The organism is Trinickia symbiotica (assembly GCF_003028655.1).
Lineage (GTDB): Bacteria > Pseudomonadota > Gammaproteobacteria > Burkholderiales > Burkholderiaceae > Trinickia > Trinickia symbiotica_A.
This window is the reverse complement of sequence record NZ_PYUC01000008.1, coordinates 222,578-334,126: the sequence shown is the minus strand read 5'-3', so window position 1 is coordinate 334,126 and position 111,549 is coordinate 222,578. Positions and strand designations below refer to the sequence as shown.

Annotated in this window: 113 protein-coding genes, 1 tRNA gene, 1 other RNA gene, 1 pseudogene and 1 riboswitch (2 of these 117 only partly in view); of the genes and pseudogenes, 56 read left to right on the top strand and 60 right to left on the bottom strand. The window is 63.6% G+C overall.

Annotated elements, in window-relative coordinates:
• A protein-coding gene (locus C9I57_RS18120) for an NAD-dependent epimerase/dehydratase family protein (protein ID WP_107152002.1) crosses the window boundary here: on the top strand, positions 1-754 show its 3' portion. Its footprint begins 281 nt before the window's first position; only the last 754 of its 1,035 coding nucleotides appear in the window; the start codon falls outside the window, past its left edge; the stop codon is at positions 752-754.
• A 51-nt stretch (positions 755-805) separates the two neighbouring features.
• Here C9I57_RS18120 and C9I57_RS18115 read toward each other — a convergent pair whose 3' ends face one another.
• Both C9I57_RS18115 and C9I57_RS18110 read right to left on the bottom strand, forming a co-directional pair.
• A complete protein-coding gene (locus C9I57_RS18115) occupies positions 806-1,513 on the bottom strand; it encodes a 16S rRNA pseudouridine(516) synthase (RefSeq protein WP_107152001.1) in 708 nt (235 codons plus the stop codon).
• 8 nt (positions 1,514-1,521) lie between these two features.
• Complete coding sequence (locus C9I57_RS18110; protein WP_107152083.1) at positions 1,522-2,424, bottom strand: LysR family transcriptional regulator; 903 nt, start codon at positions 2,422-2,424, stop codon at positions 1,522-1,524.
• On the opposite strand from C9I57_RS18110, the gene C9I57_RS32790 reads away from it, so the two are divergent.
• From C9I57_RS32790 to C9I57_RS18050, 13 genes are all read left to right on the top strand, one after another.
• A complete protein-coding gene (locus C9I57_RS32790) occupies positions 2,344-2,538 on the top strand; it encodes a hypothetical protein (RefSeq protein WP_181321874.1) in 195 nt (64 codons plus the stop codon). The genes C9I57_RS18110 and C9I57_RS32790 overlap by 81 nt on opposite strands.
• Entirely contained in the window at positions 2,535-3,461 is a 927-nt protein-coding gene (kdgD, locus tag C9I57_RS18105) for a 5-dehydro-4-deoxyglucarate dehydratase (protein WP_107152000.1), read from the top strand. The genes C9I57_RS32790 and kdgD overlap by 4 nt, the downstream gene beginning before the upstream one ends.
• The gene (locus tag C9I57_RS18100; RefSeq protein ID WP_107151999.1) at positions 3,458-5,053 is read left to right on the top strand and encodes an aldehyde dehydrogenase (NADP(+)); all 1,596 of its coding nucleotides are present in this window, start codon (positions 3,458-3,460) and stop codon (positions 5,051-5,053) included. Before kdgD ends, C9I57_RS18100 begins: the two co-directional genes overlap by 4 nt.
• An 82-nt stretch (positions 5,054-5,135) precedes the next feature.
• Positions 5,136-6,491, top strand: coding sequence for an MFS transporter (locus C9I57_RS18095; RefSeq protein ID WP_107151998.1), 1,356 nt, complete (start codon positions 5,136-5,138; stop codon positions 6,489-6,491).
• Positions 6,492-6,650: 159 nt separating this feature from the next.
• Complete coding sequence (locus C9I57_RS18090; protein WP_107152082.1) at positions 6,651-8,039, top strand: enolase C-terminal domain-like protein; 1,389 nt, start codon at positions 6,651-6,653, stop codon at positions 8,037-8,039.
• Between the two features lie 84 nt (positions 8,040-8,123).
• On the top strand, positions 8,124-9,467 hold the full coding sequence (gene gudD / locus C9I57_RS18085; protein WP_107151997.1) for a glucarate dehydratase: 1,344 nt from the start codon (positions 8,124-8,126) through the stop codon (positions 9,465-9,467).
• Positions 9,468-9,486: 19 nt separating this feature from the next.
• Complete coding sequence (gene garD, locus C9I57_RS18080; protein WP_107151996.1) at positions 9,487-11,085, top strand: galactarate dehydratase; 1,599 nt, start codon at positions 9,487-9,489, stop codon at positions 11,083-11,085.
• Between the two features lies 1 nt (position 11,086).
• Positions 11,087-11,965 (top strand): NAD-dependent epimerase/dehydratase family protein, encoded by an 879-nt coding sequence (locus C9I57_RS18075; protein ID WP_107151995.1) that lies wholly within the window; start codon positions 11,087-11,089, stop codon positions 11,963-11,965.
• 6 nt (positions 11,966-11,971) lie between these two features.
• A complete protein-coding gene (locus tag C9I57_RS18070; RefSeq protein WP_107151994.1) occupies positions 11,972-12,868 on the top strand; it encodes an SMP-30/gluconolactonase/LRE family protein in 897 nt (298 codons plus the stop codon).
• Positions 12,869-12,960: 92 nt separating this feature from the next.
• Positions 12,961-14,124: an ABC transporter substrate-binding protein gene (locus C9I57_RS18065; RefSeq protein WP_107151993.1), complete on the top strand. Its 1,164-nt coding sequence runs from the start codon at positions 12,961-12,963 to the stop codon at positions 14,122-14,124.
• Between the two features lie 76 nt (positions 14,125-14,200).
• Positions 14,201-15,283: an ABC transporter ATP-binding protein gene (locus C9I57_RS18060; RefSeq protein ID WP_107151992.1), complete on the top strand. Its 1,083-nt coding sequence runs from the start codon at positions 14,201-14,203 to the stop codon at positions 15,281-15,283.
• Positions 15,280-16,149: an ABC transporter permease gene (locus tag C9I57_RS18055; RefSeq protein WP_107151991.1), complete on the top strand. Its 870-nt coding sequence runs from the start codon at positions 15,280-15,282 to the stop codon at positions 16,147-16,149. Before C9I57_RS18060 ends, C9I57_RS18055 begins: the two co-directional genes overlap by 4 nt.
• The gene (locus tag C9I57_RS18050; RefSeq protein ID WP_107151990.1) at positions 16,149-17,069 is read left to right on the top strand and encodes an ABC transporter permease; all 921 of its coding nucleotides are present in this window, start codon (positions 16,149-16,151) and stop codon (positions 17,067-17,069) included. Before C9I57_RS18055 ends, C9I57_RS18050 begins: the two co-directional genes overlap by 1 nt.
• A gap of 65 nt (positions 17,070-17,134) precedes the next feature.
• Here the strand turns inward: C9I57_RS18050 and C9I57_RS18045 are convergent, their stop codons facing one another.
• Positions 17,135-17,557, bottom strand: a complete 423-nt coding sequence (locus C9I57_RS18045) for a tautomerase family protein (RefSeq protein WP_107151989.1) — start codon at positions 17,555-17,557, stop codon at positions 17,135-17,137.
• 134 nt (positions 17,558-17,691) lie between these two features.
• Between C9I57_RS18045 and C9I57_RS18040 the strand changes: the two genes are divergently transcribed.
• Positions 17,692-18,282 carry a TetR/AcrR family transcriptional regulator gene (locus C9I57_RS18040; RefSeq protein WP_107151988.1) on the top strand — a complete coding sequence of 197 codons (591 nt, stop codon included), beginning with the start codon at positions 17,692-17,694 and terminating at the stop codon, positions 18,280-18,282.
• A gap of 49 nt (positions 18,283-18,331) precedes the next feature.
• Here C9I57_RS18040 and C9I57_RS18035 read toward each other — a convergent pair whose 3' ends face one another.
• Complete coding sequence (locus C9I57_RS18035; protein ID WP_258187700.1) at positions 18,332-19,222, bottom strand: PTS sugar transporter subunit IIA; 891 nt, start codon at positions 19,220-19,222, stop codon at positions 18,332-18,334.
• Positions 19,223-19,427: 205 nt separating this feature from the next.
• Here C9I57_RS18035 and C9I57_RS18030 point away from each other — a divergent pair, with 205 nt between their 5' ends.
• Both C9I57_RS18030 and C9I57_RS18025 read left to right on the top strand, forming a co-directional pair.
• Entirely contained in the window at positions 19,428-19,706 is a 279-nt protein-coding gene (locus C9I57_RS18030; protein WP_107151986.1) for a DUF3303 domain-containing protein, read from the top strand.
• Positions 19,707-19,829: 123 nt separating this feature from the next.
• Positions 19,830-20,477: a hypothetical protein gene (locus C9I57_RS18025; RefSeq protein WP_258187699.1), complete on the top strand. Its 648-nt coding sequence runs from the start codon at positions 19,830-19,832 to the stop codon at positions 20,475-20,477.
• 35 nt (positions 20,478-20,512) lie between these two features.
• Here the strand turns inward: C9I57_RS18025 and C9I57_RS18020 are convergent, their stop codons facing one another.
• Positions 20,513-21,178, bottom strand: a complete 666-nt coding sequence (locus C9I57_RS18020; RefSeq protein ID WP_258187698.1) for a helix-turn-helix domain-containing protein — start codon at positions 21,176-21,178, stop codon at positions 20,513-20,515.
• Positions 21,179-21,437: 259 nt separating this feature from the next.
• Between C9I57_RS18020 and C9I57_RS18015 the strand changes: the two genes are divergently transcribed.
• The 7 genes from C9I57_RS18015 to C9I57_RS17985 all read left to right on the top strand — a co-directional run bounded on the left by C9I57_RS18015 (position 21,438) and on the right by C9I57_RS17985 (position 29,801).
• Positions 21,438-22,403 carry a DMT family transporter gene (locus C9I57_RS18015; RefSeq protein WP_107151983.1) on the top strand — a complete coding sequence of 322 codons (966 nt, stop codon included), beginning with the start codon at positions 21,438-21,440 and terminating at the stop codon, positions 22,401-22,403.
• A gap of 277 nt (positions 22,404-22,680) precedes the next feature.
• The gene (locus tag C9I57_RS18010; protein ID WP_107151982.1) at positions 22,681-23,922 is read left to right on the top strand and encodes a serine hydrolase domain-containing protein; all 1,242 of its coding nucleotides are present in this window, start codon (positions 22,681-22,683) and stop codon (positions 23,920-23,922) included.
• Positions 23,923-24,363: 441 nt separating this feature from the next.
• The gene (locus C9I57_RS18005; protein WP_181321871.1) at positions 24,364-25,245 is read left to right on the top strand and encodes a hypothetical protein; all 882 of its coding nucleotides are present in this window, start codon (positions 24,364-24,366) and stop codon (positions 25,243-25,245) included.
• An 87-nt stretch (positions 25,246-25,332) separates the two neighbouring features.
• On the top strand, positions 25,333-26,613 hold the full coding sequence (locus C9I57_RS18000; RefSeq protein ID WP_107152081.1) for an NYN domain-containing protein: 1,281 nt from the start codon (positions 25,333-25,335) through the stop codon (positions 26,611-26,613).
• Between the two features lie 67 nt (positions 26,614-26,680).
• Positions 26,681-26,998 carry a helix-turn-helix domain-containing transcriptional regulator gene (locus C9I57_RS17995; protein ID WP_026230125.1) on the top strand — a complete coding sequence of 106 codons (318 nt, stop codon included), beginning with the start codon at positions 26,681-26,683 and terminating at the stop codon, positions 26,996-26,998.
• A 366-nt stretch (positions 26,999-27,364) separates the two neighbouring features.
• Positions 27,365-28,357 carry a tyrosine-type recombinase/integrase gene (locus tag C9I57_RS17990; protein WP_107151981.1) on the top strand — a complete coding sequence of 331 codons (993 nt, stop codon included), beginning with the start codon at positions 27,365-27,367 and terminating at the stop codon, positions 28,355-28,357.
• A gap of 286 nt (positions 28,358-28,643) precedes the next feature.
• A complete protein-coding gene (locus C9I57_RS17985) occupies positions 28,644-29,801 on the top strand; it encodes a hypothetical protein (protein ID WP_146166231.1) in 1,158 nt (385 codons plus the stop codon).
• 499 nt (positions 29,802-30,300) lie between these two features.
• On the opposite strand, the gene C9I57_RS17975 is transcribed toward C9I57_RS17985, so the two are convergent.
• The 7 genes from C9I57_RS17975 to C9I57_RS17940 form a co-directional block, all read right to left on the bottom strand.
• On the bottom strand, positions 30,301-32,958 hold the full coding sequence (locus C9I57_RS17975; protein WP_107152080.1) for a toprim domain-containing protein: 2,658 nt from the start codon (positions 32,956-32,958) through the stop codon (positions 30,301-30,303).
• A gap of 41 nt (positions 32,959-32,999) precedes the next feature.
• Positions 33,000-33,248 carry a hypothetical protein gene (locus C9I57_RS17970; RefSeq protein WP_107151978.1) on the bottom strand — a complete coding sequence of 83 codons (249 nt, stop codon included), beginning with the start codon at positions 33,246-33,248 and terminating at the stop codon, positions 33,000-33,002.
• Positions 33,245-33,724 carry an ACP synthase gene (locus tag C9I57_RS17965; RefSeq protein WP_107151977.1) on the bottom strand — a complete coding sequence of 160 codons (480 nt, stop codon included), beginning with the start codon at positions 33,722-33,724 and terminating at the stop codon, positions 33,245-33,247. Before C9I57_RS17965 ends, C9I57_RS17970 begins: the two co-directional genes overlap by 4 nt.
• Positions 33,721-33,921, bottom strand: coding sequence for a hypothetical protein (locus tag C9I57_RS17960; RefSeq protein ID WP_107151976.1), 201 nt, complete (start codon positions 33,919-33,921; stop codon positions 33,721-33,723). The genes C9I57_RS17965 and C9I57_RS17960 overlap by 4 nt, the downstream gene beginning before the upstream one ends.
• A 253-nt stretch (positions 33,922-34,174) precedes the next feature.
• Entirely contained in the window at positions 34,175-34,420 is a 246-nt protein-coding gene (locus tag C9I57_RS17950) for a hypothetical protein (RefSeq protein WP_107151974.1), read from the bottom strand.
• A 188-nt stretch (positions 34,421-34,608) separates the two neighbouring features.
• A complete protein-coding gene (locus C9I57_RS17945) occupies positions 34,609-34,857 on the bottom strand; it encodes an ogr/Delta-like zinc finger family protein (protein ID WP_107151973.1) in 249 nt (82 codons plus the stop codon).
• A 25-nt stretch (positions 34,858-34,882) separates the two neighbouring features.
• Complete coding sequence (locus tag C9I57_RS17940) at positions 34,883-35,098, bottom strand: hypothetical protein (protein ID WP_107151972.1); 216 nt, start codon at positions 35,096-35,098, stop codon at positions 34,883-34,885.
• Positions 35,099-35,223: 125 nt separating this feature from the next.
• Between C9I57_RS17940 and C9I57_RS17935 the strand changes: the two genes are divergently transcribed.
• Positions 35,224-35,691 carry a helix-turn-helix domain-containing protein gene (locus tag C9I57_RS17935; RefSeq protein WP_258187697.1) on the top strand — a complete coding sequence of 156 codons (468 nt, stop codon included), beginning with the start codon at positions 35,224-35,226 and terminating at the stop codon, positions 35,689-35,691.
• 12 nt (positions 35,692-35,703) lie between these two features.
• On the opposite strand, the gene C9I57_RS17930 is transcribed toward C9I57_RS17935, so the two are convergent.
• The 14 genes from C9I57_RS17930 to C9I57_RS17865 form a co-directional block, all read right to left on the bottom strand.
• Positions 35,704-36,084 (bottom strand): helix-turn-helix domain-containing protein, encoded by a 381-nt coding sequence (locus tag C9I57_RS17930; RefSeq protein WP_219909880.1) that lies wholly within the window; start codon positions 36,082-36,084, stop codon positions 35,704-35,706.
• 500 nt (positions 36,085-36,584) lie between these two features.
• Positions 36,585-37,667 (bottom strand): phage late control D family protein, encoded by a 1,083-nt coding sequence (locus tag C9I57_RS17925; protein WP_107151970.1) that lies wholly within the window; start codon positions 37,665-37,667, stop codon positions 36,585-36,587.
• Positions 37,664-38,077: a phage tail protein gene (locus tag C9I57_RS17920; protein WP_107151969.1), complete on the bottom strand. Its 414-nt coding sequence runs from the start codon at positions 38,075-38,077 to the stop codon at positions 37,664-37,666. The genes C9I57_RS17925 and C9I57_RS17920 overlap by 4 nt, the downstream gene beginning before the upstream one ends.
• A 28-nt stretch (positions 38,078-38,105) precedes the next feature.
• Positions 38,106-40,691 carry a phage tail tape measure protein gene (locus C9I57_RS17915; RefSeq protein WP_107151968.1) on the bottom strand — a complete coding sequence of 862 codons (2,586 nt, stop codon included), beginning with the start codon at positions 40,689-40,691 and terminating at the stop codon, positions 38,106-38,108.
• A 2-nt stretch (positions 40,692-40,693) separates the two neighbouring features.
• Entirely contained in the window at positions 40,694-40,807 is a 114-nt protein-coding gene (locus C9I57_RS17910; RefSeq protein ID WP_107151967.1) for a GpE family phage tail protein, read from the bottom strand.
• An 8-nt stretch (positions 40,808-40,815) separates the two neighbouring features.
• Positions 40,816-41,226, bottom strand: coding sequence for a phage tail assembly protein (locus tag C9I57_RS17905; RefSeq protein ID WP_107151966.1), 411 nt, complete (start codon positions 41,224-41,226; stop codon positions 40,816-40,818).
• Between the two features lie 77 nt (positions 41,227-41,303).
• On the bottom strand, positions 41,304-41,813 hold the full coding sequence (locus C9I57_RS17900; protein WP_181321869.1) for a phage major tail tube protein: 510 nt from the start codon (positions 41,811-41,813) through the stop codon (positions 41,304-41,306).
• A gap of 30 nt (positions 41,814-41,843) precedes the next feature.
• On the bottom strand, positions 41,844-43,016 hold the full coding sequence (locus C9I57_RS17895; RefSeq protein ID WP_107151965.1) for a phage tail sheath protein: 1,173 nt from the start codon (positions 43,014-43,016) through the stop codon (positions 41,844-41,846).
• A 49-nt stretch (positions 43,017-43,065) separates the two neighbouring features.
• Complete coding sequence (locus C9I57_RS17890) at positions 43,066-43,728, bottom strand: tail fiber assembly protein (protein ID WP_107151964.1); 663 nt, start codon at positions 43,726-43,728, stop codon at positions 43,066-43,068.
• A gap of 18 nt (positions 43,729-43,746) precedes the next feature.
• Positions 43,747-45,105 carry a phage tail protein gene (locus tag C9I57_RS17885; protein ID WP_107151963.1) on the bottom strand — a complete coding sequence of 453 codons (1,359 nt, stop codon included), beginning with the start codon at positions 45,103-45,105 and terminating at the stop codon, positions 43,747-43,749.
• Positions 45,106-45,111: 6 nt separating this feature from the next.
• Positions 45,112-45,654: a phage tail protein I gene (locus tag C9I57_RS17880; protein WP_107151962.1), complete on the bottom strand. Its 543-nt coding sequence runs from the start codon at positions 45,652-45,654 to the stop codon at positions 45,112-45,114.
• Positions 45,647-46,552: a baseplate J/gp47 family protein gene (locus C9I57_RS17875; RefSeq protein WP_107151961.1), complete on the bottom strand. Its 906-nt coding sequence runs from the start codon at positions 46,550-46,552 to the stop codon at positions 45,647-45,649. The genes C9I57_RS17880 and C9I57_RS17875 overlap by 8 nt, the downstream gene beginning before the upstream one ends.
• The gene (locus C9I57_RS17870; RefSeq protein WP_107151960.1) at positions 46,549-46,911 is read right to left on the bottom strand and encodes a GPW/gp25 family protein; all 363 of its coding nucleotides are present in this window, start codon (positions 46,909-46,911) and stop codon (positions 46,549-46,551) included. The genes C9I57_RS17875 and C9I57_RS17870 overlap by 4 nt, the downstream gene beginning before the upstream one ends.
• On the bottom strand, positions 46,908-47,576 hold the full coding sequence (locus tag C9I57_RS17865) for a phage baseplate assembly protein V (RefSeq protein ID WP_107151959.1): 669 nt from the start codon (positions 47,574-47,576) through the stop codon (positions 46,908-46,910). The genes C9I57_RS17870 and C9I57_RS17865 overlap by 4 nt, the downstream gene beginning before the upstream one ends.
• A gap of 143 nt (positions 47,577-47,719) precedes the next feature.
• Here C9I57_RS17865 and C9I57_RS17860 point away from each other — a divergent pair, with 143 nt between their 5' ends.
• The 5 genes from C9I57_RS17860 (at position 47,720) to C9I57_RS17840 (ending at position 52,019) form a co-directional block, all read left to right on the top strand.
• A complete protein-coding gene (locus C9I57_RS17860) occupies positions 47,720-48,556 on the top strand; it encodes a DNA-methyltransferase (RefSeq protein ID WP_258187709.1) in 837 nt (278 codons plus the stop codon).
• Between the two features lie 55 nt (positions 48,557-48,611).
• Positions 48,612-49,259 (top strand): hypothetical protein, encoded by a 648-nt coding sequence (locus tag C9I57_RS17855; protein WP_107151957.1) that lies wholly within the window; start codon positions 48,612-48,614, stop codon positions 49,257-49,259.
• A gap of 1 nt (position 49,260) precedes the next feature.
• The gene (locus C9I57_RS17850; RefSeq protein WP_107151956.1) at positions 49,261-49,974 is read left to right on the top strand and encodes a hypothetical protein; all 714 of its coding nucleotides are present in this window, start codon (positions 49,261-49,263) and stop codon (positions 49,972-49,974) included.
• Between the two features lie 335 nt (positions 49,975-50,309).
• Positions 50,310-50,993 (top strand): hypothetical protein, encoded by a 684-nt coding sequence (locus tag C9I57_RS17845; RefSeq protein WP_107151955.1) that lies wholly within the window; start codon positions 50,310-50,312, stop codon positions 50,991-50,993.
• Between the two features lie 267 nt (positions 50,994-51,260).
• Positions 51,261-52,019: a hypothetical protein gene (locus tag C9I57_RS17840; RefSeq protein ID WP_107151954.1), complete on the top strand. Its 759-nt coding sequence runs from the start codon at positions 51,261-51,263 to the stop codon at positions 52,017-52,019.
• 84 nt (positions 52,020-52,103) lie between these two features.
• Here C9I57_RS17840 and C9I57_RS17835 read toward each other — a convergent pair whose 3' ends face one another.
• From C9I57_RS17835 to C9I57_RS17785, 11 genes are all read right to left on the bottom strand, one after another.
• Positions 52,104-52,568 carry a phage virion morphogenesis protein gene (locus tag C9I57_RS17835; protein WP_107151953.1) on the bottom strand — a complete coding sequence of 155 codons (465 nt, stop codon included), beginning with the start codon at positions 52,566-52,568 and terminating at the stop codon, positions 52,104-52,106.
• On the bottom strand, positions 52,556-53,005 hold the full coding sequence (locus C9I57_RS17830) for a phage tail protein (RefSeq protein ID WP_107151952.1): 450 nt from the start codon (positions 53,003-53,005) through the stop codon (positions 52,556-52,558). The genes C9I57_RS17835 and C9I57_RS17830 overlap by 13 nt, the downstream gene beginning before the upstream one ends.
• Entirely contained in the window at positions 52,998-53,234 is a 237-nt protein-coding gene (lysC, locus tag C9I57_RS33020; protein WP_258187696.1) for an Rz1-like lysis system protein LysC, read from the bottom strand. The genes C9I57_RS17830 and lysC overlap by 8 nt, the downstream gene beginning before the upstream one ends.
• Entirely contained in the window at positions 53,122-53,562 is a 441-nt protein-coding gene (gene lysB / locus C9I57_RS33290; protein WP_107151950.1) for an Rz-like lysis system protein LysB, read from the bottom strand. The genes lysC and lysB overlap by 113 nt, the downstream gene beginning before the upstream one ends.
• Positions 53,559-54,659, bottom strand: coding sequence for an N-acetylmuramidase domain-containing protein (locus C9I57_RS17815; protein ID WP_107151949.1), 1,101 nt, complete (start codon positions 54,657-54,659; stop codon positions 53,559-53,561). Before C9I57_RS17815 ends, lysB begins: the two co-directional genes overlap by 4 nt.
• A 2-nt stretch (positions 54,660-54,661) precedes the next feature.
• Positions 54,662-55,006 carry a putative holin gene (locus tag C9I57_RS17810; protein WP_107151948.1) on the bottom strand — a complete coding sequence of 115 codons (345 nt, stop codon included), beginning with the start codon at positions 55,004-55,006 and terminating at the stop codon, positions 54,662-54,664.
• A gap of 16 nt (positions 55,007-55,022) precedes the next feature.
• On the bottom strand, positions 55,023-55,229 hold the full coding sequence (locus C9I57_RS17805; protein ID WP_107151947.1) for a tail protein X: 207 nt from the start codon (positions 55,227-55,229) through the stop codon (positions 55,023-55,025).
• 2 nt (positions 55,230-55,231) lie between these two features.
• On the bottom strand, positions 55,232-55,711 hold the full coding sequence (locus tag C9I57_RS17800; RefSeq protein ID WP_107151946.1) for a head completion/stabilization protein: 480 nt from the start codon (positions 55,709-55,711) through the stop codon (positions 55,232-55,234).
• 98 nt (positions 55,712-55,809) lie between these two features.
• On the bottom strand, positions 55,810-56,508 hold the full coding sequence (locus C9I57_RS17795; protein WP_107151945.1) for a terminase endonuclease subunit: 699 nt from the start codon (positions 56,506-56,508) through the stop codon (positions 55,810-55,812).
• Entirely contained in the window at positions 56,505-57,518 is a 1,014-nt protein-coding gene (locus C9I57_RS17790) for a phage major capsid protein, P2 family (RefSeq protein ID WP_107151944.1), read from the bottom strand. Before C9I57_RS17790 ends, C9I57_RS17795 begins: the two co-directional genes overlap by 4 nt.
• A 33-nt stretch (positions 57,519-57,551) precedes the next feature.
• A complete protein-coding gene (locus C9I57_RS17785; protein WP_107151943.1) occupies positions 57,552-58,364 on the bottom strand; it encodes a GPO family capsid scaffolding protein in 813 nt (270 codons plus the stop codon).
• A 142-nt stretch (positions 58,365-58,506) separates the two neighbouring features.
• Between C9I57_RS17785 and C9I57_RS17780 the strand changes: the two genes are divergently transcribed.
• Together C9I57_RS17780 and C9I57_RS17775 are read left to right on the top strand one after the other, a co-directional pair.
• Positions 58,507-60,276, top strand: a complete 1,770-nt coding sequence (locus C9I57_RS17780; protein WP_107151942.1) for a terminase ATPase subunit family protein — start codon at positions 58,507-58,509, stop codon at positions 60,274-60,276.
• Positions 60,273-61,337 (top strand): phage portal protein, encoded by a 1,065-nt coding sequence (locus C9I57_RS17775; RefSeq protein WP_107151941.1) that lies wholly within the window; start codon positions 60,273-60,275, stop codon positions 61,335-61,337. Before C9I57_RS17780 ends, C9I57_RS17775 begins: the two co-directional genes overlap by 4 nt.
• A gap of 377 nt (positions 61,338-61,714) precedes the next feature.
• On the opposite strand, the gene C9I57_RS17770 is transcribed toward C9I57_RS17775, so the two are convergent.
• Entirely contained in the window at positions 61,715-62,365 is a 651-nt protein-coding gene (locus C9I57_RS17770; protein WP_107151940.1) for a hypothetical protein, read from the bottom strand.
• Between the two features lie 549 nt (positions 62,366-62,914).
• Between C9I57_RS17770 and C9I57_RS17765 the strand changes: the two genes are divergently transcribed.
• Entirely contained in the window at positions 62,915-63,712 is a 798-nt protein-coding gene (locus C9I57_RS17765) for a S1 family peptidase (RefSeq protein WP_181321868.1), read from the top strand.
• Positions 63,713-64,246: 534 nt separating this feature from the next.
• On the opposite strand, the gene C9I57_RS17760 is transcribed toward C9I57_RS17765, so the two are convergent.
• The 5 genes from C9I57_RS17760 to C9I57_RS17735 all read right to left on the bottom strand — a co-directional run bounded on the left by C9I57_RS17760 (position 64,247) and on the right by C9I57_RS17735 (position 69,597).
• Entirely contained in the window at positions 64,247-64,957 is a 711-nt protein-coding gene (locus tag C9I57_RS17760) for a hypothetical protein (RefSeq protein ID WP_107151938.1), read from the bottom strand.
• Positions 64,954-65,844 carry a DNA-processing protein DprA gene (locus C9I57_RS17755; protein WP_107152077.1) on the bottom strand — a complete coding sequence of 297 codons (891 nt, stop codon included), beginning with the start codon at positions 65,842-65,844 and terminating at the stop codon, positions 64,954-64,956. The genes C9I57_RS17760 and C9I57_RS17755 overlap by 4 nt, the downstream gene beginning before the upstream one ends.
• Before the next feature lie 1,347 nt (positions 65,845-67,191).
• Positions 67,192-67,276, bottom strand: a tRNA-Leu gene (locus tag C9I57_RS17745).
• 154 nt (positions 67,277-67,430) lie between these two features.
• Positions 67,431-68,588 (bottom strand): ABC transporter substrate-binding protein, encoded by a 1,158-nt coding sequence (locus tag C9I57_RS17740; protein WP_107151936.1) that lies wholly within the window; start codon positions 68,586-68,588, stop codon positions 67,431-67,433.
• 67 nt (positions 68,589-68,655) lie between these two features.
• Positions 68,656-69,597, bottom strand: coding sequence for a CysB family HTH-type transcriptional regulator (locus C9I57_RS17735; RefSeq protein WP_018443140.1), 942 nt, complete (start codon positions 69,595-69,597; stop codon positions 68,656-68,658).
• Between the two features lie 210 nt (positions 69,598-69,807).
• Here C9I57_RS17735 and C9I57_RS17730 point away from each other — a divergent pair, with 210 nt between their 5' ends.
• From C9I57_RS17730 to cobA, 6 genes are all read left to right on the top strand, one after another.
• Positions 69,808-71,487, top strand: coding sequence for a nitrite/sulfite reductase (locus C9I57_RS17730; RefSeq protein ID WP_107151935.1), 1,680 nt, complete (start codon positions 69,808-69,810; stop codon positions 71,485-71,487).
• A 32-nt stretch (positions 71,488-71,519) separates the two neighbouring features.
• Positions 71,520-72,077, top strand: a complete 558-nt coding sequence (locus C9I57_RS17725) for a DUF934 domain-containing protein (RefSeq protein ID WP_107151934.1) — start codon at positions 71,520-71,522, stop codon at positions 72,075-72,077.
• Complete coding sequence (locus C9I57_RS17720; protein ID WP_107151933.1) at positions 72,074-72,847, top strand: phosphoadenylyl-sulfate reductase; 774 nt, start codon at positions 72,074-72,076, stop codon at positions 72,845-72,847. The genes C9I57_RS17725 and C9I57_RS17720 overlap by 4 nt, the downstream gene beginning before the upstream one ends.
• A gap of 128 nt (positions 72,848-72,975) precedes the next feature.
• Positions 72,976-73,938 carry a sulfate adenylyltransferase subunit CysD gene (gene cysD, locus C9I57_RS17715; protein ID WP_107152076.1) on the top strand — a complete coding sequence of 321 codons (963 nt, stop codon included), beginning with the start codon at positions 72,976-72,978 and terminating at the stop codon, positions 73,936-73,938.
• 64 nt (positions 73,939-74,002) lie between these two features.
• Positions 74,003-75,328 (top strand): sulfate adenylyltransferase subunit 1, encoded by a 1,326-nt coding sequence (locus C9I57_RS17710; protein ID WP_440130217.1) that lies wholly within the window; start codon positions 74,003-74,005, stop codon positions 75,326-75,328.
• Positions 75,329-75,410: 82 nt separating this feature from the next.
• Positions 75,411-76,208, top strand: coding sequence for a uroporphyrinogen-III C-methyltransferase (cobA, locus tag C9I57_RS17705; RefSeq protein ID WP_107151932.1), 798 nt, complete (start codon positions 75,411-75,413; stop codon positions 76,206-76,208).
• On the opposite strand, the gene C9I57_RS17700 is transcribed toward cobA, so the two are convergent.
• The 3 genes from C9I57_RS17700 to lptF are packed head-to-tail and all read right to left on the bottom strand — an operon-like array spanning position 76,195 to position 78,863.
• Positions 76,195-76,587, bottom strand: a complete 393-nt coding sequence (locus C9I57_RS17700; protein ID WP_107151931.1) for a sirohydrochlorin chelatase — start codon at positions 76,585-76,587, stop codon at positions 76,195-76,197. The genes cobA and C9I57_RS17700 overlap by 14 nt on opposite strands.
• A 28-nt stretch (positions 76,588-76,615) precedes the next feature.
• Positions 76,616-77,764 carry an LPS export ABC transporter permease LptG gene (gene lptG, locus C9I57_RS17695; protein ID WP_107151930.1) on the bottom strand — a complete coding sequence of 383 codons (1,149 nt, stop codon included), beginning with the start codon at positions 77,762-77,764 and terminating at the stop codon, positions 76,616-76,618.
• A gap of 4 nt (positions 77,765-77,768) precedes the next feature.
• Positions 77,769-78,863, bottom strand: coding sequence for an LPS export ABC transporter permease LptF (gene lptF, locus C9I57_RS17690; RefSeq protein WP_107151929.1), 1,095 nt, complete (start codon positions 78,861-78,863; stop codon positions 77,769-77,771).
• 124 nt (positions 78,864-78,987) lie between these two features.
• On the opposite strand from lptF, the gene C9I57_RS17685 reads away from it, so the two are divergent.
• The 3 genes from C9I57_RS17685 to C9I57_RS17675 all read left to right on the top strand — a co-directional run bounded on the left by C9I57_RS17685 (position 78,988) and on the right by C9I57_RS17675 (position 81,802).
• Positions 78,988-80,502 carry a leucyl aminopeptidase gene (locus C9I57_RS17685; RefSeq protein ID WP_107152074.1) on the top strand — a complete coding sequence of 505 codons (1,515 nt, stop codon included), beginning with the start codon at positions 78,988-78,990 and terminating at the stop codon, positions 80,500-80,502.
• Positions 80,503-80,524: 22 nt separating this feature from the next.
• Positions 80,525-80,941, top strand: a complete 417-nt coding sequence (locus C9I57_RS17680; protein WP_107152073.1) for a DNA polymerase III subunit chi — start codon at positions 80,525-80,527, stop codon at positions 80,939-80,941.
• 120 nt (positions 80,942-81,061) lie between these two features.
• Entirely contained in the window at positions 81,062-81,802 is a 741-nt protein-coding gene (locus tag C9I57_RS17675; protein WP_107151928.1) for a DUF2486 family protein, read from the top strand.
• Between the two features lie 51 nt (positions 81,803-81,853).
• Here C9I57_RS17675 and ilvD read toward each other — a convergent pair whose 3' ends face one another.
• Positions 81,854-83,527, bottom strand: a complete 1,674-nt coding sequence (gene ilvD, locus C9I57_RS17670) for a dihydroxy-acid dehydratase (protein WP_107151927.1) — start codon at positions 83,525-83,527, stop codon at positions 81,854-81,856.
• Between the two features lie 215 nt (positions 83,528-83,742).
• On the opposite strand from ilvD, the gene C9I57_RS17665 reads away from it, so the two are divergent.
• On the top strand, positions 83,743-84,732 hold the full coding sequence (locus tag C9I57_RS17665) for a LysR substrate-binding domain-containing protein (RefSeq protein ID WP_107151926.1): 990 nt from the start codon (positions 83,743-83,745) through the stop codon (positions 84,730-84,732).
• Positions 84,726-85,631 (top strand): prolipoprotein diacylglyceryl transferase, encoded by a 906-nt coding sequence (gene lgt / locus C9I57_RS17660; RefSeq protein WP_107151925.1) that lies wholly within the window; start codon positions 84,726-84,728, stop codon positions 85,629-85,631. Before C9I57_RS17665 ends, lgt begins: the two co-directional genes overlap by 7 nt.
• 17 nt (positions 85,632-85,648) lie before the next feature.
• Here lgt and C9I57_RS17655 read toward each other — a convergent pair whose 3' ends face one another.
• From C9I57_RS17655 to C9I57_RS17635, 5 genes are all read right to left on the bottom strand, one after another.
• Positions 85,649-86,386 carry an SIMPL domain-containing protein gene (locus C9I57_RS17655; protein WP_107151924.1) on the bottom strand — a complete coding sequence of 246 codons (738 nt, stop codon included), beginning with the start codon at positions 86,384-86,386 and terminating at the stop codon, positions 85,649-85,651.
• Positions 86,387-86,469: 83 nt separating this feature from the next.
• Entirely contained in the window at positions 86,470-86,928 is a 459-nt protein-coding gene (locus C9I57_RS17650) for an EVE domain-containing protein (protein WP_107151923.1), read from the bottom strand.
• A 158-nt stretch (positions 86,929-87,086) separates the two neighbouring features.
• A non-coding RNA gene (ssrS, locus tag C9I57_RS17645) (6S RNA) lies at positions 87,087-87,268 on the bottom strand.
• A 67-nt stretch (positions 87,269-87,335) separates the two neighbouring features.
• Positions 87,336-87,650 carry a cell division protein ZapA gene (locus C9I57_RS17640; protein ID WP_018443122.1) on the bottom strand — a complete coding sequence of 105 codons (315 nt, stop codon included), beginning with the start codon at positions 87,648-87,650 and terminating at the stop codon, positions 87,336-87,338.
• Complete coding sequence (locus tag C9I57_RS17635) at positions 87,647-88,000, bottom strand: ATPase (RefSeq protein WP_107151922.1); 354 nt, start codon at positions 87,998-88,000, stop codon at positions 87,647-87,649. The genes C9I57_RS17640 and C9I57_RS17635 overlap by 4 nt, the downstream gene beginning before the upstream one ends.
• A 176-nt stretch (positions 88,001-88,176) precedes the next feature.
• Positions 88,177-88,416: riboswitch (cobalamin riboswitch) on the top strand.
• Positions 88,417-88,523: 107 nt separating this feature from the next.
• Here C9I57_RS17635 and C9I57_RS17630 point away from each other — a divergent pair.
• The 7 genes and pseudogenes from C9I57_RS17630 (at position 88,524) to C9I57_RS33280 (ending at position 95,106) form a co-directional block, all read left to right on the top strand.
• Positions 88,524-90,518 (top strand): TonB-dependent receptor plug domain-containing protein, encoded by a 1,995-nt coding sequence (locus C9I57_RS17630; protein WP_107151921.1) that lies wholly within the window; start codon positions 88,524-88,526, stop codon positions 90,516-90,518.
• 42 nt (positions 90,519-90,560) lie between these two features.
• Positions 90,561-91,562, top strand: coding sequence for a FecCD family ABC transporter permease (locus C9I57_RS17625; protein ID WP_107151920.1), 1,002 nt, complete (start codon positions 90,561-90,563; stop codon positions 91,560-91,562).
• Positions 91,559-92,359 carry an ABC transporter ATP-binding protein gene (locus C9I57_RS17620; protein ID WP_258187695.1) on the top strand — a complete coding sequence of 267 codons (801 nt, stop codon included), beginning with the start codon at positions 91,559-91,561 and terminating at the stop codon, positions 92,357-92,359. Before C9I57_RS17625 ends, C9I57_RS17620 begins: the two co-directional genes overlap by 4 nt.
• Before the next feature lie 16 nt (positions 92,360-92,375).
• Complete coding sequence (cobT, locus tag C9I57_RS17615) at positions 92,376-93,512, top strand: nicotinate-nucleotide--dimethylbenzimidazole phosphoribosyltransferase (RefSeq protein ID WP_107151919.1); 1,137 nt, start codon at positions 92,376-92,378, stop codon at positions 93,510-93,512.
• Complete coding sequence (locus C9I57_RS17610; protein WP_107151918.1) at positions 93,509-94,312, top strand: adenosylcobinamide-GDP ribazoletransferase; 804 nt, start codon at positions 93,509-93,511, stop codon at positions 94,310-94,312. The genes cobT and C9I57_RS17610 overlap by 4 nt, the downstream gene beginning before the upstream one ends.
• A pseudogene (locus C9I57_RS33285) lies at positions 94,297-94,680 on the top strand (histidine phosphatase family protein); the annotation flags it as partial. The gene C9I57_RS17610 and the pseudogene C9I57_RS33285, both read left to right, overlap by 16 nt.
• The gene (locus tag C9I57_RS33280) at positions 94,675-95,106 is read left to right on the top strand and encodes a histidine phosphatase family protein (protein WP_258187708.1); all 432 of its coding nucleotides are present in this window, start codon (positions 94,675-94,677) and stop codon (positions 95,104-95,106) included. The pseudogene C9I57_RS33285 and the gene C9I57_RS33280, both read left to right, overlap by 6 nt.
• Before the next feature lie 53 nt (positions 95,107-95,159).
• Here C9I57_RS33280 and C9I57_RS17600 read toward each other — a convergent pair whose 3' ends face one another.
• On the bottom strand, positions 95,160-96,191 hold the full coding sequence (locus C9I57_RS17600) for a cobalamin-binding protein (protein WP_107151916.1): 1,032 nt from the start codon (positions 96,189-96,191) through the stop codon (positions 95,160-95,162).
• Positions 96,188-96,784 carry a bifunctional adenosylcobinamide kinase/adenosylcobinamide-phosphate guanylyltransferase gene (gene cobU, locus C9I57_RS17595; RefSeq protein ID WP_107151915.1) on the bottom strand — a complete coding sequence of 199 codons (597 nt, stop codon included), beginning with the start codon at positions 96,782-96,784 and terminating at the stop codon, positions 96,188-96,190. Before cobU ends, C9I57_RS17600 begins: the two co-directional genes overlap by 4 nt.
• Before the next feature lie 350 nt (positions 96,785-97,134).
• Between cobU and C9I57_RS17585 the strand changes: the two genes are divergently transcribed.
• A complete protein-coding gene (locus tag C9I57_RS17585; RefSeq protein ID WP_107151913.1) occupies positions 97,135-97,764 on the top strand; it encodes a ParA family protein in 630 nt (209 codons plus the stop codon).
• A 34-nt stretch (positions 97,765-97,798) separates the two neighbouring features.
• Here the strand turns inward: C9I57_RS17585 and panD are convergent, their stop codons facing one another.
• From panD to C9I57_RS17565, 4 genes are all read right to left on the bottom strand, one after another.
• Positions 97,799-98,185 (bottom strand): aspartate 1-decarboxylase, encoded by a 387-nt coding sequence (panD, locus tag C9I57_RS17580; RefSeq protein WP_107151912.1) that lies wholly within the window; start codon positions 98,183-98,185, stop codon positions 97,799-97,801.
• Positions 98,186-98,195: 10 nt separating this feature from the next.
• Positions 98,196-99,029: a pantoate--beta-alanine ligase gene (gene panC / locus C9I57_RS17575; RefSeq protein WP_107151911.1), complete on the bottom strand. Its 834-nt coding sequence runs from the start codon at positions 99,027-99,029 to the stop codon at positions 98,196-98,198.
• A 147-nt stretch (positions 99,030-99,176) separates the two neighbouring features.
• Positions 99,177-100,046 (bottom strand): segregation and condensation protein A, encoded by an 870-nt coding sequence (locus tag C9I57_RS17570; RefSeq protein ID WP_107151910.1) that lies wholly within the window; start codon positions 100,044-100,046, stop codon positions 99,177-99,179.
• Between the two features lie 2 nt (positions 100,047-100,048).
• A complete protein-coding gene (locus tag C9I57_RS17565) occupies positions 100,049-100,234 on the bottom strand; it encodes a DUF3460 family protein (RefSeq protein WP_107151909.1) in 186 nt (61 codons plus the stop codon).
• 288 nt (positions 100,235-100,522) lie between these two features.
• Between C9I57_RS17565 and C9I57_RS17560 the strand changes: the two genes are divergently transcribed.
• Together C9I57_RS17560 and C9I57_RS17555 are read left to right on the top strand one after the other, a co-directional pair.
• Positions 100,523-102,256 carry an autotransporter assembly complex protein TamA gene (locus tag C9I57_RS17560; protein ID WP_258187707.1) on the top strand — a complete coding sequence of 578 codons (1,734 nt, stop codon included), beginning with the start codon at positions 100,523-100,525 and terminating at the stop codon, positions 102,254-102,256.
• A gap of 13 nt (positions 102,257-102,269) precedes the next feature.
• Complete coding sequence (locus C9I57_RS17555) at positions 102,270-106,439, top strand: translocation/assembly module TamB domain-containing protein (RefSeq protein WP_181321867.1); 4,170 nt, start codon at positions 102,270-102,272, stop codon at positions 106,437-106,439.
• Between the two features lie 24 nt (positions 106,440-106,463).
• Here the strand turns inward: C9I57_RS17555 and metG are convergent, their stop codons facing one another.
• Complete coding sequence (gene metG, locus C9I57_RS17550) at positions 106,464-108,635, bottom strand: methionine--tRNA ligase (protein WP_107151908.1); 2,172 nt, start codon at positions 108,633-108,635, stop codon at positions 106,464-106,466.
• Positions 108,636-108,990: 355 nt separating this feature from the next.
• Positions 108,991-109,656 (bottom strand): OmpA family protein, encoded by a 666-nt coding sequence (locus C9I57_RS17545; protein WP_107151907.1) that lies wholly within the window; start codon positions 109,654-109,656, stop codon positions 108,991-108,993.
• 285 nt (positions 109,657-109,941) lie between these two features.
• Between C9I57_RS17545 and apbC the strand changes: the two genes are divergently transcribed.
• Both apbC and C9I57_RS17535 read left to right on the top strand, forming a co-directional pair.
• Positions 109,942-111,030: an iron-sulfur cluster carrier protein ApbC gene (gene apbC / locus C9I57_RS17540; protein WP_107151906.1), complete on the top strand. Its 1,089-nt coding sequence runs from the start codon at positions 109,942-109,944 to the stop codon at positions 111,028-111,030.
• 136 nt (positions 111,031-111,166) lie between these two features.
• Positions 111,167-111,549 carry the 5' portion of a superoxide dismutase family protein gene (locus tag C9I57_RS17535; RefSeq protein ID WP_018443102.1) on the top strand. Its footprint extends 163 nt past the window's final position, so the window shows 383 of its 546 coding nt (coding positions 1-383); it begins with the start codon at positions 111,167-111,169; its stop codon lies beyond the right edge, outside the window.

Below are 111,549 nucleotides of genomic sequence, written 5' to 3'. Positions count from 1 at the left end.
GCGCGCGTTGATCGCCGCGCTGACGGCGCCCTATCACGCACGTGCCGCGAAAAGGCCGCATTCGAGCGCACGGAATTCCATGCGCGGGAGCCGGTTCGCCAGGCGATGGGGCGGCGCGCCACAAACGCCTATTGTAACTGAGGCCGCTCGCGCGACGTGGGGCCGCCGCCCGACGCGAATCGTTTATGCGAGCACCACAGGCGTTTATGGAGATTGCGGCGGCGCGCTCGTCGACGAGACGCGTCCGGTGCGCCCGCTCAACGCGCGGGCCAAGCGCCGCGTGGCGGCCGAGCGGCAATTGCGGCGGGCGACCGCGCGCGGCGCGCTCGCCGCGTGCATCGTCCGCATCCCGGGAATCTACGCGGCCGAGCGGCTGCCGCTCGCGCGCATTCAGCAGCGCATGCCCGCGCTCATCGAAGACGACGACGTCTATACGAACCACATCCATGCCGACGATCTCGCCGCGATCCTCCTGCGCGCGCTCGCACGGGCGGGTACGTCGCGCGTCGTTCATGCATCGGACGATACGGTGCTCAAGATGGGGGAGTACTTCGACCGGATCGCCGATGCTTTCGGTCTCGCGCGCGTGCCGCGCATCACGCGCGAGCAGGCGCAAGACGAACTTTCGCCGCTGACGCTCTCGTTCATGAGCGAATCGCGCCGGCTTGCGAACCGTCGCTTGATACGCGAGCTGCGCGTCAGGCTGCGGTTTCCGACCGTTGACGATTTTCTGGCGACCGTGCGCCGAAACTGAGCGGGATCGTCGCGCGATGAGGCGCTCGCGCGGGCGACCGCGGCATCGACCTCAGCGTTCGGCGAGCGCACCGAGATCGGCTTCGTCGAGCCAGCGCCAGGCGCCGACGGCGAGCGTCGCCGGCAACGCGAGCGCCCCGATGCGCTCTCGGTGCAGCGCCTCGCAGCGGTTGCCGGCCGCGGCGATCATCCGCTTTACCTGGTGGTACTTGCCCTCGTTGACGGTCAGCGCGAGCAATCGCTCGCCGCGCGCAACGGCGCTCGCGGCGGCGGTCGGCTTGCTCTCTCCGTGCAGCAGCACACCGTCGCGCAGCGCCGCGAGTTGCGCCTCGTCGAGCGGATGGCGCGTCGTGGCGACGTAGGTCTTCGGGACCTTGCGCTTCGGCGATGTATAGGCATGGACGAACTGGCCGTCGTCCGAGAGCAGCAGCAGGCCCGTCGTATCTTCGTCGAGCCGGCCGACGCACTGCACGCCGCGCGCAGCGAGCGGCGCCGGCAGCAGACTGAACACGCTCAAGTGATGCTGCGGCTCGCGCGAGCATTCGTAGCCGGCCGGCTTGTTGAGCATCAGGTACGCGCGCTCGCGATAGTGCCAGGGCTCGCCGTCGACTTCGAAGAGAAGCGCGTCGGTCGGGAAATCGGCGTCGGCGTCGGTGCAGGCGGCGGCGCCGCCGACGCTGACACGTCCCGCCGCGACCATGGCCCGACACTGACGTCTCGAGCCAAAGCCTTGGGTGAAGAGAATGCTTTCGAGATCCATGAGAGCCGTTAATGCTCGGCGTTCCCCGCGATCGCGCGATGCAGAACGCCTTTCAGTGAGCTGAAGACCGGGTTGTCGTTGTCGTCGCGATGGACGAAGAGCAATTCGACGGGCCTCGCCGGCGCCGTGCGCACGGGCCGATAGACCACGCCTTCGAATTGCAGCAGTGCCGCCGAGGCTGGAATCAGTGCGACGCCGATGCCCGCGCGCACGAGTGCCAGCATCGAATGAATCTGGCTCACATACTCGACGATATCGGGCAGCACCCCAGCGCGCTCGAAGAGCCCCGTCAGCAATTGGTGGAAGTATCGCGCTTCATAGGGGGAATACATCAGCAAGGGACGGCCCTCGCAGTCGGCGAGCGTGGGCTTCGTGCGCCATTGCTGCGCCGCCGCCGCAGGCAACGCCAGGACGAGCGATTCGCTCGCGCAAGGCAGCGCGACGAGCTCGCCGTGATCGACGGGCGGGCGCAGTAGTCCGACGTCGATCTGCCGCGCATCCAAGGCCTCTAGCTGCGCCGCGCTCACCATTTCCTTCAGCGTCAGCCGCACGCCCGAGGACGCCGCACGCACCGCGCTGACGAGCGCCGGGAGGAGTCCATAGCCGACGGTGGCCGTGAAGCCGATCGCAAGCGAGCCCGACGCGCCCGCGGCCACGCGGCGCGCGGTCGCCGCCGCCTCGTCGGCGAGCCGCAGAATGCGCGCGGCGTCGGGCAGGAAGCTGCGGCCGGCGGCCGTCAGCCGCACCGAGCGGCTGCTGCGCTCGAACAGCTCGGTTCCGACTTGGTGTTCGAGCAGACGGATCTGGCGCGAAAGCGGCGGTTGCGTCATGTGCAAACGCTCGGCGGCTCGACCGAAATGCAATTCCTCGGCAACGGCGACGAAGCAGCGAAGCTGGCTCAGTTCGAACATCGATACAAAAACGGTATTGATCGAGACAGCCGTTATCTTGGACTTGAATCGGTCGCGGTGCAAGAATCGCTCAATCGTTCCGAAGAACACTTTCTACGCGCCACACAAACATGACTCGTTACACACCCACTGAATTCGCCCGCCAGATCGGCACCGGCCTGCTGTCGTTCCCCGTCACGCACTTCAAGGAAGATTTGTCGTTCGACGAAGACGCCTATCGCGCCAATCTCGATTGGCTGCTCGGCCACCCGGCCGCCGGCATCTTCGCCGCGGGCGGCACCGGCGAGTTCTTTTCGCTGACGCCGGCCGAAGTCGGCCGCGTCGTGCGCGCGGCAGTCGAATCGACGGGCGGGCGCGTGCCCGTCATTGCGCCGGCGGGCTATGGCACCGCGATGGCCAAGGAGTTCTGCCAGGCCGCCGAGCAAGCGGGCGCCGACGGCATCCTGCTGCTGCCGCCGTACCTGACCGAAGCGGCGACCGACGGCGTCGCCGCGCACGTCGAGCAGGTCTGCAAGTCGACGTCGCTCGGCGTCATCGTCTACAACCGCGCGAATCAGGTTCTCGACGAAGTCGCGCTGGAGCGTCTCGCCGAGCGTTGCCCGAATCTCGTCGGCTTCAAGGACGGCCTCGGCGATCTCGAGTTGATGACGCGCATCTACTCGCGCCTCGGCGATCGCTTCACCTACGTCGGCGGCCTGCCGACGGCCGAGACGTTCGCGCTCCCGTACCTGACGCTCGGTGTGACGACGTACTCCTCGGCCATATTTAACTTCGTGCCGAAGTTCGCGCTCGAATTCTATGCGGCCGTGCGTGCCAACGACGGCGCGAAGGTCTACAAGATGCTCAATGACTTCGTGCTGCCCTACATCGCGCTGCGCAACCACAAGCGCGGCTATGCCGTGTCGATCGTCAAGGCCGGCATGCGCGCGATCGGCCGCAGCGCGGGCCCCGTGCGCGCTCCGCTCACGGATCTGACCGAGGAAGAGTTCGCCGAGCTCAAGAAGCTCGTGAGCCGCGTGCAAGGGGGCGCGGCATGACGCTCGGCGGCGATCTCCTGATCGGCGCTTCGCGCGTCCCGGGCGCGGCCGGCGTTTTTCGCGCCGTCGATCCGGCGACGGGACATACGCTCGAACCGGCGTTCACGCTCGCCGACGCAGCCGATGTCGCGCGCGCCTGCGCACTTGCCGACGCGGCTTTCGATACTTTCCGCGAGACGGCGCCCGCCGAGCGCGCGGCGTTCCTCGAGACGATCGCAAGCGAAATCGAGGCGCTCGGCGATGCGCTGATCGAGCGCGCGATGAGCGAGACGGGGCTGCCGCGTCCGCGGCTCGAAGGCGAGCGTGCACGAACCTGTAATCAGTTGCGGCTCTTCGCGCGCCTCGTGCGAAGCGGAGATGCGCTCGACGCGCGCATCGATCCGGCTTTGCCGGAGCGCAAGCCGCTGCCGCGCGCCGACCTGCGCCTGCGCCGCATCGCGGTGGGCCCCGTCGCCGTGTTCGGCGCGAGCAACTTTCCGCTCGCGTTCTCGGTGGCCGGCGGCGATACGGCGTCGGCCCTCGCGGCCGGCTGTCCCGTCGTCGTGAAGGGGCATCCCGCTCATCCGGGCACCTCGGCCCTCGTCGGCGGCGCGGTGCAGGCCGCCGTTGCGCGCTGCGGGTTGCCGGAAGGCGTTTTTTCGCTGCTCTTTGCCGATAACGAGCGGGCGGGTGCGCTCGTTTCCGATCCGCGCATTCAAGCCGTCGGCTTCACAGGGTCGCGCGCCGGTGGCGTCGCGCTGATGCGGATCGCCCAGTCGCGGCCGCAGCCGATCCCCGTCTACGGCGAGCTTTCCGCCGTCAATCCGGTATTCCTGCTGCCGTCGGCGCTCGAGGCGCGCGCCGACGCGCTCGGCGCGCAGTTCGTCGATTCGCTGACGCTCGGCGCCGGACAGTTCTGCACGAATCCGGGCCTCTTGCTCGCCATCGACGGCCCCGGCCTCGACCGATTCGTCGCGTCGGCGGCCACCGCGCTTGCGCAGCGTGCGGCGCAGACCATGCTGACGCCCGGCATCGCCGAGGCTTATCGGCGCGGTGTGGTCCGTCTCGCGGGCGAGCGCAACGTCCAGTGCGCCGCGCAGGGGCTCGCGAGCGGTGAGCCGAATCGAGGCCAAGCCGGGCTTTATACGACCGACGCGGACAGCTTCCTCGCGCAGCCCTCGCTGCACGAGGAAATCTTCGGCGCGACGGCGCTCGTCGTTCGTTGCCGCGACGCCGCGCAGTTCACGGCTGTCGCGCGGGCCCTCGAAGGCCAGTTGACGGCGACGCTGCAGCTCGACGCCGACGATGCGCGCGACACGACGCTCGCGCGCGCGTTGCTGCCGACGCTCGAGCGCAAGGCAGGCCGCATCCTCGTCAACGGCTGGCCGACCGGCGTGGAGGTCACGCACGCGATGGTGCACGGCGGCCCGTGGCCGGCGACGACCGACGGCCGTTCGACATCGGTCGGCACGGCCGCGATCGAGCGCTTCCTGAGGCCCGTCTGCTATCAGGACATGCCCGACTCGCTGCTGCCGCAGGCCTTGCAGGACGCGAACCCGTGGCGCGTGAGGCGCCTTGTCGACGGGAACATGGTGTCGGGCGGCGACGCCTGATCAGCCGCCGGGCCGGCATGCGGGCCCGGCGAACAAGAGCGGCGGGGTGCCACACGCACCGCGCCGCGCAAAGGAGGAGACTATGGACGCAGAAGCCCCCATCGTGGGAGCTAAAAGCACCCCGGCTGCGCTACGCGCGAGCCGAGTGCGTTTCACGATCCTCGCGATGCTGTTCATCGTGACGACGATCAACTATGCCGACCGCGCGACGGTTTCGATCGCGGGTTCGGCGATGCAAAAGGACCTCGGCATGAACGCCGTGGCGCTCGGGTACATCTTCTCGGCGTTCGGCTGGTCCTATGTCATCGCGCAACTGCCCGGCGGCGGGCTGCTCGACAAGTTCGGCTCGCGGCGCGTCTACGGCGCGAGCATTCTGATCTGGTCGATCTTCACGTTCATGCAAGGAACGATCGGCTTTCTCGCCGGCGGCGCGGCGGTCGCCGCGGTATTCGCGCTGCGCTTTCTCGTCGGCGTGGCCGAAGCGCCCGCATTTCCGGCCAACAGTCGCATCGTGGCCGCCTGGTTCCCAGCGAACGAGCGCGGCACGGCCTCGGCGATCTTCAATTCGGCTCAATATGCGGCGACCGTCATCTTCGCGCCGCTCATGGCCTGGGTCGTTCATTCGTTCGGCTGGCACGAGGTCTTCATCGTGATGGGCGTGCTCGGCATCGCGATGGCGATCGCGTGGCGCATCTTCGTGCGCGACCCGAAGGAGCATCCGCGCGTGAACCAGGCCGAGATCGAGTATATCGAGGCGGGCGGTGGCCTCGTCGATATCGATCGCGCAGTATCGGCACGCGCGCAAGGTCCGAATGTGGCCTATGTGAAGCAGCTCTTGAGAAATCGGATGTTGATGGGCGTGTACGTGGCGCAGTATTGCATCAACGCGCTCACGTACTTCTTCATCACCTGGTTCCCGATCTACCTCGTGCAGGCGCGCGGGATGTCGATCCTGAAAGCGGGCTTCGTCGCTTCGGTGCCGGCCGTGTGTGGCTTTCTCGGCGGCATTCTAGGCGGCATCATCTCCGATTGGCTGCTCTCGCGCGGCGCGTCGCTCTCGGTCGCGCGCAAGGTGCCGATCGTACTCGGCATGCTGCTTTCGATGAGCATGGTGATCTGCAATTATGTCGATGCCCAGGGCATCGTCGTCGCGGTGATGGCGCTCGCCTTCTTCGGCAAAGGACTCGGCGCGCTCGGCTGGGCCGTCAACTCCGATACGGCGCCCAAGCAGATCGCGGGCCTTTCCGGTGCGCTGATGAATACCTTCGGCAATCTGTCGAGCATCACGACGCCGATCGCCGTCGGCTATATCGTCGGCCATACGGGCTCGTTCAACGGCGCGCTCGTTTTCGTCGGGCTGCATGGTCTCATCGCCTGCTTCTGCTATCTGTTCCTCGTGGGCAAGATTCAGCGCGTCGAGTTGAAGCTCGAGTCCTGAGCCGGCACGGGCGGCGAGCCGGCGAAGGAAAGCCGGCTCAATGCCAAGGCAATGAACGAATCGATATGGAGACGAATCAAGGTGGTTGAGCGACAAGCCGGGAATCGGGACGCTGAAAGCGACCGCTATGCGAGCGGGGGCACGCCGCGCGTGACGAGCATGCAGGTGATTCCTGTCGCGGGCCGCGACAGCATGCTCATGAATCTGTGCGGCGCGCACGGCCCGTTTTTCACGCGCAATCTCGTGTTGCTGACTGATTCGGCGGGGCGCACGGGCGTTGGCGAGGTGCCGGGCGGCGAGGGCATTCGCGGCGCGCTCGAACGGATGACCCCGCTCGTGCTCGGTACGGAGATCGGCCGCGCCAACGCAACGCTCAACGCCCTTCGCCGCGCGCTCGGCGGGGGCGCCGACACAGCCCATCGCGGCACTGTCCACGAGGTGACGAACGAGGCCGAGTCCGCCGTCTTGCGTCAGCCGCACGAGATCAACCTGCGCATGGACAACGTGCTCACGGCGGTCGAGGCGGCGCTGCTCGACCTGCTGGGCCAGCATCTCGGCGTGCCCGTTGCCGAGTTGCTCGCAAACGGCCGTCAGCGCGATCGTGTGCCGATGCTCGCTTATCTCTTCTATGTCGGCGATCGTCGCAAGACCGATCTGCCCTATCTCGACGGCTCCGGCGCGAGCGACGAATGGTTCCGTCTGCGTTGCGAGAGCGCGCTCACGCCGCGCGAAGTCGCGCGCCTCGCGCAAGCGGCCGCCGCGCGCTACGGCTTCACCGACTTCAAGCTCAAGGGCGGCGTGATGGACGGCGACGACGAGCTCGATGCCGTCGCGGCGATCAAGGCGCATTTTCCTCAGGCACGCGTGACACTCGACCCGAATGGCGCGTGGTCGCTCGACGAGGCGATCCGGCTATGCCGCGGCCAGGGGCATCTGCTCGCTTATGCCGAAGACCCGTGCGGCCCCGAAAACGGCTATTCGGGCCGCGAGACGATGGCGGAGTTCAAGCGTTCAACGGGTATTCCGACGGCGACGAACATGATCGCCACCGATTGGCGCCAGCTCGGCCATGCGGTCGTGCTTGGTGCCGTCGATATTCCGCTCGCCGATCCGCATTTCTGGACGATGCAAGGCTCGGCGCGCGTCGCGCAGCTTTGCGCCGAGTGGGGGCTCACCTGGGGCTCGCATTCGAACAATCATTTCGATGTGTCGCTTGCGATGTTTACGCATGTGGCCGCGGCGGCGCCGGGCTCGATCACCGCGATCGACACGCACTGGATCTGGCAGGAAGGCGAGGAACGCTTGACGCGCGAGCCGCTCGTCATCGAAGGCGGGACGGTCGCGGTGCCCGAGCGCCCGGGCCTCGGCATCGAGGTCGATCTAGAGCGCGTGATGAGCGCGCACGAGCTCTACAAGTCGCTCGGCAGCGGTGCGCGCGACGATGCGGTCGCGATGCGCTACCTCGTGCCGGGCTGGACATACGATCCGAAGCGGCCGAGCTATGGCCGCGCCGTGCGTGAAGGACGGGCCGTCGCGGCTCGGACGTAACGAGCGGAGCGCCGCATCGCGCCAAACGCCAGAGACAAGACCGCAAAACACGCGAAACACACGAAACACAGGAAACACGAACCGATGAAAGTCGATGCAGCCTCGAAGACCCCTGTCGTCACACGCATGCGCGTCGTCCCCGTTGCCGGGCGCGACAGCATGCTGCTCAACCTGAGCGGCGCGCATGGGCCGTATTTCACGCGCAACATTGTCATCCTCGAGGACAGCAGCGGACACACAGGCCTCGGCGAAGTGCCGGGCGGCGAGGGGATTCGCCGCACGCTCGAGGACGCGAGCGCACTCGTCGTCGGCCAGCCGCTCGGTCGCTGGCAGGACGTGCTCAACACGGTGCGGCAGCGCTTCGGCGACCGCGATGCGGGCGGCCGCGGCACGCAGACGTTCGATCTGCGCATCACCGTGCACGCGGTGACGGCGATCGAAGCGGCGCTGCTCGATCTGCTCGGCCAACATCTCGAAGTGCCCGTGGCGGCGCTCTTGGGCGAAGGCCAGCAGCGCACGCACGTGCCGATGCTGGGCTATCTTTTCTATGTCGGCGAACGCGAGCGCACGGCGCTCGACTATCGGAGCGAGCGCGACGCAGACGACGCGTGGTTCCGTCTGCGCAACGAGCCCGCGCTCACGCCGGAAGCCGTCGTCGAGCTTGCCGTTGCCGCGCATGCACGCTACGGCTTTCACGACTTCAAGCTGAAGGGAGGCGTGCTCGCGGGCGATGAGGAAATCGCCGCGGTGACCGCGCTTGCCGAGCGTTTTCCCGATGCGCGGATCACGCTCGATCCGAACGGCGCCTGGTCGCTCGCGGAAGCGATTCGCCTTTGCCGCGACAAGCACGACGTGCTCGCCTATGCCGAGGACCCGTGCGGCGCCGAAGGCGGATATTCGGGCCGCGAGGTGATGGCCGAGTTCCGTCGCGCGACGGGCCTGCCGACGGCGACCAACATGATCGCCACCGATTGGCGCCAGCTCGGCCATGCGGTGACGCTGCAGTCCGTCGACATTCCGCTCGCCGATCCGCACTTCTGGACGATGCGCGGCTCGGTTCGCGTCGCCCAGCTTTGCGCAGAATGGGGGCTCACCTGGGGCTCGCATTCGAACAACCACTTCGACATTTCGCTTGCGATGTTCACGCATGTCGCGGCGGCGGCGCCCGGCCAGATCACGGCGATCGATACGCACTGGATCTGGCAGGACGGTCAGCATCTTACGCGCGAGCCGTTCAAGATCGTCGACGGTCAAGTGGCCGTGCCGGCGCGCGGCGGGCTCGGCATCGAGCTCGACGAGGAAGCGCTCGCGGCCGCGCATGCGCTTTACCTCGATAAAGGGCTCGGCAGCCGTGACGATGCCGCCGCGATGCAGTACCTCATTCCGGGCTGGACGTTCGACAACAAGCGTCCGTGCCTCGTTCGCTGAAACACTGGAGTTTTCCGCCATGTCTGTCTCTACCACCGAGCTCGAACCGGCCGCCACGGAGCGCGCGCTGACGATTCGCGTCGACGAGCGCGACAACGTCGCGATCGTCGTGAACGCGCGCGGCCTGCCCGCCGGCACCAAGCTCGACGACGGCACCGTGCTCGTGCAAGGCGTGCCGCAAGGGCACAAGGTCGCGCTGGCCGATCTCGCCGAAGGCGATGCGGTCATCCGTTACGGCGAAGTCATCGGCTACGCCGCGAAGCCGCTCGCGCGCGGCAGCTGGATCGACGAGCACGCCGTGCGGCTGCCGCAGCCGCCCGCGCTCGAGTCGTTGCCGCTCGCCACGCGCAAGGCCTCGGCTCAACCGAAGCTCGAGGGCTATACCTTCGATGGCTATCGCAACGCGGACGGCACCGTCGGCACGAAGAACGTCCTCGGCATCATGACGAGCGTGCAGTGCGTGGCCGGCGTGACCGAGTACGTCGTGAACCGCATCAAGCGCGAGTTGCTGCCGCGCTACCCGAACGTCGACGACGTCGTGGCGCTCACGCACACGTACGGCTGTGGCGTGGCGATCAACGCGCCCGCCGCGATCGTGCCGATTCGCACGCTGCAGAACCTGGCCGTGAACCCGAACTTCGGCGGAGAGGTGATGGTGATCGGTCTGGGCTGCGAGAAGCTCGTGCCTGAGCGGCTCGTGCCGTCCGAGCGGGTGCCGGGCGGACGCATTCCGATCGAAGTGGCCGGCAAGCCGGAGTCGCCGGTGCTCTCGCTGCAGGACGAGGCGTATCACGGCTTCGGCGAGATGGTCGACGCGATCCTCGCCATGGCGGACGACCGGCTCGCCAAGCTGAATCAGCGGCGGCGCGAGACGTGCCCGGCATCGGATCTCGTCATCGGCGTGCAGTGCGGCGGCAGCGATGCGTTCTCGGGCGTGACGGCGAATCCGGCCGTCGGCTTCGCGACCGACCTGATCGTGCGCGCGGGCGGCACGGTGATGTTCTCGGAAGTGACTGAAGTGCGCGACGCGATCCATCTGCTCACGCCGCGCGCGATCGACGAGGAAGTCGGCCGTGCGCTCTTGCGCGAGATGTCCTGGTACGACGACTATCTGAGCGGCGGCCGCGCCGATCGCAGTGCCAATCCGTCGCCGGGCAACAAGCGCGGCGGATTGTCGAACGTCGTCGAAAAGGCGCTCGGCTCGATCGTCAAGTCGGGCACGAGCCCGATCGTCGACGTGCTCGGCCCCGGCGAGAAAATGCGTCGCAAGGGGCTCATCTTCGCGGCGACGCCGGCGAGCGATTTCGTCTGCGGCACGCTGCAGCTCGCCTCGGGCATCAATTTGCAGGTGTTCACGACGGGGCGCGGCACGCCTTACGGTCTCGCGATGGCGCCTGTCATCAAAGTCTCGACGCGCAAGGCGCTCTCGGAGCGCTGGCACGATCTCATCGATCTCGACGCCGGGCGCATCGCGACAGGAGAAGCAACGATCGCCGACATCGGCTGGGAGCTTTTCCATATGATTCTGGACGTGGCGAGCGGCCGTAAGCAGGTCTGCGCCGACAAGCTTGGCCTGCATAATGACCTCGTTCTCTTCAACCCAGCACCCGTGACCTGAAATGACGAATATGAATCCGGCCGCCGACCTGTCGGGCGGCGATCCGCCGGGCGGCGATCCGCTCGAAGGCGTGTCCACGCGTTGCGCCCGCATCCTGCTCACGGGCGCGGCCGGCAACCTGGGACGCGTGCTGCGCGAGCGCTTGAAGCGCTATGCCGATGTCATCCGCGTTTCCGACATCGCGGCGCTCGACCCTGCCGGCGAGGGCGAAGAACTCGCGCCGTGCGACCTTTCGGATGCAAAGGCCGTCGATGCGCTCGTGCGTGGCGTCGATGTGATCGTCCATCTCGGCGGCGTGTCGGTTGAGCGTCCGTTCGAAGAAATCCTGCCGGCTAACATCGCAGGTACTTACCACATTTACGAGGCCGCGCGCCGGCACGGCGTGCGGCGCATCGTATTCGCCAGCTCGAACCATGTAACGGGCTTTTATCGGCAGGACGAGGTCATCGATCCGCTCGCGCCGCCGCGCCCCGACGGTTATTACGGCGTCAGCAAGGCATTCGGCGAGCAGCTCGCGCGCTTTTACTTCGACCGCTACGGCGTCGAGACCGTGAGCATTCGGATCGGCTCGTCGTTTCCGCAGCCGAAGGATCGGCGCATGCTGACTACGTGGCTCGGCTATGACGATCTCGAGCAACTCGTGCGCCGCGCGATGTTCGTGCCCGGCGTCGGCTGCCATATCGTCTATGGCGTGTCGGCCAATCGCGATAGCTGGTGGGACAACGCGGCCGCCGCGCGACGGCTCGGCTATGTGCCCGTCGAATCGAGCGAACGTTGGCGGGAGGCGATCGAGCGCGAGCAAGCGCCGCTTCCGGAAGACGATCCCGTGCGCCGCTATCAAGGCGGCGGGTTCGTGACGGCGGGGCCTTTCGGAGACTGAGCGGCGATGATCGAGACGGTTGCCGTCGATCGGATCGGCGAAATGCGGTGCGAGGTCGGGGAAAGCCCGGTCTGGCACGCGGACGAAAACGCGCTTTACTGGACGGATATCCCGGGCCGCGCGCTCTGGCGCTGGCATGCCTCGACGGGGCGTGCCGAGGCGTGGGCGTTGCCGCAAATGGCGGGTTCGATCGCGATCCTCGGCGATGGCGATGGTGGCATCGCGCTCGCGATGGAAACGGGTATTTTCCGCGTGCCGCGCCCAGAGGGCGGCGTCGCGTTGCCCGAGCCGACGCTGATTGCGAGCGTCGAGCATCCGCGTTCGGACATGCGCTTCAACGACGGGCGCTGCGACCGGCAAGGGCGTTTTCTCGCCGGCACGATGGTGCTCGACATGTCGCTGGCCGCGCCGCTCGGGCAGCTCTATCGGCTCGATTTCGCGCAGGGCCGCGTGGAGCGTCTTTGCGACTCGCTCATCGTTTCGAACGGCCTCGCGTTCAGCCCTGACGGTCGGACGATGTATCTTTCGGATTCGCATCCGAGCCGGCGCATGATCTGGGCGTTCGACTACGACATCGACGAGGGGGTGCCGCACGGACGGCGCCTCTTCGTCGATATGAACGAACATCCGGGTCGGCCCGACGGCGCGGCCGTCGATGCCGAAGGTTGCTACTGGATCTGCGGCAACGACGCCGGCGTCGTTCATCGCTTCACGCCGGCGGGCCGGCTCGTGAGGAGCATCGAAGTGCCGGTCTCGAAGCCGGCAATGTGCGCATTCGGCGGGACGAGGCTCGAGACGCTTTTCGTCACGTCGATCCGCAAGGAAGGGGAGCCGCTCTCGGGCGCGGTGTTCGCGCTGAACCCGGGCGTGGCGGGATTGCCGGAGCCGCGATTGCGGCGCTGAGCGTAGCGTTCGAGTCAGGAGACGCAAAAAGACCGAGCGCAAGCGACGCATACGGCGGATAGCAACAAGAAGCGTTTTCACTAGGAGGAGACATGAAAGTGAAGGGGATCGTGCATCGCATCGGCGGCGTCGCCGCGGCGCTTTGCTTCTCGTTGACCGCGACATCGAGCTTTGCGGAGTCGGTGTCGCTCAACGTCGTCGACGTCGCGGGCAATCTCGCGTTGACGAAAGCCGGGTTGGAGGCTTTCAAGGCCAAGTATCCCGACCTCGTTTCGAACATCACCTATACGAACTCACCGGCGCCGCAGCTGCCGGGCAAGCTCAAGGCGATGCAGAACGCGGGCCGTTCGGACATCGACCTCGTTCTGACAGGCACTGACGCGCTCGCGGCAGGTATCGAGCAGAACCTTTGGATGAAGCTGCCCGATAGTCAGCTGAAGGCCGCGGACGCCAAGTACGCGCCGGGGCCGGCTGCGATGCAGAAGCTCGCGCAGGGCTTCGGTCTCGAAGTCACATTCATGCCGGCCGGTCCGCTCATCGAATACAACCCGGATAAGGTTCCGCCGGCCGAAGTGCCGAAGACGCCCGAGCAACTGCTTTCGTGGTGCAAGGCGCATCCGAACAAGCTCATTTACGCACGCCCGGCCAACTCGGGCCCAGGCCGCACGTTCCTGATGGGCCTGCCCTACATCCTGGGCGACAAGGATCCGACGGACCCGGTCAACGGTTGGGACAAGACCTGGGCTTTCCTCAAGCAGCTGAACGAGTGTGTTCCCTACTACCCGGGCGGCACGTCGGCCGTGATGAAGGAGCTCGGCGAAGGCACGCGTGACATGACTGTCACGGTGACGGGTTGGGACATCAACCCGCGCGCGCTCGGCATCGTCCCGGCCAACTTCAAGGTGCAGCCGTTCGACAACATGAAGTGGGTCAACGACGCGCACTACATGGTCATTCCGAAGGGTGTGCCGAAGGCGAAGGTGGACGTTCTCCTGAAGCTGATGGACTTCATGCTCGAGCCGGCACAGCAGGCGATGACGTACGACGATGGCTATTTCTACCCGGGCCCCGCGGTCAAGGACATCACGATCTCGCAGGCGCCGCAAAAGAGCCAGATAACCATCGAGAAATATGGCCGCGTCGAGTACGGTGGGTGGCTCAAGAAGTACCCCAACGTCCAGCCGCTGCCCGCCGACAAGATGGTCGAGGCGTTCAAGAAGTGGGACACCGAAGTCGGCGCGCAGAAGACGAAGTAAGTGCGCGAAGTGTTGTGAGCGAAGTCGATGCGGCCGGGCGAGCCGGCTGCATCGCGATGTCAGCAAGGGAAAGACCATGAAGCACACGTTCGATCAACTGCGCCTCGCCTCGGTGTCGCGCAGCTTTGCCAACGCCGAAGGCGCCCATATCTCAGCGCTGAACGGTCTCGATCTCGAAATCGAGCGCGGCGAATTCATCGCGTTGCTAGGGCCTTCGGGCTGCGGCAAATCCACCGCGCTCAACTGCATCGCCGGCCTGCAGCCGCTTACGGGGGGAGAGATCTGGCTCGACGACGTGCGCATCGATGTCCTCGCGCCCGAGAAGCGCGGATTCGGCATGGTCTTTCAGAACTACGCGCTGTTTCCGCATATGACGGTGCTCGAGAACGTCGGCTTCGGCTTGAAGATGCGCGGCGTGGCGAAGGCCGAGGTGGAAAAGCGCGCGCGCGCGGCGCTCCAGCTCGTGCAGCTCGTCGGCCATGAAGGCAAGCTGCCGGGACAGCTCTCGGGCGGCCAGCAGCAGCGCGTCGCGATCGCGCGCGCGATCGTGATCGAGCCGCCCGTCGTGCTGATGGACGAGCCGCTTTCGAACCTCGACACCAAATTGCGTATTGAAATGCGGGCCGAAATCCGCCGTATTCACGGCCAACTCGAGCGCGCGACGATTTACGTGACGCACGATCAGGACGAGGCGCTTTCCATGGCCGACCGCATCGTCGTCATGAAAGAGGGCGTGGTGCAGCAGGTGGCAGCGCCCAAGGAAGTCTATTGCCGTCCGAAGAACCTGCATGTCGCGCGCTTCATGGGTTATCGGAACGTGCTTGCCTGCACGCTCGAGGGTGCGGCCGGCAACGGCGTGGAGGTAACGGCGAGCGGCGTGCGTTTCGTCGCCACGGCGATGGAGGCATTCGAGGCGAAGGCGGTCATGCTAGCGATACGCCCTGACGATCTCGTCCGCGCGCAGCCTGGTACGCCGAACGCGTTCGAAGTCGACGTGGAAGTGGTGGAGTACGGCGGCCGCGACTCGCTGCTTTTCGTGCGCGCGCCTTTCGGCAAGCTGTGGGCGCGCGTAGAGGGCGAGTTCGCGCAAGGCGAACGCGTGACGCTCGCCGTCGCGCCGGAACGCGCGCTGGTCTACAACGAGGAAAAGGCATCATGAGCACGCTCTCGCTCACGGGCCCGCGCGACGCGAAAGGCTGGCTCGTCACGCCGGCGCTCGGGTTCATCGTCGCACTCTTCGTCTATCCGTTTGCCTACGGTCTCGTCTTGTCGTTTCAGCCGATGAACGGCGGGAGCGTACTCGCGAACTATGCGACGTTCTTTACCGATAGCTCGATGTGGCCGACCGTCATCGTCACCTTGAAGCTTGCCGTGCCCGCGACGCTGATCAACGTCGGCCTTTCCGTGCCCGTCGCTTTCGCGCTGCGCCGGAAGTCGCCCTATCAGAAGCTCGTCACGACGTTGCTCGTGATACCGGTGACGCTCGGCACGGTGCTCATCGCGGACGGCATGCTGACGTATTTCTCGCCGCTCGGCTGGTTCACGCAGGCCGTCAATGCGCTGCACCTTTACGGTGGAGAAGTGAGACTTACGCACAATTACTGGGGCGTTCTGATTTCCCTAGTCGTGTCGGGTTTCCCGTTCGCGTTCCTGCTGACGCTCTCGTACGTCACCGGAATCGATCCGACGCTCGCTCGCGCGGCCGCGACGCTCGGTGCAAGCCCCTGGCAGCAGTTCAGGCAGATCTATCTGCCGCTGCTCGTGCCGGGACTGACGATGGCCGCATGTCTTTCGTTCGTTCAGGCGTTCTCGGTGTTTCCTTCGGCGGTGCTGCTCGGCGCGCCGGCTGGGCCGACACGCGTCATTTCGATCGCCGCCGCCGAGGCTGCTTTCGAAAGCTACGACTACTCGCTCGCTTCGACGATCGCGATCATCATGGGATTCGTGCAGTTGATCGTGGTGGCCGCGATGCTCGGCGCGCGCCGGATGTTCTACACCGGTCCGGTGACGGGAGGGAAAGGATAATGGCCATCGAAAATCAAACCGCGCGCACACTGCCGATGCGCGGCGACGCGTCGCCGGTCGACGGCGGTGGCGCGCGTTCGAAGGCGCGGCGTACCGAGAGTATCGGCGGGCGCCTGTGGAAGGTGCTCGTCCGCTGCGTCATGGCGTTCTTCCTGCTGAACGTGCTGTTGCTGATCGCGACGGTCGCCGTCAATTCGATCGGCACGCGTTGGTTCGGCACTTTGCTGCCGCAAGGCTTCACGCTGCATTGGTATGCGCAGGCGTGGAGCGACTTCCAGCTTTCGAGCGTGCTCACGGTGACGGTCGAAGTGGTCGGCGCCGTCGTGCTGCTGTCGATCGGACTCGGTGTGCCCGCGGCTTATGCGTTCGCGCGGGCGACGTTTCCGGGCAAGCGGCTCGCGATGCTGATCTTCTTGCTGCCGCTGATGGTGCCGCCGGTGACGTACGGCATTCCGATGGCAACCGTCATGTACAAGGTGGGTCTCGCGGGCACGCTGGCGGGCGTGATTCTCGCGAATCTCGTGCCGGCGCTGCCGTTCGTCATTCTCGTCATGACGCCGTTCATCGAGCAGATCGATCCCAACCTCGAAGCCGCGGCCAGGATCTTCGGCGCGAACACGTTCCGCTACTTCCGCTACGTGCTGCTGCCGTTGCTCGTGCCGGGCATGCTGGCGGCCGGGTTGCTCGTGCTCGTCCGCACGATCGGCATGTTCGAGCTGACCTACTTCACGGCCGGGCCGGACACGCAAACGCTCGTCGTGGCCCTTTACTACGCGGTGTTTTCTACAGGCGTCCGCGCGCCGCAATCGATCGACGCGATGGCGATGATCTACATGGGCATTACGCTCGTCTGGGTGTTGATCGCGTTGCAGTTCGTGAGCCCGACACAGCTTGTGTCGCGCGTGAAGGAAGAGCGGTAGCGAGGGCGGCGCCGAACCGCTCGCCTGGCATGGCGGCGGTCCGGCGCAGCCGACTCGATTCTCCGTCAGCCGGCCGCCGCCTGAATCGCCGCGACCAGTGCCGCGTTGCTGTACGCCTTTCCTCCAATGCCCCACGACTCGTCCGCGGCATAGACGATGTTGGTCCAGATCTGCTCGCGCCGAATGCGACCTTGCGCGGCCCGCTCGACGGCGTTCGTCGCCGCTTCGATGAACGCCTGTTTCGATTCGGATGTCGCGAGCGCAACCCCGGGCAGCTTCAATTCGATGAAGGCGGCGGCGGCTGGCTCTCCGCCCGCGAACACATGACGTCTCGGCAGCACGTTGAGCGTACCGACTACATTGGCGGTCATGAAGCTATTGCCATGTAGCCCGGCGACTTCGAGCAGGGCGTTGGTCAGATCCGCAAACACTTGGGTTTCGACTTCGGGGGACAGCAGGCCTTCCGGCACCGTAAGCGTAATCGGCATGGCGATTCCTCCAGTCAATGGATGAGTGGGGTAGTGGTATAAATACAGACTGCTCTCTAAGAATACATACTGATCACTCTCTATGCAATAGAGAGTGATCCCTCTTTTTGAACATTGCAGCACGGGTCACATCGATGCGTTACTCAGCCGAACACAAACAGGAAACGCGCGCGCGCATTCTTGACGCCGCGGGTCGAATTTTTCGCCGGGAGGGTTACGGCGGATCCGGTATCGAAGGCGTGACGAAGGAAGCGGGTGTCACCAACGGAGCGTTCTATGGGCACTTCAAGTCGAAGAGCGAAGCGTTTCGGACGGTCGTGTTGACCGGCCTCGAGCAGCTGCGGCTCGCGATTGCCGACATGAAGGCCGCACGCGGCAAACGCTGGCTCAAGCCGTTTATTGATTTCTACATGGGTGCCAAGCGCACCTGCGACATTGGCGAGAGTTGCGCGTTGCCGAGTTTCTCGCCCGAAGTGGTGCGCGCCGATTTCGAGACGCGCGCGGCGTATGAAGCCGAATTGCGGCGCCTGATCGATGAAGTATCGACGGGACTGGCCGGAGGCTCGGGGAAGGAGCGCGACGATGCCGCGATCGCGCTGCTTGCCATGCTATCGGGCGGGGTCACGCTGGCGCGCGCGGTGGCGGATCCGGCGTTGTCCGAGCGCATCGCGCGGGCTGTCACCAAGTCTGCTCAGGCCGTGGCGGCCGATCTCGCTGACGAGTGACGGCACGTTGGCTCGCCCGCGCATGAGTCCGCTCGGCGGCTCGACATCGCTAACGCCCGACCTGCGGACGATCGTAATCCTGAAAGATGCGGCAGACGGCATGCGCATCGTCACACGCCTGGAGACGCTCGCGAAAGCGGTGATCGCAAAAGCGCTCGGCCACGTCGGCAAGCAAGTGCAGATGCGTCGTGTTCGCCCATTCCGGGACGAACAGCGCGACGACGTCGGTCACCGGTGCGTCGTCGGGCGCCTCGAAGGGGATGGGTTCGCGCGGCCGGACATAGAGCACGATGGGCTCGCGCAGACCTTCCGCCTGAGCGTGCGGGACGGCGATGCCACGGCCGAGCCCCGTCGAACCGAGCGCTTCGCGGGCGCTGAGGCCCGCGGCGACCGTCGCCGCCGGTAAGCCGCCGTATCGTTCGACGAAATGGCCGAGCACCGTGAAGAGTGCGTCTCGGTCGGCTACGTCGAGGCCGAGCAGCACGCGTTCATCGGAGATCAGTCGCGCGATCGTATCGGTGCCGCTCGCTGCCGCTGCACTTTGAGCATGCGAGTCGTCACGGGGCGACTGCTCGGGGTGCAAAAGGTCACGCCAGACGCCCGTCGGTGTTTCAGGGACGTCGAGCAATTGCCCGAGTTCGGCGGTTGGTGCTAGATCGGCCACGCGCCGCATCGCGCCGTTGATCGCCGTCCTGGGGAGATAAAGCGACAACCGTACCCGAGTGGTGCCGGCGAGCGGCGTGATGCGGATAGTCCACGGCTGTCCAAGACAATCGCGAATCAATGCCTGGCGTACGGGGGTGGCGTGCTGAGCGTCGAGCGTGACGCGCATCATGACGTTGCGGCTCGTTTCCGCCCGCGTGAGCGGGCGAGGTTGCTCGTGCGGCGCCTTGCCGCCTATGCCGAGCAGGGCGGCCAAGCCAGCCCATCGGTGACGCATTTCATTCTCCGGTCGAATTCTGATTACCGGAAGGATATCTGGATCGACGCAAAGGTGAATAAAAGCAACGGCATGCGATCGGTTGCCTAGAATGGATTCAGGCAGTCGCTCCGCTGGTCCTGGGCTATCGATAGGACGATGCGTCCATCGCTCACGCCCCGTGCCGGCATCGTCTCGCATGACGAGCGCAGACATGGAGGCCACTATGAAATTCATGCTGACATTCACCTGGGCCCCCGATACACGGTCCAGGGCGGAAGCCATCGAGCGATTCCAGAAGACGGGCGGCCTGCCGCCAGACGGTGTCAAGCTGCTGGGCAGATGGACGCGAGCCGATCTGGGCGGCGGCTTCGACTTGCTCGAGACAGATGATCTGAAGAAACTGACTGAATTCGCCTACTCGTGGAACGACCTGATGCATCTCGAGATCGCGCCCGTGATCGAAGACGCGGAATTCGGAGAGGTGCTCGGGCGCGTGCTGTAATAACGCCTTCCATTGCGCATCCGATACCGACGTCATTCGAAAATGAAGCCGTCTGGGCACATCGGCAGCGGTGAGTTACTGCGCCGCCCAGCTTCTAAAGCGCGGCCGGCGCATTGGCGACGCATGGTGCTCGCGCTGATTGCGGCGCTGGCGTCTTACGTCGCCGTCGATCTCTTTTGGCCGCTCGAGCGCGACCTCAGCCGCTTCGATCCGATCGCGACAGCGATGCTCGAAGCAAAAATGTGGCGCTCCTATTATGACCGCGAGCACGCCGTGCTTTTTCTCGAGCTGGCGAAGAGCCTGCGCACGCAGTATCACTTTCCTTTCCTGAGGTCGTATGTCGGTGCCTATTACGGCGCATCGGCCGCCTTCACGTTCAAGGAAGGCAAAGAGCGCAGCGACTACCTGAAAGCGTTGCCGGCCTTGCAGTCTTACTTCTCGATCATCCGTCATACCGGCAACCGCAGTTTTGCCGTCGATCGGGCAGCCTCGCTGGAGCTGGAATGGTGGATCGTGCACCGGCAACGCGACCGTTATCCTCCGGGCGCGTTGGCTGATGCGTGCGCTGCGGCAGCGGCAGCGCTCTATACGGTGCCCGCCAGCGCGACGTCGGAGTTTGGGCGGCTGCGGGCTCAGGCGATGCTCTTTCGCGATGCGCGCGAGGAAGCCGGCAGCGTCACGGAAAGCGATTGGGCGACGATCGAAGCGCTGTTGCGGCGGGGTTATGTGTCGCTTGGACACGCGGTCTCAATGAAGAAGACCTTCCAGTAGAGCCCGAGCAAGAGGCCGTGCCGTACAAGAGAGCGTCAGTTATCGGTCTGCATTTGCCGCTCCGTCAACTCTGAGGCAAAAAAGCGCCTCGGGCTCGATCCCATCAACCGGCGGAACATCGCGATGAACGCCGAAGAAGATGCATACCCCAGATCCAACGCTACAGCTTCCACGCTGCGCCCGCTCCTGAGCATCGGCAGCGCGGTAACGATCCGCACGCGTTGCCGCCATTCAGTCAGCGACATAGCCAGCTCGCTCTGACAGCGGCGAATGAGCGTACGTTCGCTCAGATTGAACGCGGCCGCCAATTCCGCGATGGTCCGATCGTCGGCCGGATCGTCGCGCAGAGGCTGCAATACGGCGTTGAGTTGTTCGTCGTCCGTATGTGGTATGAAACTGCCCGTCGTGCGGCATGCGGCCAACTGATCGACCAGAACACGCAAAAGCCGCTCGCGGGCGGGCTCGGGTTCAGAGGTATTTCCGAGGTCGCGCAAGTGCTCGAGGATGGCACGCACCAGCGGCGTCACCATTACCGCGCAGGAGTAATCGGGCATGCCATTGCACAAATCCCGGCGAATGTACATCGAGCAATGCACGGCTGCTTGATGGTTGAAGCCTGTGTGCTCCGTCTCCGGTGCGATCCACAGCCCTAGATGCGGTGGTGCTAGGAAATACTCTTCGCCAGCCGTCACTTCCGTCACGCCGCTGAACGAATAGACGAATTCCCCCCACGCGTGTCGCAGGATCGGGTAGCTCGCATGCGCAGGCATGCGCTCGGTCCGGAAAAACACCGGCACGGGCAATACATCGGTGAACGGCGGTAGGCGGATGTGCGCAGTGGTCGGTGGCACCTTTGGTTTCATCGGCTGGCGGTCTCGCGGGATCGAATGTCAGTTTCTAACTATATAGTGCGAAACCCTGCGGTCGATACTGTCGTCGGGATTCTTTTGGATGCGAGCGATGAGAAAAGCGGTCGACGGACGAGCCACGCTGATGATGGTCGCGCTCTGCCTGACCTGGAGCCTGCAGCAAGTAGCGGTCAAGGCTTCCATGGCGGACGCATCACCGATTCTGCAGCTCGCGTTGCGTTCGGGCGTAGCGGCGCTTTTGGTCTGGTTCTACGCGCGCTTTGTCGCAAGGGACCAGTGGCTGAGGAGGCCGATCCGACGCGCAGCAGTCACGAGCGGCAGCCTGTTCGCACTCGAATTTTTGCTCGTGGCGGAGGGCCTGAACTGGACGAGCGCGTCGCATATGGTGGTGTTCCTCTATACCGCGCCAATGTTTGCCGCCCTCGGCCTGCATCTGTGGCTGCCCGACGAACGACTATCGCGTCTGCAATGGACTGGGCTCGGTCTTGCCTTCATCGGCATCTCGATCGCGTTTCTTGTGCCGACTTTGCGCACGGGCGGCCTCGCACAGACGCCAGCCTGGATGCTGGGCGACTTCTTGGGCTTGTGCGGCGGCGCGGCTTGGGGCTTGACGACCGTCGCCGTGCGCACGAGTCGGCTCAGCGAGGCCCCGGCCACGCAAACGCTGTTCTATCAGTTGGCCGCCGCATTCGTGATTCTGCTGCCAGCCACGGCCATTCTTGGCGAGATGCGTTTCCACAGCACGCCGATGGTCTGGATCAGTCTCGGGTTCCAAACATTCTTCGTTTGTTTCGCCAGCTTTCTGATCTGGTTCGCGATGTTGCGACGCTATCTTGCCGCACGCCTCGGCGTGCTCGCGTTCATGACTCCGGTCTTCGGCGTGGGGTGGGGCGTGGTGCTGCTGCATGAGCAACTGACGCCTGCGTTCGTGGTCGGTGCGGTATTCGTATTCGCGGGGCTGATCGTGGTCAACGGTCATTCGTGGCTTCGGACGCTGTTGCCGCATCGGAAGGCGAAGGAGGAACGCTCGTCGGAGCCTGCATCGTCGGCACCTTGAATCGTCCTATTTTTTGACGGCCATAGCTCCGGTCGCAATCGCCTTTTTCCGCGCAAATCGCATCGATATATGCGATTCCAGACCTATAGTGTCAGCGCGAACCCAAGACGAGCAAAGCGCTGCTGTGCCACTAGAGGCATTCTTGCGCCGTCTGTTTCCGTAGCCCGTTTGGGTCCGAACTCGTCGGCGCGTTGACACACTTTCGAGCGTTCGGGGAAGCGTGCTGTCGACTCGCATCGGAGAAGGCGCTGCAGCGTGATCGAGAAGGAAAAACGCGATGGCTATTTCCCGCTTGCTGTTGCAAACCAAGTATCTATTCGCGACCTTCCTTTGTGCGCTCGCCATGGTCATCGGAGTGACGTTTTCCGCTTGCTCCGGAGGCGATTCACCCAGCGAACCGGCTTTTGCGACAGCAGCCCGGCCGCAGATCAATCAACTGCTCGTCGACACGATGACCGCTGGCGCCGTTGTCTATGTCCAGTCGCCAAGCGGTAACTGGCTGGCATCGTTTGGCACCGCGGTGCGAGGCACCAACACGCCGATACCGACGAATGCGCATTTTCGCGTCGGCAGCGTGACGAAGACATGGACAGGCACGGTGGTTCTGCAACTCGTTCAGGAGGGCAAGCTAAGCCTGAGCGACCCTGTCAGCAAATACGTAGCGAATGTGCCCAACGGTGATGCGATTACGATCGCTCAATTACTGTCGATGCGCAGCGGCCTCTACAACTACACGACGAACCTCGCTTTCAATCAGACGCTCGATTCAGAGCCCAACAAGGTATGGACTACCAGCGAAATGCTCGACATCGCGTTTAGCAATCCCGTGTATTTTGCGCCGGGCGCTGGATTTATGTACTCGAATACGAACACGGTGCTGCTCGGACTGATCATCGAGCAACTCACGGGAATGAGCGCCGCGGATGCAATCAAAACGCGTCTTTTTGTGCCGCTCGGCCTGACCGATACCTTCCTGCCGCCGCAGAACGATACGTCGCTGCCCGCTCCGTTTGCGCATGGGTACCAGTGGGGCACCAATGTCGAGACGGCCATGAGTGAGGCGTTGTCTCCCGAGCGTCAAGCGGCTGCGGCGAATGGGACGCTGCAGCCGACCGACGTGACCGGCGCAAGTACGTCGTGGGCGTGGACGGCCGGCTCGGGGATTTCCACCGTGACGGAACTCGCCGAATACGTACAGCGCATGGTCGGCGGTGGCTACCTCAGCGCCGATTTGCAGGCGGAACGACTGGCCAGTTGCACGCCAATACAGCCGTCAGATCCGAATTCGGCGAGTTACTGCCTTGGCTTGGCCAAATTCGGAACGTTCTATGGCCACACCGGCGAGATCCCCGGCTTCAACACGTTCATGGGATATGACCCGGCGACGCGAACGACTATCGTCACCTGGGCGACGAGCGCGGAAGCGCCCGATGGCACCGCGCCTGCCAATGAAATCGCTCGGATTCTCATGGGGGAGCTCAGCAAGGCTGCTGAAGTGCCCACCGAGACGCGACCTTGAACGCAAGTTGCCTAGTGTCCAAACGCCGCCCTTTCGGTCGGCGCGAGCGCTTCCGCCTCACATCGAGCAATTTCTATTGCCGCCTTCACGATTTCCGCAGCGGGGCTGTCCGCCGGACTTGCGTACTGACCGGGAGTGAGGGCCTTGCGGTCCGCCGCCACCGCAACCAGCGGCCTCCGGGACAACAATACCGGCCAACCTGCGGCTGAGGGGTAAATCTGTCTTAATTCCGCAGTAGTTCATTTCCGAGGCCTGCGATGGTCGGCATGCTGTGACGCCGCCCCGGGGTGACGCCTCGAGAGCACGACGGACCAATAAAAAGGGCGTCACCGGAGTGACGCCCTTGAAGCAGGAAGCCGGGGGTCCGCTTACCAAAGGCAGCTGCCGACACTGATCCCGACTTTTCATCAGCAAGCTTACAAAAATGAGGACGCATCGTCAATGGAACTTTCCGATGAAGCGCTGGCCGCGGTCACCTTGCTTCTGTCCGGCGAACGCCTTGGGACGTTCCTTACTCTTGCTGGCTCGCCGCGGTCGGCGATAGCGCTTCACCAACAGACCCTGCAGGTAGCCGGGAGCCTGATGTGTGTGACGGCGGTCGTCGAGATCGCTTTGCGCAATACCATCTGCGACATGCTCGCGGCCCATTTCGGCAGGGACGACTGGCTGCGTAGTCCGCCGGCACCGTTCATCTGGCGCGAGCAGGAAAAGACCCGCATTGGTGAAGCTGTCGCCAGTGCTCAACGAGCGGCTTATGCCAAGCTGGATACGGCGCAGAAGCACGCGATCGATGACCGGTTGTTCCGCAACGGCGTGCCAGTGGCGCTGAGCCATGAAAGGCACGCGAAAATCCGGCAACAGTCATTAGCAGTATCAAACGGACAGGTGATTGCGCAACTGACGCTGTTCTTCTGGAAGCGTCTGTTTTCGACCGAGTATGAGTCGGTGCTCTGGCGCCCTGTACTCAAGCGCGTGTTTCCGGACAAGACGCTTCGCCGTGCGGATGTAGCTGTTGAGCTCGAGCGCATCTACCAGACGCGCAACCGCATTGCCCATCATGAGCCCGTGTACGGACATCGGCTGCGCGATACGCTTGAAGCGATCGAGTTCATCATGACCCGACTCGGGCAGCAGAGAGCAGGTCCCCGCACGCCACTTGCGCAGTTGCTCGCCGATGAATGGCGCGCCCTATCGACTCAGGCGGATGCGCTCCGGAGGAGCATCCAAGCGATGTCCGGCGGCAGCGCGGAGGAGCTTTCCGGGGGCATTACCTTCGGTGAGCCTCGTATGGCCGCTGCCTGCGGTAGACCAACGATCGCATAGTCGAATCCGGGTTTGCCTTGCAACGCGGCTATCATGTGCGTCTATAGCATTGAAATCACCGCTGCGCCGCATCGGCTGGAGAAACTCATGGCTTTACCTCAAGAGGGCGTCAGCATGGCGCTGTTCTGCGACTTCGAAAACGTCGCGCTTGGCGTTCGCGATGCGAAGTACGAGAAATTCGACATAAAGCCGGTTCTCGAGCGGCTGCTGCTGAAAGGAAGCATCGTCGTCAAGAAAGCCTATTGCGACTGGGATCGTTACAAGGGATTCAAATCGGCGATGCACGAGGCAAGCTTCGAACTCATCGAAATACCGCATGTGCGGCAGTCGGGTAAAAATTCGGCCGACATCCGGCTCGTCGTCGATGCGCTCGATCTTTGCTATACGAAATCGCATGTCGACACCTTCGTCATCATCAGCGGAGATTCCGATTTCTCGCCGCTAGTTTCGAAATTGCGAGAGAACGCGAAGAAGGTGATCGGCATCGGCGTCAAGAATTCGACCTCGGAGTTGCTCGTCGCCAACTGCGACGAGTTCATTTTCTACGACGATCTCGTGCGCGAACAGCAGCGAGCGCTCGCGAAGCGCGAGATGCGCGATTCGGGCTCGCCACCCGCGAAACGCGCGGCCGACGAAGAGAAGCATCCACTCCAGGAGATCGAGGCGCGCAAGGCGAAGGCGATTGCGATCGCCGTCGAGACTTTCGAGGCGCTTGCATCCGAGCGCGGCGAGAGCGGCAAGATCTGGGCGTCGGTGCTCAAAAGCGCGATCAAGCGGCGCAAGCCGGACTTTAGCGAGTCCTACTACGGGTTTCGAGCCTTCGGCAATTTGCTCGATGAGGCGCAAGCGCGCGGTTTGCTGGAGGTCGGGCGCGACGATAAATCCGGCGCCTTTGTCTATCGGGCCACACGGTCGGGGGGCGTCGACACGCCAAAGCAAGTCGCAGCAGGGCCGGTACTCCCGGATAGTGGCCCTGACGTTGAAGCGACGGGCTCCAAAGGGAGGAAAAAGAGCAAAGGTGGCCGGAAGCACGCTCACGAGCCGTTGCCCGCACCGGCGGCAGCCGAATTGCTGGTAGAGCCTTTGGTGGCAGCGGACCGACCGTCACCGGAGCACGCCATTGAGGCGATGGTCGATTTAGAGGCACAGGAGGCGGAGGCGCAGGAGGCCCCGAAGCCCCGCCGCACACGGGCACGCAAAGCTTCCGTGAAGAAGGCGGATACCGTTGCGGCCGAATCGGCGCACGAGGAGCTTTCCGCGGCACAGCCGCCAGCGGAGCCAGCGGCCAAAGCCAAAGCCCCAAAGGGAGCGCGTAAATCCACGTCGCGATCCAGCCGCTCTCGTAAGACGCCTGAGTCAGGCACCTAGATTATCGACGCAGCCAATCTTCTGTGCGATGGGCGGATTTCGTCCACTGGCAACGGAGAACCGACGAATGAGAAGCAGAACCCATGATGAGGCGATGGCCGAGCTGTACAGCAGCGACCCGGCGCTCGCGCTCGATGTCATCAATGGCATCCTCGAAGATGGCGACCAGGCCGAGCTGCTGACCGTGCTGCGCCAGCTCGCACAGGCGTTCGGCGGCGTGCAGGCGGTGGCCGAGCAGGCGCACCTGAATCCGACGCAGCTCTACCGCACGCTCTCGCCGAAGGGCAACCCTGCCTTGAACAGCCTGACGGCCATTCTCAAGGCGATGGGCCTGCGTCTGGCGGTGCAGCCGCTCGCCTCGACGCCGCAGACGCACGCGGCTTGAGACGTTGATCGATTGGAGACGCCACGATGCGCCAAGACTATCCCCGGCACTGAGGGGCAAGCGATTATCACCACTCTTGAGTGGGCCTAGAAGGCAAAAAACCCCGCGAGACCTTGATCTCACGGGGTTTTCTCGAAATTCAGCGGCATTCGCCGGAACAACTTCTGGTGCCCAGGGCCGGACTCTACATAGCTTCCGAACCGGAATCGAACTTCGCCGAATCAGGTATCAACTTCGCCCAAACCGCCACCCGATAAGGCTGAGCGGCGGGCGGCCCTTCGTCTGATTTTGTGGTTTACCCGGGATTGGCCGGGTTCTTCGCGGTAGCGTCTACGCCAGATTTACGCCAACAAGAAAGGAGTAAAGATGGCAACGTACCGCAAGCGCGGAAGCACTTGGCGCGCCGAAGTCGCAAAGAAGGGCATGCGACTCTCGGCAACGTTTGAAACTAAGGCTGAAGCTGTCGCCTGGGCGACGGAGAAGGAGGCCGAACTCGGTCGAAGCGGGCCAACGACATCGGTTGCAAACAACAAGACATTCGCTGACGCACTCCGTCGCTATGAGTTGGAAGTATCCCCGGCCAAAAAAGGCGAGCGGTGGGAGAAGCTCCGTTTGGCTGCTTTCCTTAGCCTGGAATGGGCCGGCGAGCGTATTGGCAGGATCGTCCCCGACCAGATCGCACAGTGGCGTGATAGGCGTCTGAAGACAGTTAAAGCGTCCACGGTCAACCGGGAGTTGAACTTGATGTCGGCGGTCTTCGAGCAAGCGCGAAGGGAGTGGAAGTGGCTAGCGGTCAATCCCGTGCGAGACGTGAAGCGCCCGACGAATCCACGGCCGCGCGATCGGCGCATCACGACGGCCGAGGAGGACAAGATGTTGGAACACCTCGGCTACGAACGAGGCCAAGTGCCCATGAAGCTGCAGCAGCACCTCGCTGCCGCCTTTCTGTTTGCGTTGGAAACTGGAATGCGGCAGGGGGAAATCATCCGGCTAAGCTGGGACCGCGTGTTTCTCAAGGATCGCTATGTGCGCCTTGAGGATACAAAGAACGGTGACAAGCGCAACGTCCCGCTGTCATCGGCGGCCGTGCGTCTTCTCGAGCTTCAGCCGAAATTTATAGGCGAACCTCGGTGTTTCCCCATCGAGTCGGCATCCGCCGACGCCCTATGGCGCAAGGCTCGCAGCAAAGCAAAGATCGCGAATCTGAAGTTTCACGACTCGCGTCACGAAGCCATCACCCGACTCGCCAAAAAGCTCGACGTCCTCGATCTGGCTCGAATGATCGGTCATCGCGATCCACGTTCGCTAATGATCTACTACAATGCGACGGCTACCGAACTTGCGTGCCGACTGGATTGAGCAAGCAACGTTTCATGTGAATTGGCAGTTCGCGGTTGATTCCGCCTTGTGCGGCGCAACGAATACAAATGTACCATTGGAGCCTGAGAGACGGGCTCGCAATGGCCATCTGAAGACGTTTGTCCGCAGTGCCCGACCGTCCGTTTTCGGGGTCTGCTAACATCGGTTGCGCTATCTTGCCAATTCTGACGTCATGGAATTTTTCGCAGTCACCGCGGCTCATATCTCAACATCATTAGTGTGGTGAATTGGACAGAATAGGCAATTACTCGGAAACGGGGGCACCTTGACATTAAAAATCAGCGCTTCGAACATTTGGGTATGGCTCAAGTCTCCAGGGGTCATGGCTTCCGTAACCTTCTTTAGTATTGCCCTCGCGGTATACCAGGGTTTTTTTTACGAACGAAAGCCGTTGTTAATTGCGACGGTAAACAGTCTATCTCCAGTATTTGACGTGGTCAAACCTGTTGGGGGCTTGGATATTTCGTATGCGGGCGTCAATCTCAGAGAAGCGAAAAAAAGCCTCTGGTCGGTTGACCTCACGCTCCGAAATGAGGGAAATTCTGAAATAAAGCTGGACGATTTCGATCCGAACGCACCTGTTCGCGTACTCGTTAAATCTGCTCAGGTCGTGGACAAGCCAAGTCTAACAACTTCAAATCAATATCTGAGCGCTAATGTCAAGCTGATCACTGGAATAGCCGATGTTTCGATTACGCCCGTCATAATTGAGCCGGAAGACACTATTACTATCAATTTTTTGATTCTAGGAGCCGAAGGCGTTCGACCGACGATTGAAATTCTGGGGAAAATCGCTGGAATGAAGACAATCCCGCTACGAACTATTGATTCATCTTCAAATGGAAAATCGTGGTGGCAGCAAGTTGTAGGGGCGGACGCTCTATGGGTTCAGATTGTGCGCGGTCCCATCTATTTGCTCTGTACCATTTTTACGGTGGCCATATTCACGTTACTTGCAGCCGCTGCGTCCAGCCCGTTTACTCGCTGGCAAAACAAGCGCGATAGGGATTTGCGAATTCAAGAAATTCGAAGAATTAGGCTGGAGAAACTTTTTGATCAAAAAACCAATGCCTTGGCCGAAGAGTATATCGAAAATGGAATTGGGTCGATAGCTCAGATTGCGAGCGAGGCGGCAAGAGCGGAATCAAAAATCGATGCTCATCAAATTATTGGGGGAATCGAAGATGAAGAGGCCGCCAAAAGCTTAAAAAAAATGATCGGTGCTGTAATGCCGAAGCGAGCGACGGAAAGATTGAGTAAGCTTGGCTTGATTGGACTTGAAGATGGTAAGCCGATCGGAGTGGTCGAGCTCAATGAAGCGCTGGAGGCTTTTTGCCAGTTAATTGGAAATAGTCGTGAAGAGTTAATTAAAACGGCAAATAAGAATCGTCTTCCTCCTGGAATGGGGGTTCTCTACGAATAGCTCTAGATGAGCTTGCCGTTGCGGATGCTCATCGTCGCGCCCTCAATAACCGGACTGTGAGCTGCCTCCGTCGAACGACGCAAACGGGTCGCAATGCGCCGGACGCGCAATTTGGGCGCCAAATTTTTTTGCGATGCGGCAGCGACCGTCGGAATCATTCAGCAAATACGGGTACCGCTCTCACGAGGGTTGGCGACGTAGTCGTCCGGCCCGGCGAGCCGGCAGCTTGCCGCGGTTCTGTCGAGCCCAGCGGATCACTTCCCCTGCAAACCAACGTCGGCGCGCCAACGTGCCTGGAACCGGCTGCACAGGCCGCGGGAATCCCGGACGCGTCACAACGGATCGGGACACTGTGTCGACCGACAGTTGCAGCCACTCGGAGATGGCGGCTATGGCCCATAGTTGGTCTTCTACCGGGACGCGGCATTTTTCCAAGTCGCTGAGCAGGGCCTCGAGCCGTGGCACGAGCCGTTCGATCTGTTGCAAAGACATGGGGACATCACCTTTCAAATACCCAGCACTTAACCGTCGCGGGGAGTGCGGTGTTGTGGGGATCGCGGCCGCGCAGCGCGCTTCTGACCGTCTTTACTTCCAAGAATCGCCGCGTGCGACTCGTCCGCAAGTGGCGTTTGAGATCGGTAAGCGGTGGCACGGTCTGTCGACGATCAGCGGCCACCGTTGCGAAATGGTTGAGGTTGACTGCGATGAGCTTTTCGTCGGCGGAATGGTTGAGCCTCGGTTCGCCGGAATCGCCGTCCAGATACTCAAACATGTCCCAAAATTCCTGGACGATTGGATGATCCGCGTTGATCGCGCGTTGTCGCTGGGCTGCAAACTTGGCGAGAGCGGAGCGCACCGATTCGGCGCGCTCCTCGCCAAGCGGAACGACGCAAGCCAGCGCGTCGACGAGCGCCATGAGTTGAGCATGGTTCTTTGCGATACGCGTGCTTCCGATATCGGGGCGCGACAGTAATTCGACCTCGTAGCGCGGCGTGGCCTCCTTCACGATGTTGAGCACCTGCGTCTCGCGCAGTATCGAGGCCAGCAAGAATGCGCTCACCGCATCGACCGGTATGCGCTCCAACGCCTCGGCTGAGCGCTTCGTAGCCTGGGTCTGGCCGCCGCGATCGAAGTGAAGATGGACGATGCGTTGGAGCACGGCATCGCTTGCCGACACCTGGGCGTTCTGGCTGATCACGATGGCGCCGCGGAACGGGGGTTCGCGCGTCTCGTTGCCGCCGTTCTTGACGCCGACCGCGCGCACGCTGCGGCCGTTGTATGCGGTCTTCAGTTCGTCCCAATCGAATGTTCGCGCCTTCGCGGTGTCTTCGCTTCGATCGGCCTCGATCAACACGACTGGCATAGCCGATACCTGCGCGAAGTTGCGCGCGCGGGCGGCGAGCGACGATTTCGATGGATCGAAGCCTTCGTAGTCGCGGCGACCGAGAAGCTTCCAGAGGAACTCGACGAGCGTCGACTTGCCGGCGCCAGCCTCGCCGACGATCTCGAGAAACGGAAAGCTTTTCTGCTCTGCGCGTATCTGCTCGGCGAACAGCGAACCGAACCAGAAAGCGAGGGCGATGATGCCTTTCTCAGCAAAGCAATGCCAAAGCCTCTCGAGCCAGTCGGAGCACTGTCCGTTAAGCTCGCGCGAGATCGTCAGGTGGACCGACTGATTCAGCGTCTTGATGCTGAGCTTTCCGATGTCGAAGAAGTCCTCCTCGTTCAATTCATAGCACTGGCCGCCTTTGACCGCGAGATCGTTGAAAATCCAGGCGCCGTGCTCCTTGCTGTAACCGACGAAATCGACGGTCTGCACCGAGCGGATACCGGCCATCTGCGACTTCAGGTAGCGGTCGAGTTGCGCGCCGTTGCCTGTGTAGAACGCACCCGGCGCGACCGCGAGTAACCGCTTCTTGAAGTCGCTCGACGACGCCACCTGGCCGCCGGTGAACGTGTTCTTGACCGCTCGCGCGCCATTGGGAAACTCGATCCGAAAGTAGTACCAGGACTCGTCGGTGAGCGCGTTGGCTTGGTAATAGAGGGCGGTAGGCAAGCAGTTCGCAATTTCGCAGACCGTCCCCGACTCGTTGAGTGCATAGCCTCGCTTCCCCTCCTCAGAGAGCCCCGGTTGCTGATCGGCAGCATCACGTGCTCGGTCGAACCGCTCCATGTCAAGCTTGAACCAGTACAGGCGGGAGTCGAAGTCAAACGGAAACTCGCGGAGCCCGCGTCTTTCGTAGATCAGGACGGCCTTTTCGAATGCTGTTGCAGCGATCATCAGCGCGCCGTGATAGCGGTATTCGGCCAGGTTGTCCGCCGTCAGCTCCCCGCGCTGATGGAGATCGTTCCAGTCGATCTTGGCCTTGCGCTGCGGGATGACGGCAGCCTCGCATTCGAAGCCCGCTTCACGCGCTCGGTGCACCCATTTCTTCGTGTAGCCACGGCCAGCGCGATCGCCGTCGAGCGCCCACACAAGGCGAGGGCAGGGGAGCCCACGGGCGCTGGCGGAGGCGCGCATGTTCGCGAGGGCCTCCTCCGGGTAGTTGTTGCACGATAACAGCGCGACTGCGGCGATGCCGTGGTGGTCGAACGAGATCGCATCGAAAATTCCTTCCACCAGCCAGAGCTCTTCAGCACTCGAAATGTCGAGCGTCGGCGGCTTCCACCAGTTGCCCGCGTAGCTGCCGCCATACTTGAAGTTTGCCTTCTTCTTGCCAAACCGCCCAGGCTCGTCGATGAGGCGCTCCCACCAAGTGCTGCCAATCGCAAAGCGGACGGTCGCGGAGCCGGCCTTGATCGCCGCGTCGTAGTACTGTTCTTGCGAGTACCATCCGCTTACGCGTGCAAGATCGAAGCCGCGCGCGAATCGCATATAGGCATCGGCGGCGGCATTTGGGCTCGTCGTCGACGAAACGTATCGCTCCGACCACCTTTCGAAGAGATCCTGATAGAGCGCCTTCACGTGTTGCGAGTAGCCGCACTTGTTCTCCCGACCACATCGGATGACCCAGGGATCGCTGGCGCTAGCAAACAGCTCCCGTTTTCCGCATTCGGGGCAGCGGCCCTGCTGCAACCAACGGCCGTTCTCGTTCTCTTTGAAATCGAAGTCGGCCGTGAGCCGGCGGGTGATGTCGTCGTGAAGGTCGGGACTCATGTTGAGCGTCTGGCAGCGATTGATGGTTTCCGCTTTTGGACTCAATGCCGTGGCCGGCCCGGCGCCGCCGGGTTCTCGTTCGTCGATGGGCTGAAGACGACGGCTCCCAGCCCGGCGGCAGAGCGCGGGAAGGCGAGCGCGAGACGGTCGCTTAGCGCGGCGACGAAGAGGCCGAGCGTGCGCTGGCGCTCGAGACTGCCCGGTTTGTTGTCGAAGCGGAGGACGCTGGCCGCGCTTGCGATCGCCGATGCGAGCGCTGCGTCGTGTGGAGCGGACGGGTGGAGAGTCATTGCTTTCGCTCCGCATCCGAGCTGGGCGCGCACTCGGTGGCCGTCCGGTCGCGTAGTGCTGTTGCGAACTCGACGGTCGCCTCAAGGGTCACGCGCAACCGCGTCTTCGGTCGACGAAGGACCACTCGCGGATAGAGACGATCATTGGTGACCGACTCGAGGCGCCACCCGAGTCCAATGAATCCCTCGATCAGCTGATCATCCCGCTGAGAGATGGAGCCAGACCAGATGCGCAGCGCCCAAATTCGCCTGCTTTGCCATTCGGTGAAGGGGCGGCAATTCTCCAACATCATCGACAAATCGCCCACAGAGAAGCACACGCCACGCGCCGATAGCGATCTCAGGTCTGGCGCGATTGCTCGAATGAGTTTTTCGGCACGCTTCAACTCGGCGAGCCGTCCCGAGTGCCGTCGGCGCTCAGTCGCGACGATCTCTTCGTACGTCGTTTCCTGCTTGCGAACGTTGGTCTGTTTCATGCGCCCTCCCGCGGTGGCACTGACCAAGCCAGTGCGACGATGAGTAAGATCAACGACACCACGCCGATAGCGAGCGAAGTCAGCGGCCCGGACCTGTTGGAGGCGCGTTGCAGCAACATCGATGCGGTGCGCGTGGTTCCGGTCAGAGAAAACGACAGCATCAGCAAAATGCCGATGCCAAAGACATACAGCTTCATTTCTTGAACCTCCTTCTGTTCGCGCCGCCATGGCGCGTAACGGTCAATCGTTCCCGCTCGCTTTACTGCTTTCGCGGCATTGACAACTCCGTACTCGCTCTCGTGCCTGCATCGAGCGAAGGGCGCTCATCAACACGCGTCGGACTGCTCGCCGGCGGGTCGATGCATTGAAGTCACCCACCAATCGCAGCCGCTGCCACGCGGCGCGAAGGTCGGGCTCCGTTCGTTCCTCACACATAACGGTCCTCGTGGGTCAGTGCAGCCAGACGAACTCGGGCATGAATGCCTCGTGGTCCCATCGCGACGTGACGCCGAACCCAAGGTTTCGGGCGATCGTGACGAACGTTATGAGGCGGATGTCGAGATGAAAGAGTCGCCGCAAGTATTCGAGTCGCTCCTCAGCGTCGAAGTGACAAAGGTTGGGCGGCGAAAGAAGGCCCACGTCTCCGATCGATGCTGCGTCGACGCTCGGTTGCTTTGGCTTTTTCGGCTGTTTCATACGGTGGACCTCAATTTAGCGATTCGCGTTGACCATCGATTGCAGAAGCTGGTGGCTCTCGCATCTCCGATGCGCGCCGTAGAGAACCGCAGAGGTTTTCAGCATGAACGTCTCCTTTTTGAGGCAAAAACAAGCCCCTCGCGCCCAAATGGCACGATGCGAGAGGGGGACCAAGAGAAGCCGGGAAGCTAGATCGGCAGTTCTAGCTGTTGCGCGAGCCTTTCACGCACGCGCGGCGACATGGGCAGGTTCAGCGAGAGGTCCGGCGTTGCCGACGGCGACAACGTGCGCGCGAACTCCATGTTCACGATGTACGTGTGACCGCATTCAGCGTTGTTGCACATGAAGGTGACCTCGCGAAAGGTCAGCGACATGTCGCGACTGCTGCGCGCCGTGGCACGAGTGCGGCAGTGCGGGCAACGGTTCAGGATTCTCATTGCTGTCTTCGTCCAACGCGGATCGTCAGGGTTTAGAAGTTGCCGCAAGCGTCCCGCTCGCTCCCTCGAGCGCGGTCATACCGATCACGAGCATTCCGCGCGCAACGCACGACATGGAGCGGTTTTCCGTCGCGGAGATCGCCTCCAATCTTTTGCGTTCACCGGGCATCAGGCGCACATAAATAGGTTTGGTCGAGAGCACGCCACGCGGCATGCGGCTACGGCCTTTGGGCTTGGTCATGGCGGGTATACTTTCCTTCGGTAACCTTGCATTATGTAAGGCAAGTGTAATGAGCAATAAACGTCTCGTCAACAAGAGGTGGGAAATTGATGTCCAGCGTTGGAGGGCGACTTCGGGAAGAGCGAATGCGCATCGGGTTGAGTCAGGACGAGCTGGCAGCGATTGGAGGAGTGACGCGCCGAACGCAGCACGCGTATGAATCTGACAACAGCGGTCGAGGACCCGATGCGAACTACCTGTTGGCGGCCCGTGAAGCGGGCGTGGATGTCGTCTACGTGCTCACGGGCGAGCACGTGAAAACCCAAAGTTCAGATGCGTTTCCCTTCAGCGAAGATGAGCGCGAGATCGTGCGCAAGTACCGCTTACTGAACGAGGGCGGTAAAGGCGCCGTCGAGGCGATGATCAACGGCTACCTTGTCACCGGGACTTTCACTGAGTCCGGCAAGGCGGCGAAGCGAATACCCCGTCTTGCGTCGAATCGGGCCGCAGCGATGGACTCTGAAACCCTCGAACTGGTGCGCCGCGCCCTCGACGATCAACGTCAGCGGGGCGAGACGCGGGCAAAGAAACGCCCGGGCAAAGCAAAGGCCTGAGCGGGCGCAGCATTACGGCCGCCGTAGTGCTTTGCTGACCCGGCCGAGCGCCGATAGCGCTTCGTCGACATCCTCGAGCATGTCCGCCAACTTGTCGCCGCATGACGGCTCCGCTTCTGTGCGAGACAGTATCGCGAGCTGCCTGTTGAAATCGAGCAGTAAGCGGCGCAAGCGCTTGCCATGAGGCGTGAGCCGGAAACCATCACTACCCGCACGCCGCTCCATCAATCGAACCCCGAGTTGGCCTTCGAGGCTAGCGATCTTTTGGCTCATCGTCGGCCGTTGCACGCCCGCCGCGCGTGCCGCATCGGCGAGGCTCCGATGCTGCGCGATGGCTAGAAACGTTCTCAACGAATTCCAGTTCAACGGTGGCGGTCTTGTTGAGCCCCCCATTACAGGGCTCCTTCGTGGCATGTCTTGTCTTTGAACTTTCGGAAAATTCTCATTGCAACTGGTCGCTGTCCTTCATGTTTGGATAGAACCTACGTAGACGTAGGTTTTTTCGTTCGTTCCCATTTCGCTCGATATCTGCGTTAATTCTCATGGCGCAGAGAGGGCGCGTCCTAGAAACGAAGAAGGAAAAACGTGAACAGACATCATCAACGTATAAAAAACAAGCGATCCAATGCAATGAGAGAAAGCATCGAACCGAAGAGTAGGTCGGCTCAGGAGTCGAGCAAACTGGCGCGAGGGCGTCAGCGAGGAGCACCCGAGCGGCTTTCGGGTCCGCTTACCGATGCAGAGCAGGAAGTCCTATGTCACTTGGTCACAGCGGCGATCTCGAGCCTCACGGCAGTCAGAACCCTCTTGGATGACCGAGCGGCCCAGTTCGAACCATCCAAGAGATCATGATCGGGGGCTACGGCTGCCGGGCAAATCGCCGCAGGCAAAGGTTAGCCGTTGCCGCCATGTCGAAAGTGCGACCGGTGACGATCGGTTGTCGGATCGTCCCGAACTTCCAGCTCGAGCGACGACGTGAAACCGCCTTCGCCGATTGTGTGAGTCACCTTCTTGACGAGCCACGGCGTGGCGTCGATCTCCGGCTTGAAGCCCGACACAGTGACGGGTAGCTCCGGAAACAGCTCGGGTCGGCCGAGTGCGAGCGTGTACGACAGAGTCGCTTGCGAGCGCTGCACGCGGGCGAACTCGGCTTCGGCCGCTGCCCGTGCCTCGGCCTCCGTTGCGTAGTCCTCCGGTAGCACCTTCATGTTTCGGTTATTTTCCCCGCCGACGACAACTGACTTGCGTGCTGCCTTACCGTTGGAGTGCCAGTGCGCACGCACCCCTGAATAGCTTTCGCGCTGGGCAATGTGATAGCGGTGCTGATCGCCGCTCGCGCGCGTGAGCCTGAGCACTTCAAATGGTTTCCCGCTCGCCGATTTCCCTTCGCCGATCGGCACGAACAGAAGGTTCATGTCCTTCACGTTCATCACGGCGTCGAAGCGCCTTGCAAGTCGCGTCAAGAACGACATGTCGGACTCATGGGTCTGGTCGATGTGTTCGATCATGATTCGCGCGAGCTGCTCACCGACGGCCGCCGTCAGCGAGTGACGGCTCGCAATGGTATCGACGATCGAGCCGATCGTCTCGCGGTGCCAGCTTCGCTCTCGACGTTCGCTCATGGCGTTCGTCATCGAAGCGGAACGCGCGCGGACTGTGATGATGTCAGGCGCGCCGCTATGCTCGATCTCGTCAACGATGAACGTTCCCTTGTCGACCAATGCCGTACCGAGCCACCCGATCGATAACTTGATGCTCGCGCCGCGCTTCGGTATGGCAAAAAAATTCCGCGAGTCGTCGAGCACGACGTCGAGCGTGTCGGCTTCCTCCGCGCGGGACTCGGACAGCGTCAGGTTGATGAGGTTCGGCGCGATGAGGGGAGAAAGGTCGCGGCCGTCGAAGATGATGCGATAGTCGGCCTGTGGCTGGGTGCGATGGATGCGATTGGCGTCGCCCGCGGTGCCCTGCGCGCTCATGCCGCGCTCCTTTCGACGGCGTATAGGGCGCTGTCGTCGACGCGTTTCAGCGTGAGGCTGAACTCGATCTTGCGTGGGATGCCTTCCCGCGTGTGGTAGGTCGCCGTCTCGTGCAGGCTTTCGATGACGAAGGCGCCGTAGACGTAGCCGATGCCGTCGACGAGCACGTACGCCTCGCCGGCGTCGCCCATCTTGGCCAGCTTTTCGAGCGAGGCGATGGTTCCGATGCCGTTATCCGGCGCCACCATACCGTTCAACGTGATGGTGTCATCGCCCGCGCCGGTGAATTGGCTCGCGTCGCGCGCGCCTACGCGTGAGCTGGTGCGGTGCTTCCAGCTGCGCTGTCGCTGTAGCTCCTTGTAAGGAGTCGTCGCGAGCGCGAAGACGAATTGATCGAGCGACATCATCATAGGCTTCTCCTTCTCTCCGGTCGGGGAGTCAGTCGGACAAGCGCGAGCCGATGCGGGAGCGCTTCGCACGCTCCGCGCGCTCGAGCTCTGCGCGCACCATGCGGCCAACCTCGGCCGCGTCGACGCCCGGCGGCGGATAGACGTTGATCGTGATCACTGACGCCGCGGCGGGGGAATTGGTGGCCGCGGGCGCCTTCGCGAGCGGCGGACGAGTATCGATCGGTGTGCTGGGCCGCACCAGCGGCACAGCGGCCGTCTTGGCAAGCTCTGCGCCGGTTGCGATCGATGGTGCGGTGAACGCCGCCGCCGCGACGGTTGCAAGGCCAAGTGCGGCACGCGAGACGTGTGCTTGTTGACCTTTCAAACCGATCGCTGCGCCTTCGCCAATGAATCCGCCCAGCTCAGTGAAGACGCGGCTCGGGCTTTGTATACCCAACCTTTTCCTGAACCATGCAACGGTCGAGCTGGCCACGTTTGTAATGGCGTCTTTTACAGCGCCGAGGCCTGCGGTGATGCCCTTGACGAGGCCGGCAACGATATTCGTCCCCAACGTCGCGAATTCAGCCGGCAACTGAGCGCGAAACCACGACAGAGTGGCGGCGAATGCTTGGCGAAAGAACGCGAGCGGGGACCAGTTCCCGATGAGCGACGCGATGCCAACTAGGCCTTTGGAAAAGGCGGTTTCGATCGAGTGCCACAAATTGCCGAAGAATGTCTTGATCGGCTCCCAGTAGCGATAGATCAGAAACGCGGCGGCCGCGATCGAGGCGATCACGATGCCGATTGGGTTCAGAAGTAGAGCCCGGCCGGCCATCATGGCCGCCGCACCGAACGCTCGCCAAGCCGTGGCACCGAGGCCCAACACGCGAATGAGGATCCCCCCTTGCATACCAAGCGTCGTCAGGCTAAAGCGAAGGAGGGCCATTGGTCCCAGCACTGCAGCAACCATCAGTGCGAGCGTGCTCAGGGCCGCGAGGACTCCGCCCAACGCGAGCGCGATCATGGCGAGCGCATGCGCCAAGCGAGGGTTCTCGCGTACCCATTGGCTCGCGCGACTGACATAGCCAGTGACGGTTCGCGTCAACGCCCGAAGGGCGGGATCGACAGTGTCAGAGACCGATACGCCGAGATCTGCGAAAGCCGATCGAGCAGTGAGCACGTCGCCTCTGAGATTGTCGGCCATGACCGAGGCGACCTGCTTCGCCGTGCCCCCCGCGCGATTCAGAACTGCGACATACTTTTCAATGCCCTGGGCGCCTTGCTGGCTCACCAGCTCGGACATGCCCGCGGCGGGCTCTTCGCCGAATATCCGTTTGAGATAATCGAGCCTCGCGCCAGAACCGAGCGTTTCTGTCGCCCGCGCGACATCTTGCAGGATCGATGGAATGTCGCGGACGTTACCGCTCGCGTCCACCGCTTGTACCCCAAGTTCCTTGAGCGCAGATGATGCGCCAGAGGTGGGCGCTGCGATTCGCAGCAGCATTGCGCGCAGGGTAGTGCCCGCCTGGCTTGCCTGGATGCCGGCATTGCCTAGCAGGCCCGCAGTGGCCGCCGTCTGTTCAAGCGACATCCCTGCGGCACGCGCAACGGGTCCTACGTACTTCATCGTGTCGCCCAGCATATCCAACGTCGTGTTGGAGGTGGTGAACGTCATCGTCAATACGTCGGCGATGCGGCTCATTTCCTCGGCGCGCAATCCGAAGCCTGTCAGGATGTTCGAGGCGATATCGGCCGTGCGCGCGAGATCGGTGTCGCCCGCCTTCGCCATGGCAAGCACGCCGGGCATGGCTTTCAAAATTTGCTCGGGTGCGAAGCCGGCCATCGCGAGGTAGCCTTGGCCGCTCGCTGCCTGATCCGCGGTAAAGCTCGTGGTGGCGCCGAGGACGCGCGCTTGATCTCGTAGGGCGGAGAATTCCGCCGACTCCTTCGAGATTCGCGCGAGCGCTTGCACGCGCGACATCGCGGCATCGAATTCGTAACCCGAGGAGAGAAGCTGCTTCGCGCCGTACAGGATCCCTCCACCGAGCGCGCCGCCTGTTGCCGAAGCCGCCGCTATGCCTGCCGCGGCATGCTTTGAACTATTCAACTGCGCGCGAGCAGCTTGCAGTTTCTGTTGCCGACGGCTCAGGTTCGCGAGCGCGTCTTCCTGCTCGCGCAGCGTGCGTGTCGCGGAGCGTGCACGCGCCGCCAGTTGACGCTGGTGTTCCGCGAGATTGCGGGCGTTGAGCCCTGCGGCCGAGAGCTGTTCGCGAAGGCGCTGCACATTGATGGACTGCTTCTCCTGTTCTGTGGTCAGTCGTGCCGCGGCTCGCTTGGCGTTATCGAACTGCGCGAGCATAGCGCGCGACGGCTGCTCGGCGCGCCGCAGCGCGCCCGCAAGTTCGTTGACGCGGTTACGTGCGGTGGCCAGCTGCGATGCCGTCGATGCGAGGCCTAAACGCAGCTCGCGGAATTCGGCGATGTTTCGTTGCGTCTTGCCGATTTCCACCAACTCGCGCCGCGTTTGCTTAATCGAAATTGCGAGCCCCTTGTTGCCCGCGAGCAGGCTCTTCAGGGGCTTTGTCATGTTGTCGACCATATCGAACATGACGCGCAGCTTCAACGTGTTGTCCATCGTTACTCGCTTTCACTTCGTTGCCGCGCTCGCTCGCGCCAGTCCGTCAGCTCTATGAGGCTAAACGCATCCATCGTCGACGGTGCCCAGCCGAATACCGTGGCGATGTCAGCCATCGGGTCTTCTACGCGGTCTGGAATTCCACTTTCGATTTGACGGCCTTCGGCGTCAAAAAACCGACGACGAGGCCTCCCAGCATGACGAGGTCTGCCGGGTCCATCTGCGCAACGTCCTGCTCGGTCAGCGTCGGGGAGCTGATTCGAGGGAGCACTCTCGAGAGGGCAGTGACGTCGAGATTGACGAGATCGGACAGTGACACGCCGCGCAGCTCGCCGGACGCCGGCTTGCGCAGCGCAACCGTCGTGATCGTCTGCGAGCCTCGCACGATGGGGGTGTCGAGTGTGTGAGTGTTGGGAGGGGTGGCGGCGCCGACTTCCGGGCAGGTGGCGGGCGCGGAGACATTGGACGAGAAGCCTTGAGAATGAGGCTGCGCGCCAGCGCTGTGGTCCTGCAAAACGGCGTTCAATTCGGACATGTGTTCTCCTCGAGCATTTGGATAAGTCGGAGGCGGCGGGCATCGTTATGGAGCACGCCGCGGAATGGGATGCGGACCTACAAGCCCAGCGCCTGCCGGAGGGAAGCCAGCAGGTCATTTCCGTTGATCTTTTCGATCATGTTGACGAAATCGAGCTCGATGACTTCCTCGCCATTGACGGTTAGCTTGTAGTAGCTGGCGGCCGTCGTGACCTTGAATGCGGTGTCTTCCTTCGTCTTCGCGGTGCCCGCGTCGATCTCGGAGTGTCGGCCCTTAATGACGATCTCGATCGCGTCGACGCCGGTCGAGTCTTCGGATTGATAGCCGCCGGCGAATCGGAGCAGCACGCCGTCGTGCTTCGTAATGCCGTATTGCTGAAGAACTGACTTCATGAAGCCGCCGCAGGTCCATTCGAGCTGAATCGCTTCCTGACCGAAGTCGACCTTGATCGGGCCGCTCATGCCGCCACCCTGCCAGTCCTCCATCTTGCGCGTGAGCTTGGGCAGTGTGACTTCAGTAACCTGACCGACGAAGTTTTCGCCGTTCTGGAACAGGTTGAATCCTTTGAGTTTGCGGGGCATGCCCATGTGCTGTGGCTCCTGGTAGTGCGCCGGCTATTACGCGCTCACGCGCGCGGCAAAATCGGCGAGGTAGCGGTCGGTGATGCGCTGGCGCAGCATCAGGTTCTCGAGTGGCGGGACCGGCGTGTAGTCATAGTCGAGGTATGCCTTGCCTGACTTCAGTACGTCGGTGGTGTTCGGCTCCGGGTCGAACCACGACGAGCCGCCAATCAGGTAGCCCAGCGATGTCCACTCGCGGAACTTGCCGTTGATGGTTTCAATGATGTCGCGCGGCAATGACGGATTGAGCGGGCCATCGACGACCGTCATCTGCGCTTCGGCGATCGAATCCGCAATGACGTGAGCGGTGCGCGTGTAGTTTTCAAAAGCGAACAGCGGATCGTCCGAGCAGGTGCGCGAGCCCCAGAAGCGGAAGCCGTTACGATTCACGAGCGTCGTCACGTCCTGCTCGTTGAGATATCCGGCATCCGTCGCGGGGTCTTGCAAATCCCACGATACGTCCGCGCTGATGCCGGTGACGCCGTTGACGCCGACATTCGAGAGCGTCCTGTGCCAGCCGGTGTCGTTGTCGATCTTCGCGCGCAGGCCTGCGGCGTACGCGGTAGCTGGCATGACGACGGACGAGTTGGTTACATCGTCCCAAGCGAGGAAATCCGGCCAGATGACCATGAGTTCACGCTGGCCGAATTGCCGGCGATAGGCAGTGGCTTCCTCCTTCGTTTTGCAGCCGTGGGCCGACACGTAGGCAAAGGCACGCAGCGACTGCGCAAGCGTGCCGAACGCGGCCGCGACCGGCTGTGTGTCGAGGCCGGGTGCGGCGAGAATGCGTGGCCTAACACCGAAGCGCGACTGCGCCCGAAGCAGGGCTTTCATTCCCGTATATTTGCCTTCGGCCGTGACGGTGCCGACCACGTTCGACGTCGTCTCGTCCGCGTCTTTGCCCTCCGCCACGCGCACGACGATCGTGACGGGCTTCGTCTGCCGGCCGATTGCATCGAGGGTGCAGTAGAGCGTGCCTTTTGTGCCAGCTTTGCCGAGCGCTGCGATGACGTTCGTCAACAGCACGGGCGTGTCGAGGGGAAACGTGGTGGCGTCGGCATCTTCTGCTGTGCAAACGAGGCCGACGACGGCTGTCGAGACCGTGCGTATGGGGCGTGTACCCTCGTTGATTTCGAGGACGCGTACCCCGTGGTGATAGTCCTGCGGCATGGTGTGCAGCTCCTGTGGTGAGTCATATCGGGAGGGGCAAGGTGATCAGTCATGCACTGTCGGCGCCGGCGGAGTTGCCTGCCTCATTTGGTTCGCTCGGCTGGTCTGGCACGTCTGCGTTCGTCTCGCTCGCCGCGGGCGGCACGTACGGTCCCGGCGTGGGTGGCCATTCCACGTCATCCGGGAATGTGTCCCGCTCGATCGCAGAAACAAGTGCCATCTGATAGGCCGACCAAGCCTTGAAGTTGTGAACCTGTTCGTCGTCGAGCAGCCCGGCCGCATAGGCATCGGCCTTGCCGGCGGTCTGCCGGCGAGCCACTTCCATCAGACGCCAGAATTCGGCCATTGCCGCGTCCCGCTTTTCGCGCACGATCAGTTCGGGCGGAACGGCCCACGCCCCCTTAGCCCATGAATGGCGATGCGACGGGCGCGGTTGCGTAGTTAGGCCGAGTTCCTCAGGTGTCTTGCCGGCTACGGCAATCTCGACCGGCTCGCCATTGTCGGTGCGATAGCAGATGCGGCCGCGGAAGTCGGGCAGGAGACGCCACTCGCCGTCGAGATAGAAGGGCCATGTCGTGGGCGTGCGTGGCGGCGGGACATCGAATGTCGATGAAGCCGGAACCAGCCAGCGCGTATCGTTGCGTGGATCGACATCGGGCTGTCCACTGTTGATATATTCGCCGGTCGCCTGGTCGTAGTGATGAATGAGCATGGTTCAGTCCGATTTGAACTAGTAGGCGCGGATCATCGCGAGTAGCGCCACGTTGTACGGCCGGGATTCATCAACGCCGGCTGACTTGACTGTGATCGTGTGGGTGTGACGGCCGGCGCCGCCGATGGTGACGTTGTGACCGTGATTGCCCGCCCCCTCGGTGTCGAACTGGTGTGCGTGATGGCCGGCGCCGACGATGTCTGCTGAGTCACCGGGCCCGACTGCCTGCTCGCTTCCGCTACCCGCCGCATCTGATCCAGTTAGCGATCCGCCATAAGGCGGCCGCAGCAGCCGACTGAATGCTCCGTTGTTGTGGTTGTGTTCGCCCCCGCCGGCCGTCCATCCGTGGTGGCCGTGCCAGCCTTGTGCGTCAGTCGATGCGGTGTGCGCGTGATCCCCCACTTCGCTCGACGAAGCGTTATGGGCGTGTGCCAGGTTTGCGGTACCCTGACGGGAGCCGATTTCTCGGTTCAAGTCCAGGTTGCTGCGTCCGTCCGACCAGCAACGAAGGAACTCGCCGCGCAGTTGAGGTACCCGAAAGGTTGTGGCATCGTCGCCGCTTGAAAAGCAGCCCCAACGATGTCGTTGCCATTCCGCATCGGACAGGAGCGCGCCGCTTGCCTGTGCGTATGCCCAGAGCGCGGGGTAGTCGGTGCGCTTGACGAGCGCGCCGTTGCACTTGAGGTAGCCTGCCCGAGCAGACGTGCGAGGCTCGAGCACGATTTGACCCACCTGCGCGTTGAGGAGAGCGGTCATCATGAACGCGGTCGTGGCGACCCGGTCAGAATTGTCGCCGGCGGGAGGCGTTGGAGCCGCGACAGGTCCGGAAAAGATTGCGCCCGATAGCGCCGCGTAACACTTTGCTGCCGTCCTCGGCGTGATAGCACGCGCATCGTCCGACCCGGCGTCGACCTCTTCCTGCGTCGCCAGTTCGATGACCCCTTGGCGGTCCGTCGACGCGGGCGGGTTCAAGAACGCGGTATCGCCGAATATGAGCTGCGACGAGTCGATCGTCGCGAACTGCAAGTCCGCGGAGAGCAGCAGGATCGCAACCGGCGACTTCTCCATGATCGGCGTCGGCTGGCTATAGGCGGCGATGAGCACGCCGTTTTCAAGGTAAAGGCCGAACCCGTACAGTGTGTACTGGTCTGCCGTATCGTCCTTCAGCGTGGCATGAATGGTATCGGGCGCGACATTGATGCCTCCGAACGTGGTGATGCGCTTAAGTTCGTTTGGCAACGTCCTCAGTCCCTTATCGGCGACAAAGGGGGCCGTCGCCAAGCCGATTTCGACGACCCTGTGGGCGCTCGTGCCTTCGTTGCCGGGCGCGACGAGCGCTTCGCGGCCGGCGTCAGTGATGGTGACCAGGGTTTCCATTTGGGCTCAGCGATCACTCAGGTTCAAGCGGCAATACACGGCCACGCGCGCGGCAGCGCCGACGCGTTGCCGCGCCTGGCTCGAAAAGCCTTGCGTGAACGTGTAGTGCGCTGTTCCGCGCTTGGCGCGATTCACTTCGGCGATGACGTCGGCGACGGACTCGGCCGTGGCCGGCAGCCCGTTGACGAAGCCCGCTGTCATCACAATTTCGAACGTGCCGGGCTTGCCGCGCGGCGTCATGTCGAACCATTCGCGCATGACGACGTTTGCGCCGAACGATGCGCAAACCTGGCGCACCGCTTCGGCTGTGCCCCTGATCCGAGCAACGCGAATCGCCGTTTTCACGCGGGCACGCTTGATGACTTCGGGCCAGGAATCCCTCCAGCTATCGACGCTCAGGTGCCACGCGAGGCAGGGGAGAAATGGCAGCGCGATTTCATTGGGGTCCATCAGCGTGCCGATATCAACCGGAAGGCTCGAAATCCTCCCGTTCGTCGTCGCAATGCGGCGCTCGAGTGGCGTTGCGTTCGGCGGCAGCAGTTCACTCATCCACGACCCCGCCGTCGAACAGCTCGATTTCGCCGCAGTAAGACGCTTCGTCGCGCGACACCTGCACGCCGTCGGCGGGCGAGTCGAGCAAAACCTTCTGCACGCCGGCGACTCGCAACGACGCGTAGAGACCGTCAAGCGTCACTTCCTTACCGATCCGATGCATGTCGGCCGCGAATCGAGTCACGCGTTGGCTGGCTTCTTTGAGGGCCAGAGCGCGATCGGGACCGCGGAAGAAACGAAGCGTCGCGCGAATCGCGTATGGCACGATCGTCGCGCTGCGCACGATCACTTCGTCGGCCTGTGGTCGTTTGCTTTCCAATGCCTTCTTGACGATGTCGATCAGCTCGGCGCTCGCCGTTCCGTCACCCTCGCGCGACAGAAGCGTGACGATCATTACGCACGGCTCCGGGCTGTACGCTGTTGCGGATAGCACGCGGCCGTCTGCCGACCGCGCATGAAAGATGTACGCGTCGACGGGCCCGGCCACGGAGAAACCGCGAGGCGCGAGCTGAACGCGTTCGCGCAAGCTGTCGTCATCCTCGTAGACCGGATCCTTACCGTGCGCTGGATCGCCCGGCCAAACGAGGAGGCGCTCCACATCGAACAGCGCGGCGATGTGTTCGAGCGTCTTGCCGCGCGCGTAGGCGAGCAGTATGCCGCGCGCCTTGTCGTTGATGACCTGGCGTAGCAGCATTTCGCGGTAGGCGTTTTCCTGCAGCAAGCGCACGAGCGGCTCTGACTCGAGCTCAAGCGTCGCCGCGATTTCTGACTGCTCGTCTTCGGGATACAGGGAGATCAGTCGCGCCTTGCGCTCGGCGAGAAGAGTCTCGTAGTCGATCGTGTCGATGATCTCGGGAGGCGACAGCTGTGACAGATCGATCGGCGTCGCCCTCATGCCAGGCTCCCATTTATGAGCGGCACGCGCGTTGACACGGCTGCGCCCGCTTCGCTCGTCCAGCCTTCGATGTCGAGGTAAAGCACACCATCGGCGGCCTGTGCGTCGTCGGCCACGAGCAGCACGCGCGTGAGTGTCAGACGCGGTTCCCATTGCATAAGCGCGGTCGCGACGGCTGCGTACAGTCGGGTGCGCACCGCGCCGTTGCTGGGTGCGTCGATCAGGTCGGGCAGTTCCGAGCCGAACGTGCGACGCTTCACGCACGACGCAAGCGGCGTCGAGACGATCTTGCCGATGGACTGGTAAAGGTGGTCAAGGCCGGCGATGGTGCGGCCGGTGTTCGCGTTCATACCCTTCAAACCGGCTCGCCCACAAGTTGGCCGTCGCCCTGTTCGCGGTGCGAGTGGTGCGGCAGGCTTATGCCCTTGGACTTGACTTCGCCGGTGAAGTCGGCTGCGCCATCGACTTGCATCGTCGCGCCGCTGTCACCGCCCTTTCCGGTCACCCCAGATTCGAATGCAAAAGGCCCCTTGACCGTCAGGGCGCCGGTGCATGTCGTCTGCTGCGCGTCGAGCGTGATGTTGTCGGCCTGGACGGTCGCATCCTTTGTACGCACGGTGACGGCGCCGGGTGCAGTGATCGTCACAGTCGCGCTTTCCGGCAGTTCTACCGAGAGTGAATGGGCCTCATGGTCGTATTCGATAACGGCGCCATCGGCATATTCGCGCGTGTGCGCAGAGGGAACGAAGCTTGGCGGAAATACGGCTTCAGAGAACAGTCCCCGCAAAACGACACCTTGAGCAGGATCGCCACCAGGGCAGAGCAGAATAACTTGCTCGCCGAAGGTCGGCGGATCCCACTCTCGACTTGCACCTGCGGCCGGTGTGATCCAGGGGAGCCAATTCGAATGCAAATCGCCGATCGACACGCGGCATTTCGGCGGTGTGGTCGCATGCGAGACGTCCTTAACGACGCCCTTGCGGACGATATTCAGGAGGAGGCGGTGAAGTTCGGTCGTGTCCATGACGGAGATGTTGCCGACCGCATTCGCGCGTTGCGAGCAATCGCGTATGTGCCAGCGTCGTCTACGTTCCGTGTGGCGTGCGACCTGCGTGGAGGCGACGGGACAATCGGCGAGCAGTCCCCCTCACTCGCACTTTTCTCATGATGACCGACACCCTTCAGGCACGCGATATCGCGCCACTTCTTAACCGCCTGCATCGCGAAGATGCGCTTCGGTTCATTCGTCGCTTGCCAGCGCAGTCCATCGACATGTTGTTCACCGACCCGCCGTACTCTTCGGGCGGTTTGCATGCCGGAGCGCGTGCGCAGAGCCCTTCTCGAAAGTACATCAATAGCGGAGTAAAGACGACATACGAGGATTTCGGATCGGACAACATGGACCAGCGTTCGTGGACCTTCTGGTGTCACGCATGGCTCTCTGAAGCCTACCGTGCGCTGAAACCGAGAGGCCTCGTGGTGTGCTTCATCGACTGGCGTCAGTTACCGGCACTGACCGATGTCGTGCAGGCGGCCGGCTTTATTCACCGCGGCATCGCCATATGGGACAAGACGATGAGGCGCTCCCGACCGCGCCGTGGCGGATTCAAGCAGCAGGCCGAATTCATCGTGTGGGCCAGTAAAGGGACAATGCGTGGGAACGACGTCTATTTGCCGGGGGTTTTTCCGTGTGCGCTTGAGTTGCCGAAGAAGCACCTGACCGAAAAGCCACTCGAGTTGGCCCGCGAGGTGGTGCGGCTCGTGCCCGAAGGCGGCGTCGTGTGCGATCCGTTCGCCGGATCGGGTACATTTCTCGTTGCGGCGGAAGAGGCTGGGCTGCGCTGGGTGGGATGTGAGGCAAATGACGTGTATTACGGCGTGGCCACGGAGCGACTACGCTGCGGTGACGCACTTTCCGACAAGCAGCCTGGCCTAAAAGCCTCTTCGTCTAACGGAGGGGAGAAGGAGGTTCGCTTGCCAACCGAGTGCTGTCATTCATTGTGAGGGCTGCCAACGGCCGCTTTCAAGATAAGCTATGGTAACGGAAACGAGAGAGACCATGAAATCCACAATCGCACTACTACTCGCCGCCGCCCTGCTTGCCGGGTGCCAAACCGCCACGCAGCAACGAGCAAGTCATATGTCCGGAGTCCTCAAACAAAATGCCGCGCAAATGAAGGCTTGCGGTGCCGAGGTGTTCAACAGTCCTCAGGCCGCACCGATACGCGCTCGACGCCCGATGGACCCTGCCGACGCGACGCTGGCACAGCTAAATAGCACCGACCATGCATCACCGGACGAAATCCGAGCGTTGTACGCAGTTCACGACTTGGCGCAGCAGTGCCGTAGAGCAAGCACGGACAACCTGATGACGGTAACGCCTACCGTAGTGCCGATCATGCTAGACGGTTATCAGGAAAGCGATACCGCGCTACTGTCGCTGATTAACCAGCAAACGACATGGGGGCAATACCTTCAAGATCAGCAGCGCGAGGAAAATATCGTCAAGGCCAAGCTGATCGCCGAGTGGAATCGTATTCAGAGCGATCTACAGCAGTCGTATCAGGCCGAGATGCAGCAGCGCGCGCAGGCCGCACAGGCAATGGCAAATTACCTACAGACACAACAGGCTATCAACGCAATAAATCGGCCGGTGTATACGAACTGCACGAGCTTCGGCAACACGACCAACTGCCTGACGCACTAACATGGCCGATACCCTTAGTTACGCATCCGTAGACGGCGTGATGTTGGACGGACTCTGCTTCTGCTACCGGGTGTATGCGATGTTCAATGCGCTATCCATGCAACCTGATTTCCAGACGCGCTTGCGCAGGCGGCCGACGAAGTTTGAAAAAAGATTGATTGAAGAATTAGTGCCTATTGCTCGGTATGTTCAACTCAACTACACGCGAGGTGTCAACATATCCTTGTGCTGGGGTAGCGGGAGCCAACTAGGCGAGGCCACTATCAGACGATCGGGCTTAGCGGTTCAGTGGGGCGAGCGACGAGCGGAGGGAATGCTTGAAGTTACGCAGGCGGCCCATAAGCGGGACTACCTGTTACGTGAGCTACTTGACACGCAAGGCCATTCGTTTGCACCCGACGGAATCAGCGTGGAGGGTAAGGCGCACCAACGCAATCGCATTGTAACGTCCGAAGCATACGCGTACGGCAGCAACGAAGCCACCGTAAAACAGACGGCGATCGTGCTCGATGCGATCAAGGCGAAGGCCGCTAAACCCTACCCGGACGATGCGACCTTGATCGTGCAGGTCACATTGACCGGCGTGTTCATGCCTGATGAATGGAGCGAGCTAGTCCGGGGCGTTCGGGACAACCTGCCTGAACATCGATTCGATGAAATCTGGTTGCTCGATGCCAGCGACCGATATTACTCACGCATACCGTCCTTGCCCTAGCCTTTCCGCAAGTTCTCTCCCCCGGCTTGAGACGCGGCGTTTCCGGTCCGTTCGCGGGGTATGCAATCAAGGCCCAGCCTGAAGCTGCACCGTGGACGCATGCCATCGGTTGACTCGGCGCCCGCGGTGCGGTCACGCACATCTTACGGATATGATCAGCGCGTCTACCGCCGCCGATTGATGGCCGCGGCGGCACCATACTGTCGCGCATTCAGCTTGGCAACTTCGTTGTCTACGATGATGACCGCCAGCCGCGCAAAAAATTAGACACGGCGCAAATCTGAAGTACGCTATGTCGTCGCCACTCTTTCGGCCCGCATATGTCACATACGACCATGGCCCAACGTCTCGCCACCCTTACCGCGAAGGATCAAGACGGTAACGACAGCGCCGACGAGATGCGATGGTTTGCTGAACACCTCGATCTTGACGGGCGAGTTCAAGGTCGATACAGCCTACTACTTTTCTTTGATCTCTATTTGTTGATGAAATCCGGACGTGGGAACCCGTTCATGGTGCTGGACGAAATCGAAGCATTAGAAGGGCGAGGCAGACAGAGCCGGCACAAGCCACCGATACAGAACAGACACCAACCCCTGAAAAACCTCTGGCACAAGCACTACGAGCAGTCAGACCTTGCTTCGATGGCAATGAACGTTAGACGAGGCCTGAATAAGTACGGTATGCCGTTCGTACAACAGATGATAGACGAGGCCGCCGCAGCCGGTGAGGAGCGCTATATCACTGTTGAACACGTCAACGACATCGCGAACGATGTGATAAGCGGTAACCTCGGGCGGCTTCGACAGGAGCACGCGCTGACTGGCGAATGGCTGATGTTTGCAGAGTACCAAGGGCAGCGCTTCTATCTATGCCTCGCCACGCATCACAAGAGCACGCACGAGCATATTCGCCAGCAAATTGACCGCTTATGTACCGTTGAATTTCCGTTCCTGACGACCATCCTTGAGCCGTGGTCGCCAACGCCGTTGCCGGAAGTCACAACTCCGACACCGTAGTCGTCACGTGCGCGCGCTTGCCGAATGTCGGTGCACGATTACAGCGGACGTCCCCTCGTTGGTCGGCAGCCGCCCAACACGGTCAGCCGTTACCGACCCGTTTCGGGCAATCGGCCGTTCCGAAAGAGGACACTCCCAATAACCTTCGGCTGCGCGTTGCCTGCTCTATGGACGTTATCATGCGGTCGGAGTTGTATGAGAGGGCGAGTCTTAGAAGGCGACCGTTCGCGCTAAGCCCCACAACGTTTAGTCCGGGAGAAGTCGAAAATGACGCAAGCTGAAGCTTGGGAGTTCTTCAAGCAGTTCATTCTGACCGGTGGTGGTGCTGCTGCAATCGCATACGGACTGTTCAAGTGGCTAGGCCAAAAGTGGATCGAAGACAAGTTTTCTCAGCGCCTAGAGCATCTTCGGCAAACAAATGCCAAGGAACTGGCCGAGCTGAAGGTCAAATGGGACACTGACCTTCAAGGCAGACTAAAGTACCAAGAGCGCGAATTCACGGTCATCCCCGATGCATGGGAGAAACTTGCGGATGCGTTCGGTCTTGTGAGCTGGCTTACCAGCCGGACACAGCAGTATGCGGACGTTGAGGCAATGAATGATGCGGAGCTTGAGCAGTTTTTGAAAGACAGCGAGCTTCTCGAGACGCAAAAGCACCAGCTGCGGCAGGGCAAAGGCCGTGACCGGGCGGACTACTACCAGCACACGATCTTCTTCCATCGATACCAGCGCGTCGAAACCGCCGTTCGTCAATTCTCGGTCTACGCCAATCGCAACTTCCTATTCATGCCAGAAACGCTATTCTTGAAGCTGGGGGCCCTGTCTGACCTTCTGTATAGCGCGCTGACAACTGTACGCATCGGCCACGAGAACCGTGACGGGCCGATGGTCGGGGAAGCCGCAGAGATCACGGCCGCAAAAATTCGCCCTCTGTTTGACGAAGTGCAGCGCGACATCCGCCAGTTGATGGCCGCGCATCGAAGGGATCAGGAGCATCAGCAGACCGAAGCAGAAGGCCTGTATTGAACAGGGGTAAGAAACCGGCCGGTTGCGCCTCATCAGCCTCGCGGCGCTAAATTGCAACACGGCTCGCATTTCGCTGAGGTCCGATCAATCTGTCATGTATTTGAGCAGGCGGTCGCGGACCATCTCACGCTCGGCATCCGTCAGACCGAGCACCAAGCGCACAGGATAGCGGTATCCCGGCCCGCCCGGTGCGACAGGCGCTTTCTCGCCCAGCTGGTGCACTCGGGCCACGCGTGCGACGCGGCCAGAGAAGCCGACCGCTAGTTGCCTGTCGTCCGCCTCGATCGTCATCCAGCGTGCCATGCGTAGCTTTGTGAACATCGCGGTTCGCTTGACCCGGCCGCGCTTGTCTCGCAGCTTCTTCCCACCCGACTTTATTTTGCGCGGCTCGTAAGCAGTGCCGTCGGTATTCTTCTGCGCGGCGATGCGCGTCTGCTGACTGCGGCGAAGCTCGCGCGCAATGTCGCGCATGGCGGCGCGTCGGCCGGCGGGCGAGAGCTTTGCGAGCAGGGCGCCCGCCCATTGTTCGACTGCACTCAGGTTGTCCACGGTTGCGCTACCCACGTCAGGGTGTCGGCTGCCCCGACCGGCGTGTCGTCGACGTGCTCGATGACACGATTACCGTCCGGCCCGGTCGTCACCGCAACGCTTTCCGTCAACGCCAGCTTGATCGACAGGTCGGCCGTCGCGTGGTTGAGAATGTCCACCTCGAATGTAATGCCGTGCGCGCGTTCGTCCGGGTTCGTCACGAGGTCCGGCTGATTCGTGCGCGCCCATTCGACGAGCGCGACGAACACCGTATCGGCGTCGCCGGCGAAGTCCAGCAGGAGCGCATGCGCCGTGTAGCGGTATTCGAACGAAAGCGAACGGGTGCCGGTCGCGATGATCGATCCCTGGTCGATGAACACCGCCAGCTTATCGGGCTCGGCCTCGAGCGATGGAATTGCGGTGACGAGCGCCCGCCGCAGGCTGGCGGGTTTATTCATGGGTGCGTGGCCCGACGGCGCGTTGCTGCCCCATGGCTTGGCACGAAACGATCATATCGACCTTGGCCGCGCACGCGGCCCATGCCGCCTTCGCGGTCGTCAGCGCGTCATCCAGATCACCGTTCGTTCGCGGTGCCATCGCTGGCAGCGTGCATTGGTTCACCGCCGGGCACTCGTTCAACATAGTCGTTGGCGCCGGTGAGTGCAGGGCTTGTTTGCAGGCGCACAACGTCGTCAGGCAAACGGGTATTAGTCCATGCGCGAAGCTCGGCATTTTCATCGGTCAATCTCCGGTTCTCGAATTGCACCACAGCCAGCTTCGAGGCGATTGCCCCTTGTGCTCGATTGAGTTGCGCTTGCTGTTCTGCCTTTTTGGCGGCGACCCGACGTGCTTGCTCAATGGTGCTGTCGCGCTCGATGATGCCCTTGCGCGCATCGGCAAGCTGTAGACTCACGTCAGCCAACTCGGCACGCATTGCGCGCACGTAGGAGGCGCCGCCGACGAGCGCGGCGAGAGCAAGCAACGCGGCGACCAGCTTCGCGGCAAGCCCGCTCACGCGAGCACCGCCATGCCGTCCTCGGCCGCCACCGCATCGCGCGCGGCGTACCGCGCATAAGCACGTTCGAGCTTGACGTCGTACAGTTTTGCGGCGTACTTCGGGCCGTTGTATCCCTTCGCGAAAGCCGCCCATTTCCTGGCCCTGAGCGCGGCGGTAAGGGCTGCGTCGGCCTTGACGTACCGCACAAAGGCATCGAGTTGGTCGGCTTCGCTGGCTTCCATGCGTGCCACGAAATCGTCAACACTCGCGTAGCCCAAGCGTTCCCAGCGGTAACCCATCACCTGAAACGCGCCCCAGCTCGCCGACTCCCATGCGGCAGCGACGTCGATCAACTCGGCCGCGGCCAGGCGTGTGTATTCCGCAGCACCGCTCTGATATCCGCCGGGCGTCTGCGACAGAATGTTCCGATTCTTCGCCGCCAACGGTGCAGGGTCGACGCCGCGCGCCTTGAGACGCTTCCAGAAAATATGTCGCTCGAACAGGATGATGGGGCGGCCGTCGTGTAGGAAGCCCATGCCACTCGATTCCACTTCGTTCACGGCGCGCACGCACGCGATGGGCACGTCGAGCGTTTGCGCTGCACGCTCGAGATCGGCAACGCTGAGCTGCTTTAGATCGCGCTGGCCGGTTGAAAGTGCGGCATACGTCTTGGGTCCGGCGATTCCGTCGTCAACGAGGCCGATCTTTCGTTGAAAGGCGGCGACCGCCGTTTCCGTCGCGTCGTCGTAGAGGTGGGTGACTTCCAGCGGAAAGCCGGCACGCGTGAGGCGGCGTTGCAACAGAGCGACATCGTTGCCGCCATCGCCGAGGCGATGTGTTTTCATTGTTAATTCACTCCGGAGAAGACGCGCGACGTTGCCGCGCGCGCGGATTACAAACACAGCCAGCATGACTGCCGCAGCCGCTTCAAAAATGTTGACCTGCCCAATGTGCAGCGCCAGCTCGATCGCCGAACCACCCATGACGGCGACGAGCGCCCAGGCGACCCATGACGCGTGATGCCGATACCGTGCGCCGTTTCGCCGATAGGTGAGCACGCGAACGAGTGTCGCGAAGTGAGCGACGAATGCGATCAGCGCCAACGGGGTGGGCATGCTCACTCCCCCTTGCGGAGCAGCGAGCGCAGATCGAAGGCCTTCGCACGATCGATCAGCCGCAGCGTGACTGCGATCACAAGCGCGGCCGCGAAAAACGCCGCGACGCCCGTGGATTGGATTGGTGTGGCACTGACGATCTCGGGCGCAGCGAGATAGCCCATCACGAGTGAAATCAGCATGTATGCCGCCCGCCGGCCGACCCCGATGTCTTTCGAGGTGACGACGACGAGCGCCGCGCCCGTGAAGGCGCCGATCAATGCATTGCCGTCGATGCCGGGCGCGAGGCTCGCGATGCCGATGGCGGCCGGCAGTGCCGCGGTGGTCGTGGTGTTCGGTTCGGCCATGCAGGCGGCTCCAGGATCAATCGAACAGTTGCAACAGCGGCTTCGTGTTTGTCACCGTGACCAGCGCCGGCAAGTAGACGGGCGTGCCGACGGGCAGCACGACGCCGAGATCGGCGATGCCGGGGTTTGCCTCGAGCACGGCCTCCACGGTGCTGTCGGTGCGACCGTAGTGACGCCAGCACAGTGCGTCGACCGTATCGCCCTGTAGTGCGCGCACGATCATGGTCAGATCAGCTCGATCGTCGAGCGGGGAATGCCGCGTATATCGTTCAACGCCCACCGGACATTGCGGCGCGACTCGCTAATCGTCGACTCGAGGTCCTCTGCGTGCTGGCTACCTGACTTCGTCGCGTCGTAGGACCGATATTGCTCCGTCAGGTCGGCGCGCGTTTGGTGGTACACGGCGCGTCGGTAGCGCAGTACGAGAGCGCTGATGCCGTCGACCTTCATAGCCTGGACGTTCGCCAAGTCGACATGACCTGCCGCGCGTTGCGTCGCTTGCCAGGCCCGAAGCTCCTCGTTGATGCTCACGATCGCGTCCGCCGCGGCTAAGCGGAGCCGCTCAAGCGTCACAGTGCCATCGAGGCGCATCGTTTCGCGAAGGTCATTCAGATCGATGTCGGGAAACCAGCCGTCATTCGCGACGGCCGCATCGGCCGGCGAGGCTGGAGCGGTAGGGGAAGCGGTGGCAATGAAGCTGCTCATGGTCGAAACAGTGAGAGATGGCGGTGGACCGGCGCTTGAGTCGCGTTGCCGTCAGGAGTAGGGAATCAGCGCCGGTGCCGCCATGCCGGGAGGGCTCGTTACATACCGTCGGTGCCGCTGGCGCTGTCGTCCACACGGCCATTGGCTTCGATCAGCTTCGAAAGCCGATCGATGTCTTTTTTGACGCCGACGCGGTCGTTCAACGACAGCGCGCGACGCAGATAGTCAAGTGCGCACGGCGGGGCGGAATCCTGTACTGCATAGCCGAGCGCCTTGTACAGCTTCGCGCGCACCTGATCGTGCATGTCGGCCTCGCGAGTCAGCTCGTCGACGCGCTCGAGGCGCGCGGCGTCGAACGTGCCCCCGTCCATGAAGGCGGACAGCGCGGCATCGGCAAACTGTTCGGCGACGACAGACGCGAGCGACCGTTCGAACTGGTCGGGCAGAGTCAGACCGTACGTGAGCGCGTAGGACGCGATCGTGAGGGCGCCTTCGAAGTCGCCCGCGTCGATGCGCCAGACCATGACGGTGACAAGTACGTCGTCCTGCGCGCCGCGACCGGCGCTCAACACGCCCGCCACGTAGTCGGCATACTCCGGCAGGAGCTTGCGCTTCAGTTCGACCTTGCGGGCAACCGATTGCACGCCTTTGAGGGCGCGCCGGTCGGCCGCGAGCTTTGCGAGCATCAGCTCATACGGCGTGGCGCCGGCCATCGTCTGGCTGGGCGCCGCCGCCGCCGCGGCGAGGGCGGCTGTCACACGCTCAAAGTGCGAGCGAGCGGGCGTGTTGATCGTCATGCGGCCACCAGTTCGATGTTTTCCGCAACGCAGCCGCACCCGAAATCTTCGACGACGTACGAGTCGTTCGACGATTCGTAGTTTTCGATCTGGTCGCGCTTCGGGTTGTCGATCAGCGAGCGCCGGCGCGCGCCCTCCTGGTAGTAGATCGACAGGTTTTCGAGCTTTGTCACCATCAGCGCGCGCTTCGGGAAGAACGGCACGCGCACGGCTGGCAAGTTGCCGATGCGCTTTTGGCTGACGATCAGGTCGGCCGCGAGCCGCTCGGTGGGCGCCTGCGTTGCGTTGACGATCGGGAAATACTTGTCGTGCAGCAGCTCGCGGCCACAGATCACGACAAGGCTTGTGTCTTCCTGGAACCACGGATCCATCATCGAGGAAACGATGTCCATCACGAGCGCATCGAGGTTCGCGTAATCGCCGTCCTTACCGACCTGCACCTTGCCGGCTTGCTTCGTGCCCTCATGCAGCACGCGCTGCGCGGCGTGATCGCGGTACTGTTGCAGCCAGCCGATGTTCACGTCCTGCAGCAGCGGGTTTGCCGCCTTATCCGTCGTGGGCGCCGCCTTCACGCCGTTCCAGCCGATCATGATTCGATCCAGCGCAGCTTGGGTGACGATCACGTCGCGGATGCGCTGCTGGAAATCGGGGAACTTCGCCCACGCGTCGAGCTTGCGGTAGGGGATCGCTGTGTCGCAGTCGGTCTTCTCGCAGCGGTATTTCCTGCTGTCGAGCGAGGTCGCGTCGACGGGTTGCCGTTCCGCCTTCGCCGTGTCAGTGCGGCTCGCGATCGGGCCGGAGACCGACAGGCCGAGCTTCTCGCCTTCCAGCTCGGTCACGGGTAGTACGTTGACACGCTTCAGGAATTCGCTTGATTCCTGCATCTTCGTCTCGAGCCGCTGTTGCACACTCGGCTCGACCGCGAACTTACTGGACACGTCGCCCGTGTCGTTAAGCTTGGCGATTTGCGCTGCGTACTTTTCGTACGCTTGGCGCGTTTCCTTCTTCATGAGGCGGTTCTCCGGGAGTAGGCGAGGTATGGGTCAGCAGTCAGTCACGAGCTCGCCGGTCGATCCGGTCGAGGGCGGACGTCGCGGCGCGCCGTTGTCGGTGGCCGAGAGCTTCGCGGTCAGCGCTTCCACGGCGGCGACCGCTTCATCGGCACGCTTCTTCGAGTCCGCAGCGTCCTGTTGTGCGCGGGCGAGGTCGACGCGCAGCGTGGCTAAATCGCGGCCCTGCTTGCTGGCGAAGTCGGCGACTTCCTCGACGGCGCGGCGCACATCGGCGTGGCGCTGATCGTCGGTTGTGCGATTGCGGGCGAACATGCCTTTCACGATCGACAGCAGGCTCGATGTTTCGGCTTCGCCTTCCAGTTCGATCGACGTTTCGCAGGCGGCTGAGAACACGTTGTTCGAATGTCGTGCAGCGAATTGCAGCGCTTCGGTGCCGAGGCTGGCGGGGTCGTCGGTGGCGGCCAGGCCTACCAGATAGGCTTCGCCGATGTCGGCGAAGGTGGGGTTGATCTCGATCGACGCGTAAATCTTCTGTCGCTTCTTTGAGAGCGCCACCAGATGCTCGGTCGGGTCGATTTGCGCGTAGAGCGCCATTTTTCCCTTCAATGGACCGTCTTCGATCTCGTTTGCCTTCAGCGCGATCACGTCTCCGTAGGCACCGAAGGGGTTGCTCGCCGACAGTGGCGCATAACCCTTGATGTGCTCGACGTTTACGCGCGCGCCGTACAGTTCGGGGTTGTAGTTCTTCGCCATCTGCGTGAGCCATTCACGCTTGATTTCACGACCGTCGACGGTCGCGCCTTCGACTGCGACGCGGAAGAATTTCGTTTTGTTGGTTGCCATAGAGAGGTCGAACCGTGATTGAGTGAGCGTGGTTCTCATGTTCGGAGTTGGGGCGCTGTAGCTCAACGATCGGCGTATGTCACCCGCATGGAGACGCAGTGCTTCGCGTGCTCGCGCGTGCGCGGAGCCCTACGCTTGCCGCATGCTCGACACTACCGACCCGAACCAACGCGAAGCTGACGTACGCAAGGTCGCGCGTTCGCTCTACTGGCAAGGCTGGCGCCTCTCGTCGATCGCGCGACATCTCGAACTGAATCCATCGACCGTGGCGTCCTGGTGCCGCCGTGATAGGTGGAAGGAGGCGACGCCGATCGAGCGCATCGAGGCCGCGACCGAGACGCGATTGATGGTCCTGATCGCAAAGGAAAAGAAAGACGGCGCGGACTACAAGGAAATCGATCTGCTTGGGCGGCAGATCGAGCGCCTCGCACGGGTGCGGAAGTACGGGGAGACGGGGAAGGAAGGGGACTTAAACCCGAACATTGCCGCGCGCAACGCAGGACCAAAGCGGCGACCGCCGCGCAACGAAATCAGCGAGGAACAGCACGAACGCATCGTGACGGCGTTCCGCGAATCGCTGTTCGAATATCAAAAGATCTGGTATCGCAACGGAGACCAGCGCACGCGGAACATCCTGAAGTCGCGGCAGATCGGCGCGACCTGGTATTTCTCGCGTGAGGCGTTCGTCGACGCGCTCGAGACCGGCCGCAATCAGATCTTCCTGTCCGCGAGCAAGGCACAGGCGCACGTCTTCAAGCAGTACATCGCGCAGTTTGCGCGTGAGGCGGCCGACGTCGAACTGACGGGCGATCCGATCATCCTGCCGAACGGGGCGATCCTTTATTTCCTGGGGACGAACGCGCGCACCGCGCAGTCGTACCACGGCAATTTTTATTTCGATGAGTACTTCTGGGTGCCGAAGTTCCGCGAGCTGAACAAGGTCGCATCGGGCATGGCGATGCACAAGCGCTGGCGCAAGACATACTTCAGCACGCCGTCGAGCATCACGCACGAGGCCCACACGTTTTGGAGTGGGGCACACGCTAACCGTGGCCGCTCGGCCGGCGACCGCATCCAGATTGATACAAGCCACGAAGCGCTCGTGCGGGGCATGCTGTGCGAGGACGCGCAGTGGCGCCAGACCGTCACGATCCTCGACGCCATGGCGGGCGGGTGCCACCTATTCGATATCGACGAACTGCGCCGCGAGTATAGCGCCGAGGAGTTCGCGAATCTGCTGATGTGCCAGTTCATCGACGATTCGCTGTCGGTGTTCAAGCTGTCCGAGTTGCAGCGCTGCATGGTCGATTCTTGGGAGGAGTGGGCGGACGATTTCTCGCCGCTGTTGTTACGCCCTTTTGGCTATCGTGAGGTGTGGGTTGGCTACGACCCGGCGCTGACGGGCGATTCGGCGGGCCTTGTCGTCGTGGCGCCGCCGCGCGTCGAGGGCGGGCCGTTCCGCGTGCTCGAGCGTCACCAGTTCCGCGGCAACGATTTCGAGGAACAGGCGGGGGCGATCGAGCAGGTCACCCAGCGCTACAACGTCGGCTACATCGCAATCGACACGACGGGCATGGGGCAGGGCGTTTATCAGCTCGTACGCAAGTTCTACCCGGCTGCCGTCGCACTCAACTACTCGCCGGAGGTAAAAACCCGCCTCGTGTTGAAGGGCCAGTCAGTTGTTCGCAACGGCCGCCTGCAATTCGACGCGAGTTGGACCGACCTTGCCGCGGCGTTCATGGCGATCAAACAGACGATGACGGCGAGCGGCCGACAGGCCACATTCACCGCCGACCGAAACGACGAGACGGGCCACGCCGATCTGGCGTGGGCCTGCCTGCACGCGATCGACCGCGAGCCGCTCGCCGGCGGCGGCGTCAATTCCTCTTCTTTCACGGAGTTCTATTCATGATCAAGCGCCGATCGCGCGCGCCGCGCAGGTTCGCGGCCGCACCCAGCTCGAGCACCGCCGTCAGCGCACGGAATGCGCCGGTGCGCGCCGAGGCGTTCACCTTCGACGATCCCACTCCAGTGATGAACCGTGCTGAGATCCTCGATTACGTCGAATGTTGGTTGAACGGTGAATGGTTCGAGCCCCCGGTCAGCTTCGCGGGCCTCGCGAAGTCGTTCCGCGCGAGCACGCACCACAGCTCGGCGCTGTACTTCAAGGCGAACGTACTCGCGGCGACGTTCCGTCCGCACAAGTGGCTGTCGCGGCATGTGTTCGAGCGGTGGGCGCTCGACTTTCTGACGTTCGGTAACGGCTACCTCGAACGCCGCCGCAACCAGCTCGGCGGGACGCTGCGCCTTGAGCCTGCTCTAGCAAAGTACATGCGGCGCAAGGCGGATTTCAGCGGTTTCGTGTACGTGAACGGCTGGCAGGACCAACACGAGTTCGAGCCAGATAGCGTCTTCCAGCTCATGCGGCCAGACATCAACCAGGAGGTGTACGGCCTGCCCGAGTATCTGAGCTCGCTGCACTCAGCCTGGCTGAACGAGTCGTCGACATTGTTCCGGCGGAAGTACTACGAGAACGGCAGCCACGCGGGCTTCATCCTGTACATGACGGACGCCGCACAGAAGCAGGAGGACGTCGACAACATGCGCGAGGCCCTGAAGAACGCGAAGGGGCCGGGCAACTTCCGCAACGTGTTCATGTACGCGCCGAACGGCAAGAAAGACGGCATTCAACTCATCCCCGTGTCCGAGGTCGCTGCGAAAGACGAGTTCTTCAACATCAAGAATGTGACACGTGACGACCTGCTCGCCGCCCACCGCGTGCCGCCGCAACTGCTCGGCATCGTGCCGAGCAACTCGGGCGGGTTCGGCACGCCGGACACGGCGGCACGGGTTTTTGGCCGCAACGAAATCCGGCCGCTACAGGCGCGCTTCGCCGAGCTGAACGGCTGGCTCGGCGAGGAAGTGGTGCAGTTTGACGACTACGAGATTCCGCCGGCGCCGATCGCGACGTAGCGCAACCGGCAACTTTCGGCGAACGGGGTCGATTAGATCGGCGATGAGAACATCCCTGATAACCGAAACGTGCGCAAAAGTCCGTGGGGGCTTATAAGAGCCGATTGCTGCCCCCTGCATCGGTCATTCGAAATGCGACCGACGCAGATACTCTCAACAAGCTTGGCACCGTATGGCGACGAGTCGAACGTCGCTGCGCGCCCCCCGGCAGCGCGAATTTCTCAAGGCGTCTTTGGCGACGATCGGCCAGTCGCAAAATCAGACTTAGCGAATCGATTTCAAGTCTTTGGATAGGACGCGAGTGGGGGATTGCGTTCCAGGAAAGCCTGTTGATGCTAATACGTATATCATACCCACCCCTGAGGTTGAAATACCGTTCATGGCTTGAGCAGCGGATAAGCAAGTTGAGCTATTTCCTTTGCATCGTAATGGGACAGGTTATCGACAAGCGCGATTTTTTTGCCTATGCCGTTTAGCGATGTTCCCATCACAATGCCGATGTTTTTAGCCGCATCGATCCAATATCGATCATGGAACTTGTCGGTCTTCACATCACTAACTATAACATGTGGCGCTAGCTGACTCAGTGCAGCATGCATTGCAGCTTTTTTGCTTTCTGTCTTGCCGTTTGTGAAAAAAGTAATTGTTTTCAGCTTTTCGGATAGCGCGGAAATCATTTTTTCAAAAAGTGCAACGCATTGAGGTTCGTCGGAGTAAAAGTATGGGTCGATAATATAAAGATCTTCCACGCCGTTTAGCTTCTTGACGAATCCAAGAATGATTTTCTCGATGTCGTCGACGTGAATTCCAGGGTGCGTCACTGCATCGCATGTTAGCGTAAAATGAAACAGCGACGAGATGCCATTCTCAACTATGTATTCTCGCAGGATATCTTTTATATTTTCAGTGTTGAGTCTTGCAATTAAGAAGTTCCGAGAAATCTCAGGATGCTTTTGGGTTTCTTTGAAAAACTCAACGACTCCCCAGCCCTGCTTATAACTTTTCACGACAACGATCTCGGAACTCATTCCCGCTCCTTTTCGTCGATAGCATTCTGTATATGTAGAGTAGTACAGGCAACAAAAACCCGCCGTTGGCGGGTTCAAGGCAATCGGCTTACGGAGCCAGGCTGTGTGGCAGATACAGGACAATTACTGCTGCTGCAATGTTCGCAAGGGTAGAGCGAACGAACTCAAAAGCATTACTCATCGTCTGGCCTCCGTGGCAGTGGTGGTTGCAGTTAGCAATTTGCTTCTTGCGCTGTCCGGGCCAGTCCTTATGAGCATCACTTCGGTGATGTACTTCGCCATGTGCGCGCTGGCCAATGGCTTTGCTGCTTACTGCTTTGTCCCCATAACCATGCTTTTGTGCTCGCGCACATTGGCAGGTTACTGCGTGTGCCTGGACGGAGCTGCGCTCCGTGAGCCGACTGGCCGAGCATTGTACCTCTTCAATCGAAGGACGCATACGGCCGCAGCGTATCCATCGGTCGCCGCGGCTGCCCGTGCGCCCGGTGCTGACCTCAAGTTATGGCACTGTGCGCCGACATTGCACATATCCGAACTCAAAAAATCTGTATGAAATCACTTTCCGGCGCCGCAATCATCGCACTGACGGCGACCATGCTCGCCGCCTGTATACACACGGAAGACGCGGCAAGAGAGGCGGCCGCGTACCAACGATTCCTCGGTGCCTCAGAGGCGCAGATCAAGGTCCAGATCCGCTCGGGGGAGCGTACCTTCTCAGGCGGTGGCGTCTGGCTCGGTGACGGGGAAGTGCTAACAGCCTACCATCTGTTCTACGAGCCGCCGCGGATTCTCCAGCCGTCCGACCAGGTGAGCGTTGTCTTCCGTGGGGTGGCCATTCCGGCCAAGGTCGTATTTCACGGGGACCTGCGCGAAAACGACCTGGCCATGCTCAAGCTTGAGCGTGATCAGACGCCCGCAAAACTGGCGACGCTCGATACACCATCGGTGTGTGGCGACGTCGAGCCGGTTGGTGCCTCCCTGTACATCACCGCCTACGATGCGGTGTACTCCACGACCGCGTCACCGGTCGGCGCGGTCATGTATAAAGGCAAGACCTGGTCGGAAGCCGTCACATCCATCGTCAGTCACGGCGTGTCGGGGAGTCCGGTTTTTGACAAGCGCACGGGCTGCCTGGCCGGGGTCATCAGCAGGATCGAATACACGCCGCAAGGAAACATGGCCGATCCCGAACAGGTAGCCTGCGAAAAGGCCACCCTGCAGATGAATGATGCCGGGCTCGGCGTCACATGTGCCATCTCGCCGCAGACGATCTTCAGCACATCGGAGGCGATCCGGCCATTCATTGCGCAGGCACACCGGTATGAGCGCGCTCACGGGATCGACTAGAGCATTTTGAATGATCCCGGACCAAGTGTCGAACGGCCGTTCGTGGCCGACAACGGAAACGCGCCTTTGTGACCGCCGTTTCAGTTGGCCGTGCCTACGTATTGGAATTTCGGTATGCATGAACACCGGGGATACGGAGCAATCAAGCCATCAGAATCCCTACCGAAGGACCACGCACACGGTCACCGCCGCGGCCCTTTTCGCATCTGCGACAACGGGCTTGGCGTGCACGGAATGCGCGAGTTCGGGGTAAGGGGCGGAGGAGGCGTGGCGGAGCTGTCATGCGGCGAGCGCGAGGCATCCGAGGGTATCGGAGGGGAATGCACTCGGCCGCGCTGTGGCGGCCCCCGAGTGGTCCCCTCCCCGCCTGCGGGCTTCGCTTGTCAGAGTGGTTTTCGTGCACCCGAGCCGCTGTCGATCCGCGGCTTACGGCATGGCGGCACGAGAGATTTCGGAGCCGCAAGGTTCTTGCGAATTGATGCAGATCAGTGTGCATTTGTGCGCGACATGCCTGTCGCCGGATTGTTTGCAGCCTCAATTGTCGCTGTTGTCGAGGTCGACGAAGTCAGCGAACGGGTCGGGCAGAATGCGGCGGGCGACAAACTGGCCAGCTACTTCGACACCAGGAAAGTATTCTTCCAGTTTGCGTGAGGCGGCGACGTAATGCGCTCCGGTGGTTAGCATGTCGTCGAACAGGAAAATCAGGCCCGGTTGATGGGCCGGATCGCCGACATTTTTATCGAAACTCAAATTGTCATATAGCTCGTCGGGCGTCGGGCGGTGATCCGATTCGTGGCTTGCTGCAAAACGACCGCTGAAGGAGAGGCAATCGCGGATATCGAGCGCAAGCCCAGCGTTTTGCGCTATCCGTTCGAGCACCTGTAGCATCCGAGGATCGTAGTTGGGATCTCGCCGGCTCTTGGATGGGGGTATTGGAATCAAGCAAACACGGTGCTTTCGCCTCAACTCGGCCCACTTCCAGAATTGGGCGAAGTTGCGCGCTACCTGGTTGATTGCTTCGATCTTGTACCGCCAATCGTATTGCCCCTCCCGGTCCTTCTTCTTTTTTAGGTTGCTGATGAGCTGATTAGTCTCCGAAAAATTCCACTTCTCGCCGTTTGTATGCTCATACGGCGTGTACTCGCCCCAAAAGTAGCACCGCACGTCGACCGGCAGATGCGGGTGGTCAGGTAGTTCCAATTCACCAATGACTCTGAGCCGATCGGGCATTGGAGGCTTCTTCATGCGGCAGTCAGCTCCCGCCCGATGTCTTCGAACTTGCGCACTCGGATTGCGCCAAGTTTCTCGTACTTATGCGGCCACGTGATCGCTGGATTGTGGAAATTGCTCTCCAAAATGAACAGTTTCCGACCTTGGCTTAGAGCTGCTTGGGCCTGTATCAATGTGCCCGATGTCTCGCCGGCCTCAATGATGATCGTTGCTTGCGTTAGCGCGGACATCGTTTTATTGCGCTCGGGGAAGAAGAATCGATTTCCTTTCCACGTCTGACTGAGGTACCGCAAAACAGGGACTTGGCTGACCACTAGGAATTCTTCCGCAATACGTCGTTGAAGATTCGTGTTCTCACGCGGGTAAGTTTCCGAAATCGGTGTTCCGATGACGGCGATCGTGCGCCCGCCGCACGAGATAGCCGTCTCGTGCGCGATTGTATCGACCCCTTGCGCGAGGCCTGACACTACTGTGAAGTCGTGCTCAACGAGGGCGCGCACCAGCTTACGAGTACGCGCAGCTCCATCAGGCGACACCTTGCGGGTGCCCACTACAGCGACGCAACGTGGAGACTCTGCTAGCTCCCACGAGCCAAGGAAGTAAAGGACTTCGATCGGCTCTTTTGCGTCACGCAGGCGCGGAGGGTAGTCCGACGTACCGTTAATTCTCACGCCGAACCGCTTGATACCGCTTTTCGCGAGATGCTCAACTACTTCCGTGGCCGTTTGATCGGCAACGCCTTCGTCGACCAGCTCAGACGGCAGCAGCCCCGGATTGGCTTCAAAGAGCTCTGCGAGCTTTTTGGTGTTGCTGTCAGGCTGCTTCCACAGGTATTCGTACGCGCCGATTTCGATCCGTGCATCGACGGGCTTCTTTTCCAGGAACTCAAGCCAGTTGCTCATGACTTCCTCATGCATTTGCTAGATGTTGCCTTCAGAGAGGGCCTGTGTATACATACAGTATTGTAGCGCCAGATCCGACGACTGCGTGGGTCTCTTCGAGCGGGGGCCTGATAGAACCCTATTTCATGGCGTGCCAATGAGAAGTCTACCAGTCCGAAATTCCGGCGCGCGATCGGCGGCTGTCCGCCTTGGCGGCCTTCAGGGGCAACGCCACGTCAATCCGGGGTGTGCCGCGCCTCACAGCGCGGCTTCTTCGCCGGTGACAAGGGGCGGGAGCGCGTATTGTCATCACGTGTCGTTGAACCGAGCATGCGGTCCGCGTTCGTTCCCCACTGCGCGCAATAGCGCGACGCGAGCTTGATGAAGATCGGCTTCAAAACCGCCGAATATGGCAACTTGCTCGAGCAGAGAGAGGCGCGCAAAAGCGGCCGCGACATCTTCGACAGCCAGGAGGCCGGCTAAGGCGCTTAGACGGTCGATGCTAACGATTGCGACGTCAAGATGGGACTGCAGAAGCTGGGGATCTGCGACGGGATGATGCATTGTACGCGCCTCCTTTTGCGGGTTCGACGACCCGGACCTCGACTCCAAATGAGGTGGCCGGGCACGAGACAAGGTTGGCGTACCGGCACAGAGGAACCGGCGAGCCCAAAGGCTCCCCCGTCAAGGCCCGACCATAGGAGGCACAAGACGCACAGGCGATAGGCCGACCTCCGGCCAATCGCCTGCCCTCTGTATTCCGGACGCCAATCCGGGTGTTCGCTGTTTCGAACACGCCGCAATCATAGTGACGCGATAGCAGCGAATCAAGGGACCGTTCCGACGATCGGACCGATTTACCGAGAAGTGCGGCCGATCCTGCGGCGGGGTGGTCGCCGGCGGTCTTCGGAGAAGGGCTGCGGAAACGGGTAACAGACGCCACGTTGCTCGGGGCCGGCGCCTAACTCGTTGAATGAAGGCCGGAATTGCTGTTACCTCGGAGTGGTCACGACTGGTAACCGAAAAAGTAACTCCCAGCCAAGCATCTGATTTAAAACAGAATGGGCGAGGACTGCGGTTACCTCAGTGAAAGGTAACTCGTGACTCTCTAGTTACCTATTTGTGACCGGTCTCAAAACCCCGCAGACCGTTGAGCTAAAAGGCCTTCAGTTCGATCCGAGTGGCTATGTTACCCCCGTTACCTTTTTCCGGATGCCGGACTTCGGGGAACTCTAGCGATCCATTGCCGTCGACTGCGACTTCGTTCGACATGTCTGCGACGAATTGCGGCCGTGGCATGGCGCTACGCCAGATTTACGCCAATCGACACTAAAGTCCTTTTAAAATCAAGGCGTTAGATCGTACTTCTGGTGCCCAGGGCCGGACTCGAACCGGCACGCCTTGCGGCGGGGGATTTTGAGTCCCCTGCGTCTACCTGTTTCACCACCTGGGCAGTCTTTGCCGACGCCTGATGCGCCGACGGAAGAGCGCGATTATGGCGCAAAACTGGTGCGCCGGCAAGCTGGTGGCGCCTTTGACGTTAGCGCCGGAGCCGGCCACGATCGCACCGGACTGCCAAGGACCCCGCACGAGCGCGAGCACCTCGCTCACTGACTCAGATACACGAACTTCCCACCCTTGATGACCCCCATCACGCTCGCGCGCTGATCCAACCCCACGTGATCTTTCGCACTCGTGTTGACGACGCCGTTCGGCACAACCACCTCATGCGCTTGCTCCAAAGCTTCCCGCAGCGCGACCCTGAACTGCACAGTCCCCGGGTGCGCCGCCTTCAACGCGCGGCCTACCGAATCTTGAAGCCGCGGATAAACGCCGGCAGCGTCGCCGGCAAACTGCGTGACCGTCCCCGCACCGAATTTCGCCTCGTATGCCTCCACGAACGCTACGGCCGCCTTCTTCGCCGGATGATCCGCCGGCAGCGTCCGCGCGACGACGACCGGTTGCGTCGGAAAGAGTGTCCCTTCGACGTCCTTCCCTCCGAGCTTGATGAACTCGGGCGTCGCAATCCCATGCGTCTGATAGATCGGCCCCTTGAATCCACGCTCGACGAGCGTTCGTTGCGGCAGCACGGCCGGCGTACCGGCGCCGGCAATCAGGACTGCATCGGGCTTCGCGGCCATCAGCCGGAGCACTTGCCCCGTCACGCTAGCGTCGTTGCGATTGAACCGCTCCGTCGCCACCAGGCTGATATGCCGCAGTTCGGCGAACTTCGTGAACTCCTTTAGCCAGCTTTCGCCGTAGCTATCGGCGAACCCGATGAATCCGACCGTCTTCACACCGTGATTCGACATGTATCGCGTCATCACATCGGCCATGGCGGCGTCGGTCTGCGCCATCTTGAACGCCCAGACGCGATTCCCTTCCTGCGGCTCGACGACGCTGCCGGAGCCGACGAGCGTGATCATCGGCGTTTGCGCGCGTGCGACGGGATCGAGCGCGGCCAGCGCAGCAGGGGTGATATTCGGCCCGACGATTACGTCGACGTGGTCCTCATCGATGAGCTTGCGGATGTTTGCAACGGCGGCCCCGGGGTCCGTTCCGTCGTTGAGCACGATGTATTGCGCCTTCTGTCCGGCGATCGTCGCCGGCCACATTAGTATGGCGTTCTTGCTCGTGATCCCGATCGCGGCGGCAGGGCCGGTCGAGGAAAGATCGATCCCGACCTTGATATCGGCATGAGCGAGACCCGCGAGCGCGAAGGCGGCGAGCGCGAGCGCGCGGCGCAGTTGGCACGACAACCGCATTCAGTTTCTCCCTTGGCGTGAAAAGCTCGTTACGTTGAAGAGCCCTCGACTCGGAACTCAGTAGGAGTCAAAGCTCGTAGTTCTCATGCTCGCCTTTCAACGCTTGCTCGATGAGCTTGCGAGTGAGCGTGGGTGACAGCAGCTCAACGAGCGTATAGACATAACTGCGCAGGTAAGCCCCTTGTTTCAACGCGATCCGCGTAAGGTTCGTACCGAAGAGATGCCCGACCGGCATGCCTCGCAGGTGCTTGTCGCGATCGCCGTTGAACGCGATATCGGCGAGGATGCCGACGCCGAGCCCAAGCTCGACGTAGGTCTTGATGACGTCGGCATCGATCGCCTCGAGGATGACATCGGGCGTGAGGTTGCGCCGATGGAAAGCCTCGTTGATCTTCGTCCTGCCCGCAAATGCAGCCTCATAAGTAATCAGAGGATATTGCGCAAGGTCCTCGAGCGAGAGCGTCTTGCGTTCGAGCAGCGGATGGCCTTCGGGCATCACGGCCACGTGGTGCCACTGGAAGCACGGCAGTGAGACGAGCTCCTTATAGCTACCGATGGCCTCCGTCGCAATACCGATGTCGGCCTGATCGTGCATGACCATTTCGGCCACCTGCGTGGGGCTGCCTTGCAGAATCGAAAGGTGCACCTTCGGAAACCGCTTCTTGAACTCGGCGATGGCGCCCGGCAGCGAGTAGCGCGCCTGCGTATGCGTCGCGGCGATGACGAGATTGCCCTGGTCCTGCGCGGCGAAATCCTTGCCGACGCGCTTCAGACTCTCGACTTCCTGGAGGATCCGCTCAACGGACGCGAGGATGATGCGCCCCGGCTCGGTGAGCGATCGCACGCGCTTGCCGTGTCGCGTGAAGATTTCGACGCCCAGTTCGTCCTCGAGCTCGATGATCGCCTTCGAGACGCCCGGCTGCGAGGTGTAAAGCGCCTTGGCAGCCTCGGTCAGGTTGAAGTTCTGCCGCACGGCTTCGCGCACGAACCGAAATTGGTGCAGGTTCATAATAACCCCATGGCATAAGGACAGAATTTTTTAGTCGTTTGAAATATAAGACGAGTTTATTACGATCTGCGCAGGTTTTTCAATATGCATAGCAGTTTCGGTCATTAGCAAATGAGCGGAGGGTCTTAAGTCCTGCCGCTCTTTGCGCGTCGATAGCGATTCGGGCGTCGCGTAACCAGGGCGCGGCGCAGAACAACCTGGGGTCCCCGAATGTACCAATACGATCAGTACGATCAGACAATCGTCGACGAGCGCGTCGCGCAGTACCGCGACCAAGTCCGCCGCCGCCTGTCGGGCGAATTGAGCGAGGAGGAGTTTCGTCCGCTGCGCTTGCAGAACGGTCTCTACATGCAGCGTCACGCGTACATGCACCGTATCGCGGTTCCGTACGGCAATCTGCGCAGCGATCAGTTGCGCATGCTGGCGCGGATCGCCCGCGAGCACGATCGCGGCTACGGCCACTTCTCGACGCGCACGAACATGCAGTTCAACTGGATCAAGCTCGAGGAGACGCCCGAAATTCTGGCGAAGCTCGCTTCGGTGCAGATGCACGCGATCCAGACGTCGGGCAACTGCATTCGCAACATCACGGCCGATCAGTTCGCGGGCATCGCGCCCGACGAAGTCGTCGATCCGCGCCCCTGGGCCGAGATCCTGCGTCAATGGTCGACGTTCCACCCCGAGTTCGCCTGGCTGCCGCGTAAGTTCAAGATCGCCGTCTCGGCCTCCAAGGAAGATCGTATCGCCGTTCAGATTCACGATCTCGGCGTCTATCTTTCGAAGAACGAGGCGGGCGAAGTGGTCTGCGCGATTCTTGCCGGTGGCGGGCTCGGGCGCACGCCGATCGTCGGTCCGGTCATCCGGGAAAATCTGCCCTGGCAGCATCTGCTCACGTACTGCGAAGCGGTCCTGCGCGTCTACAACCGTTTCGGCCGGCGCGACAATCTGTTCAAGGCGCGCATCAAGATTCTCGTGAAGGCGCTCGGCGCGAAGAAGTTCGCCGAGCAGGTCGAGGAGGAATGGCAGCATCTGAAGGACGGCCCTTCGACGCTCACTCAGGAAGAGTTCGACCGCGTCGCCCAATATTTCCAGCCGCCTGCGTACGAGAAGCTTTCGGATACGGATGCTTCATACGAAAAGCATTTGCTCGAGAATCGCGCGTTCGCGCGCTGGGTCGAGCGCAGCGTGCGGCCGCACAAGGTCCCGGGCTACGCCGCCGTGACGCTCTCGCTGAAGCCGACGGTCACGGCCCCCGGCGATGTGACGGACGCGCAGATGGAAGCGGCGGCCGATATGGGCGACGAATATTCGTTCGGTGAGTTGCGCGTGTCGCATGAGCAGAACCTCATTCTCGCGAACGTGAAGAAGCGCGACCTGTTCGCGGTCTGGGAGCGCGCGAAGCAGCATGGCTTCGCGACGCCCAACATCGGACTGCTCACCGATATCATCGCCTGCCCCGGCGGCGACTTCTGCTCGCTCGCGAATGCGAAGTCGATTCCGATCGCGCAGGCGATCCAGCATCGTTTCGACGATCTGGACTACGTCTACGATCTCGGCGAGCTCTCGCTCAACATCTCGGGCTGCATGAACTCGTGCGGACACCATCACGTCGGCAACATCGGCGTGCTCGGCGTCGACAAGGACGGCGCGGAGTGGTACCAGGTGTCGCTCGGCGGCGAGCAGGGCACGGGCCAGAACGGCGCGCGGCTCGGCCGCGTCATCGGTCCTTCGTTCTCGGCCGAGGAAATGCCCGACGTGGTGTCGAAGGTCATCGATACCTTCGTGGATAACCGCATCGACGGCGAGCGTTTCATCGACACGTTCAATCGCATCGGCATCGCGCCCTTCAAGGAGCGGGTCTATGCCTCGCGCCAGCCGGCGCACGCCTGACCGAAGCGAACGAGAGCAAGGAACATTTGCAGATGACTTCGATTATCAGAAACCGTGAGGTCGTGACGGACGACTGGCAGATCGTGCGCGCGGCCGAAGACGGCGGGCTGCCCGCCGTCGATGCGCTGCCCGCGGGCCGCATCCTCGTGCCGTTCGCGCTCTGGAAGGAAGGGCGCGAAGCGCTCGTGGCGGCGCGCGGCGTCGAATCGCTCGGCGTCTGGCTCGCACCCGACGACGAACCGGCCGATCTGGTCGGCGATTTCGACAAGATCTCGCTGATCGGCGTCGATTTCCCTGTGTTTCGCGACGGCCGCGGCTACAGCACCGCGCGACTTTTGCGCGAGCGCTACGGCTGGCGCGGCGAGCTGCGCGCGATCGGCGACGTGCTGCGCGATCAGCTCAATTACATGGCCCGCTGCGGCTTCGACGCGTTCGCCGTGCGGGCGGACAAGGACATCCACGATGCGCTGAAGGCATTCAGCGAGCTTTCGGTGCAATACCAGGCCGCGGTCGACATTGCGCAGCCGCTGTTCCGTCGCCGCGCGGCGGCAGCGTCGAGCGGCGCCGAGGCCCAAGGATCGCGCGTATGAGCAGCGTCGTCGACTTCACGAAGCAGGGCGCCGACGTGCCCGAAGCCGTGCTGGCCGCGAAGGTCGAGCGGCTGAACGCGCTCATCGACGCGATCGCCGCGCGCCACGAAAACGTCAAGTTCGCGAGCAGCCTCGCCGCGGAGGACATGCTGCTCACGCATGCCATCCTCTCGCGCGGCGCGTCGATCGGCATTTTTTCGCTCAATACGGGGCGCCTTCACGCGGAAACGGTCGCCATGATCGATCGCGTGCGCGAACGCTACGGTTACGAGATCGAGCAGTTTCATCCGCTGCCGCAGGCGGTGGAGGCCTACGCCGCCGAGCATGGGCTCAACGCGTTCTACGAGAGCGTCGAGTTGCGCAAGCGCTGCTGCGAAATCCGCAAGGTCGAGCCGCTCAATCGTGCGCTCGCCGGCGCCGATGCCTGGATGACGGGGCAACGCCGCGAGCAATCGGTGACGCGTGCGGAACTGGCCGAAGAGGAGCAAGACGCGGCACGCGGCATCGCCAAGTACAACCCGCTCGCGGACTGGACGGAAGCGGAAGTCTGGGCCTATCTGACGAAGTACGAGGTTCCGGTCAATCCGCTGCACGCACGCGGCTACCCGAGCATCGGCTGCGAGCCCTGTACGCGCGCGATCCGTCCCGGCGAGGACAGCCGCGCCGGCCGCTGGTGGTGGGAGTCGCGCGATTCGAAGGAGTGCGGTCTGCACGTCGCTCCCGTCACGCCGATCAGGATCGTCTCCGACGCCGGCAAGGCGACGGCGTAAGGCGCAACCAAGGCGTAAGCTAACGGCTCCAATAGGCAAACCGAGCCCGAACAATGCAGGACCCGAACATTGCGGGTCGTCGCGGAAACGACGCATCGACCGCGGCAACCGATAGGAACAGACTGAACATGAGCACGATTCTCGAACCCTCCGCGACGACCCCGCTCACGGTCGCATCGAACCGCATGGACCACCTCGATTGGCTCGAAGCCGAATCGATCCATATCCTGCGCGAGCTCGTTGCCGAATGCAGCAAGCCGGCTCTGCTTTTTTCGGGCGGCAAGGATTCGGTCGTCGTGCTGCATCTCGCCCTGAAGGCATTCGGCCTCGGCGCGAACCGCAAGACGTCGCTGCCGTTTCCGCTCGTGCACATCGACACGGGCCACAACTATCCCGAGGTCATCGATTTCCGCGACCGGCGCGCGGCCGAGATCGGCGCCGAGCTCGTCGTGGGCCACGTCGAGGATTCGATCAAGCGCGGGACGGTGCGGCTGCGCCGCGAGACCGATTCGCGCAATGCGGCACAAGCCGTCACGTTGCTCGAGACGATCGAGGCGCACCGCTTCACGGCGATGATCGGCGGCGCGCGACGCGATGAAGAAAAGGCGCGGGCCAAGGAGCGCATCTTCTCGTTCCGCGACGAGTTCGGCCAATGGGACCCGAAGGCGCAGCGCCCCGAGCTCTGGAGCCTCTATAACGCCCGCTTGCATGCGGGTGAGCATCTGCGCGTGTTTCCGATCTCGAACTGGACCGAGCTCGACGTCTGGCAATACATCGGACGCGAAGGGCTCGAGCTGCCGTCGATCTACTACGCCCACCAGCGCGAGATCGTGCGCCGCAACGGACTGCTCGTGCCCGTCACGCCGCTCACGCCGATGCGCGAAGGCGAAACGAGCGAGACCGCGCTCGTGCGCTTCCGCACGGTTGGCGATATCAGCTGCACGTGCCCCGTCGAAAGCGATGCCGACGATGTCGAGAAGATCATCGCCGAGACGGCCGTGACCGACATCACCGAGCGCGGCGCGACCCGCATGGACGATCAAACGTCCGAGGCGGCGATGGAGCAGCGCAAGAAGCAAGGGTATTTCTAAGCCAGCCAAGAGGCCCGCGCCAAAACGCGCATGTGGCCCCGAACGAATTCCGAGCGAGTATCGAATGCAGGACATCATCACCACTCATCAACCGGCGGACCTCGGCGTGCTGCGCTTCATCACGGCGGGCAGCGTCGACGACGGCAAGAGCACGCTGATCGGGCGGCTTCTCTATGACAGCAAGGCCGTGCTTTCCGATCAGCTCTCGGCGCTTTCGCGCGCGAAGAACAAGCGCACGGTCGGCGACGAAATCGACCTGTCGCTGCTGACGGACGGCCTCGAAGCCGAGCGCGAGCAGGGCATCACGATCGACGTGGCCTATCGCTACTTCGCCACCGCCAAGCGCAAGTTCATCATCGCCGATACGCCGGGCCACGAGCAATACACGCGCAACATGGTGACGGGCGCATCGACCGCGCATGCGGCGATCATCCTCATCGACGCGACGCGAGTGACGTTCGACGACGGCCGCGCGGTGCTGCTGCCCCAGACGAAGCGCCATAGCGCGATCGTGAAGCTGCTCGGGCTGCAGCATGTGATCGTCGCGATCAACAAGATGGACCTCGTCGAGTTCAGCGAAGCGCGCTTCAACGAGATTCGCGATGCCTACGTGCAGCTTGCCCAGCAGCTCGGGCTTGCGAACGTTCGCTTCGTCCCTGTCTCGGCCTTGAAGGGCGACAACATCGTGCTGGCGAGCGAGCGCATGCCTTGGTATGCGGGCGAGCCGCTGCTCGACGTGCTCGAGGCGCTGCCGGTCGGGCAGCCGACGGGCCAGGCACTGCGTTTCCCGGTCCAATGGGTGGCGCGCCAGGACGGCGCGAGCGCCGACGATTTTCGCGGCTACATGGGCCGCGTCGAATCCGGTGAAGTCCGCGTCGGCGATGCGATCGTCGTGCTGCCGGCGGGACGCGATGCGACCGTGGCGGAAATCATCGCGCCGGTGCCGGGCGGCACGGCGCAGGTCGAGCGCGCGTTCGCGGGGCAGACGGTGACGATTCGTCTCACGGAAGACGTCGACGTTTCGCGCGGCGACACGTTCGTGTCGGCGGGGCAGGCCCCGCAACCGGCGAAGAAGCTCGAGGCGGACCTCTGCTGGTTCGACGACGAGCCGCTCTCGCCGCAGCGCAAATACCTGCTGAAGCAGACGACGAGCACCGTCTTCGCGCGCGTAGGTGCCGTCAAGGAAGTGCTCGACGTCCATACGCTCGAGCATACGAGCGAACGGCACAACCTGACGATGAACGACATCGGCCGCGTGACGCTGACGCTGCAAAAGCCGCTCGTCTGCGATACTTACGACACGCATCCGGCCACGGGCGCGTTCGTGCTCATCGACGAAGCGACGCATCATACGGTTGCCGCCGGCATGATTCGTGCATACTCGAGCTGACGCGACCGGCTCCGCTCCCGCGGGCCGCTCGGACGCGAACGAATGAGTCGGTAAGCAACGGAACGGGAAGGACGAACGGCGAATGGGCAAGGTGTACTTGATCGGGGCAGGCCCCGGAGCGGCGGATCTCATTACGGTGCGCGGCGCACGATTGTTGGGCATGGCCGACGTGGTGCTGCACGATGCGCTCGTCGAGCCCGAGATGCTTGGATACGCGCCGCACGCTCGCAAGATCGCCGTCGGCAAGCGCTGCGGCCGTCGCTCGACGGCCCAGCAGTTCATCAACAAGCAGATCGTCGACGCGGCGCTGGCGCATGAGGTCGTCGTCCGGCTGAAGGGCGGCGACCCGATGCTGTTCGGCCGCGCCGACGAGGAGATGCGCGCGCTCGAAGAGGCAGGCATCGAATACGAGGTCGTGCCCGGCATCACGGCGGCCCTTGCCGCCGCATCGAGCCTCAAGCGCTCGCTGACGCTGCGCGGCGTCGCCCGCAGCGTCGCGTTCGCCACGAAGAGCCGCGCGGCCGATACCGACGAAATCCGCGAGCACGTCAATGCGGATTCGCTCGTCTTCTACATGGGCCGCGACAGCGCGCCCGAGATCGCTCAGCAGCTCATCGATGCGGGCCGGCCGGCCGAGACGCCCGTGGCGATCGTCGAAGCTTGCAGCACCGCGCGCGAGCGAACGTTGACGCTGACGCTCGAAGCACTCGCGATGGGCGAAGCCCAGCAGTGGCTCGATGCGGCGCAGCCGAGCCTGCTCATGATCGGCGATGCGTTCGCCGAGCGCGAAGCGTCGAAGCCGCTGGCCGAAAGCGAGCCGACCGATGCGGCCGCGAACGGCGCCGCACCGCGTGCCGGCGGTTTTCTCAACGCGGCGTGACGTTTCCCATCTGACGCAGGCAGTACTGCGCGAGCGCATCGAGCACTGCGTCGTCCTCGCCGACAGGCGCTACACATCGGATTTCGATGCCGGGATGACCGGCCCTGCATCGATCGACGATCTCCGGCAGGTCGCGCCGGATATGCCCCCCGATCCCCACGAACACCGGCACGACCGTGATCGTCGCGCAGCCGCCGGCTGCCTGCTCCGCGATCGCGGTAGGCAAGTCGGGCGACATCAGCTCTAAAAACGCCAGGCTGACGGCCGTGGATGGGCCGCATTGCGCGCGCAGCAGCTTCGCGAGCCGCTCGAAGGGCTCGGCCCAGCGCGCATCACGCGCGCCGTGGCCGAACAGGACGATGCCGTTACGTGCCGACATGGCCGTTTCCTCTCGATGTCGATAGCGATCAATGACGATCGACCCACCTCAGCCCGACGAAGCCCAGCACGAGGTAGATCAAGGCCGGCGTGGCGGCCGTCATCGGCGCGGGCCAGGTGTTCAGCATGCCGATATGCGAAAACAGCGTATTGATGAGTTGGAAGCTCATGCCGAGCATGATGCCGCCGAAGACCTTCACGCCGACGACGCCGGCCCGCGTGTGCAGATAGGCGAACGGAAGCGAGAGCACGAGCATCACCAGCACGGCGAACGGATAGAGCAGCTTCTTCCAGAACGCGAGCTCGTAGCGCTGCGTATCCTGGTGATTTTCCGTCAGATGCTGAATGTAGCGGAAGAGGTTGAACATCGACATCCGATCGGGCGAAATCAGCAGCACCGAAAGGATTTGCGGCGTGAGCTCCGAGCGCAGCGAGTACTCGGGCTGTGTGATCTGAGTCGCTCGATAGACCGGATTCAATGCATCGGCAGGCTGCGCGGATGGCGGCGGGATGGCCGTCAGCTTCGTATCGGTCACGCCCTTCAGCAGCCAGTGACCGTTGCCCTGATAGCTTCCGCTTTGCGCGATCCGCACGTTCGTCAGCCGGAATTGCGAATCGAACTCGTAGATGCGCACCTTCGTAATCGACGCATCGGGCCTCAACTCGCCGACGTTGACGAAGCGCGTGACCTGCTCGCCGTCTTCGCGCGCGGAAAGCGTGTCCTTGACCCAGACGCCGGACTGGAAGTTCGTCGAGACGGCCGATCCGAGCGCCTCGAGCCGCACGCGCTCCGAGAGCTGATCCGAGTACGGACCGACGACTTCACCGATGAAATACGTGACGATGACAAGCGGAATGCCGATCTTGATGAGCGAGCGCAACGCCCGCCCTGTCGCGAGTCCCGAGACGCGAAAGATCGTGTATTCGGAGTTCGCGGCCATCTGCGAGAAGACGTAGATCGCGCTGATCAGCGCCGCGACGGGGATGATTTCGTAAAACCGCGACGGCGTTTGGAGCGCGACGCGCAGCACGGCATAGCCGAACTTGTAGTTGCCGTGTCCGACCGTGTTCAGCTCGTTGATGAGGTCGAAAAAGAAGAACAGGCCTGAAAACGCGAACAGGACGAAGATGAACGCAAGGTAGACCTGCCGCGCGAAGTACTTTTCGTAGATGCGCATCGCGTTATGCTCCCTGACGTGCGAACAACGCGCGCGAAATGAGCGGCCGGTTGCGCACGCGCAACCAGAAAACGACGACGACGATGCAGGCGACGAGCGCGTGCAGTCCGAGCAGCCCGGCGGCGAACGACATGCGGCCCTGTTCCATCCACGACTGCACCACGTTCAGCAGGTTCGAATAGGTGAGGAAGATCAGCACGGCCATGACGAGATTGATCGTGCGCCCGCGCCGCGGATTTTGATAGGCGAGCGGAATGCCGAGCAGCATCAGGTTCGCGGCCATCAAAACGAGGCCCGTGCGCCAGACGAACTCGGCGAGGTTTGCGTTCGTCGGATGGCGCAGCAGCGCAAGCGTCGACATGCCCGTCGGCGTCGGCCGGTTGACGACCGGCTGCTGCGTGATTTTCACGCCATAGCGCTGAAACTCCATGATCCGGAAATCGGGCTTGCCGGGCTCGCCGTCGTAGCGGCGCCCGTTTTCGAGCACGACGAAGCGCGAGCCGTCCTTGTCCGTTTCCGTGTGACCGTTGTGCGAGACGACGACGCTGACCTTGCCGCTTTCGGTGCTCGTCACGAACACGTTCTCGACATGACTTTGGTCGGGCGACATCTTCTCGACGAAAAAGACGCGGTGGCTGACGGGCGATTCGCGGAATTGCCCGGGCGCGAGCAACGACACTTCGTCACGCTGCTGAAAGCGCGCGCGGATCAGCTTGCTTTGCGCGTTCGACCAGGGCCAGCCGACATAGGCGAAAAAGGCGACGAGCAGCAGGATCGGCAAAGCGAACTTGACGACGGGCTTGATGAAGCGCGCGAGGCTCACGCCCGACGAAAGCCAGACGACCATCTCCGAATCGCGGTACCAGCGCGTGAGCACGAAGAGGATCGACACGAAGAGCGTGACGACGAGCATTACCGCGAAGTAACCGATGACGGTCAAGCCGATCAGCACGACGACGTCCTTCGGATCGACTTCGCCGGACGCGGCGAAGCCGACGATGCGGATCATCATCGTGGTGAGGAAGATGGTCAAGAGCACCATGAATACGGCGCCGGCCGTATATGCGAGCTCGCGCTGCAGGGAGCGTTCGAAAATCATCGTCTACGAGAAAGGGCGAATGGGGTCGCGCTTGCGTTGCGCATGGCGGACCGACGCCGCGAAAAAATAGCGGATAATTGCGACTTTCGTGTGAGTGATGCCGATTTTATCCGAGGACGAGCCGATGGACTTTAGCATAAAAGCCTGTGACTGGACGAAGGGCACGACGAACGTATTTCTGACCGGGAAGTCCGATTGCATCGTGATCGGCGTGTTCGAATCGCAAACGCTGTCGGGCGCGGGGCTCGAGATCGACGAGGCCACGAAAGGGCTCATCACGCGCGTCGTGAAAGCCGGCGACATGCAGGGCAAGAGCGGGACGACGGTCTTTCTGCACGAGGTCTCGGGCATCGGCGCATCGCGCGTGCTGCTCGTCGGCTGCGGCAAGCAGGACGCGTTTGGCCAGAAAGCCTACAACGAGGCCGCGCGCGCGGCCTGGCGCGCCATCCTCGGCACGAAGATCGGGCAGGTCACGTTCACGCTCGCCCAACTGCCGATCAAAGAGCGGACGGCGGAGTGGGGCGTGCGCGCGGCGATCCTCGCGCTGCGCACCGAGACGTATCAGTTCACGCAGATGAAGAGCAAGCCCGAGCCGGCCAAGCGGGCGCTGAAGCGCGTCGTCTTCAGCGTCGATACGGTCGACGAAAAGGCGGCCAAGATCGCCGCGAAGGAAGGGGAGGCGCTCGCGAATGGCCTCGATCTCGCGCGCGATCTCGGCAATCTGCCCGGCAACGTCTGCACGCCGACCTATCTGGCCGACACCGCCAAAACGCTGGCGAAAGACTGGAAGCTGAAAGTCGAGGTGCTCGGCCAGAAGCAGCTCGAAGCGCTCAAGATGGGCGCTTTCCTCTCGGTGACGCGCGGCTCCGCGCAACCGCCGCAGTTCATCGTCCTGCAGCATCAAGGCGCCGGGCCGAAGGCCGCGCCTGTCGTGCTCGTCGGCAAGGGGATCACGTTCGACAGCGGGGGCATCTCGCTGAAACCGGGCGACAGCATGGACGAAATGAAGTACGACATGTGCGGCGCCGCCTCCGTGTTCGGCACGCTTCGGGCCGTGGCCGAGCTGGGCTTGAAGATCAACGTCGTCGGCATCGTGCCGACCTGCGAGAACATGCCGAGCGGCACGGCGACGAAGCCGGGCGACATCGTCACGAGCATGTCGGGCCAGACCATCGAAGTGCTGAACACCGACGCTGAAGGGCGCCTCATTCTGTGCGACGCGCTCACCTACGCGGAGCGCTTCAAGCCTGCGGCCGTCATCGACATCGCCACGCTGACGGGCGCGTGCGTGATCGCCCTCGGCCATCACAACAGCGGCCTCTTCGCGAAGGACGACGCGCTCGCCGGCGAGCTGCTCGACGCTTCGCGCGAAGCGGTCGACCCGGCCTGGCGCCTCCCGCTCGACGACGAGTACCATGAGCAGCTGAAGTCGAACTTCGCCGACATGGCGAATATCGGCGGGCGGCCCGCCGGCAGCGTGACGGCGGCCTGCTTCCTGTCGCGCTTCACCGAAGCGTATCCGTGGGCGCATCTCGACATCGCCGGCACGGCCTGGAAGAGCGGGGCCGCGAAGGGCGCGACGGGGCGCCCGGTGCCGCTGCTGACGCAGTTCCTGATCGATCGCGCGCAGCTTTCGTAGTGGCTTGGCTGGATCATTGCCGATGACACGGATCGATTTTTATACGAACGTCGGCGACTCGTTGCTTTATGCATGCCGGCTGGTCCGCAAGGCTTATCTCGCGGGCCAGCCCGTCATCGTGCTCGCCGACCGGCCGCGGCTTGCAGCGTTCGACGAGCGGCTCTGGACGTTCTCGCCGCTCGACTTCGTGCCGCATTGCATGGCCGACAATGGGCTTGCGGCCCGCACGCCTGTCGTGCTCACGGCCGATCTCGATGAGGCGCCGCATCATCAGGTACTCTTGAACCTCGGTGCGGCGGTGCCGCCGCAATTCGCGCGCTTCGAAAGGCTCCTCGAGGTTGTCGGCGATGGGGATGACGAACTCGCCGCGGGGCGTGCACGCTATCGCTTCTATCGCGACCGCGGTTATGCGCTCAACAACTACAAGCAAGGCACCTGAACGGGTGCTCTATCGTTTGTCCGATGAGTGCACAGCCGGCGTGTCATCGTGGTATGGGTCCGTTCGCTTCGTCAGCATCCACGGAAGGCGGGCCGACTAGTGGAAACAGGGAGACTAGAAGTGACCGATCCCAAACATCCCGAACGCGAACAGTTCGACGATCCGGACTCGATTCCGGTGCTGACCGACGTGATCGTGCCCGGCCGGCCGTCCATGCCGCGCCGCGGCGAAGCTCACGGGACGGCACCCGAGCCAAAGGCCGAGACGCCTGCCGCGCCGCCGCAAAAGGCCGATGCGCCGGCGGCGCCGCAAAGCTCCGGCGCGCCAGCGCAGCCGGCCGAAGGCGCGGCGGCGCGCGAGCGGAAGCCGACTGAGGATTCGATCGAGGCGACCCGCGCGGCACAGCTGAACGAATTTGCCGAAGCGGAAAAGGTGAGCCCCGCCGAGCCGCCGGCGCCGCGCCGCCCGCATGAGCCGCTCCAGCACGGCGGCGCGCCCGAGGCTGTGGCGCCCGCCGAGGCGGCGTCCACTCCGGCGGCTCCGGTTGCGCGGGAACGACTTGAACCGCGGGAACCAGGCGAACCCCGCGAGCCACGCGGACAACGCGAGCACGAAGAGCTGAGCGAGCGCGACGTCGACCATATCGCCGAGCGCCTGCGCACACGCTTCGCCGGCTACCTGCGAGACGAAGGGCGGCGCGTGATCGAAGCCCGATGCCGCGAAGCGCTCGAGGAGCACACGAGCTGGCTCGTGAGACAGGTCACGCGCGAGGTGGCGCTGGTGCTCGAAGGCGAGGTGGTGGGCTGGGTCCGCGACGCGGTTCGTGAGGAACTTGCCGCGCACCGGGCGGCTCGCCGTTAGCTTCGACAACGAACGGGGCCGTTGGGCCCCGCTTGCTGCCTCACGCCGGCCTCAACCCGTCACGGCGCCCTGGTTGGCGGGCCGCGCGAGCGCCGCATACTTGGCGAGCACGCCGCGCGTGTAACGCGGCGCCGGCTGCTTCCACGCGGCGCGGCGGCGCTGGAGTTCGTCGTCGTCGACGTTCAGCTGCAACAGCAGCCTGTGCGCATCGATCGTGATCGAATCGCCTTCCTGCACGAGCGCGATCGCGCCGCCGACGAAGGCTTCGGGCGCCACGTGCCCGACGACCATCCCCCAAGTGCCGCCCGAGAACCGGCCGTCCGTGATGAGGCCGACCGATTCTCCCAGCCCCTTGCCGATCAGCGCCGACGTCGGCGCGAGCATTTCCGGCATCCCGGGGCCGCCTTGCGGGCCGAGATAGCGGAGGACGAGCACGTCGCCCGGCTCGATCTTGTCGTTCAGGATCGCGTCGAGCGCGCTCTGCTCGTCGTCGAAGACGCGGGCAGGCCCGGTGATCGCCGGGTTCTTCAGGCCCGTGATCTTGGCGACGGCGCCATCGACTGCAAGATTGCCCTTCAGTATCGCGAGATGCCCTTCCTTGTAGAGCGCCTTCTCGATCGGGAAGATCACGCTCTGATCGGCGCGCGGCGCGCTTGGCACATCCTTCAGCTCCTCGGCGAGCGTCTTGCCCGTGATCGTCACGCAATCGCCATGCAGGAGGCCGGCGTCGAGCAGGATCTTCATGACTTGCGGAATGCCGCCCGCGCGGTGCAGATCGGTTGCCACATACTGACCCGACGGCTTCAAATCGCAGATGACGGGTACGCGCCGGCGGATCCGCTCGAAGTCGTCGATGGTCCAGTCGACTTCGGCCGCATGCGCGATGGCGAGGTAGTGCAGCACCGCGTTCGTCGAGCCGCCCGTCGCCATGATGACGGACACGGCATTCTCGATCGACTTCTTCGTGATGATGTCGCGCGGCTTCAGATCGCGCTTCACGGCCTCGACGAGCACATGTGCCGATTCGGCGGCGGAGTCGACCTTCTCGTCATCGGGATTGGCCATCGTCGACGAGTAGAGCAACGACATGCCGAGCGCCTCGAACGACGAGCTCATCGTGTTGGCCGTGTACATGCCGCCGCACGAGCCCGTGCTCGGACAGGCGTTCTGCTCGACGCCCTCGAAATCCTCCTGCGACATGCGGCCGGCAGTAAACTCGCCGACAGCCTCGAACGACGAGACGATCGTCAGATCCTTGCCCTTCCATCGACCCGGGCGAATGGTGCCGCCGTAGACGTAAATGCCGGGCACGTTGATGCGTGCGAGCGCGATCATGCCGCCCGGCATGTTCTTGTCGCAGCCGCCGATCACGACGACGCCGTCCATCCATTGGCCCTGAACGCAGGTCTCGATGCAGTCGGCGATGACCTCACGCGAGACCAGCGAGTACTTCATGCCTTCCGTGCCCATCGACATGCCGTCCGAAATCGTCGGCGTGCCGAATATCTGCGGATTCGCACCGGCGCCTTTGACGGCTTCGACGGCTGCGTCGGCGAGGCGCTGCAATCCGGCGTTGCAGGGCGTGATCGTCGAATGACCGTTCGCAATGCCGATCATCGGATTGTCGAAATCGTCCTTCTTATAGCCGATCGCGTAGAACATCGAGCGGTTCGGCGCGCGCGCGACGCCCTGGGTGATGTTTTTCGAACGACGGTTGTAAGCCATGATGGGGGACTCCGTTGTATCCGTCTTGACGGTCACGCGGGTTTTGGTCGTTGCGGCACGCCGCTATGCGTGAACGTGATGTTGCCTTCCCGCGCGGGGCCGACCGGCACTCGCGCACCGGGGCGCCGTGCCAGAATGACGTTTCCCTTTGCCTGTGTCCAATATATTATTCAACGGCGATTAAGTCGAAGAACGTATCGAATGGAGGCTCCTTCGTGACGCCCGATCTGCGCCAGTTGCGCTACTTCGTCGCCGTTGCCGAGGAGCGGCATTTCGGGCGGGCCGCCGAGCGGCTCTCGATGACGCAGCCGCCGCTCTCGCAAGCGATTCGCGCGCTCGAGGAGGCGCTCGGCGTGGCGCTCTTCGCGCGGACGAAGCGCACGGTCGAGTTGACGCCCGTGGGCGCCGATCTTTTGCCCGAAGTGCGCAAATTGCTGGCCGCGGCCGACGGCTTGCGCCCGCTTGCGCAGAGCCTTGCGCGCGGGGAGGCCGGCGCGCTTTCGCTCGCCTTCGTTTCGACGGCCGATTACGGCCTCTTGCCGGAACTGCTGCGCGAATTCGCCGCACGCTATCCGCACGTCAGGTTGCAGCTCGCCGAGGCGACGAGCGACGTGCAGATCGACGAGCTCGTGGCGGGGCGCATCGACGCGGGGCTCGTCATCCCGCCGCTTCCCCCGCGCCATGCAGCGGCGCTGACGTACGTGCCGGTCATGCGCGAGCCGCTCGTGGCGGCGCTGCCGAGCGCCATCGCGCGCGATCTCGAGACGCGGGGCAGGGGCGCCGCGCCGCCGGACTGGGACGACCGACCGGTCACGCTCGCGCAGCTCGCCGATTTTCCGCTCGTCATCTTTCCGCGCCATCTCGCCCCCGGCTTTTATGACATCATTACGGGCTGCTACGGCGCGGCCGGCCTGACTCCGCGCATCGGACAGGAGGCGATCCAGATGCAGACGATCGTGAGCCTCGTGTCGGCGGGCATGGGCGTCGCGCTCGTGCCGCGATCGCTGCGCAACCTTCGCCGCACCGGCGTGGTCTACCGACCGCTCGCTGAGCGCGCGCCGATCGTCGAGACCGGTCTCGCCTGGCGCACGGCCGACGTGAGCCCCGTGCTCGCCGGATTCATCGAGATCGTACGCGCGCACGCCGCGGCCATGCCCGGCCCTTTAACCCCTCAACGCCCGAAATCGAAGCCCATACGATGCTGATTCATCCCAACTTTGATCCCGTTGCGATTCATCTCGGCCCGCTTGCCGTGCGCTGGTATGGCCTCATGTACCTCGTCGGATTCGTGATGGCGATCGTCGTCGGGCGGCTGCGGTTGCGTCTGCCGCACGTCGCCGCTCAAGGCTGGAGCGCGCGCGACATCGACGACATGCTGTTTTACGGCGTACTTGGCACGATCATCGGCGGCCGGCTCGGCTATGTGCTTTTCTACAAGGCGGACTACTACTTCGCGCATCCGCTCGACGTCTTCAAGGTCTGGCAAGGCGGCATGTCGTTTCACGGCGGCTTTCTCGGCGTGACGCTCGCGATGGCGCTCTTTGCCTGGCAGCGCAATCGCACCTGGATGCAGGTGACGGACTTCGTCGCACCCATGGTGCCGACGGGGCTCGCCGCGGGTCGCCTCGGCAACTTCATCAATGGGGAGCTCTGGGGGCGCGTCACCGATCCGCAAGCGCCTTGGGCGATGCTGTTTCAGAGCGCCGCGCCCGACGATGCGCTCTGGCTCGCCTCGCATCCGCAACTCGCGGCCAAGTGGCATCTCAACGAAGTCTTCGCGCAGTACCACATGCTGCCGCGCCATCCGTCCGAGCTCTACGAGGTTGCGCTCGAGGGCATCGTGCTCTTTTTCGTGCTCTGGTTCTTCACGCGCAAGCCGCGTCCCGTGGGCGCCGCATCCGCGGTCTTCCTCATCGGGTACGGCCTTGCGCGCTTCATCGTCGAGTTCGCGCGTGAGCCCGACGATTTCCTCGGTCTGCTCACGTTCGGGCTCTCGATGGGGCAGTGGCTCTCGTTGCCGATGATTCTCGTCGGTATCGGGCTATTTGCCTGGTCGTATCGGCGTGCGGCGAAAGCGAAAGAGCCCGCCGCCGTAGCGCGTTGAACGCGGACTGAGGGCGATCAACGCGTCATCTGCACGGAACCGGACACGTTGACGGTCACGCGTGACGTGCCGCCTTCGATCGGCAGCGGCGCGTTGCCGCCGGGCGCTGCCGCCGCCATCGCGCGCATCGCGATCATCGGACGCGGCGGCCCTTCGCGGCCTACGTTGACCTCGCGCACGGTGTAGCCCGTGTAGCCGAATGCGTGGGCTGCTTCCTGCGCCTGCTCGCGAAACGAGGCGATGGCGTCGCCCGACAGCTTTTGCGCGGCGGATCGCTGCGCTTCCGGCGACAGCGAGAATGCGACATTGCCGATTTGCATCGTCGCGTTCATCTCGCCGGCAAGCTTCGATGCGGCGGCGAAGTCGCGCGATTCGAGCACGACCTCGGTCCGGCCGCGCCATGCCGAGATACGGCCGTCGCGATCCGTCGACGGATAGACCGAATACGTGCCGGTGTGCGCGGTGACGCCGGTCACGCCCTTCGCCTGCCGCAACGCCGCGGCGGTTCGCTCGTTGAGCGCGTTGGTGAGCGACGCGGGATCTTTGGCCTCCTGCTCGTAAAAGAGCGTGATGTCGACGACGTCCTCGGGAACGTCGGCGCTCGCCTGCGCCGATAGCGAGAGTACGCCGGAAGGCACGGCCGCGCGATCGATGACGACCGGATCGGCATAGGCAGCCGAGGGTGTAACCGCCAGTGCAAGAGGCCATAAGGAGACGGCGGCGGTCGCGACAGCGAGAACGGTTGTTCTTTTCATGTGTGCGGTCCTTCTTCGGTGTTGAACGATGTCCTTTGTGAGGATGGAGCAACGAACCCGGTACGCTTGGGAACTGTTCGATGTCAGGCAAGCCGCTCGGTAATGAAGCGCCACTCGGCTTCGGTGACCGGCGTGATCGAAAGGCGATTCCCTTTCGCGAGCACGCGCATGTCGGCGAGCTCGGCATGCTTCCTCAACTCGGCGAGTGAAATAAGTGGAGTCTTCTTGACGAACTTGACGTCGACGAGCATCCAGCGCGGCTCCTCAGGCTTCGATTTCGGATCGTAGTAAGGGCTTTTCGAATCGAACTGCGTCGGATCGGGGTAGGGCGTCGAGACGACTTTTGCGAGCCCCGCGATGCCGGGCTCGGGGCAGCTCGAGTGATAGAACAGCACGCCGTCGCCAACGCGCATCGTGTCGCGCATGAAATTGCGCGCCTGATAGTTGCGCACACCCGTCCACGGCAGCGTGCGCTCCGGGGCATTCGAGAGATCGTCGATGCTTGCTTCGTCCGGTTCGGACTTCATCAGCCAATAGCGCATAGGGCACTCGGATTCGTTGGGTGATCGTCGAACGAAAGGTGCGCGAGCCTCAAAAACCGATAGCGGCGTGGGCGTGCCCCTGGCTCGGGTGGAGCAGCCGAGGCCAATGATCGAGAACAAATAAAAACGGCATCGGATGAACCGATGCCGTCGTCGAATAAGTCCCCGCCTTAGCCGCTAGGCCGGCATCCTGAACCTGAGGTTCAGAATTGGTCGCAGTTAGCAGCACTTCGGGTACATCAGACAGAGTGACGCGCACGCCCGTGCTACAAATTTCCGCAACCGTGCACATGGCATTGGTTCAAGGAATCTATGACCTTGGCGAACCAGGCAGGGAAGCCGTAAAAACTGGGTACAACTTGTATCGCCGCCTGCCGCTACCGCGGACGGGCAGTGTGCCGCTCTTGCTATCGTGCCTCGTGTTGCGCGAGGACGGTGCCGAGCTGCTCATTCATTTGGCGCATTGTACGACGGATTTCGTCCGCAGGGAACGCCTCACCGTGGCGAATACTCTCTTGCAGCCTCAGCAATTCCGATGCGAGCGAAATCGCGGCCATCACGGCGATGCGGTCGGTGCCGCGCACGTTGCTGGCCGTGCGGACTTTCGACATTTCGGCATCGACGCGCGCGACCGCGTCCACGAGCGCGGACTCCGTTTCCGGTGAACAGGCCAGCCTGTATGTCTGGCCGAGAATCGAGGCTTCGATCTGTTTCGTCGTCATGCGTTCTCTCCGTGGGCCGCGCCGTTGCGAGCCGCCTCGCCCTCACCTGCCGGCGAAAGCAGGTCGAGCTGGTTGTCGGCGTCGTATGGTCCCTTCGTGCGGGGCAGTTTCTCGAGAATCGCGTTCAGGCGCACTTGCGCATCGTCGATCTTGGCAAGCAACGTGTCGCGTTCGGCCTGCAGCGCGTTACGCTCATCGCGCAACAGCGCGAGTTCGGCGCGCGCGGCGTCATTATCCGCGCGAAGCTGGTCGAGTTGCTCTTCGAGTGCGTGACGTGCCTGCTGATGGCGTTCGTTGATCGCAATCAGCCGGCCGATGTTCTGTGACAGGATTTCGAGTTCGTTGAGCATCTGCTGCGTCCTCTAAAGACTTGCGCATTTTAGCGCGGAAAAGAGAGGTATCCGACCTCGGACTCGTATCGAGACGTAACGACGCACCGAATATCGCCGCATTTCAGGCGGTTTTTGCCGATGGCTCATGCAACGAGGCCCGATCGGCAATTGTTGACGCACCCCGGTTGCACTCCTACACTTGCGGCACTTTGGTGCCCGCGCGCTCGCCCCGATGCGCGCGGTTAAACGGGAAACAGGGAGCATGGCCCGCCCCGGGCCGAGCCAACCTGTGCTGCCCCCGCAACGGTAAGCGACATGCATCGCGAAGATCGCGATGCAAGATCGGTCCGAATGCCACTGCGCGTGTCGAGCGCGCGGGAAGGCGGACGCGATTCGTCGCCAGCCCGGATACCGGCCAAAGCGGGAGCGCGGCCGCTTCGCCTGTCGTGCGGATTACGCGCGGCAAGCGTCGCTCGGCCCGCTCATGACAAAGCGGCCTGCGGGGAGCGGGCCGCGTGCCGATCCCTAGGAAAACCATACGATGCCCACGCCCCTGGTACGCGCGACGCTCGTCGCGTTGGCCGGCCTGCCGCTTGCCGCACTTGCGCAGTCCGCGCCGGACGATTCCACGTCGCCCACTTCGTCTCATCCGTCCGCTTCTTCCGCTTCGTCATCATCCGCTTCCTTGCCCTCATCGTCGAGTGCGCCGCAGGCGGCCAAGATTGCCGCCCCGTCCAGAAGCGTCACCGGAGCGACCGAATCGGACGGCGTGCCGCTCACGCCGATCGTCGTCACCGCGCAGCGAGGCGCGCAGCCGCTCGCCGATGCCATCCCGCAGACGACGCGGTTCGATCGGCAGGACATTGAAGATTCGGCCGCCACCGATCTACCCGGCTTGCTCGCGCTTGCGCCGGGCGCGCAGATCGTTCGCAACGGCGGCCCCGGGTCGAACGCGACGCTGATGCTGCGTGGCGGATCCGCGACGCAGTCGCTCGTGTTGATCGATGGCGTGCGCGTCGACTCGGTGAGCCTCGGACAAGCGCAGATCGCACAAATTCCGCTTTCGCAGATCGATCACGTCGAAGTCGTGAACGGCGACGTCTCGGCGCTTTACGGCTCAGCAGCGATGGGCGGCGTCGTGCAAGTTTTCACGAAGGACGGCGGCGGCGACCATCCGCCGCGCTTCCATTTCTCGCTCGGCTACGGCAGCTATCACACGCAGACGCAGGCGCTCGGCGTCGACGGCGCATTGGACAAGGACGGCAAGACCACGTTCAGCGTCGAGTTGTCGCGCTACAAGACCGACGGCTTCTCGTCGATCGATCCCGCGCTCGCCCCCGCCGCGAATCCGAACGCGAACGGATATTTGAACGAGAGCCTCTCGGTGGCGCTGCGCCACAAGTTCAGCGAGAACTGGGACGCGGGCGTGCGCTTTTTTCAATCGGACGGCAACGACAGTTACGACAATGCATTCGGCGTACCGACCGATGTCAACAACCTCTACAGCAAGGTACGCCAGGCATCGGTGTTCGCGAACGGCAAGCTGACCGACTGGTGGACGACGCACTTTACCGTGGCCGAGGGCGACGATCGTTCCGTCGCCAAAACGAACGGCGTCTACAACAACCGCTTCGACACGAACAACCGCCAATACACGTGGCAGAACGATTTCAAATTCGCTCCCGCACAGAAGGTCCAGATCGGCTACGAGCGGCTCGAACAGAGCCTCGACTCCGATATCTTCGCCGCACCCGATCGCCACGTGAACTCGTTCTTCGCGGGCTATGCGGGCCGCTTCGGCGCAAGCCAGATTCAGGCCAACGTGCGGCGCGATCAGTACTCCGATTTCGGCGCCGCGAATACCTACTATCTCGGCTATGGGTTCGACGTCACGGAGCGGTGGAAAGTGACGGCAAGCTACTCAAGCGCATTTCGCGCGCCGAGCTTCGACGATCTATATTTCCCAGGCAGCGGCAATCCGTCGATCCGGCCCGAGCGCAGCCATTCCGTGGAGGCGGCGCTGCAGTACGCTTCGGACTCGCTGGGGGTGCTGCGGCTCACGGCGTTCGAAACCCGTTATACCGACTTGATCAACTACGTGTCGACGCAAGGCGGGCTCTTCTTCGTCGCTCAGAACGTCGGCCGCGCGAAAGTTCAGGGGCTCGAAGGCTCATGGAGCGGCCATGTCGGCAAGACCGATGTGCGCGCCGCGCTGACGGTGCAAAATCCCGTCGACGAGGACGCGGACACCGATCTCGTGAGGCGTGCGCGGCGCTTCGCGTCGCTTTCGGCGAATCGTTCGATCGGCGCCTGGCGCGTCGGCGGGGAATGGATCGTCAGCAGCGAGCGCAACGACAACGGCGTCAAGCTCGGCGGCTACGGCCTCGTCAACCTCTCGGCGCGCTATAACATCACGAAGGCGTGGTATGTCAGCGCGCGAATCGAGAACCTCTTCGACAAGAACTATGAGCTCGCTTATCCCTACAACACGCCAAGGCGCAGTGCGTTCATCACCGTCGGCTGGCAGCAGCAGTAGCGTATGCACGTAAGCCGCTCGGCCTCTCTCGCGCGCCCGGCCATGAGCGGCAAGCGCGCGGTCGCGATCTGGCTCGCGCTCGCCCTCGGCGCGAGCGCGATCTTCGTGGCGGCGCTGACGCTCGGCAGCGTCGAGATGACGCCGTGGCGCGCGCTCGCGGCGCTCGTCCATGCGCGCGGCGCCGGCCTCGATTCGAGCGCGGAGATCGTGCGCACGCTGCGGCTGCCTCGCGCGCTCGCCGGGTTCGCCTGCGGCGGATTGCTCGCGCTTGCCGGCGCGCTCCTGCAGGTGTTGCTGCGCAATCCGCTCGCCGACCCGTACGTGCTCGGCGTGTCGGGCGGCGCGGCCGCGTCCGCGGTGTTCGCGCTGCTCGCGGGCGCGGCATGGTGGACGGTCGATGCGGCGTCGTTCGCCGGCGCGCTGCTCTCGATCGCGCTCGTGCTCGGCCTCGCCAGGCGCGACCTTTGGCGCGGCGAGGCGCAGGAAGCTTCGCCACGGCTCCTCCTGACGGGCGTCGTGCTCGCGACGGGTTGGGGCGCGGTCGTCACGCTTCTCCTGACGCTCGCGCCCGACGAGCGCCTGCGCGGCATTCTGTTCTGGTTGACGGGCGATCTGAACGGTGCCGGCGCGCCGTGGCCGGCCGTGGCCGCGCTCCTGGTCGCCGTCGCCGTCAGCGTGCCGGTGGCACCGCAACTCAACGTGCTGTTGCGCGGCGAAGCGCTCGCGGCGGCACTCGGCGTGCCGGCGGCGCGGTTGCGGCTGCGCATCTATTTCGTCGCATCGCTCGCGGCCGCCGTGGCCGTGACGACGGCGGGCACGATCGGCTTCGTCGGCCTCGTCGTGCCGCATGCGCTGCGGCTTGCGTTCGGCAACGATCAACGCATGCTCGTGCCCGCTTCGGCGCTGGCGGGCGGTATCGTCGTGATGGGCGCGGATCTCGTCGCACGCACCGTCATCGCTCCCGCGCAGCTACCCGTCGGCGTGGTGACGGCGATGGTCGGCGTGCCGACCTTTCTCTGGATGCTCATGAGGAGACGCGCATGAGCGAGGAAGGGATGAACGGCGCGTTGTCGACTGAAGCGCTGGTATTGCGCGCGGGCGAGCGCCTGTTGCTCGACGGTCTGACCCAGACGTTCGGGACGGGCGAAATCTGGTGCGTTGCCGGGCCCAACGGCGCCGGCAAGACGACGCTGATCTCGACGCTCGCTGGATTCCTGCGGCCGGCCGCCGGGCACGTCGCGCTCGACGGCGAGCGCCTCGACAAGTGGCCATCGGCGCGGCTCGCGCGGCGTCGCGCATTGATGCCGCAAAGCACGCACGACGCGTTCAGCGCAAGCGTGCTCGATGTGGTTCTCCTGAATCGCTATCCGTATCTGAGCGGCTGGGGTTGGGAGGCCGAAAGCGATCGCGCGGCGGCCCACGCCGCGCTCGAAGCCCTCTCGCTCGGCGCGCTCGCGGCACGTGACGTGCGTTCGCTCTCGGGCGGCGAGCGCCAGCGCGTTTCGCTGGCCGCGGCACTGAGCCAGGATGCAGCGCTTCTGCTGCTCGACGAGCCGCTCGCCCATCTCGATTTGCATCATCAAATCGAATGCCTGACCACACTGGTCAGCTGGATGAAAGGTGCGCCGCGCACGATCGTGTTTTCATGTCACGATCTCAATCTCGCACGCCGCTTCGCCACGCATGCGCTGCTGATGGACGGCTCCGGCGCTGCTTACGCGGGGCCGGTGACGGACGTATTGACTCCCGGGCTCGCGAGTCGCGTGTTCGGCTACCCGCTCGTCCTGATCCGGCAGGACGGCTACGAAGCGCTGGTGCCGGCGCTTGCACACGATTGGTGACCTACCGCTACTGCATATGAACAGTCCACTCCCGCTGCCCGTCGTCGAACCGCTCGATCGCTCGTTGGAGGGCACGCTTTCACGGATCATCGACACGAAGACGAAACCGCCGGGCAGTCTCGGCATGCTCGAAGCGCTCGCGCGCCGGATCGGCATGATTCAGCAGACCGTGCAGCCGTCGATCCGGCGGCCCACGATGATCGTCTTCGCCGGCGATCACGGCATTGCGGAGGAGGGGGTGAGCCCCTATCCGCAGGCCGTCACGGTGCAGATGGTCGCCAATTTCCTCGCGGGCGGGGCAGCCATCAACGCCATCAGCGGCGTCACGGGATGCACGCTCGAAGTCGTCAATGCGGGCGTGGCGACGCCGCTCGGTACGCTGCCGGGACTCGTCGACGTTCCGATCGGCCCCGGCACGCGCAACTTCGCTCGTGAAGACGCGATGACGCGCGAGGAGGCCCTGGCCGCGCTGCTCGCGGGCGCGGCGCGCGTCGATCATCATGCGTCGCTCGGCACCAACGTGGTCGGCTTCGGGGAGATGGGAATCGCCAATACGTCGTCGGCGGCTTGTCTCATGAGCCGGCTCGTCGGCGTGCCGATCGACGAGTGCGTCGGTCGCGGCACGGGCCTCGACGACGCGGGGCTCACGCGCAAGCGCAATGTGCTTGCCGGGGCGCTCGCGCGTCGCCGCGATGCGATCGAACCGCTCGACGTGCTCGCCGCGTTCGGCGGATTCGAGATCGCGATGATGACAGGCGCCTATCTGGCGGCCGCGCGCGCGAAGATGACGATACTCGTCGACGGCTTCATCGCGTCCGCCGCGCTTGTCGTCGCGCACGCGCTCGCGCCCGCCGTCATCGACTATTGCGTGTTCGCTCATTTGTCGGACGAAGCCGGGCACCGGCGCATGCTCGACTATTTCGACGCGAAGCCGCTGCTCTCGCTCGGTATGCGACTCGGCGAAGGCACGGGGGCCGCGCTTGCGCTGCCGATCCTGCGCGCGGCCGTCGCTTTTCTGACCGAGATGGCGAGCTTCGAATCGGCCGGGGTCGCGACGCGCGGCGAACTCAGCGAGGACGCGGGTGCGCGCTCCGGCCGGTCGGACCCGTTGGGTGTATCCGGCGCATCAGGCACTGGGAGCCTCGGGCGATGAAAGGCGTGGGCGAACCGCCAGGGCGCGCGGATGCGCGCTTTGCCGATCCCCGCGTGGAGCTTCGCTATCTGTGCGCGGCGCTCGGCTATTTCACGCGCATACCCGTGCCGCGCGGGTTCGGCGGCGACGCGTCGGATCTCGCCGGGGCGATCCGGTATTTCCCGCTCGTCGGCGCCCTGGTCGGCGCCATCGGTGCCGTGACGTATCTTGTCGCGCTACGTGTCTTGCCGCCGTCGATCGCAGTGCTGCTTTCGATGGTCGTGACGCTCGCGGCAACTGGCGCTTTCCACGAGGACGGGCTCGCCGATTGCTGCGACGCGTTCGGCGGAGGCGCGACGCGCGAAGACGTCCTGCGGATCATGCGCGATTCGCGGATCGGCGCGTTTGGTGCAATTGGGCTCGTCGTCGCATTCGCGCTCAAGTGGCAAGCGCTCGTCGCGCTGCCGCCGCTCGTCGCGGCCTGGCTCATGATCGCGGCGCACGCCGCGAGCCGGGCGATGGCGGCGAGCTTTCTCGTGACGCTCGACTATGCGCGCCCCGAGGGCAAGGCCCAGCCCGTCGCCCAGCGGATGTCGCCGCGCGCCTACGGACTCGCCGCGGCGCTCGGGCTGCCTTGGCTTCTCTGGCCGGATTGGCGCGCCGGGTTGTTGGCGCTCGGCGTCGCGCTTGTGCTGCGCGTCGCGATCGCCCGGTACTTCACCAAGCGCTTGGCGGGATACACCGGCGATTGCCTCGGCTTCGCGCAGCAAATCTTCGAGCTGTCGATTTATCTCAGCGTGCTCGCATGGATCTCCTCCTGATTCGTCATCCCGCGACGGCCATCGACGCGGGCATCTGCTACGGCCGCAGCGACGTGCCGCTCGCCGGCGACGCGCGCGCGGCGTCGGATGCGCTTTTCGAGCGCTTGACCGGACTCGGGGCGCCGCCGCCGCAAACGCTCTGGACGAGCCCGCTGCGACGCTGCGCAAGCGTCGCGGCGTGGCTTGCACGCGATTGCGGGTGCGTCGCGCGGGCCGATCCGCGCTTGCAGGAAATCGACTTCGGCGCATGGGAGCGCATGCGCTGGGACACGATTGATCGCGCGGCCCTGGATGCATGGGCGGCCGATTTTGTCCATGCGCGTGTGCATGGGGGCGAGAGCGTCGCGCAGTTCGCGGCGCGCGTGGCGGCCTGGTTCGAGACAAGAGTGGCGCCGCCCGGCGCTTCGGGCGCTTCCGACGCTTGGCGTGGCTCCGGCGTAGCGGCTGCGCAAGCGCTTCCACGGTCGTCGGCCGCGCGCGTTTTGCCGGGGGCGCCCGGCTCCGCAGCCGCTGGATCATCCGTTTCCCCTGATTCATCCACTTCGGAGAGCCGGCTGCTTGTCGGGGCCCCCACTTCGCAAGGGTCTGCGTCTTCGATACCGCCGGCGAGCGGCGTCGAAGCGCCGACGGCCTACGTCGTCACTCATGCGGGCGTCATTCGGGTGCTCGCCTCGCTTACGCTCGACATCTCCCTCAAGGAACTGCAGGAGTGGCCGCTCGATCTCGCGGCCATTGTCTGGCTGCGCAAGGAAGGCGACGACGGCGGCTGGCGCCTCGTCCGATGGAACGCCTGAGCGCCCTGCGCCGTGCCCGTAGGGGATACCGTTCGGGGATAGGGCCGCGGTGGTTACTTCGGGCGGCGTGAACGCGCGATGTCGAGATCGCGGCAGAGCGCCGCGACACCGAGCGCCAAGCGCGGTCCGGGCCGGTCGATGAGGTCGGCGTCGAGGACGAAGAGGTTGCCGCGGGTGACGGCCTCCAATCGGGGCCAGGCGCGCCATATCGCGAACTCGGGCGCGCTCGCTTGGAGGAGGTCTTCTCGGGGGGCGCCCGAAGCGGCTGCGCTCGTCGAGGCGCCATAGGCGAACCCCTCGGAGGCACCCGTTTGCGTCGTTGCCGCGACCGGATCGGCCGTGACGATCGCCTCAGGGTTCGCGGCGATCACGGCTTCGGTCGAGACGGTCGGCACGAGCGGCGCGAGGCCGGCAAAGACGTTGCGGCCGCCGCAGAGGGCGATCGCATCGCTGACGAAATGCGTGCCGTTCAGCGTCATGAGCGGCCGGCTCCAGACCTGGTAGAACACGTTGACCGGGGGCCGGTCCGCATACTGCGCGCGCAGCTTTGCGATCTTTTCCCGGTATTCGCGCGCGGCGGTGTCGGCTGTCGGTGCGCTGCCGAGCAGCACGCCGAGCTTTTCGAGGTCCGTGGCGACGTCGTCGAGCTTGTGTGGTTCGCTGCGAAAGATCGCGATGCCGAGCGCGCGCAGCTTCGCCAGCTGCCGTTCATCGTTGCCATGCCGCCAGACGACGATGAGGTCCGGCTTCAACGCGACGATGCGCTCGAGATCGAGTGCAGTGTTGCTGCCGACGCGCGGCAGCCCTTTCGCGGCGGGCGGATAGTCGCTGTACGAGACGGCGCCGACGAGCTTCGCGCCACCGCCGGCCGCGTAGACGAGCTCGACCGTATGCGGCGCGAGCGCGATGACGCGCTGCGCGGGCGCCGCAAGCGTCACTGTGACGCCTGCGTCGTCGGTCACCGTAAGCGCGGCGTGCACGGTGAGCGAGGCGCCGAGCGCGAGCGTAGCGGCAAGACCGGCGGAGATCGTCCGAACGTAGGCGCGGGCCGGCAACGCCGCCCGTCGGCGTAGAGACGGCTTCATCGCGCGCCTGCCCCTTTGACTGCGACGGGCAGCCCCGCCACCATCAATGTCACGTGTTTCGCCAGGCTCGCGACGCGTTGGTTCAGCCGGCCGAGCTCGTCCACGTAACGGCGCGTGACCGAGCCGAGCGGCACGACTCCCAAGCCGATTTCGTTGCTGACGACGATGATCTTGCCTTGTGCGGCGGCGAGCGCGGCCTCGAACGCGTCGAGGTGCGCCGTCAGTGTCTCGGCCGCAAGCGCCCCCGGCTCGTGAAGCGGAGAGTCGGCCGGCGCGTTCGAGGCCGCGGTGTCGATCGGGCAGAGCAGGTTCGCGAGCCAGAGCGTCAGGCAATCGATGAGTACGCAATGATCGCCGCCGTCCGCGCCGCGCAACGCGCCGGCCAGATCCGCACCTGCTTCGACGAGTCCCCAATGCGCAGGCCGCCGCGCGCGGTGATGGGCGATGCGGGCGGCGAATTCGTCGTCGGCGCCGCAGGCCGTGGCGATGTAGGTGACGGGTCGCGCGCTTGCCACCGCAAGCTGCTCGGCGTACATGCTTTTGCCCGAGCGCGCGCCGCCGAGCACGAAGGTGATGTCCGGAATGGTGTTCATCGGCGGAATTGTATCGTTCGGCGCTGGGCGGTCGTCCCCACCGGGACTTCCTCCGGGAGCACGCAGAGCATGCTCCCTCCGGTCGTCCCCACCGGGACTTCCTCCGGGCGCACGCAGAGCATGCTCCCTCCGGTCGCCCCCACGGGGACTTCCTCCGGGAGCCCCCAAAGGGTGCTCCCTCCGGTCGCCCCCACGGGGACTTCCTCCGGGAGCCCCCAGAGGGTGCTCCCTCCGGTCGCTGTTTGGGGGGCGGGCGATTTGCCGATATTATCGTCAGCGCGATGCCTCTGATAAGTTGTGAGCGAAATGGCAAACCGGCCGCGCGACGCGGCCTTCTACCGGGAGACTCCATGACGGTAATCGTGGTAGCCAACCCCAAGGGCGGGGTCGGCAAGAGCACGCTATCGACCAATCTGGCGGGTTATTTCGCGGCGAGCGGCGAATGGGTCGCGCTCGCCGATCTCGATCGGCAGCAGTCCGCGCACGACTGGCTAGCCTTGCGGCCACAGGGTTTGCCGCCGATCGAAGCCTGGGAGGTCGATCCGGACCAGCCAGCCAGGCCGCCGAGAGGGCTCGAGCACGCCGTCGTCGATACGCCGGCCGGCCTGCGCGGAAACCGTCTCACCGCGGCGCTCGGGCTTGCCGACAAGGTCATCGTGCCGCTGCAGCCGTCACTGTTCGATATTCTTGCAACGCAGCATTTTCTCGAGCGCCTCGCCGAGGAGAAGGCAGTGCGCAAAGGCGCGATCGAGATCGGCGTAGTGGGAATGCGTGTCGACGCCCGCACGCGCTCGGCCGATCAGCTCCACCGCTTCGTGGAGGGCTTGAAGCTTCCGGTGCTCGGCTATTTGCGCGATACGCAGAACTACGTGCAGCTCGCCGCGCACGGCCTCACGCTGTGGGACGTCGCGAAAAGCCGTGTCGAGCGCGATCTCGAGCAATGGGAGCCGATTGCCGCCTGGGCCGCCAAGTCCAAATAGGCGAACGCGTCACCGGCTCCTCGGAGGCGAACCGTCAGGTCCAGTTTTGCACCGGCACGTGGCCGCGGCTGCCCTTCGCTTTGTTGTGCTCGTCGACGAAGACGAGCTTGGGCTCCCAGCCCGCTTCGAGCTCCGCTTCGTCGATCATCGCGAAGGCCGCGATGATGACGAGGTCGCCCAGTTGCGCGCGCCGCGCGGCCGAGCCGTTCAGCGAGATCATGCCGCTGCCGCGCTCGCCGCGGATCGCATAGGTGGAGAACCGCTCGCCGTTGTTGATGTTCCAGACGTCGATGCGCTCGTTCTCGACGATATTCGCCGCTTCGAGCAGATCCTCGTCGATCGCGCACGAGCCCTCGTAGTGCAGCTCGCAATGGGTGACGACGGCGCGGTGGATCTTCGATTTGAGCATATGGCGCTGCATGATCGTTTCCTCAGATCTCGAGATTGTCGATGAGGCGCGTCGCGCCCAGCTTGGCGGCGGTGAGCACGACGAGCGGTGCGTCCGTTTCGTGCGCGGCCGGCGCGACGAGGTCCGAGCGTTTGCGCACGGCGACGTAGTCAGGTTTCCAGCCGCGTGCGGCGAGGCTTGCCATCGCCTCGCGCTCGAGCTTGCCGAAATCGCGCTCGCCGGCCAGCACGGCCTCGCGCAAACGCGCGAGCGTGGCCGCCAACATCGGCGCTTCGGCGCGCTCGGTTTCGCTGAGAAAGCGGTTGCGCGAGCTCAGCGCGAGACCGTCCGCGTCGCGCACGGTCTCGGCGGCGATGATGTCCGTCTGCAGCGCGAACTGGTGGCACATCCGCCGCACGATCATCAACTGTTGGTAGTCCTTCTTGCCGAAGACCGCCACGCGCGGCTGCACGCAGGCCATCAGCTTCATCACGACCGTGCAGACGCCCGTGAAGAAGCCGGGACGGAACTCGCCCTCGAGGATATCGCCTAGGTCGTGCGGCGGGTGCACGCGGTACTCCTGCGGCTCGGGGTACATGTCGCGCTCGGTCGGGGCGAAGAGAACATAGACGTTCTCCTTCTCGAGCTTATCGATGTCGGCCTGGAGCGTGCGCGGATACTTGTCGAAGTCCTCGTTCGGGCCAAACTGCAGACGATTGACGAAGATGCTCGCGACGACCGGGTCGCCGTGCTGGCGCGCCAGCCGCATCAGCGACAGGTGACCCTCGTGCAAATTGCCCATCGTCGGCACGAACGCCGTACGGTTCTGGCCGCGCAACTGGTCGCGCAATTCCTGGATCGAGCTGATGACTTTCATGGAGACCGGGTTTTTCGCGCTGGCGCGAGGGGGTTCAGAGCGCGCCGATTGTAGTGGATTTACTCGTGGGTGGCACTCGATTGCACTCGACCGCGCTGGAACGCTGGAACGTGCCGCCGACCGGAAGCGCTGCGATCCGCACCGCCGTCAAGCAGGCAAGTAAGCGAGCCGCACGTAGATCGGAGCGAACGCTTCGGCCTGCGTGATCTCGATCAGCGATTCGCGCGAGAGCTCGAGCATGGCGATGAAGTTGACGACGACGACGGGCACGCCGCGCGACACGTCGAAGAGCTCAGAGAACTCCATGAAGCGCGCGTTTTGCAGCCGCCGCAGGATGAGACTCATGTGCTCGCGCACCGAAAGCTCTTCGCGCGAGATCTTATGGTGCTGCACGAGCTTGGCGCGCTTCAGCACGTCGGCCCAGGCGGCGCGCAAATCGTCCGTCGATACGTCGGGGAAGCGCGGCGCGATGCTTTGCTCGATATAGACCTCAGCGCGCAGAAAATCGCGCCCGAGCTGCGGCAGGCGATCGAGCTGCTGCGCCGCGAGCTTCATCCGCTCGTATTCGAGCAGGCGCCGGACCAGTTCGGCGCGCGGATCCTCGGCTTCATCGCCTGTATCGGCTTTCTTGACCGGCAGCAGCATGCGCGACTTGATCTCGATCAGCATCGCGGCCATGAGCAAGTACTCCGACGCGAGCTCGAGGTTCGACTTGCGCAGTTGCTCGACGTAGCCGAGGTATTGCGCAGTCACGTCGGCCATCGGAATGTCGAGAACGTTGAAGTTCTGCTTGCGGATCAGATACAGCAATAGGTCGAGCGGACCTTCGAACGTCTCGAGGAAGATTTCGAGCGCATCCGGCGGAATGTAGAGGTCCTGCGGCAGCTTGAAGAGCGGCTCGCCGTAAAGGCGCGCGAAAGCGACGCCGTCGACCGTGTCGGGCGTCGTATCGGTGGCTGGCGCGGTCAGCGCCGCTTGCGGCTCACGCGAGCGCTCGACCTCGTCCGCGGCGCTCACGCTCAGAAGTTCTGGTAGTAGACGTACGGCGTCTGCTTTACGCGGGAAGCTTGCTGATTGGCGCGCTCTTCCAGATCGACAGGCTGCTTGTCCCAAAGCAGCGCACGGCCGCGCCGCTGTTCCTCTTCGAGCGTGGGCCGCTGCTGTTTCAGTTCATTGAGAAACTTGGTGATATCCGATTGATACATGGCTCGACGATCGCGGAAAATGGGGAAGAGTCGAGATCGGGCGTACCCTCTCGATGAATCGAGATTTTAGCGCATGCGCGGCCAGCCGGAACAACGCGCGGCGAGCGCCGTCCAATCCCGGCGCGCGCCCGGCGCGCCGACAACGAAGGGAGGGCCCGTTTGCGGGACGCCGTAACCGATTCGCCGCGTGGCTCGCGCCGCGGACGCAGGCGCGCCGCGCCGGCCGCGGCGCTCGCGCTCGTCGTGCGGCCCTTGAGGCCCCTGCGACCCGTGCCGCCCGCGGGCCGCGTGCGCGGCTGGCTTCTCGCCGCCCTGGGCGGGCTGCTTCTCGCGCTATCGGCGCCGGCCGCCGCCCGATATCGCATCGACATCGATGCGCCGCGCTCGGTCCGCAAGCTGCTCGAGCAGCATCTCGATCTGGCGCGCTTCGCCAAGCGGGACGACGTCAGCGACGATCAATTCGAGTTCCTCATTACCGCCACGCCGCAACAAGTACGCGATCTCGTCGCGACCGACGGTTACTTCTCGCCCGTCGTGCGCACCGACGTGCGAACCGCGGGTGGCAAGCGAAACGTTACCGTGCACGTCGATCCGGGCCCGCGCACGACCGTTACCTCCGTCGAGCTCGCGTTCGAAGGGCCCGTTTCGACGGAGGCGCCCGCCCGCGAGAACGCGGTCCGTTTCGCCTTTTCGTTGCACGTCGGGGATCCGTTCACACAATCGGGTTGGAGCGAGGCGAAGGATGCGGCGTTGAAAGCGCTGCAGGCGCGACGCTATCTCGGCGCCAAGATCGCCCGTTCGGAGGCGCGCATCGACCCGCTGCGAAAGTCCGCGGCGCTTTCCGTGACATTCGCGAGCGGGCCGACCTTCACGCTCGGTCCGCTCGACGTTTCCGGCGTGCGCCGCTATCCGGGGTGGATCGTGACCAACGTGAACCCGCTGTCGGTCGGCGAGACCTACAACAGCGAACGCATCGCCGAGCTCCAGCGCCAGCTGCAAAACACGCCGTACTACGCGAGCGTGGCGATCGACATCGACAACGACGTTGACAAGCCGCACGATACGCCGGTCCATGTGAAAGTCAGCGAGTATCCGTATAACAGCGTGCGCACCGGCGTCGGCTATGCGACCGATACCGGCGCGCACATCCAGGGAGCCTACTCGTACTTGAACACGTTCGGCGCCGCCTGGCCGTTTTCGGTGCAAGGCCGGCTCGACCAGATCCAGCAGTACGGTCAGATCCAGCTCTCGATGCCGCCGGGCAAGCGCGGATGGGTCAACAGCGCGCTCGCCTCGTACACGACGACGAACGTCTCGGGCACGCGCATCTACAGCGCGCGCGCGGGCCTGCAGCGCACGCGCACGTCGCAGTTCATCGACTATGCCTATTCGATCGAGTACTACTCCGACCGGCTCGATCAGAATACGGCGGGCCCCACCACGAGCCATGCGCTCATGCCGCAATGGTCGTGGACGCGCCGACACGTCGACGACCCGCTCTTTCCGCGCTCGGGTAACCTGCTTCATGCGGAAGCCGGGTTCGCGATCAAGGGGCTGCTCTCCGATCAGACGTTCACGCGCGCCTATGCTCGCGGCGAGCAGTATCTGCCGATCGGCAAGCGCGATCTGATGGTGTTCCGAGCCGAGTTCGGCGGCGTCTTCACGACGGGCGGCTCGAGCGGCATTCCCGCCTCGCTGCTCTTTCGCGCGGGCGGCTCGAACTCGATCCGCGGCTACGGATTTCAGAGCATCGGCACGACCGTCGACGGCTCGGTCTTGCCGGCGAAATATCTGATGACGGGGACGGCCGAGTATCAGCATTGGTTCTCGCACGACTGGGGCGCAGCCGTGTTCTACGACATCGGCACCGCGACCGATACGTGGCACGACAAGACGTTCTATCCGGGCGTCGGCGTCGGCGCGCGCTGGCGCAGCCCGGTCGGGCCGATCAACGTCGATCTCGCCTACGGCATCCGCAACCGGAGCGTGCGGCCGTACCTGACGCTTGGCATCGCTTTCTAAGTTCCCACGGAGTATGACGAACGAATCGCCGCCCCCGCCATCCGCCGCCCCGAAGCCGCCCGCTCCGCCTTCGCCTCCCGGCGGCGCCGCGCCACCTGGGCCGCCCGAGCGGCCTGAACCGCCGCGGCGGCGTCGGCATCGCGCCTTGCGCGCGGCGCTTTGGACGGCCGGCGCTCTCGTGGTTCTCGTCGCGTTCGCCGGGTTCGCGCTCTACGGTGCGCTGACGACCGAGCGAGGTACCCGGCTCGCCTGGCAAGCGGCAGTCGCGGTCTCGGGCGGCCGCTTGTCGGGCACGCTGATCGGCGGCACCCTCGCGACGGGCGTGCAGCTTGCCGATGTCCGTTGGCGCAACGGAGCGACGACGGCAGCCGAGGCGCCAGCACCAGCGGCGTCGAGCGCATCGGGGCCGGCGGCAGGCGCCACAGATATCCGCATCGATCACCTGACGGGGCGCTGGGCGCTCACGCACTCGCCGTGGCGCTTCACCCTCGAAGAACTGAGCGCCGGAACGATCGACGCGCAGCTCGCGCCGTCCGGCCGCCATGCGCCGCTCAGGCTGCCGACGAACCTGAGGCTGCCGCTCGAGGTCCAGATCCGATCGGTCGCCGTCGACAGGCTGCGCCTTCGGAACGGCGCGAGCACGGAGGAGTACGATCGATTGAGGCTGCATGGGCGCAGCGACGGGCGCCATCATGCGCTGTCGCTCGACGGGATCGACACGCCCTACGGCGCAGTCACCGCGGAGCTGTCGCTCGACGGCGTTCGGCCCTTCGCGCTCGCGGGCGACGTCGGCTATGCCGGCAAGGTCGACAAAGAGGCGGTGCGGGCGAGCGCGCATCTGTCGGGCACGCTCGAAGCGCTCGCCGCCGATGTCGCCGCGAGCGGCTTCAAGCTGTCGGGCCAAGCGCACGTCGAAGCGGAGCCGTTCGCTGCCGTTCCGCTCAAGCGCGTCGCGCTCTCGTTCGCCCATATCAATCCGCAGGTTTTCAGCGCGGGCGCGCCGTTCGCCGACTTGTCGATCGAGGCGCGGCTTGCGCCCGTCGCCGGCTCGAGCGGCGCCTCGCTCGTCGTCGCGGGACCGCTTTCCATCGTCAACGCCGCGCCTGGGGCGATCGACGCCAGGTTATTGCCGCTGATCGACGCCCGTGCCGACGTCCGGTTCGACGCGAACACCGAGCGCATCGACAACCTGCGCGTGAGGCTCGTGCCGGGCGCGACGCTCACGGGCGGCGGCGTGCTGCACCGGGGAAAAGGTCGTCTGGACCTGCATGCGACGGGGCTCGACGTCAATACGCTCACGCCCTATGTGCGGCCCACCGCGTTCGACGGTCCGATCGGCATCTCGCTCGACGGCGGGGCGCAGTCGGTCGATTTCGATCTGACCGACGAGCACGCGCGGCTCGGCGCGCGCGCCAAGGTGACGCTCGACCGAACGCGGATCGCGCTGCAGGGCGTGCGCGTGAGCGCAGGGGCCGGCCGTGTCGAGCTCGACGGCACGCTCGCGCGCGATGTACGCGAAGGCTACGACCTGCGCGCTAAGCTCAGCGATTTCGATCCGCGTTTGCTGATGGCTTCTGCGGGCACGGCGAAGGCGCGTTCGCCCGCAGGCGGTGCGAAGGTTCCCGCAACGACGACCCACAGCGCCGCGGCGAGATCACCCAAGAAGCTACCGAAGTTGCCGGAGGCCCGCGTGACGGCGACGCTGGCGGCGACGGGCGCGCTCGCGCCGGCGTTCGCGACGAAGCTGCGCTTCGAGCTCGGCGACAGCGTCTACGACGGCTTCCCGTTCACGGGCTCGGGGACGGTGCAACTCGTCGGCAAGCGGCTGCTGCCGAGCGACGCGGCGCTTTCGATCGCGGGCAACGACGTCGAGCTGCACGGCAGCTTCGGCGGCCGCGGCGACCGGTTGCGCTTTCACGTCGCGGCGCCGAGGCTCGATCGGCTCGGATTCGGCCTGGCCGGCACGATCGTGGCCGACGGCGATCTGACGGGCACATTGGCCCATCCCGATGCGACGCTGACGTACGACGCCAAAGACGTCGCGTTCGGAGAGAACCGTGTCGGGGCGGCGACGGGCCGCGCGTTGATTCGCGACGGCGCGAATGGGGCGCTCGAATTCTCGACGGATGCGCGCGACATCCATACCAATGCGGGCGACTTCACGAGCCTGTCGGCCCATGCGAGCGGCACGCGCGCGAAGCACACGTTCGATGTCGCGGGCAAAGGCACGGTGCGCGGCCGGCCCGTCGACCTGACGCTGGCCGCCTCGGGCGGCTTGAAGGAGACGCCCGGCGGTCCGCGCTGGGACGGCACGGTGACGCGCCTGGCGAACCGCGGCATGCCGTCGCTCGAGCTGCAATCGCCGCTGGCGGTAACGGCGTCGCGCGAGCTCATCACGCTCGGCGCAACGCGGCTCGCGCTCGAAGGAGCGCGCTTCGACCTGAAGTCGTTCGCGTACGATCATGGGGCGCTCAGCTCGGCCGGCTCCGCTACCAACCTGTCGATCGGCCGTCTGCTCGCCGTGCGCGAGGAACTGACCGGTACGCCGTCGCGCGTGAGAAGCGATCTCGTGCTCGCGGGCGATTGGGACTTCTCGGTCGGCCGCGCCGCGCGCGGATATGCGCGTATCGATCGCGTCAGCGGCGACCTATCGGTCGATACGGGGCGCGGCGGGCTCGTGCCGCTCGGGATCACGGCGCTCGGCGCCCGCGTGGAAGCGAGCGGCGGCACACGGATCACGGCGACGCTGCACGCCGCGGCGAGCCGGCTCGGCAAGGCCGATGCCAATGCGAGCGTGCCGCTCGCTCCGGACGCGGCGCGCGGCGGCTTGCTCAGTGTCAGCGCCGATGCGCCGCTTGCCGGCGCAGTGACGGCCGACGTCCCGTCGCTGAAAACGACGGGCGGCCTCATCGGCCCGAGCTACCTGCTCGACGGCCATCTCGCGCTCGCATTGACGCTGGCCGGCACCGCGGCGAAACCGGCCGTATCGGGCTCGCTGACAGGCGACGGCCTTTCGGCGACATGGGTGGACCAGGGCGTACAACTGAAGGATGGCGTGGTGCGCGTGGCACTGTCGAACAATCTCGTCGAATTTCGGCAGGTCGAGTTCCACGGCGGCAAGGGCACCTTGCGCGCGACGGGGCGCATCGGGCTCGATCGCACCGAGCCCGATCTGACAGCGCAAATCCTCGCGGACAAGCTCGAGCTGTTCGCCGCGCCCGATCGACAGCTCTCGCTCTCGGGCAGCGCGACGGTCGCCAATGGCGGCCCCGAAGGCGGGATGGACATCAACGGCAAATTCACGGTGGATCGTGCGCGCTTCGATATGCCCGAGCGGCCGGCGCCGAAGCTGTCGGACGATGTCGTGATCGTGCGCGACAACGGAGGCCGGCCGAGCGGCGGCAATGCGACGCAAGCGTCGTCCGACACGACGCAATCGATGAACAAGCCGGTCGGCCGTTTCGCGCCGCGCGCCAACATCGATATCGATCTGGGCTCCGATTTCCGCTTCCGTGGCCAGGGCGCCGATCTCGGCCTGCGCGGGATGGTGACACTGATGTCGGCGCCGTTGAAGCCGCTACGGGCGATCGGCAACGTGCGCGTGACCGAAGGCTCGACCTACACGACGTTCGGCCGGAAGCTCGCGATCGAGAACGGGTTCTTCACGTTCAATGGCCCCGTGGCGAATCCCGGCATCAACATCCTGGCGATGCGGCGCAACCAGGACGTCGAAGCCGGGGTACAGGTCACCGGCACAGTCGGCGCGCCAGTCGCCAAGCTCGTCTCCGAGCCGAACGTGCCGGACGACGAAAAGCTCTCATGGCTACTGTTCGGCCATGGGACCGATCAGGGCAACAACCTCGGCCAGCAAAGCACGATGACGACGGCGCTCGCGCTGCTCGGCAGCGCGACGGGCAAGCGCGTCGCGCAAACGGTCGGGCTCGACGAGGTCTCGGTGGGCCGCAGCGAAGTGGGCCTGACCGACCCACAGGTCGTGATGCTCTCGAAGGCGATCACCGAGCGGCTCGTGCTCGGCTACGAGCAGGGGCTGCAGTCAGCCAGCAATGCCTTTAAGGCGACCGTGAATCTGTCGCGCTTCTGGTCCGTTTCCGCTTACGGCGGTACGTTCCAGGGCCTCGACATCAGCTTCAGCCGCCGTTTCGATGGCTTCTGGTCGCGCTAGGCCCGTAAGCAGGGCGAGCATGCCTTAACGCACGCGCATGCCCGGCCGCGCGCCGCTGTGCGGCTCGAGGATGTAAAGGCCCGGCTCGGCTTTTTCGTCGGCAGCGGAGGCCGCGAGCACCATCCCTTCGGAGACGCCGAACTTCATCTTGCGCGGGGCGAGGTTCGCGACCATCACCGTCAGCTTGCCGACGAGATCTTCGGGGCGATAGGCCGACTTGATGCCCGAGAAGACATTGCGCGTCTTCGCCTCGCCTACGTCGAGCGTGAGCTGGAGCAGCTTGTCGGAGCCTTCCACGGCCTTGCAATCGACGATGAGCGCCACGCGCAGATCGATCTTGGCGAAATCGTCGATGCCGATGACGCCGTCCGCGTTCGCGTTCGCGACGGTCACCTCGGCCTTGGCGCCTTTCGCGCCCTTTCCGTTGGCCTGCTGACCCTTGCCGGCCTCCGCGGGCTGAGCGTTTTGCTCAGCGGGTGCGCCGCTCGCGGGCTGCAGGCTTTGGCGATTGGCCGCGACGAGCGCTTCGATCTGCTTCGCGTCGACGCGCGTCATCAGATGCTTGTAGGCATTGATCGGCCGTTCGGACGAGAGCGGCCGAGCGGCGTCCGCCCAGACGAGCGGCGCGACGCCGAGGAACGCTTCAACGTTCTCGGCGAGCACCGGCAGCACGGGTTTCAGTGCGATCGAGAGCAGGCGGAACGCTTCGATGCTGACGCTCACCGTCTCGTGCAACGCGACGGCGTTGGCCGGGTCTTTCGCCTGATCCCAGGGCTTGGCTGTGTCGACATAGGTATTGACGGCATCCGCCAGCTCCATCGTCTGGCGGATGGCGCGGCTGTACTCGCGCGCTTCGTAATGCGCGGCGATCTGCGGCAGGGCCGCGCGCAACGTATCGAGCAGCGGATGGCGCATCGCGCTGTCCTGCACGCGTCCGTCGAACCGCTTCGTCAAGAAGCCGGCCGCGCGGCTCGCGATGTTGACGTACTTGCCGACGATGTCGCTATTCACGCGCGCCTGGAAGTCCTCGAGGTTGAGGTCGATGTCTTCCATCGTCGAGTTCAGCTTGGCGGCGAGGTAGTAGCGCAGCCATTCAGGGTTGAGGCCCGTTTCCACGTAGCTCGACGCGGTGATGAAGGTGCCGCGCGACTTCGACATCTTCGCGCCGTCGACGGTCAGGAAACCGTGCGCGAAGACGTTCGTCGGCGTGCGGTGCCCCGAGAATTCGAGCATCGCGGGCCAAAAGAGCGTATGAAAATAGAGGATGTCCTTGCCGATGAAGTGATACTGCTCGGCGTCGGAGCCTTTGCGGATCCAGCTCTCGAAGTCGAGACCCTTGCGCGCGGCCAGGTTCTTGAAGCTCGCGTAATAGCCGACCGGCGCGTCCAGCCAGACGTAGAAATACTTGCCCGCCGCCCCGGGGATCTCGAAGCCGAAATAGGGCGCGTCGCGCGAGATGTCCCAGTCGGCGAGCTTGGCCTCGCCCGCCTCGCCGAGCCACTCCCTCATCTTGTTCGTGGCCTCGGGCTGCGCGAGGCCGCTGACCCATCCGCGCAGGAACGCTTCGCAGCGCGGATCGGAAAGCCGGAAGAAGTAATGCGTCGACGTCCTGCGCACCGGCGTCGCGCCCGAGACGACCGAGTACGGGTTGATCAGGTCCGTCGGCTGATAGGTCGAGCCGCAGACTTCGCAACTGTCGCCGTACTGGTCCTTGGCGCCGCACTTCGGGCACTCGCCTTTGATGAAGCGGTCCGGCAGGAACATTTCCTTGACGGGGTCGTACGCCTGCTCGATCTCGCGCGCATCGATGAACCCTGCCTCCTTCAGCGCGAGGTAGATCGACTCGGATAGCTCGCGGTTCTCTTCCGACTCGGTCGAGTAGTAGTTGTCATACGAGATGTGAAAGCTCGCGAAGTCACGCTGGTGCTCGCGCGCCACGCGCTCGATCAGCGCGGCGGGCGTGATGCCCTCCTTTTCGGCGGACAGCATGATCGGCGTGCCATGGGCATCGTCGGCGCAGACGTAGTAGACCTCGTGTCCGTGCATTCGCAGCGCGCGCACCCAGATATCGGTCTGGACGTGCTCGACCATGTGGCCGAGGTGGATCTGTCCGTTCGCGTAAGGCAAGGCGGACGTGACGAGAATCCGGCGGCGCGGTGCGTCGGTGCTGGCGGCGAATGGGGCGTGCGATGTCATCTGCGTTTCGGGACGGACTGCGGGTGCAAGGGGAAGCAGCGATTTTAACAGGCGGGGCACGCTTCATCGTGCCGGGGGCCCAGGGCGGGCGATTCGGGCGCCACGGACGAGGCAAAAGGCACGGGGCAAAAAAAAAACCGGGGCAATCGCCCCGGAGCAACAACGACAAGAGGAGAATGGTGACGCGGCTGGCTCGCGCCAACCACGTACCAATTCTAGTGACAGCGAATCGCTCGGCGAGTTCGAAATTTTTTTCGATTCGTTTACCGGGAGATTCTGGGCGGCTTCCGAGCCCGTCCGACGGGGCTCCCGGCCGGTTTTGGAAGCGTGCCCCGCCGGGTCCGCTCGTTAATCCTTACTGATAACGCGGTTGTTGACCGGGCTGAGCCGTCGCACGCAAATAGATTTCGACGCGGCGATTTTGGGCGCGGCCGGCGTCCGTATTGTTGTCGGCGACCGGATTGTTCTCGCCGTAGCCCTGCGCGGCCAGGCGGTTGGGCGAAACGCCGTGCCCGGTCAGATAACTGGCCACGCTCTGGGCGCGATTCACCGAAAGCGTCTGGTTGTACTGAGGGCTGCCCGTGCTGTCGGTATATCCGCGAACTTCGGCGACCAGCTCGGGATGCTGTTGCATCTGCGTCGACAGCTCGTTCAGCGTCGGGTAGAGCGCCGGGTTGATCTGGTAGCTGTTCGTCGCGAACGTCACGTTGCTCGGAATGTTCAGCTTGAGCGAGCCGTCCGGCTGCTCGCTGACCTGCGTGCCCGTTCCCCTCGACGCCCCCGAGAGTCGGTTGCGGATCGCATCCCACTTATAGCCCGTGATGCCGCCGAGCAGCGCACCGGCGCCGGCGCCGATCGCCGCCCCCTTGCCGCCGCCCGCCAGCGCGCCGATGACGGCGCCCACGCCGGCGCCGGCGCCCGTGCCGTAGGCGGCGTTCGTCTGGTCTTGCGTCGCGCAGCCTGCCACGAGCGCGCCGGCCACCGTCAACACTGCCAGGCGGGTCACTGTTTTAGCTTGCATTTTTTAGGTCCTCTCATAAAAACGTGTCGGAACGGCGTAACCGTGCCGCGCGCGAGCGTCAGCCGACGCCTGCGGCGCGAACCACTACAATAGCGTTTATGCGGCCTGATGCGGCCCCACGGTGTGCCGACGCGAAGGTGCCCCTCGGGCCTCGTTTTGGCAATGGCACGCAACATTTTTTTTCAATTTTCCGCTTAACGGCGAGCGGGGCGCCGGTCGCTCGCAATGCGAGCGCTGTCCATCCGTCCGTTCGCCGCAAGCCGTTTCCTTTCCGGAGTCGTCTCAATGAGCATTGATCGGGCCTTGGTCGACGCTGCCCTCGCGGCCGTCACGGACCCCAACACGGGCCGCCCGTTCTCGGCAGCGAAAGGCGTCAGGAACGTCACGATAGACGGCACGACGGTGCGTGCCGAAGTCGTCCTCGGCTACCCCGCCAAAACGCGGCACGAGGCGCTGCGCGCGCTCGTCGAGGGCGAGTTGCGCAAAGTGCCCGGCGTCGAGCGGGCCGAGATCGCGATCTCGCAGTCGATCGTCGCCCATGCCGTGCAGCGCGGCGTCAAGCTGCTGCCGAACGTCAAGAACATCGTCGCCGTGGCCTCGGGCAAGGGCGGCGTCGGCAAGAGCACGACGGCCGTCAACCTGGCGCTCGCGCTCGCGAGCGAAGGCGCGTCGGTGGGCGTGCTCGACGCCGACATCTACGGGCCGTCGATCCCGACGATGCTCGGCATTCATGACCGGCCCGACTCGCCGGACGGCCAGTCGATGAATCCGCTCGAAGGCCACGGGGTGCAGGCGAACTCGATCGGTTTTCTCGTCGAGCAGGACAACCCGATGGTCTGGCGCGGTCCGATGGTGACCTCGGCGCTCGAGCAGCTCCTCAGGCAGACGAACTGGCGCGAGCTCGACTATCTGATCGTCGACATGCCGCCCGGCACCGGCGATATCCAGCTCACGCTCGCGCAGCGCGTGCCCGTGACCGGGGCCGTCATCGTGACGACGCCGCAAGACATCGCGCTCATCGATGCGAAGAAGGGCTTGAAGATGTTCGAGAAGGTCGGCGTGCCGATTCTTGGCATCGTCGAGAATATGAGCATTCATATCTGCTCGAATTGCGGTCACGCCGAGCACATCTTCGGCGCGGGCGGCGCCGAGCGGATGGCGGGCGACTACGGCGTCGAGCTGCTCGGCAGCCTGCCGCTCGATATCGCGATCCGCGAGCAGGCGGACAGCGGGCGGCCGACCGTCGTCGCTCAGCCCGACGGGCGCGTGGCCGAGATCTATCGCGAGATTGCGCGCAAGGTTGCGATCCATATCGCCGAGCGCGCGCGCGACATGACGTCGAAGTTCCCGAGCATCGTCGTGCAGAACACCTGAGCGCGGTTGCGCCCCGGCCGTTCGGACATGCCGCGCGCGTACGCCGCGCGTCGCGGTATCATGTCGCCTTCGCTTGAGTCCGGCATGGCGGTGCCCGCATGAGGCGTGAAGGGTACGCGGCCGGCGTGAGGATCGCATGAGAGAACGAACCGACGGGCGGTGCGCGCATGCGCTGAGCGTCCTCGCCTGTATCGGCCTGCTGGGCCTGATGGGCGCGACGCTCGCCGGCTGCACCGCTTTTTTCGGACCCCACGAAAAGCGCGCGAACGCGCAACTGCTCCCGACCGTCGGCAACACGGCGCGCGGCTCCGTCACGTTCATCGAGCGCTCGGATGGCGTCCAGGTCACCTATAACCTGACCGGCCTGCCGGCCAACAGCGATCATGCGCTGCAAGTGCACGAGCGCGGCGACTGCAACGCGGCGGACGGTTCGAGCGCGGGCGCCGTCTTCGCGCCGGCGGCATCGCGGCTCCGGGCGGGCGTGCGCGTGGAGGGTGATCTCGGCAACATCCATGCGGA

Bases quoted from the DNA above. Each gene is read 5' to 3' on its own strand.
- C9I57_RS18115 (WP_107152001.1), bottom strand. From the start codon at position 1,513: ATGGATCTCGAAAGCATTCTCTTCACCCAAGGCTTTGGCTCGAGACGT.
- C9I57_RS18110 (WP_107152083.1), bottom strand. From the start codon at position 2,424: ATGTTCGAACTGAGCCAGCTTCGCTGCTTCGTCGCCGTTGCCGAGGAA.
- kdgD (WP_107152000.1), top strand. From the start codon at position 2,535: ATGACTCGTTACACACCCACTGAATTCGCCCGCCAGATCGGCACCGGC.
- C9I57_RS18100 (WP_107151999.1), top strand. From the start codon at position 3,458: ATGACGCTCGGCGGCGATCTCCTGATCGGCGCTTCGCGCGTCCCGGGC.
- C9I57_RS18095 (WP_107151998.1), top strand. From the start codon at position 5,136: ATGGACGCAGAAGCCCCCATCGTGGGAGCTAAAAGCACCCCGGCTGCG.
- C9I57_RS18090 (WP_107152082.1), top strand. From the start codon at position 6,651: ATGCAGGTGATTCCTGTCGCGGGCCGCGACAGCATGCTCATGAATCTG.
- gudD (WP_107151997.1), top strand. From the start codon at position 8,124: ATGAAAGTCGATGCAGCCTCGAAGACCCCTGTCGTCACACGCATGCGC.
- garD (WP_107151996.1), top strand. From the start codon at position 9,487: ATGTCTGTCTCTACCACCGAGCTCGAACCGGCCGCCACGGAGCGCGCG.
- C9I57_RS18075 (WP_107151995.1), top strand. From the start codon at position 11,087: ATGACGAATATGAATCCGGCCGCCGACCTGTCGGGCGGCGATCCGCCG.
- C9I57_RS18070 (WP_107151994.1), top strand. From the start codon at position 11,972: ATGATCGAGACGGTTGCCGTCGATCGGATCGGCGAAATGCGGTGCGAG.
- C9I57_RS18065 (WP_107151993.1), top strand. From the start codon at position 12,961: ATGAAAGTGAAGGGGATCGTGCATCGCATCGGCGGCGTCGCCGCGGCG.
- C9I57_RS18060 (WP_107151992.1), top strand. From the start codon at position 14,201: ATGAAGCACACGTTCGATCAACTGCGCCTCGCCTCGGTGTCGCGCAGC.
- C9I57_RS18055 (WP_107151991.1), top strand. From the start codon at position 15,280: ATGAGCACGCTCTCGCTCACGGGCCCGCGCGACGCGAAAGGCTGGCTC.
- C9I57_RS18050 (WP_107151990.1), top strand. From the start codon at position 16,149: ATGGCCATCGAAAATCAAACCGCGCGCACACTGCCGATGCGCGGCGAC.
- C9I57_RS18045 (WP_107151989.1), bottom strand. From the start codon at position 17,557: ATGCCGATTACGCTTACGGTGCCGGAAGGCCTGCTGTCCCCCGAAGTC.
- C9I57_RS18040 (WP_107151988.1), top strand. From the start codon at position 17,692: ATGCGTTACTCAGCCGAACACAAACAGGAAACGCGCGCGCGCATTCTT.
- C9I57_RS18035 (WP_258187700.1), bottom strand. From the start codon at position 19,222: ATGCGTCACCGATGGGCTGGCTTGGCCGCCCTGCTCGGCATAGGCGGC.
- C9I57_RS18030 (WP_107151986.1), top strand. From the start codon at position 19,428: ATGAAATTCATGCTGACATTCACCTGGGCCCCCGATACACGGTCCAGG.
- C9I57_RS18025 (WP_258187699.1), top strand. From the start codon at position 19,830: ATGGTGCTCGCGCTGATTGCGGCGCTGGCGTCTTACGTCGCCGTCGAT.
- C9I57_RS18015 (WP_107151983.1), top strand. From the start codon at position 21,438: ATGAGAAAAGCGGTCGACGGACGAGCCACGCTGATGATGGTCGCGCTC.
- C9I57_RS18010 (WP_107151982.1), top strand. From the start codon at position 22,681: ATGGCTATTTCCCGCTTGCTGTTGCAAACCAAGTATCTATTCGCGACC.
- C9I57_RS18005 (WP_181321871.1), top strand. From the start codon at position 24,364: ATGGAACTTTCCGATGAAGCGCTGGCCGCGGTCACCTTGCTTCTGTCC.
- C9I57_RS18000 (WP_107152081.1), top strand. From the start codon at position 25,333: ATGGCTTTACCTCAAGAGGGCGTCAGCATGGCGCTGTTCTGCGACTTC.
- C9I57_RS17995 (WP_026230125.1), top strand. From the start codon at position 26,681: ATGAGAAGCAGAACCCATGATGAGGCGATGGCCGAGCTGTACAGCAGC.
- C9I57_RS17990 (WP_107151981.1), top strand. From the start codon at position 27,365: ATGGCAACGTACCGCAAGCGCGGAAGCACTTGGCGCGCCGAAGTCGCA.
- C9I57_RS17975 (WP_107152080.1), bottom strand. From the start codon at position 32,958: ATGAGTCCCGACCTTCACGACGACATCACCCGCCGGCTCACGGCCGAC.
- C9I57_RS17970 (WP_107151978.1), bottom strand. From the start codon at position 33,248: ATGACTCTCCACCCGTCCGCTCCACACGACGCAGCGCTCGCATCGGCG.
- C9I57_RS17965 (WP_107151977.1), bottom strand. From the start codon at position 33,724: ATGAAACAGACCAACGTTCGCAAGCAGGAAACGACGTACGAAGAGATC.
- C9I57_RS17960 (WP_107151976.1), bottom strand. From the start codon at position 33,921: ATGAAGCTGTATGTCTTTGGCATCGGCATTTTGCTGATGCTGTCGTTT.
- C9I57_RS17950 (WP_107151974.1), bottom strand. From the start codon at position 34,420: ATGAAACAGCCGAAAAAGCCAAAGCAACCGAGCGTCGACGCAGCATCG.
- C9I57_RS17945 (WP_107151973.1), bottom strand. From the start codon at position 34,857: ATGAGAATCCTGAACCGTTGCCCGCACTGCCGCACTCGTGCCACGGCG.
- C9I57_RS17940 (WP_107151972.1), bottom strand. From the start codon at position 35,098: ATGACCAAGCCCAAAGGCCGTAGCCGCATGCCGCGTGGCGTGCTCTCG.
- C9I57_RS17935 (WP_258187697.1), top strand. From the start codon at position 35,224: ATGCGCATCGGGTTGAGTCAGGACGAGCTGGCAGCGATTGGAGGAGTG.
- C9I57_RS17930 (WP_219909880.1), bottom strand. From the start codon at position 36,084: ATGGGGGGCTCAACAAGACCGCCACCGTTGAACTGGAATTCGTTGAGA.
- C9I57_RS17925 (WP_107151970.1), bottom strand. From the start codon at position 37,667: ATGAGCGCGCAGGGCACCGCGGGCGACGCCAATCGCATCCATCGCACC.
- C9I57_RS17920 (WP_107151969.1), bottom strand. From the start codon at position 38,077: ATGATGATGTCGCTCGATCAATTCGTCTTCGCGCTCGCGACGACTCCT.
- C9I57_RS17915 (WP_107151968.1), bottom strand. From the start codon at position 40,691: ATGGACAACACGTTGAAGCTGCGCGTCATGTTCGATATGGTCGACAAC.
- C9I57_RS17910 (WP_107151967.1), bottom strand. From the start codon at position 40,807: ATGGCTGACATCGCCACGGTATTCGGCTGGGCACCGTCGACGATGGAT.
- C9I57_RS17905 (WP_107151966.1), bottom strand. From the start codon at position 41,226: ATGTCCGAATTGAACGCCGTTTTGCAGGACCACAGCGCTGGCGCGCAG.
- C9I57_RS17900 (WP_181321869.1), bottom strand. From the start codon at position 41,813: ATGGGCATGCCCCGCAAACTCAAAGGATTCAACCTGTTCCAGAACGGC.
- C9I57_RS17895 (WP_107151965.1), bottom strand. From the start codon at position 43,016: ATGCCGCAGGACTATCACCACGGGGTACGCGTCCTCGAAATCAACGAG.
- C9I57_RS17890 (WP_107151964.1), bottom strand. From the start codon at position 43,728: ATGCTCATTCATCACTACGACCAGGCGACCGGCGAATATATCAACAGT.
- C9I57_RS17885 (WP_107151963.1), bottom strand. From the start codon at position 45,105: ATGGAAACCCTGGTCACCATCACTGACGCCGGCCGCGAAGCGCTCGTC.
- C9I57_RS17880 (WP_107151962.1), bottom strand. From the start codon at position 45,654: ATGAGTGAACTGCTGCCGCCGAACGCAACGCCACTCGAGCGCCGCATT.
- C9I57_RS17875 (WP_107151961.1), bottom strand. From the start codon at position 46,552: ATGAGGGCGACGCCGATCGATCTGTCACAGCTGTCGCCTCCCGAGATC.
- C9I57_RS17865 (WP_107151959.1), bottom strand. From the start codon at position 47,576: ATGGACACGACCGAACTTCACCGCCTCCTCCTGAATATCGTCCGCAAG.
- C9I57_RS17860 (WP_258187709.1), top strand. From the start codon at position 47,720: ATGACCGACACCCTTCAGGCACGCGATATCGCGCCACTTCTTAACCGC.
- C9I57_RS17855 (WP_107151957.1), top strand. From the start codon at position 48,612: ATGAAATCCACAATCGCACTACTACTCGCCGCCGCCCTGCTTGCCGGG.
- C9I57_RS17850 (WP_107151956.1), top strand. From the start codon at position 49,261: ATGGCCGATACCCTTAGTTACGCATCCGTAGACGGCGTGATGTTGGAC.
- C9I57_RS17845 (WP_107151955.1), top strand. From the start codon at position 50,310: ATGGCCCAACGTCTCGCCACCCTTACCGCGAAGGATCAAGACGGTAAC.
- C9I57_RS17840 (WP_107151954.1), top strand. From the start codon at position 51,261: ATGACGCAAGCTGAAGCTTGGGAGTTCTTCAAGCAGTTCATTCTGACC.
- C9I57_RS17830 (WP_107151952.1), bottom strand. From the start codon at position 53,005: ATGAATAAACCCGCCAGCCTGCGGCGGGCGCTCGTCACCGCAATTCCA.
- C9I57_RS17815 (WP_107151949.1), bottom strand. From the start codon at position 54,659: ATGCCCACCCCGTTGGCGCTGATCGCATTCGTCGCTCACTTCGCGACA.
- C9I57_RS17810 (WP_107151948.1), bottom strand. From the start codon at position 55,006: ATGGCCGAACCGAACACCACGACCACCGCGGCACTGCCGGCCGCCATC.
- C9I57_RS17805 (WP_107151947.1), bottom strand. From the start codon at position 55,229: ATGATCGTGCGCGCACTACAGGGCGATACGGTCGACGCACTGTGCTGG.
- C9I57_RS17800 (WP_107151946.1), bottom strand. From the start codon at position 55,711: ATGAGCAGCTTCATTGCCACCGCTTCCCCTACCGCTCCAGCCTCGCCG.
- C9I57_RS17795 (WP_107151945.1), bottom strand. From the start codon at position 56,508: ATGACGATCAACACGCCCGCTCGCTCGCACTTTGAGCGTGTGACAGCC.
- C9I57_RS17790 (WP_107151944.1), bottom strand. From the start codon at position 57,518: ATGAAGAAGGAAACGCGCCAAGCGTACGAAAAGTACGCAGCGCAAATC.
- C9I57_RS17785 (WP_107151943.1), bottom strand. From the start codon at position 58,364: ATGGCAACCAACAAAACGAAATTCTTCCGCGTCGCAGTCGAAGGCGCG.
- C9I57_RS17780 (WP_107151942.1), top strand. From the start codon at position 58,507: ATGCTCGACACTACCGACCCGAACCAACGCGAAGCTGACGTACGCAAG.
- C9I57_RS17775 (WP_107151941.1), top strand. From the start codon at position 60,273: ATGATCAAGCGCCGATCGCGCGCGCCGCGCAGGTTCGCGGCCGCACCC.
- C9I57_RS17770 (WP_107151940.1), bottom strand. From the start codon at position 62,365: ATGAGTTCCGAGATCGTTGTCGTGAAAAGTTATAAGCAGGGCTGGGGA.
- C9I57_RS17765 (WP_181321868.1), top strand. From the start codon at position 62,915: ATGAAATCACTTTCCGGCGCCGCAATCATCGCACTGACGGCGACCATG.
- C9I57_RS17760 (WP_107151938.1), bottom strand. From the start codon at position 64,957: ATGAAGAAGCCTCCAATGCCCGATCGGCTCAGAGTCATTGGTGAATTG.
- C9I57_RS17755 (WP_107152077.1), bottom strand. From the start codon at position 65,844: ATGAGCAACTGGCTTGAGTTCCTGGAAAAGAAGCCCGTCGATGCACGG.
- C9I57_RS17740 (WP_107151936.1), bottom strand. From the start codon at position 68,588: ATGCGGTTGTCGTGCCAACTGCGCCGCGCGCTCGCGCTCGCCGCCTTC.
- C9I57_RS17735 (WP_018443140.1), bottom strand. From the start codon at position 69,597: ATGAACCTGCACCAATTTCGGTTCGTGCGCGAAGCCGTGCGGCAGAAC.
- C9I57_RS17730 (WP_107151935.1), top strand. From the start codon at position 69,808: ATGTACCAATACGATCAGTACGATCAGACAATCGTCGACGAGCGCGTC.
- C9I57_RS17725 (WP_107151934.1), top strand. From the start codon at position 71,520: ATGACTTCGATTATCAGAAACCGTGAGGTCGTGACGGACGACTGGCAG.
- C9I57_RS17720 (WP_107151933.1), top strand. From the start codon at position 72,074: ATGAGCAGCGTCGTCGACTTCACGAAGCAGGGCGCCGACGTGCCCGAA.
- cysD (WP_107152076.1), top strand. From the start codon at position 72,976: ATGAGCACGATTCTCGAACCCTCCGCGACGACCCCGCTCACGGTCGCA.
- C9I57_RS17710 (WP_440130217.1), top strand. From the start codon at position 74,003: ATGCAGGACATCATCACCACTCATCAACCGGCGGACCTCGGCGTGCTG.
- cobA (WP_107151932.1), top strand. From the start codon at position 75,411: ATGGGCAAGGTGTACTTGATCGGGGCAGGCCCCGGAGCGGCGGATCTC.
- C9I57_RS17700 (WP_107151931.1), bottom strand. From the start codon at position 76,587: ATGTCGGCACGTAACGGCATCGTCCTGTTCGGCCACGGCGCGCGTGAT.
- lptG (WP_107151930.1), bottom strand. From the start codon at position 77,764: ATGCGCATCTACGAAAAGTACTTCGCGCGGCAGGTCTACCTTGCGTTC.
- lptF (WP_107151929.1), bottom strand. From the start codon at position 78,863: ATGATTTTCGAACGCTCCCTGCAGCGCGAGCTCGCATATACGGCCGGC.
- C9I57_RS17685 (WP_107152074.1), top strand. From the start codon at position 78,988: ATGGACTTTAGCATAAAAGCCTGTGACTGGACGAAGGGCACGACGAAC.
- C9I57_RS17680 (WP_107152073.1), top strand. From the start codon at position 80,525: ATGACACGGATCGATTTTTATACGAACGTCGGCGACTCGTTGCTTTAT.
- ilvD (WP_107151927.1), bottom strand. From the start codon at position 83,527: ATGGCTTACAACCGTCGTTCGAAAAACATCACCCAGGGCGTCGCGCGC.
- lgt (WP_107151925.1), top strand. From the start codon at position 84,726: ATGCTGATTCATCCCAACTTTGATCCCGTTGCGATTCATCTCGGCCCG.
- C9I57_RS17655 (WP_107151924.1), bottom strand. From the start codon at position 86,386: ATGAAAAGAACAACCGTTCTCGCTGTCGCGACCGCCGCCGTCTCCTTA.
- C9I57_RS17650 (WP_107151923.1), bottom strand. From the start codon at position 86,928: ATGCGCTATTGGCTGATGAAGTCCGAACCGGACGAAGCAAGCATCGAC.
- C9I57_RS17640 (WP_018443122.1), bottom strand. From the start codon at position 87,650: ATGACGACGAAACAGATCGAAGCCTCGATTCTCGGCCAGACATACAGG.
- C9I57_RS17635 (WP_107151922.1), bottom strand. From the start codon at position 88,000: ATGCTCAACGAACTCGAAATCCTGTCACAGAACATCGGCCGGCTGATT.
- C9I57_RS17630 (WP_107151921.1), top strand. From the start codon at position 88,524: ATGCCCACGCCCCTGGTACGCGCGACGCTCGTCGCGTTGGCCGGCCTG.
- C9I57_RS17625 (WP_107151920.1), top strand. From the start codon at position 90,561: ATGAGCGGCAAGCGCGCGGTCGCGATCTGGCTCGCGCTCGCCCTCGGC.
- C9I57_RS17620 (WP_258187695.1), top strand. From the start codon at position 91,559: ATGAGCGAGGAAGGGATGAACGGCGCGTTGTCGACTGAAGCGCTGGTA.
- cobT (WP_107151919.1), top strand. From the start codon at position 92,376: ATGAACAGTCCACTCCCGCTGCCCGTCGTCGAACCGCTCGATCGCTCG.
- C9I57_RS17610 (WP_107151918.1), top strand. From the start codon at position 93,509: ATGAAAGGCGTGGGCGAACCGCCAGGGCGCGCGGATGCGCGCTTTGCC.
- C9I57_RS17600 (WP_107151916.1), bottom strand. From the start codon at position 96,191: ATGAAGCCGTCTCTACGCCGACGGGCGGCGTTGCCGGCCCGCGCCTAC.
- cobU (WP_107151915.1), bottom strand. From the start codon at position 96,784: ATGAACACCATTCCGGACATCACCTTCGTGCTCGGCGGCGCGCGCTCG.
- C9I57_RS17585 (WP_107151913.1), top strand. From the start codon at position 97,135: ATGACGGTAATCGTGGTAGCCAACCCCAAGGGCGGGGTCGGCAAGAGC.
- panD (WP_107151912.1), bottom strand. From the start codon at position 98,185: ATGCAGCGCCATATGCTCAAATCGAAGATCCACCGCGCCGTCGTCACC.
- panC (WP_107151911.1), bottom strand. From the start codon at position 99,029: ATGAAAGTCATCAGCTCGATCCAGGAATTGCGCGACCAGTTGCGCGGC.
- C9I57_RS17565 (WP_107151909.1), bottom strand. From the start codon at position 100,234: ATGTATCAATCGGATATCACCAAGTTTCTCAATGAACTGAAACAGCAG.
- C9I57_RS17555 (WP_181321867.1), top strand. From the start codon at position 102,270: ATGACGAACGAATCGCCGCCCCCGCCATCCGCCGCCCCGAAGCCGCCC.
- metG (WP_107151908.1), bottom strand. From the start codon at position 108,635: ATGACATCGCACGCCCCATTCGCCGCCAGCACCGACGCACCGCGCCGC.
- C9I57_RS17545 (WP_107151907.1), bottom strand. From the start codon at position 109,656: ATGCAAGCTAAAACAGTGACCCGCCTGGCAGTGTTGACGGTGGCCGGC.
- apbC (WP_107151906.1), top strand. From the start codon at position 109,942: ATGAGCATTGATCGGGCCTTGGTCGACGCTGCCCTCGCGGCCGTCACG.